General features: G+C 67.0%; 111 protein-coding genes, 2 tRNA genes and 2 pseudogenes (2 of these 115 only partly in view). 76 read left to right on the plus strand and 39 right to left on the minus strand.

Annotation, left to right across the window (positions count from 1 at the left end):
- The 10 genes from NI1_RS33460 to NI1_RS33505 all read left to right on the plus strand — a co-directional run.
- A protein-coding gene (locus NI1_RS33460) for an arylamine N-acetyltransferase family protein (protein WP_067829405.1) crosses the window boundary here: on the plus strand, positions 1-651 show its 3' portion. Its footprint begins 225 nt before the window's first position; 651 of the gene's 876 nt are visible here — the last part of the coding sequence; its start codon lies beyond the left edge, outside the window; the stop codon is at positions 649-651.
- Positions 652-909: 258 nt separating this feature from the next.
- The gene (locus tag NI1_RS33465; RefSeq protein WP_067829407.1) at positions 910-2502 is read left to right on the plus strand and encodes a serine/threonine-protein kinase; all 1593 of its coding nucleotides are present in this window, start codon (positions 910-912) and stop codon (positions 2500-2502) included.
- 112 nt (positions 2503-2614) lie between these two features.
- Complete coding sequence (locus NI1_RS33470) at positions 2615-3220, plus strand: maleylpyruvate isomerase family mycothiol-dependent enzyme (RefSeq protein ID WP_067829410.1); 606 nt, start codon at positions 2615-2617, stop codon at positions 3218-3220.
- An 89-nt stretch (positions 3221-3309) separates the two neighbouring features.
- A complete protein-coding gene (locus NI1_RS39680) occupies positions 3310-3786 on the plus strand; it encodes a DUF6412 domain-containing protein (RefSeq protein ID WP_245663531.1) in 477 nt (158 codons plus the stop codon).
- Between the two features lie 95 nt (positions 3787-3881).
- Positions 3882-4739 (plus strand): membrane protein insertase YidC, encoded by an 858-nt coding sequence (gene yidC, locus NI1_RS33480; protein WP_067829412.1) that lies wholly within the window; start codon positions 3882-3884, stop codon positions 4737-4739.
- Between the two features lie 118 nt (positions 4740-4857).
- Complete coding sequence (gene hisD / locus NI1_RS33485) at positions 4858-6195, plus strand: histidinol dehydrogenase (RefSeq protein WP_067829415.1); 1338 nt, start codon at positions 4858-4860, stop codon at positions 6193-6195.
- Positions 6192-7322, plus strand: coding sequence for a histidinol-phosphate transaminase (locus tag NI1_RS33490; RefSeq protein ID WP_067829417.1), 1131 nt, complete (start codon positions 6192-6194; stop codon positions 7320-7322). Before hisD ends, NI1_RS33490 begins: the two co-directional genes overlap by 4 nt.
- Before the next feature lie 14 nt (positions 7323-7336).
- A complete protein-coding gene (hisB, locus tag NI1_RS33495; RefSeq protein ID WP_067829817.1) occupies positions 7337-7951 on the plus strand; it encodes an imidazoleglycerol-phosphate dehydratase HisB in 615 nt (204 codons plus the stop codon).
- On the plus strand, positions 7948-8583 hold the full coding sequence (gene hisH, locus NI1_RS33500) for an imidazole glycerol phosphate synthase subunit HisH (RefSeq protein ID WP_067829419.1): 636 nt from the start codon (positions 7948-7950) through the stop codon (positions 8581-8583). Before hisB ends, hisH begins: the two co-directional genes overlap by 4 nt.
- Positions 8584-8805: 222 nt before the next feature.
- Positions 8806-9258, plus strand: coding sequence for a MarR family winged helix-turn-helix transcriptional regulator (locus tag NI1_RS33505; RefSeq protein ID WP_067829422.1), 453 nt, complete (start codon positions 8806-8808; stop codon positions 9256-9258).
- Between the two features lies 1 nt (position 9259).
- Here NI1_RS33505 and NI1_RS33510 read toward each other — a convergent pair whose 3' ends face one another.
- Positions 9260-9625 carry a hypothetical protein gene (locus NI1_RS33510; protein WP_157535480.1) on the minus strand — a complete coding sequence of 122 codons (366 nt, stop codon included), beginning with the start codon at positions 9623-9625 and terminating at the stop codon, positions 9260-9262.
- 152 nt (positions 9626-9777) lie between these two features.
- On the opposite strand from NI1_RS33510, the gene NI1_RS33515 reads away from it, so the two are divergent.
- From NI1_RS33515 to hisI, 8 genes are read left to right on the plus strand one after another with little or no spacing between them, the layout of a single operon-like run.
- Positions 9778-10509, plus strand: a complete 732-nt coding sequence (locus NI1_RS33515) for a hypothetical protein (protein ID WP_067829427.1) — start codon at positions 9778-9780, stop codon at positions 10507-10509.
- 56 nt (positions 10510-10565) lie between these two features.
- Positions 10566-10868 (plus strand): hypothetical protein, encoded by a 303-nt coding sequence (locus NI1_RS33520; protein WP_157535481.1) that lies wholly within the window; start codon positions 10566-10568, stop codon positions 10866-10868.
- Positions 10858-11421, plus strand: coding sequence for a hypothetical protein (locus NI1_RS33525; protein ID WP_067829432.1), 564 nt, complete (start codon positions 10858-10860; stop codon positions 11419-11421). The genes NI1_RS33520 and NI1_RS33525 overlap by 11 nt, the downstream gene beginning before the upstream one ends.
- Positions 11422-11471: 50 nt before the next feature.
- The gene (gene priA / locus NI1_RS33530; RefSeq protein WP_067829435.1) at positions 11472-12203 is read left to right on the plus strand and encodes a bifunctional 1-(5-phosphoribosyl)-5-((5-phosphoribosylamino)methylideneamino)imidazole-4-carboxamide isomerase/phosphoribosylanthranilate isomerase PriA; all 732 of its coding nucleotides are present in this window, start codon (positions 11472-11474) and stop codon (positions 12201-12203) included.
- Between the two features lie 5 nt (positions 12204-12208).
- Positions 12209-13021, plus strand: a complete 813-nt coding sequence (locus tag NI1_RS33535; protein ID WP_067829437.1) for an inositol monophosphatase family protein — start codon at positions 12209-12211, stop codon at positions 13019-13021.
- Positions 13018-13791, plus strand: coding sequence for an imidazole glycerol phosphate synthase subunit HisF (gene hisF, locus NI1_RS33540; RefSeq protein ID WP_067829440.1), 774 nt, complete (start codon positions 13018-13020; stop codon positions 13789-13791). Before NI1_RS33535 ends, hisF begins: the two co-directional genes overlap by 4 nt.
- A gap of 20 nt (positions 13792-13811) precedes the next feature.
- Positions 13812-15722, plus strand: coding sequence for an outer membrane protein assembly factor BamB family protein (locus NI1_RS33545; protein WP_067829443.1), 1911 nt, complete (start codon positions 13812-13814; stop codon positions 15720-15722).
- Between the two features lie 53 nt (positions 15723-15775).
- Complete coding sequence (gene hisI, locus NI1_RS33550) at positions 15776-16132, plus strand: phosphoribosyl-AMP cyclohydrolase (protein ID WP_067829446.1); 357 nt, start codon at positions 15776-15778, stop codon at positions 16130-16132.
- 13 nt (positions 16133-16145) lie between these two features.
- On the opposite strand, the gene NI1_RS33555 is transcribed toward hisI, so the two are convergent.
- The 5 genes from NI1_RS33555 to NI1_RS33575 all read right to left on the minus strand — a co-directional run bounded on the left by NI1_RS33555 (position 16146) and on the right by NI1_RS33575 (position 19631).
- Entirely contained in the window at positions 16146-16637 is a 492-nt protein-coding gene (locus NI1_RS33555; RefSeq protein ID WP_067829449.1) for a MarR family winged helix-turn-helix transcriptional regulator, read from the minus strand.
- A gap of 136 nt (positions 16638-16773) precedes the next feature.
- Positions 16774-17370 carry a permease gene (locus NI1_RS33560; RefSeq protein ID WP_245663532.1) on the minus strand — a complete coding sequence of 199 codons (597 nt, stop codon included), beginning with the start codon at positions 17368-17370 and terminating at the stop codon, positions 16774-16776.
- Positions 17371-17420: 50 nt separating this feature from the next.
- Complete coding sequence (locus tag NI1_RS33565; protein WP_245663533.1) at positions 17421-18704, minus strand: glycosyltransferase 87 family protein; 1284 nt, start codon at positions 18702-18704, stop codon at positions 17421-17423.
- A gap of 73 nt (positions 18705-18777) precedes the next feature.
- Positions 18778-19236, minus strand: coding sequence for a peroxiredoxin (locus tag NI1_RS33570; protein ID WP_067829454.1), 459 nt, complete (start codon positions 19234-19236; stop codon positions 18778-18780).
- Between the two features lie 86 nt (positions 19237-19322).
- Positions 19323-19631 (minus strand): hypothetical protein, encoded by a 309-nt coding sequence (locus NI1_RS33575; RefSeq protein ID WP_067829457.1) that lies wholly within the window; start codon positions 19629-19631, stop codon positions 19323-19325.
- Between the two features lie 171 nt (positions 19632-19802).
- Here NI1_RS33575 and NI1_RS33580 point away from each other — a divergent pair, with 171 nt between their 5' ends.
- The 11 genes from NI1_RS33580 (at position 19803) to NI1_RS33630 (ending at position 31414) form a co-directional block, all read left to right on the plus strand.
- Positions 19803-21344, plus strand: coding sequence for an anthranilate synthase component I (locus tag NI1_RS33580; RefSeq protein ID WP_067829460.1), 1542 nt, complete (start codon positions 19803-19805; stop codon positions 21342-21344).
- On the plus strand, positions 21341-22330 hold the full coding sequence (locus NI1_RS33585; RefSeq protein ID WP_084524150.1) for a TIGR02234 family membrane protein: 990 nt from the start codon (positions 21341-21343) through the stop codon (positions 22328-22330). The genes NI1_RS33580 and NI1_RS33585 overlap by 4 nt, the downstream gene beginning before the upstream one ends.
- A 150-nt stretch (positions 22331-22480) precedes the next feature.
- Entirely contained in the window at positions 22481-23299 is an 819-nt protein-coding gene (trpC, locus tag NI1_RS33590) for an indole-3-glycerol phosphate synthase TrpC (RefSeq protein ID WP_067829462.1), read from the plus strand.
- A gap of 8 nt (positions 23300-23307) precedes the next feature.
- Positions 23308-24588 (plus strand): tryptophan synthase subunit beta, encoded by a 1281-nt coding sequence (gene trpB, locus NI1_RS33595; RefSeq protein WP_067829465.1) that lies wholly within the window; start codon positions 23308-23310, stop codon positions 24586-24588.
- A complete protein-coding gene (trpA, locus tag NI1_RS33600; RefSeq protein ID WP_067829468.1) occupies positions 24585-25385 on the plus strand; it encodes a tryptophan synthase subunit alpha in 801 nt (266 codons plus the stop codon). The genes trpB and trpA overlap by 4 nt, the downstream gene beginning before the upstream one ends.
- 232 nt (positions 25386-25617) lie before the next feature.
- Positions 25618-26787, plus strand: coding sequence for a prolipoprotein diacylglyceryl transferase (gene lgt / locus NI1_RS33605; protein WP_067829823.1), 1170 nt, complete (start codon positions 25618-25620; stop codon positions 26785-26787).
- Between the two features lie 45 nt (positions 26788-26832).
- A complete protein-coding gene (locus tag NI1_RS33610; RefSeq protein ID WP_067829469.1) occupies positions 26833-27312 on the plus strand; it encodes a TM2 domain-containing protein in 480 nt (159 codons plus the stop codon).
- Between the two features lie 201 nt (positions 27313-27513).
- Complete coding sequence (locus NI1_RS40190) at positions 27514-28269, plus strand: transporter substrate-binding domain-containing protein (RefSeq protein WP_067829472.1); 756 nt, start codon at positions 27514-27516, stop codon at positions 28267-28269.
- 36 nt (positions 28270-28305) lie between these two features.
- Complete coding sequence (locus NI1_RS40195) at positions 28306-28974, plus strand: amino acid ABC transporter permease (RefSeq protein WP_067829826.1); 669 nt, start codon at positions 28306-28308, stop codon at positions 28972-28974.
- 90 nt (positions 28975-29064) lie between these two features.
- Positions 29065-30486 (plus strand): pyruvate kinase, encoded by a 1422-nt coding sequence (pyk, locus tag NI1_RS33625; protein WP_084524151.1) that lies wholly within the window; start codon positions 29065-29067, stop codon positions 30484-30486.
- 13 nt (positions 30487-30499) lie between these two features.
- A complete protein-coding gene (locus NI1_RS33630) occupies positions 30500-31414 on the plus strand; it encodes an acyl-CoA thioesterase (RefSeq protein WP_067829828.1) in 915 nt (304 codons plus the stop codon).
- A gap of 101 nt (positions 31415-31515) precedes the next feature.
- Here the strand turns inward: NI1_RS33630 and NI1_RS33635 are convergent, their stop codons facing one another.
- From NI1_RS33635 to bla, 4 genes are all read right to left on the minus strand, one after another.
- Complete coding sequence (locus tag NI1_RS33635) at positions 31516-31878, minus strand: hypothetical protein (protein WP_245663534.1); 363 nt, start codon at positions 31876-31878, stop codon at positions 31516-31518.
- Between the two features lie 168 nt (positions 31879-32046).
- Positions 32047-32751 (minus strand): arsenate reductase/protein-tyrosine-phosphatase family protein, encoded by a 705-nt coding sequence (locus NI1_RS33640; protein ID WP_084524152.1) that lies wholly within the window; start codon positions 32749-32751, stop codon positions 32047-32049.
- Positions 32752-32802: 51 nt separating this feature from the next.
- Positions 32803-33372 carry a monooxygenase family protein gene (locus NI1_RS33645; protein ID WP_067829479.1) on the minus strand — a complete coding sequence of 190 codons (570 nt, stop codon included), beginning with the start codon at positions 33370-33372 and terminating at the stop codon, positions 32803-32805.
- Between the two features lie 87 nt (positions 33373-33459).
- A complete protein-coding gene (gene bla, locus NI1_RS33650) occupies positions 33460-34347 on the minus strand; it encodes a class A beta-lactamase (protein ID WP_245663535.1) in 888 nt (295 codons plus the stop codon).
- Between the two features lie 187 nt (positions 34348-34534).
- On the opposite strand from bla, the gene NI1_RS33655 reads away from it, so the two are divergent.
- On the plus strand, positions 34535-35350 hold the full coding sequence (locus NI1_RS33655) for a diiron oxygenase (protein WP_067829480.1): 816 nt from the start codon (positions 34535-34537) through the stop codon (positions 35348-35350).
- Between the two features lie 199 nt (positions 35351-35549).
- Positions 35550-35951 (plus strand): hypothetical protein, encoded by a 402-nt coding sequence (locus NI1_RS33660; protein ID WP_157535482.1) that lies wholly within the window; start codon positions 35550-35552, stop codon positions 35949-35951.
- A 127-nt stretch (positions 35952-36078) separates the two neighbouring features.
- Here the strand turns inward: NI1_RS33660 and NI1_RS33665 are convergent.
- Positions 36079-36165 (minus strand) — tRNA-Leu (locus tag NI1_RS33665).
- 220 nt (positions 36166-36385) lie between these two features.
- On the opposite strand from NI1_RS33665, the gene NI1_RS33670 reads away from it, so the two are divergent.
- From NI1_RS33670 to NI1_RS39690, 6 genes and pseudogenes are all read left to right on the plus strand, one after another.
- A complete protein-coding gene (locus NI1_RS33670) occupies positions 36386-37009 on the plus strand; it encodes an ANTAR domain-containing response regulator (protein ID WP_067829484.1) in 624 nt (207 codons plus the stop codon).
- Between the two features lie 452 nt (positions 37010-37461).
- Entirely contained in the window at positions 37462-38460 is a 999-nt protein-coding gene (locus NI1_RS33675) for a branched-chain amino acid ABC transporter substrate-binding protein (RefSeq protein ID WP_245663549.1), read from the plus strand.
- Between the two features lie 91 nt (positions 38461-38551).
- Entirely contained in the window at positions 38552-39580 is a 1029-nt protein-coding gene (locus NI1_RS33680) for a branched-chain amino acid ABC transporter permease (RefSeq protein WP_067829489.1), read from the plus strand.
- Positions 39577-40779: a branched-chain amino acid ABC transporter permease gene (locus NI1_RS33685; RefSeq protein WP_067829492.1), complete on the plus strand. Its 1203-nt coding sequence runs from the start codon at positions 39577-39579 to the stop codon at positions 40777-40779. Before NI1_RS33680 ends, NI1_RS33685 begins: the two co-directional genes overlap by 4 nt.
- Positions 40776-41720: pseudogene (locus NI1_RS39685) on the plus strand (ABC transporter ATP-binding protein); the annotation flags it as partial. The gene NI1_RS33685 and the pseudogene NI1_RS39685, both read left to right, overlap by 4 nt.
- 150 nt (positions 41721-41870) lie before the next feature.
- Positions 41871-42566 (plus strand): ABC transporter ATP-binding protein, encoded by a 696-nt coding sequence (locus tag NI1_RS39690; RefSeq protein WP_245663550.1) that lies wholly within the window; start codon positions 41871-41873, stop codon positions 42564-42566.
- 236 nt (positions 42567-42802) lie between these two features.
- Here the strand turns inward: NI1_RS39690 and NI1_RS33695 are convergent.
- Positions 42803-42875: transfer RNA gene (locus NI1_RS33695), tRNA-Trp, on the minus strand.
- Between the two features lie 134 nt (positions 42876-43009).
- On the opposite strand from NI1_RS33695, the gene polA reads away from it, so the two are divergent.
- Positions 43010-45745, plus strand: coding sequence for a DNA polymerase I (gene polA, locus NI1_RS33700; RefSeq protein WP_067829495.1), 2736 nt, complete (start codon positions 43010-43012; stop codon positions 45743-45745).
- A gap of 477 nt (positions 45746-46222) precedes the next feature.
- Complete coding sequence (locus NI1_RS33705; RefSeq protein WP_067829496.1) at positions 46223-46645, plus strand: 2-isopropylmalate synthase; 423 nt, start codon at positions 46223-46225, stop codon at positions 46643-46645.
- Between the two features lie 144 nt (positions 46646-46789).
- Here NI1_RS33705 and trxA read toward each other — a convergent pair whose 3' ends face one another.
- The gene (gene trxA / locus NI1_RS33710; RefSeq protein WP_067829498.1) at positions 46790-47155 is read right to left on the minus strand and encodes a thioredoxin; all 366 of its coding nucleotides are present in this window, start codon (positions 47153-47155) and stop codon (positions 46790-46792) included.
- A 261-nt stretch (positions 47156-47416) separates the two neighbouring features.
- Between trxA and NI1_RS33715 the strand changes: the two genes are divergently transcribed.
- The 4 genes from NI1_RS33715 (at position 47417) to NI1_RS33730 (ending at position 51312) form a co-directional block, all read left to right on the plus strand.
- Positions 47417-48499: an isocitrate/isopropylmalate dehydrogenase family protein gene (locus NI1_RS33715; RefSeq protein ID WP_067829501.1), complete on the plus strand. Its 1083-nt coding sequence runs from the start codon at positions 47417-47419 to the stop codon at positions 48497-48499.
- 153 nt (positions 48500-48652) lie between these two features.
- Positions 48653-49558 carry an ABC transporter substrate-binding protein gene (locus tag NI1_RS33720; protein ID WP_067829503.1) on the plus strand — a complete coding sequence of 302 codons (906 nt, stop codon included), beginning with the start codon at positions 48653-48655 and terminating at the stop codon, positions 49556-49558.
- 6 nt (positions 49559-49564) lie between these two features.
- A complete protein-coding gene (locus NI1_RS33725; protein ID WP_067829506.1) occupies positions 49565-50518 on the plus strand; it encodes an amino acid ABC transporter permease in 954 nt (317 codons plus the stop codon).
- A gap of 41 nt (positions 50519-50559) precedes the next feature.
- On the plus strand, positions 50560-51312 hold the full coding sequence (locus tag NI1_RS33730) for an amino acid ABC transporter ATP-binding protein (RefSeq protein ID WP_157535495.1): 753 nt from the start codon (positions 50560-50562) through the stop codon (positions 51310-51312).
- A 54-nt stretch (positions 51313-51366) separates the two neighbouring features.
- Here the strand turns inward: NI1_RS33730 and NI1_RS33735 are convergent, their stop codons facing one another.
- Both NI1_RS33735 and NI1_RS33740 read right to left on the minus strand, forming a co-directional pair.
- Positions 51367-52209, minus strand: a complete 843-nt coding sequence (locus NI1_RS33735; protein ID WP_067829512.1) for an alpha/beta fold hydrolase — start codon at positions 52207-52209, stop codon at positions 51367-51369.
- The gene (locus NI1_RS33740) at positions 52206-52637 is read right to left on the minus strand and encodes a helix-turn-helix domain-containing protein (RefSeq protein WP_067829515.1); all 432 of its coding nucleotides are present in this window, start codon (positions 52635-52637) and stop codon (positions 52206-52208) included. The genes NI1_RS33735 and NI1_RS33740 overlap by 4 nt, the downstream gene beginning before the upstream one ends.
- A gap of 150 nt (positions 52638-52787) precedes the next feature.
- On the opposite strand from NI1_RS33740, the gene NI1_RS33745 reads away from it, so the two are divergent.
- Entirely contained in the window at positions 52788-53273 is a 486-nt protein-coding gene (locus NI1_RS33745; protein ID WP_067829518.1) for a DUF4383 domain-containing protein, read from the plus strand.
- Here NI1_RS33745 and NI1_RS33750 read toward each other — a convergent pair.
- Complete coding sequence (locus NI1_RS33750; protein WP_067829520.1) at positions 53263-54186, minus strand: LysR family transcriptional regulator; 924 nt, start codon at positions 54184-54186, stop codon at positions 53263-53265. The two genes, NI1_RS33745 and NI1_RS33750, sit on opposite strands and share 11 nt — an antisense overlap.
- Positions 54187-54257: 71 nt before the next feature.
- Here NI1_RS33750 and NI1_RS33755 point away from each other — a divergent pair, with 71 nt between their 5' ends.
- From NI1_RS33755 to NI1_RS38590, 3 genes are all read left to right on the plus strand, one after another.
- Positions 54258-55640 carry an FAD-binding oxidoreductase gene (locus NI1_RS33755; RefSeq protein ID WP_067829523.1) on the plus strand — a complete coding sequence of 461 codons (1383 nt, stop codon included), beginning with the start codon at positions 54258-54260 and terminating at the stop codon, positions 55638-55640.
- Between the two features lie 223 nt (positions 55641-55863).
- Positions 55864-56736, plus strand: a complete 873-nt coding sequence (locus tag NI1_RS33760) for an SPFH domain-containing protein (protein ID WP_067829526.1) — start codon at positions 55864-55866, stop codon at positions 56734-56736.
- Positions 56736-56903 (plus strand): type II toxin-antitoxin system antitoxin, encoded by a 168-nt coding sequence (locus NI1_RS38590; protein ID WP_169815672.1) that lies wholly within the window; start codon positions 56736-56738, stop codon positions 56901-56903. Before NI1_RS33760 ends, NI1_RS38590 begins: the two co-directional genes overlap by 1 nt.
- Before the next feature lie 52 nt (positions 56904-56955).
- On the opposite strand, the gene NI1_RS33765 is transcribed toward NI1_RS38590, so the two are convergent.
- Entirely contained in the window at positions 56956-57990 is a 1035-nt protein-coding gene (locus tag NI1_RS33765) for a helix-turn-helix transcriptional regulator (RefSeq protein WP_067829529.1), read from the minus strand.
- A gap of 97 nt (positions 57991-58087) precedes the next feature.
- On the opposite strand from NI1_RS33765, the gene NI1_RS33770 reads away from it, so the two are divergent.
- Complete coding sequence (locus NI1_RS33770) at positions 58088-58396, plus strand: hypothetical protein (protein WP_067829531.1); 309 nt, start codon at positions 58088-58090, stop codon at positions 58394-58396.
- A gap of 27 nt (positions 58397-58423) precedes the next feature.
- On the opposite strand, the gene NI1_RS33775 is transcribed toward NI1_RS33770, so the two are convergent.
- Together NI1_RS33775 and NI1_RS33780 are read right to left on the minus strand one after the other, a co-directional pair.
- A complete protein-coding gene (locus tag NI1_RS33775; RefSeq protein ID WP_245663536.1) occupies positions 58424-59950 on the minus strand; it encodes a serine/threonine-protein kinase in 1527 nt (508 codons plus the stop codon).
- A 40-nt stretch (positions 59951-59990) separates the two neighbouring features.
- On the minus strand, positions 59991-60863 hold the full coding sequence (locus NI1_RS33780) for a class I SAM-dependent methyltransferase (RefSeq protein WP_067829537.1): 873 nt from the start codon (positions 60861-60863) through the stop codon (positions 59991-59993).
- A gap of 297 nt (positions 60864-61160) precedes the next feature.
- Here NI1_RS33780 and rpsA point away from each other — a divergent pair, with 297 nt between their 5' ends.
- From rpsA to coaE, 3 genes and pseudogenes are all read left to right on the plus strand, one after another.
- Positions 61161-62633 carry a 30S ribosomal protein S1 gene (gene rpsA, locus NI1_RS33785; RefSeq protein WP_067829539.1) on the plus strand — a complete coding sequence of 491 codons (1473 nt, stop codon included), beginning with the start codon at positions 61161-61163 and terminating at the stop codon, positions 62631-62633.
- A 241-nt stretch (positions 62634-62874) separates the two neighbouring features.
- Positions 62875-64404 carry a phospholipase C gene (locus tag NI1_RS33790; protein ID WP_067829542.1) on the plus strand — a complete coding sequence of 510 codons (1530 nt, stop codon included), beginning with the start codon at positions 62875-62877 and terminating at the stop codon, positions 64402-64404.
- 646 nt (positions 64405-65050) lie between these two features.
- Positions 65051-65980: pseudogene (coaE, locus tag NI1_RS33795) on the plus strand (dephospho-CoA kinase); the annotation flags it as partial.
- Positions 65981-66048: 68 nt separating this feature from the next.
- Here coaE and NI1_RS33800 read toward each other — a convergent pair.
- The gene (locus NI1_RS33800; protein ID WP_084524182.1) at positions 66049-66573 is read right to left on the minus strand and encodes a ribonuclease FAU-1 family protein; all 525 of its coding nucleotides are present in this window, start codon (positions 66571-66573) and stop codon (positions 66049-66051) included.
- A 190-nt stretch (positions 66574-66763) separates the two neighbouring features.
- On the opposite strand from NI1_RS33800, the gene NI1_RS33805 reads away from it, so the two are divergent.
- Positions 66764-67192, plus strand: a complete 429-nt coding sequence (locus NI1_RS33805) for a hypothetical protein (protein ID WP_067829544.1) — start codon at positions 66764-66766, stop codon at positions 67190-67192.
- A 127-nt stretch (positions 67193-67319) separates the two neighbouring features.
- Here NI1_RS33805 and NI1_RS33810 read toward each other — a convergent pair whose 3' ends face one another.
- Together NI1_RS33810 and NI1_RS33815 are read right to left on the minus strand one after the other, a co-directional pair.
- On the minus strand, positions 67320-67847 hold the full coding sequence (locus tag NI1_RS33810) for a DUF402 domain-containing protein (RefSeq protein WP_067829547.1): 528 nt from the start codon (positions 67845-67847) through the stop codon (positions 67320-67322).
- A gap of 250 nt (positions 67848-68097) precedes the next feature.
- Positions 68098-68595, minus strand: coding sequence for a hypothetical protein (locus NI1_RS33815; RefSeq protein WP_157535483.1), 498 nt, complete (start codon positions 68593-68595; stop codon positions 68098-68100).
- Between the two features lie 168 nt (positions 68596-68763).
- On the opposite strand from NI1_RS33815, the gene uvrB reads away from it, so the two are divergent.
- Entirely contained in the window at positions 68764-70929 is a 2166-nt protein-coding gene (gene uvrB, locus NI1_RS33820) for an excinuclease ABC subunit UvrB (protein ID WP_067829552.1), read from the plus strand.
- 125 nt (positions 70930-71054) lie between these two features.
- Here uvrB and NI1_RS33825 read toward each other — a convergent pair whose 3' ends face one another.
- Positions 71055-71537, minus strand: a complete 483-nt coding sequence (locus NI1_RS33825; RefSeq protein ID WP_067829555.1) for a VOC family protein — start codon at positions 71535-71537, stop codon at positions 71055-71057.
- A 55-nt stretch (positions 71538-71592) separates the two neighbouring features.
- Here NI1_RS33825 and NI1_RS33830 point away from each other — a divergent pair, with 55 nt between their 5' ends.
- The 3 genes from NI1_RS33830 to NI1_RS33840 all read left to right on the plus strand — a co-directional run bounded on the left by NI1_RS33830 (position 71593) and on the right by NI1_RS33840 (position 73801).
- Positions 71593-72465, plus strand: a complete 873-nt coding sequence (locus NI1_RS33830) for a helix-turn-helix domain-containing protein (protein WP_067829557.1) — start codon at positions 71593-71595, stop codon at positions 72463-72465.
- A gap of 76 nt (positions 72466-72541) precedes the next feature.
- Positions 72542-72958, plus strand: coding sequence for a DoxX family protein (locus NI1_RS33835; protein ID WP_067829838.1), 417 nt, complete (start codon positions 72542-72544; stop codon positions 72956-72958).
- Positions 72959-73348: 390 nt separating this feature from the next.
- Positions 73349-73801, plus strand: coding sequence for a universal stress protein (locus tag NI1_RS33840; RefSeq protein WP_067829560.1), 453 nt, complete (start codon positions 73349-73351; stop codon positions 73799-73801).
- 60 nt (positions 73802-73861) lie between these two features.
- On the opposite strand, the gene NI1_RS33845 is transcribed toward NI1_RS33840, so the two are convergent.
- Positions 73862-76201, minus strand: a complete 2340-nt coding sequence (locus tag NI1_RS33845) for a HelD family protein (protein ID WP_067829562.1) — start codon at positions 76199-76201, stop codon at positions 73862-73864.
- A gap of 208 nt (positions 76202-76409) precedes the next feature.
- Positions 76410-77747, minus strand: coding sequence for a diguanylate cyclase domain-containing protein (locus NI1_RS33850; RefSeq protein ID WP_369690160.1), 1338 nt, complete (start codon positions 77745-77747; stop codon positions 76410-76412).
- A 225-nt stretch (positions 77748-77972) separates the two neighbouring features.
- Here NI1_RS33850 and NI1_RS33855 point away from each other — a divergent pair, with 225 nt between their 5' ends.
- Entirely contained in the window at positions 77973-79118 is a 1146-nt protein-coding gene (locus NI1_RS33855) for a beta-ketoacyl synthase N-terminal-like domain-containing protein (protein ID WP_067829565.1), read from the plus strand.
- Positions 79119-79125: 7 nt separating this feature from the next.
- Here the strand turns inward: NI1_RS33855 and NI1_RS33860 are convergent, their stop codons facing one another.
- On the minus strand, positions 79126-80856 hold the full coding sequence (locus NI1_RS33860; protein WP_067829567.1) for a sensor histidine kinase: 1731 nt from the start codon (positions 80854-80856) through the stop codon (positions 79126-79128).
- A 301-nt stretch (positions 80857-81157) separates the two neighbouring features.
- Here NI1_RS33860 and NI1_RS33865 point away from each other — a divergent pair, with 301 nt between their 5' ends.
- The 3 genes from NI1_RS33865 (at position 81158) to NI1_RS33875 (ending at position 85667) form a co-directional block, all read left to right on the plus strand.
- On the plus strand, positions 81158-81949 hold the full coding sequence (locus NI1_RS33865) for a sigma 54 modulation/S30EA ribosomal C-terminal domain-containing protein (RefSeq protein ID WP_174564549.1): 792 nt from the start codon (positions 81158-81160) through the stop codon (positions 81947-81949).
- A 151-nt stretch (positions 81950-82100) separates the two neighbouring features.
- The gene (uvrA, locus tag NI1_RS33870; protein WP_067829573.1) at positions 82101-85160 is read left to right on the plus strand and encodes an excinuclease ABC subunit UvrA; all 3060 of its coding nucleotides are present in this window, start codon (positions 82101-82103) and stop codon (positions 85158-85160) included.
- 153 nt (positions 85161-85313) lie between these two features.
- Complete coding sequence (locus NI1_RS33875) at positions 85314-85667, plus strand: cupin domain-containing protein (RefSeq protein WP_067829576.1); 354 nt, start codon at positions 85314-85316, stop codon at positions 85665-85667.
- 5 nt (positions 85668-85672) lie between these two features.
- Here the strand turns inward: NI1_RS33875 and NI1_RS33880 are convergent, their stop codons facing one another.
- From NI1_RS33880 to NI1_RS33905, 6 genes are all read right to left on the minus strand, one after another.
- Positions 85673-86464, minus strand: coding sequence for an SDR family NAD(P)-dependent oxidoreductase (locus tag NI1_RS33880; RefSeq protein ID WP_067829843.1), 792 nt, complete (start codon positions 86462-86464; stop codon positions 85673-85675).
- Positions 86465-86549: 85 nt separating this feature from the next.
- A complete protein-coding gene (locus NI1_RS33885; RefSeq protein WP_067829578.1) occupies positions 86550-87401 on the minus strand; it encodes a helix-turn-helix transcriptional regulator in 852 nt (283 codons plus the stop codon).
- 68 nt (positions 87402-87469) lie between these two features.
- Entirely contained in the window at positions 87470-89464 is a 1995-nt protein-coding gene (locus NI1_RS33890) for an ATP-binding cassette domain-containing protein (protein ID WP_067829581.1), read from the minus strand.
- 36 nt (positions 89465-89500) lie between these two features.
- Positions 89501-90694: a type III polyketide synthase gene (locus NI1_RS33895; protein WP_439957331.1), complete on the minus strand. Its 1194-nt coding sequence runs from the start codon at positions 90692-90694 to the stop codon at positions 89501-89503.
- Between the two features lie 100 nt (positions 90695-90794).
- A complete protein-coding gene (locus tag NI1_RS33900; RefSeq protein ID WP_067829583.1) occupies positions 90795-92258 on the minus strand; it encodes a fatty acid desaturase in 1464 nt (487 codons plus the stop codon).
- A 399-nt stretch (positions 92259-92657) separates the two neighbouring features.
- Positions 92658-93485, minus strand: coding sequence for an LppX_LprAFG lipoprotein (locus tag NI1_RS33905; protein WP_067829586.1), 828 nt, complete (start codon positions 93483-93485; stop codon positions 92658-92660).
- Between the two features lie 520 nt (positions 93486-94005).
- Between NI1_RS33905 and NI1_RS33910 the strand changes: the two genes are divergently transcribed.
- Positions 94006-94842: a class I SAM-dependent methyltransferase gene (locus tag NI1_RS33910; RefSeq protein WP_067829587.1), complete on the plus strand. Its 837-nt coding sequence runs from the start codon at positions 94006-94008 to the stop codon at positions 94840-94842.
- 5 nt (positions 94843-94847) lie between these two features.
- Positions 94848-95474: a TetR/AcrR family transcriptional regulator gene (locus NI1_RS33915; RefSeq protein ID WP_067829588.1), complete on the plus strand. Its 627-nt coding sequence runs from the start codon at positions 94848-94850 to the stop codon at positions 95472-95474.
- A gap of 69 nt (positions 95475-95543) precedes the next feature.
- On the opposite strand, the gene NI1_RS33920 is transcribed toward NI1_RS33915, so the two are convergent.
- Entirely contained in the window at positions 95544-95927 is a 384-nt protein-coding gene (locus NI1_RS33920; RefSeq protein ID WP_245663537.1) for a DUF1844 domain-containing protein, read from the minus strand.
- Between the two features lie 342 nt (positions 95928-96269).
- Between NI1_RS33920 and infC the strand changes: the two genes are divergently transcribed.
- From infC to NI1_RS33945, 5 genes are all read left to right on the plus strand, one after another.
- On the plus strand, positions 96270-96953 hold the full coding sequence (infC, locus tag NI1_RS33925) for a translation initiation factor IF-3 (RefSeq protein WP_084524184.1): 684 nt from the start codon (positions 96270-96272) through the stop codon (positions 96951-96953).
- 82 nt (positions 96954-97035) lie between these two features.
- Positions 97036-97230: a 50S ribosomal protein L35 gene (gene rpmI, locus NI1_RS33930; RefSeq protein ID WP_067719787.1), complete on the plus strand. Its 195-nt coding sequence runs from the start codon at positions 97036-97038 to the stop codon at positions 97228-97230.
- A gap of 101 nt (positions 97231-97331) precedes the next feature.
- On the plus strand, positions 97332-97712 hold the full coding sequence (gene rplT, locus NI1_RS33935) for a 50S ribosomal protein L20 (RefSeq protein WP_067829590.1): 381 nt from the start codon (positions 97332-97334) through the stop codon (positions 97710-97712).
- 38 nt (positions 97713-97750) lie between these two features.
- Entirely contained in the window at positions 97751-98548 is a 798-nt protein-coding gene (locus NI1_RS33940) for a TrmH family RNA methyltransferase (protein ID WP_067829591.1), read from the plus strand.
- A 52-nt stretch (positions 98549-98600) separates the two neighbouring features.
- Positions 98601-100097, plus strand: coding sequence for an APC family permease (locus NI1_RS33945; RefSeq protein ID WP_067829592.1), 1497 nt, complete (start codon positions 98601-98603; stop codon positions 100095-100097).
- A 33-nt stretch (positions 100098-100130) separates the two neighbouring features.
- Here NI1_RS33945 and NI1_RS33950 read toward each other — a convergent pair whose 3' ends face one another.
- The gene (locus NI1_RS33950) at positions 100131-100703 is read right to left on the minus strand and encodes a TetR/AcrR family transcriptional regulator (protein WP_067829594.1); all 573 of its coding nucleotides are present in this window, start codon (positions 100701-100703) and stop codon (positions 100131-100133) included.
- Positions 100704-100806: 103 nt separating this feature from the next.
- Between NI1_RS33950 and NI1_RS33955 the strand changes: the two genes are divergently transcribed.
- The 4 genes from NI1_RS33955 to NI1_RS33970 all read left to right on the plus strand — a co-directional run bounded on the left by NI1_RS33955 (position 100807) and on the right by NI1_RS33970 (position 106657).
- Positions 100807-102210: an MFS transporter gene (locus tag NI1_RS33955; RefSeq protein WP_067829595.1), complete on the plus strand. Its 1404-nt coding sequence runs from the start codon at positions 100807-100809 to the stop codon at positions 102208-102210.
- 164 nt (positions 102211-102374) lie between these two features.
- Positions 102375-103046 carry a LuxR C-terminal-related transcriptional regulator gene (locus NI1_RS33960; protein ID WP_067829596.1) on the plus strand — a complete coding sequence of 224 codons (672 nt, stop codon included), beginning with the start codon at positions 102375-102377 and terminating at the stop codon, positions 103044-103046.
- On the plus strand, positions 103040-105271 hold the full coding sequence (locus tag NI1_RS37590; protein ID WP_084524158.1) for a sensor histidine kinase: 2232 nt from the start codon (positions 103040-103042) through the stop codon (positions 105269-105271). The genes NI1_RS33960 and NI1_RS37590 overlap by 7 nt, the downstream gene beginning before the upstream one ends.
- A gap of 225 nt (positions 105272-105496) precedes the next feature.
- Positions 105497-106657 carry a 3-methyl-L-tyrosine peroxygenase-related protein gene (locus NI1_RS33970; protein ID WP_067829597.1) on the plus strand — a complete coding sequence of 387 codons (1161 nt, stop codon included), beginning with the start codon at positions 105497-105499 and terminating at the stop codon, positions 106655-106657.
- Here the strand turns inward: NI1_RS33970 and NI1_RS33975 are convergent.
- From NI1_RS33975 to NI1_RS33990, 4 genes are all read right to left on the minus strand, one after another.
- Positions 106629-107207, minus strand: coding sequence for a TetR/AcrR family transcriptional regulator (locus NI1_RS33975; protein WP_067829851.1), 579 nt, complete (start codon positions 107205-107207; stop codon positions 106629-106631). The genes NI1_RS33970 and NI1_RS33975 overlap by 29 nt on opposite strands.
- Positions 107208-107224: 17 nt before the next feature.
- The gene (locus NI1_RS33980) at positions 107225-108352 is read right to left on the minus strand and encodes an agmatine deiminase family protein (protein WP_067829599.1); all 1128 of its coding nucleotides are present in this window, start codon (positions 108350-108352) and stop codon (positions 107225-107227) included.
- A gap of 82 nt (positions 108353-108434) precedes the next feature.
- Positions 108435-109514: an agmatine deiminase family protein gene (locus NI1_RS33985; RefSeq protein WP_084524159.1), complete on the minus strand. Its 1080-nt coding sequence runs from the start codon at positions 109512-109514 to the stop codon at positions 108435-108437.
- A 115-nt stretch (positions 109515-109629) separates the two neighbouring features.
- Complete coding sequence (locus NI1_RS33990; RefSeq protein ID WP_067829600.1) at positions 109630-110043, minus strand: GtrA family protein; 414 nt, start codon at positions 110041-110043, stop codon at positions 109630-109632.
- A gap of 155 nt (positions 110044-110198) precedes the next feature.
- On the opposite strand from NI1_RS33990, the gene NI1_RS33995 reads away from it, so the two are divergent.
- Entirely contained in the window at positions 110199-110384 is a 186-nt protein-coding gene (locus NI1_RS33995) for a hypothetical protein (protein ID WP_157535485.1), read from the plus strand.
- Between the two features lie 92 nt (positions 110385-110476).
- On the plus strand, positions 110477-111232 hold the full coding sequence (locus NI1_RS40015) for a potassium channel family protein (protein WP_067829603.1): 756 nt from the start codon (positions 110477-110479) through the stop codon (positions 111230-111232).
- On the opposite strand, the gene NI1_RS34005 is transcribed toward NI1_RS40015, so the two are convergent.
- Positions 111229-111606, minus strand: a complete 378-nt coding sequence (locus NI1_RS34005) for a winged helix-turn-helix transcriptional regulator (RefSeq protein WP_067829604.1) — start codon at positions 111604-111606, stop codon at positions 111229-111231. The genes NI1_RS40015 and NI1_RS34005 overlap by 4 nt on opposite strands.
- A 68-nt stretch (positions 111607-111674) precedes the next feature.
- On the opposite strand from NI1_RS34005, the gene NI1_RS34010 reads away from it, so the two are divergent.
- The 3 genes from NI1_RS34010 to pheT all read left to right on the plus strand — a co-directional run.
- The gene (locus NI1_RS34010) at positions 111675-112319 is read left to right on the plus strand and encodes a nitroreductase family protein (protein WP_067829606.1); all 645 of its coding nucleotides are present in this window, start codon (positions 111675-111677) and stop codon (positions 112317-112319) included.
- Positions 112320-112471: 152 nt separating this feature from the next.
- Entirely contained in the window at positions 112472-113533 is a 1062-nt protein-coding gene (gene pheS, locus NI1_RS34015; protein WP_067829609.1) for a phenylalanine--tRNA ligase subunit alpha, read from the plus strand.
- Between the two features lie 34 nt (positions 113534-113567).
- A protein-coding gene (gene pheT / locus NI1_RS34020; protein ID WP_067829612.1) for a phenylalanine--tRNA ligase subunit beta crosses the window boundary here: on the plus strand, positions 113568-113989 show its start. Its footprint extends 2080 nt past the window's final position; 422 of the gene's 2502 nt are visible here — the first part of the coding sequence; its start codon is at positions 113568-113570; the stop codon falls past the right edge of the window.

The following is a 113989-nucleotide window of genomic DNA, read 5'->3' on the forward strand; positions in this document are numbered from 1 at the left end:
CGGCGGCGCGGCGGCTACTGCTACGAGAACGTCGGCCTCTTCGCCGCCGCTCTGGAGCGCCTCGGCTTCGAGTTCACCGGTTTGTCCGGCCGCGTCACCATGGGCGCGCCCGGCCTGCGCCCGCCCACCCACGCCCTGCTGCGCGTCACGCCCGCCGATGACGATCGCGCCTGGCTCTGCGATGTCGGCTTCGGTTCCGGTCCGCTCGAACCGGTCGAGCTGAACGGCGAGCGCGGCGAATTCGCCCTGGGCGCTTGGCGTTTCCGCCTGGAGCGCGGGACCGGCGCGCTCGGCAGCGAGCTGTGGACCCTGTACCAGTCGGGTGCGGACGGCTGGCTGGACCGCTACACCCTCACCATGAACCCGCAGTACCGGATCGACTACGCGGTCGGCAATCACTTCGTATCCACCTCGCCGCGTTCGCCGTTCACCATGCGGCCGTTCGTGCAGCGCTTCGGACCCGAGGTCCATCACCAACTCGACGGCACCACTTGGACAATCGGCTATCCGGACAAACAGGGCGAAACACGCGAATTGGAGGCGATCGAACTCCCCGAACTCCTTTCCGAGGTCTTCGACATCGATCTCGACGACGCCGATGCGGCCGTGCTGGCCCGCGGCGACTGGCCCGCGGCGGCGCGTCCGGAGTGAACATGCGCCCGCGCGCGGCTTCGTGCGCCGGTGCGCGTTCGCAAACTCGCACCGCCCGGACCAGCGGATACGGGTGATCTGTCACGCCGAGGTCACGTGAATGCGATCCAGATCTCACCGAGATCTCGCTCATATCTCACGCTGACGTCGGCGGGACGCGCTGCGCCCGCTACACTCGTGCGGGGAAACACGCGGGCAACCGCCTCGTCACAGTCGTCTCGAAAAGAACTTCGGAGTAGTGCCATCGAAACCGGCCAAGTGATCGCAGGGCATTACCGCCTGGTCGAACGGATTGGTAGCGGCGGCACAGGTGTCGTCTGGCGTGCCGTCGACGAACGGCTGGAACGCTCGGTCGCGGTCAAGCAGATCATTACCCAGCCGAGCCTGTCGCAAGCCGATAAGGACATCGTGCGGCAGCGCGCCGCGCGGGAAGCCCGCAACGCGGCCCGCTTCCAGCATCCCAATGCCATCGTGGTGTTCGACATCACCGAGCACGAGGGCGACCCGTGCCTGGTCATGGAGTACCTGCCGTCGCAGAGCCTGGCGGTGGTGCTGTCCGCGCAGGGCACGCTGCCGCTGCCGCAGGTGGCGCGCATCGGTGAGGCGGTCGCCTCGGCGCTGATCGCCGCGCACCGGGCGGGCATCGTGCACCGCGATGTGAAGCCGGGCAATATCCTGCTCGGCGACAACGGAGCGGTGAAGATCACCGACTTCGGCATCGCCAAATCCAAGGGTGACGTCACCCTGACCGCCACCGGGCTGATCTCCGGTACCGCCGCCTACCTCGCCCCCGAGGTCGCACGCGGCGCCGAACCGAGCCCGGCGGCGGACGTATTCGCCCTGGGCGCAACGCTTTTCCACTCGCTGGAGGGCGAACCGCCCTACGGAACCAACCCCAATCCGCTGGCACTGCTCTACGCCGCGGCCAACGGCCAGATCAGCGAACCGCGCAATGCCGGACCGCTCAGTGATCTGCTGCTCAGCCTGCTCAGCTTCGAACCCGAGGACCGCCCGAGCATGCTCGAGGTCCGCGACATCATGGCCGAGTTCGCCGAGGTCGGTCCCGACGCCGATGCCACCCGGGTGTTGCAGGCGCGCCGCAATGGCGCGGTCGCGGCCCCGCGCCGGCAGGAACCGCCGGCCCCGCGCCCGGCTCCGCAGCGTCAGGTCACCCGGCAGATGGAACGCCGCCCGTCGGCCAATGCCGATATCCCGACCGGCGCCATGAGCCAGGCCCAGTTGCTGGAGACCCCGCCGCCGCGTCCCGCCGCACCGGGTGGCCCGCCCACCCACAGCGGTTTCGCGCCGCACGACGAAGAGCCGCGCTCCAAGCGAAAGCTGGTGTGGGCGGCCGTGGTCGCGGCGGTCGTGGTCGCCGGTGGCGTGGTGTTCGGGATCCTGAGCTCCTCGGGTTCGGATACGCCGAACACCCAAGGCGCCGGGAGCAGCGGTTCCAGCGCCTCCTCGGCTACCACCACCGGTAAGGGCACGGCGGGTCTCGGACAGACCAAGAGCGCCTCGCAGGTGTCGGTGCTGTCGGCGGCCGATGTCATCGAGCGCTTCTACGACGGGCTGGTCTACCAGAGCTTCGACGACGCGTGGAGCCGGCTGACGCCCGCGGCGCAGAAGGCGTACGGCAGCCAGCAGGCGTTCCAGCAGTATTGGACGCAGAACCGGGTCACTCGCTACTCGAGCATCAGCGGTGCGCGCGGCAATGACAGCAACAATGCCGACGGTTCGGTCGACATCGCGCTGGGCAGCCTCACCGCCGGCGGGCAGAACAAGTCGCTGAACCTGCGCGTCATCGACTCGGGTGGCGGCAACCTGCTCATCGACAGCGAAACCCGCTAGTTCGCAGCACTTCTCCTACGGCCGGGATCCCACCAGATCCCGGCCGTAGGTGTTCCCGGGTGGCTCGGGCACGGGGTATCGCCGAAGCCCTTGCGGTGATTAGGCTTTCGTCATGGGTGTGCGCCAGATGCTCGAAGACGAGCGCGGGGAACTGGTAGAGCTGCTGCGGTCGCTGACCGACGCCGAATGGGAGACGCAGTCGCTCTGCGCGGGCTGGCGGGTGCGGGATGTGATCGGGCATTTGCAGACCGACACCGTTTCACTGCCGTCCTATGTGATGCTCGGGCTGCGCGCCGGACCGTCGGTGGATCGCGTGAACGAGGCCCTGGTGCGGCAGTTCCGGACGCTGCCCACCGGTGAACTGGTCGACCGGCTGGCCGAATCCAACGGCTGGTTCTCACGATTCCTGCCCGCGGTCGCGCTCTCCGATCTGTTCGTGCACCAGCAGGACATTCGCCGGCCCCTCGGCTACGAGCGAAAAGTACCGGCGGAACGCATGATTCAGGTGCTCGGCAGCCCGGACCCGTTCGCCTTCCCGCGTCGCTATCTCAAGGGCTTGCGCTGGGAAGCCTCGGATGTGGAGTGGGCCAAGGGCTCCGGGCCGCTGGTGCGCGGACCGGGCGAAGCGCTCGCCCTCGCGATGGTGGGGCGGCCGGTCGCGCTCGCGGACCTCGAAGGTGACGGCGTGCCCGAGCTGCGCCGCCGGATCGAAGCCTGAGGCACCCGCGGATCAGCGCCGCACACTCTCCGCGGCCAGACCCGCGAGCAGGTGTAGCGCCGTGGCGCTGGGGAGTCCGGTTCCACCGTGTGCGCGATCAATCCCTGATCCGGATCGTCGGGCAGCCGCAGGGTTTCGAAGCCGAGATCCAGGCGGCCCACCACCGGGTGCAGGCGAGCCCCGGCCGGGAGTACTCGTCGGGCGCGATCGACGACGCCGACTCCATCGCGGCCATCCGGCACGCGGTGGATTCCGGTACTCTCGCCATTGTGATGACGCGGATTCGATCGACGGCGCTGCTGGCAGGCGCGCTCGTCATCGCCGCGTGGGCCGTGCTGTATCTGGCGGCGGCCGAACCCAATTCGCTGATCGTGCTCGGTGCGGCGGCCCTGGTCGCCGTCACCGCCGCCATGCTCTCCGCGCAGCGGCTGCCGGTCAGCGTCACCGCCAATGCCGGTCCGCCGGAATCGGCTGGTCAGCGTCGCCGCGGCGCTTATCTGCGGCAGAGCAATCCCGACACTGCGGGGCGTCCGCGCCCACGTGCGCCGGGGGCCGTCCTCGCCTGATCCCCGCCTGTCCGGGCCGGATCGGGTTTTCGCTGCCCCCAATCCCTTTCGTCCACGCGCACCGCCGCATGGACGTCTCGCAGTGAGGTCCCTCGATGCTCGATTTCATCTACTACCCCGTTTCCGGTGTGCTCTGGGTATGGCACACCGTCTTCGCCTCCGTGCTCGGCGCGGCCGGTGGCCCGGCCTGGGTGCTGGCCATCGTCTTCCTGGTCATCACCCTGCGCGCGCTGCTGCTACGCCCTTTCCTCGCGCAACTGCGCTGGCAGCGCGGGCTCACCCGCATGCAGCCTCAGATCGCCGAGATCAAACGCAAACACGCCGGTGACATGCAACGTCAAGGCGAGGAAATGCAGAAGCTCCAAAAGGAGCACGGCGTGAGCATGCTCGGTGGATTCCTGCCCATGGTCGCCCAGATCCTGGTCTTCCTCGGCCTCTTCCATGTACTGAAGTCGTTCCAGAACCCCGACGTCGCCAATTACGTGTTCGGCACCGACCAGGTCCGGTCGTTCCTGAACGCCGACCTGTTCGGTGTTCCGCTCACCGCCACGCTGACCAATGGCGCCGTCTCCACCGTCGCGGTCGCCGTCGTGGCCATTCCCCTGATGCTGCTGGCGGCCGTCGCCACCCACCTGACCGCCCGCTCGGCCATCGCCCGGCAACGCGAATCCGGCATCGAACCCACTCAGCAAACCGCCATCATGAACACCTTGTCACTCTGGGTCTTCCCCCTGGGCGCACTGCTGTCCGGCCTGATCTTCCCGATCGCGATCCTGCTCTACTTCCTCACCCAGAACGCCTGGACCTTCGCCCAGCAATTCGTGGTGCATCGCAACGAAACCCGCACCCCCGACCAGCCCGTCCCGGCCCCCGTGCAAACCGTCAAGTCGCTCCCGCCCCGCCCGGGTCAGCGTCCCGCGTCCCGTCCGCGCCGCGCGAAGCGGACCGCCTGACCCCGGTCTGGCCGATAAGCGCTGGCAACGACCGGATAGTCTGGTAGCTGGTCGTGAGCGGTATTCCTCGCGCGCGCGACCCCTGACGGATCTTCACAGACAAGGACTCTTCAGCGCTATGACAAGCCGCATCGAGCTCGCCCGCGTCGATCTGCGCGGACGTACTCCCACTGCTGCCGAACTGCGCGCGGCACTGCCGCGTGGGGGCGTCGACGTGGACTCGGTGCTGCATCATGTGCGGCCGGTCGTGGAGGCGATTCGCGATCGGGGTGTCGAGGCGGCGCAGGAGTTCAGCGAGAAGTTCGACGGCGTGCGCCCCGCCACGGTGCGGGTGCCCGCCGCCGAACTGGAGAAAGCCCTCGCGGAGCTGGATCCGGCGGTGCGCGCCGCCCTCGAGGTCGCCATCGAGCGGACTCGCAAGGTGCACAACGATCAGCGGCGCACCGACAAGACCACGCAGGTGGTGCCCGGCGGCACCGTCACCGAGCGCTGGGTGCCGGTCGAGCGGGTCGGTCTGTATGTGCCCGGCGGCAATGCCGTGTACCCGTCCTCGGTCGTGATGAATGTGGTCCCGGCGCAGGCCGCGGGCGTGGAATCGCTGGTCGTGGCCTCACCGCCGCAGGCGCAGTTCGGCGGATTGCCGCACCCGACGATTCTGGCGGCCGCACAGCTGCTCGGAGTCGAAGAGGTGTGGGCGGTCGGCGGCGCGCAGGCCGTGGCGCTGCTGTCCTACGGCGGTGTCGACACCGACGGTGCGCAGCTGGAGCCGGTGGACCTGATCACCGGGCCGGGCAATATCTATGTGACCGCCGCCAAGCGGCTGTGCCGTGGGCTGGTCGGCATCGACGCCGAGGCCGGGCCGACCGAGATCGCCATCCTCGCCGATGCCACCGCCGATCCGGCGCATGTCGCGGCCGATCTGATCTCGCAGGCCGAGCACGATGTGCTGGCGGCCAGCGTGCTGGTGACCGACAGCGTGGAACTCGCCGACGCCGTGGACGCCGCGCTGACCGCGCAGATGGCGGTCGTCAAACACCACGATCGGGTCGCGGAAGCCTTGTCCGGCAAGCAATCCGGGACCGTGCTGGTCGACGACATCGCCCAGGGGCTGCGCGTGGTGAACGCCTACGCGGCCGAGCACCTGGAGATCCAGACCGCCGACGCGTCCGCCGTCGCCGCCCGGGTGCGCAGTGCCGGAGCGGTTTTCGTCGGCGCCTGGTCGCCGGTCAGCCTCGGCGACTACTGCGCGGGATCCAACCACGTGCTGCCCACCGCCGGATGTGCCCGGCACTCCTCGGGTTTGAGCGTGCAGACGTTCCTGCGCGGCATCCACGTCGTCGAGTACACCGAGGACGCGCTGAAGGATGTCGCCGGACACGTGGTGGCGCTGGCGAATGCCGAAGACCTGCCCGCACACGGTCAGGCCGTATCGATTCGCTTCGGAGAGCTGGGATGAGCACCGTGATCGTTCCCGGCTCCGGCATCTCCCTCGACGATCTGCCGTTGCGGGAGAACCTGCGCGGCAAAAGCCCTTACGGCGCACCGCAATTGACGGTGCCGGTGCAGCTCAACACCAATGAGAACCCGCACCCGCCGAGTAAGGCGCTGATCGACGATGTCGCCGAATCCGTCCGGGCGGCAGCGGCCGACCTGCACCGTTACCCGGATCGCGACGCGGTCGGGCTGCGCGGTGATCTCGCCGCCTACCTGACCCGCCAGACCGGCATCGCCGTCGACACCGCGAACGTGTGGGCGGCCAACGGCTCCAACGAGATCCTGCAACAGCTGTTGCAGGCGTTCGGCGGGCCCGGGCGCAGCGCGCTGGGTTTCGTGCCGTCCTACTCGATGCACCCGATCATCTCCGAGGGCATCGATACCGAATGGGTCGAGGCCAAGCGCAATGGCGACTTCTCCCTCGATATCGACTACGCGCTCGCGGTGATCGCCGAACGCCGCCCCGATGTGGTCTTCGTGACCAGCCCCAATAATCCGACGGGGCACAGCATTCCGGGGGCGGACCTGGAACGGATCCTCGAGGCCGCGCCGGGCATCGTGGTGGTGGACGAGGCGTACGGGGAGTTCTCCGCCGCGCCCAGCGCCATCGGCCTGATCGACCGCTTCCCCGCGAAACTCGTTGTCAGCCGCACCATGTCGAAGGCGTTCGCGTTCGCGGGCGGGCGGCTGGGCTACCTGGTCGCCGCGCCGGCCGTCATCGACGCCATGCTGCTGGTGCGCCTGCCGTACCACCTGTCGGTCGTCACCCAGGCGGCCGCGCGCGCTGCGCTGCGGCACGCCGACGAGACCCTGGCCAGTGTCGCCGAGCTCGCCGCGCAGCGCGATCGCGTGGCGATCGCCTTGCAGGGCATGGGTTTCGAGGTCGTTCACTCGGACGCCAACTTCCTGCTGTTCGGTCGTTTCACCGATGCGGGCCGGGCCTGGCAGCGCTACCTCGACGACGGCGTCCTGATCCGCGATGTCGGCATCCCGCACTATCTGCGCGCCACCATCGGCCTGGCCGCCGAGAACGACGAATTCCTCCGCGTCAGTGCGAAACTGGCGTCCGAAGAGCTGATTCAGCTGTGACCACGGAAGCGAGCATGGACCGTATCGCCCGGGTGGAACGCACCACCAAGGAATCCAGCATCGTCGTCGAGATCAACCTCGACGGCACCGGCAAAACCGATATCTCCACCGGCGTGCCGTTCTTCGACCACATGCTGACCGCGCTCGGCCAGCACGGCAGCTTCGACCTGACCGTGCAGGCCAAGGGCGATATCGAGATCGAGGCCCACCACACCGTCGAGGACACCGCCATCGTCCTTGGGCAGGCCCTGGCGCAGGCGCTCGGCGACAAGAAGGGCATCCGCCGCTTCGGCGACTCCTTCATCCCCATGGACGAAACCCTCGCCCAGGCCATCGTCGATGTCTCCGGTCGCCCGTACTGCGTGCACACCGGCGAGCCGGAACACATGCTGCACACCATCATTCCCTCCGCGGGCCCCGGTGCGTCCTATTCGACCGTCCTCAACCGCCACGTCTTCGAGTCGATCGCGCTCAACGCCCGCATCGCCCTGCACGTCCGCGTCCTCTACGGCCGCGACCAGCACCACATCACCGAAGCCGAATTCAAGGCCGTGGCAAGGGCTTTGCGCGCCGCCGTCGAATACGACCCGCGCGTGACCGGTGTCCCCTCGACCAAGGGAACCCTGTGACCAAGAAACTGGCCCTGCTCGATTACGGCTCCGGCAACCTGCACTCCGCGAGCCGCGCCCTGGCCCGCACCGGCGCCGAGGTCACCACCACCGCCGACCCCGAAATCGCTTTGGCCGCAGACGGTCTCGTAGTCCCCGGCGTCGGCGCCTACGCCGCCTGCATGGCGGGCCTGAAGTCCGTCCGCGGCGACCGCATCATCGGCAAACGCCTGGCCGGCAGCCGCCCCGTCCTCGGCATCTGCGTCGGCATGCAGATCCTCTTCGAACGCGGCGTCGAATTCGGCGTCGAAACCGATGGCTGCGCCGAATGGCCCGGCACCGTCGAGCGTCTCGACGCCCCCGTCCTCCCGCACATGGGCTGGAACACGGTCAAGGCCCCCGAAGACTCGGTCCTCTTTGCCGGCATGGACGCCGACACCCGCTTCTACTTCGTCCACTCCTACGCCGCCCAGCACTGGGCCTGGAACGACAACGACAGCCAGATCGCCCCCGCCAAACTCACCTGGGCCGAACACGGCGTCCCCTTCCTCGCCGCCGTCGAGAACGGGCCGTTGAGCGCCACCCAATTCCACCCGGAGAAGTCCGGCGACGCCGGCGCCCAACTCCTGCGCAACTGGGTCGACTCCCTCTGAACGAAACCCCCGCTCCGGCGGGAGTTTCACATTTCTTGGAGGACGTCTTTGCAGGGATGATCGGGGTTTCATCCCTAGTGGCAATGCGGGTGGATGCCGGATCCGGGGGGAGACGTGAGCGGCATACGTTCGAGTGACGAGGAGGTCGTCATGAGATCTACAGGTCTTATGTGCTGACCAAGGCCAACCTGCCTGTTACCGCGTAGTTGCTAGATTCCCCGCATGGACACCGCCCCCGAAGGAGCGTCCGGCCGCCTCCGCGCCCTGCCCACCCGCCTGGTCGGCCAGGTGGCCATCATCGCCAATCGCGCCACCGAGAAAGCCTTGGCCAACACCGGTTCCCGCCGCCACCACTATGCTCTGCTCGCCACGCTCGACGAGTCCGGCTCCCTCAGCCAGGCCGAAGCCGGCCGCCGCACCGGCATCGACCGCAGCGATGTGGTCGCCGCGGTCAACGACCTCGCCGACCGCGGCTTCCTGCACCGTGCGCCGGACCCCACCGACCGGCGCCGGAACACCCTCACCCTCACCTCCACCGGCCGCGCCCACCTCCACGACCTCGACAACCGCCTGGAAGTCGCTCAGGCCGAACTACTTCCAGGCTTCACCGCCGCCGAACGCGCCAACTTCGTGCTGACGCTGACCCGGATCCTGGAGGCGCACGCGCGGGAGTGAATCAGTTCGCGCCGGACTGGTTGAAGTCCTGCCAGGGCGAGCAGTTGTCGGAACGGCTCTGCGACGGGCAGATCATGAAGCCGGTGACGCGGCGGCCGTTCGGGGTGCGGCCGGAGTGCGCGAGCGCGGAATCACCGGCCTCGTGCGCGAACAGGTACTGGTAGCCCTTCCAGTCCTGACCCTCGAAGGTGTACTTGAGGGTCGCGTCGCTACCCGCCGGCGCCCACACCCACACCCAGCTGCCGTCGGCCTGGGCCTGCGCGCCGTTCCATTCGTAATGCACCTTCGCCGAAGCGGTTCCGGTGGCGAGTGCCAGGGTCGCGCTCAGCGCCGCCACGGTGGTGAGAAGGGTTCGCATCGTCGTCATATCCGCTCCTGCCGGTATGCCGCCCGGCGTGTCCGGGCTCGAGAGCAGATTCACCGCGACGGGCGTGCGGACGGAAGTGCGGAGATCGAAATCGGAGTGCGGAAGTCATTGTGGCCAGGCTGTTTTCGGTCTCCGCCGGTTAAACTCCGAGCGTGGTCGATGCGTCGCCGGTCCCCGATTCCCCGCCCCCCGATCCCATCGAGGCGGGTTCGGAAGCGGAGCGGCTGCGCGCCTCGGCCGCGGCCGTCACCACCCGGCAGGAATTCGGCGCGCTGCTATCGGCCGTCGCGGGGGAGAGCCGGCTCTCGGTCGGCGCGGTCAAGACCCAGCTCGGCGGCACCCGCAGCGTCTACGACTGGTTCCGCGGCAAAGCTCTGCCGCGCGAGTCCGAGGACGCGCGCAGACTGGCCGCGCTGCTCGGCCAAGCCCTGGCCCGCCGCCACCCCGGGGCCGACCTCGCCGAGGCGATCTACGACGCCTGGCGGCGGCTCGCGGAGCAGCGGCAGCAGGATGCCGCCGTCCGCGCGCTCGTGAACCGGCGTGGCGGCTCGGTCGCACGGGGCGCGGCGGACATGGCCGAAGCGATGACGGCCGCGCGCCGTGCGCCGGACGAGGATCGTGCCGTGGCCGGTGACCGTCGTGTGACCGAACCCGTTGGCGACGCGGATGATTCGACGCCGACCGCGACCGGCGATGCCGCGCCCGTCGCCGCGCGGGACCCGGGAGCCGTTACCGCCGTGCGGGATGGCGGAGGCGATGCTGCCGCGCCGGCCTCGGACCCGACGCCGGGGAGACATCGCCGCTTGCCTGTGGCGGCGGCCCTGTCGCTGGTCATCGGGTTCGCGGCCGCGTTCGCCATTGCCCGCGCCGCCACGGCTTCGTGAAGCTCGCGATCGCCAACGGCCCACCGGGCGATCCGGTTCCCAAGCAGAATCCCGAAGTGCGCATCCAGACTGTCGAATCCGGCGGCTGGATCGTGTACGCGTATCTGGCGCGGGCCGCCTCGGATCGCGATCGCATCTGGCTGGAGTGGAGCGATGTCTATAAGCCCGACGAGGATCAGTCCCACCGCTGCGACGGCCGGGCCGTCAATCTGATCCAGCAGACCCCTGGGATTCGAGCGCGCGGGCCGCAGGGTGAGCCGCGCTGGTTCCGGGCCTGCGGGTCGGTCCCGGTGGAATTCCAGTGGCCGGGGCGCGGACTCACCGCCTGCACGAATTGGAACAGACCCGATGACTACTGAACGAATCCGGCGGGCCGTCACCGCCTGCGGGCTGGCGGCGCTGGTCGGCATCGCGGCGGGCGCCAGCACGGGGGCGAGCTGGCACCGCTGGACCGATACCGCGAATTCTTTTGTGCCGAGCACGAATTCACCACTGCTCGCCTACGGCATCTGCGGCGAGGCATTGAAACCCGACCCGGCGCTGCCGTACATCACCGTCGGCGACCCCTCCACCGCGTTCGATACGCCGATCCGGAACCGGCAGGTCGAGTTGCGTGCGCAGCGACATCCTGAATACGGCTGGATCGTCTGGGCGGAGCTGACCGCCTCGACCTCCGACCAGGATCATGTCTGGCTGGACTGGACCTACACCCGCGAACAGGACACGAATCCGGCGCTGTGGCGCATGTGCGAGCAGCCCGTCACCGCCGGGCGCGCCACGCCCGCGCTCCGGGTGTACGACGACCACGGCCGGTCACGCTGGTTTCAGGCGTGCGGGCAGGTGCCACCGCAGGATCGCGGGTCTCGGGCGTCGGGGACGTTCTGCACCCAGGATTGGAACCGGCCGAATTGACCGGTCGGCCCGGAAACGGGAGATCGATCGGTAACCAATAAGATGCTTGCGTGAGTCTTGTGCTGCTACCTGCCGTCGATGTCGCCAATGGTGAGGCCGTGCGCCTCGTTCAGGGAGAGGCCGGCAGCGAAACCTCCTACGGTTCGCCGCGCGACGCCGCGCTGGCCTGGCAGCAGGCGGGGGCCGAGTGGGTGCATCTGGTGGATTTGGATGCGGCGTTCGGCAAGGGGAGCAATCGGGATCTGATCGCCGAGGTGATCGGTGAGCTGGATGTGAAGGTGGAGCTGTCGGGCGGGATTCGGGATGACGAGTCCTTGAAGGCGGCGCTCGCTACCGGGTGTGCGCGGGTGAATATCGGTACCGCGGCCATCGAGAATCCGGAGTGGTGTGCGCGGGCCATCGGCGAGTTCGGGGACCGGATCGCGGTCGGGCTCGATGTGAAGCTGATCGACGGCGAGTGGCGGCTGCGCGGGCGCGGATGGGTCACCGACGGCGGCGATCTGTGGGAGGTGCTCGAGCGGTTGGAGCGGGACGGGTGCTCGCGGTACGTGGTCACCGACGTCTCCAAGGACGGCACCCTGACCGGGCCGAACCTGGAGCTGCTGAGCCACGTCGCCAATGCCGCGGAAGCGCCGGTCATCGCCTCCGGCGGTATCTCGGTGCTCGACGATCTGCGCGCCATCGCCACCCTGGTGGAGGAGGGCGTCGAAGGCGCGATCATCGGTAAAGCCCTGTACGCGGGCCGGTTCACGCTGCCCGAAGCCCTGGCCGCGGTTCGCTAGCGCCCATGGACCTCGCCGAGCTGCTCACCATCGCCAGCGATGTGCTCGACGCTGCCGCACCGCGTTTCGTGGAGGGGATCGGCGCTCCCAGCGCGGTTCAGAAGGGGCGCAACGATTTCGCCACCGCACTGGACCTCGAGCTGGAACGCTTCGTGTCGGAGCAGCTGGCACGGCGCACCGGAATCCCGGTGCACGGTGAGGAATTCGGGGGTCCGCAGCTGACGTCGGGGATCGCGTGGGTGCTCGATCCCATCGACGGCACCTTCAATTACTCGCAGGGACACCCGCTCTGCGGCATGCTGCTGGCGCTGGTGCGGGACGGCGTCCCGGTCCTGGGCCTCACCTGGCTGCCCATGATGGGGCAGCGCTACGCGGCGGTCGCCGGCGGACCGGTGTTCCTGAACGGAAAACCGTTGCCCCCCTTGGAATCCGGGAAACTCTCGGATTCCATGATCGCCTTCGGCTCCTTCAATATCGATGGGGCGGGCCGCATCCCCGGCATCTTCCGCTTCAACCTGCTGGGCGCGCTGAGCCGCCTCTCCGGCCGCCTGCGCATGCACGGCTCCACCGGAATCGATTTGGCCTACACCGCATCCGGCGTCTTGGGCGGCGCCGTGGTGTACGGCCACCACCCCTGGGACAATGCCGCGGGCGTCGCTCTGGTGCGCGCCGCCGGCGGCGTGGTCACCGATCTGCTGGGCCAGGACTGGACCATCGAATCCGGTTCCGTCCTGGCCGCCGCCCCCGGCGTGCACGAAGAACTACTGGACATGATCACCGTGACGGCCGATCGCGTCCGAGGAGAGGTATCGCAATGAGCTTGGCAGTCCGTGTCATCCCCTGCCTGGATGTCGACGCCGGCCGCGTCGTCAAGGGCGTCAACTTCGAAAACCTGCGCGACGCGGGCGATCCCGTGGAACTCGCCGCCACCTACGACGCCCAGGGCGCCGACGAACTCACCTTCCTGGACGTCACCGCCTCCACCGGCGACCGCGGCACCATGATCGACGTCGTCACCCGCACCGCCGAACAGATCTTCATCCCGCTCACCGTAGGCGGCGGCGTCCGCACCGTCGAAGACGTGGACCGCCTGCTGCGTGCCGGCGCCGACAAGGTCTCGGTCAACACCGCCGCCATCGCCCGCCCCGAAGTCCTGCGCGAAATGTCGGAACGCTTCGGCTCCCAGTGCATCGTCCTGTCGGTGGACGCCCGCACCGTCCCCGCCGGCCAGCAGCCCACCCCCTCCGGCTGGGAAGTAACCACCCACGGCGGCAAACGCGGCACCGGCATCGACGCGGTCGAATGGGCCATCCGCGGAGCCGAACTGGGCGTCGGCGAAATCCTGCTCAACTCCATGGACGCCGACGGCACCAAAGCCGGCTTCGACCTCCCCATGATCCGCGCCGTCCGCGCCGCCGTCTCGGTCCCCGTGATCGCCTCCGGCGGCGCCGGCAAGGTAGCCGACTTCGCCCCCGCCGTCCAAGCCGGCGCCGACGCCGTCCTGGCCGCCAGCGTCTTCCACTTCGGCGACCTCACCATCGGCGAAGTCAAAACCGCCATGCGCGACGAGGGCCTCACCATCCGCTGACCCGCCCCGGAAAGGCGACATTGAGCACCGATCCGGCTTCACCGCACTCCGACCGCACAGCCGCATCGGACCTGCCACTGATCCGACGATCGGGCTTCCGTCGGTTCGGCGTCGGCCTGGGCGCGACCGGTGCGGGGCTCGTTGCCGGAGGCACCGTGCTGGCGCTGTACAGCCGATTCTGGTCCGAAGGCCGAGATCTCTCGGACGGGGCGACGGCCGGGCGGGATTTTCTCGGCGACTTCCGGCTGCCGACCGGCGGATTGCCCGAACGCTGGGCGACTTTTGCGCTGGTGACCGGGGTGCTTGTGCTGGGTGTAGCGGCCGATCTCGTACGGCGCGGCCGGAGTGCCGACCCGGGCGAGCGGGTGAGTACGTGGGTGTTCGGCATCGGGGCGGCCATTATGGCGCTGGGCGGGTACGTGGTCTCCCAGCATGTGCCGGGCGCACTCGATGACATCGGCTTCCGCCATCCGTTGTTCGACCGTCTGACAACCGCCGCGGCGGCGATACTGCTCGTACTATCGGGGACCGTCCTCACCCTCGGACTCGGTCGCCCCGCTGCGGTGCACGCGGCGGGTAAACGTCCGCTTATCCTGGGTTCCGTTGCCGGGCTGTTGATTTCGGCCGGCACCGCCGGTTTCGCGATGTACGCCGGCGACGACGCTCGACGGATCGATCACACGACCGCTGCCGCCGCGACCGTTCCCGCATTTCCGGCGCGATTGGGTGAGGAGCACTACCGGATTTCGGTACCCGGGTCGGAATCCGAAGATGAGGGAGCCGAGATCGTGATGGCGGGAACGGGTTTCGTGCTTGCCACCACCGAGGGATTGACCGCCTACGACGGCGCTTCGGGCACACCGCGCTGGCACTATCTGCGCCGCAATGTGCGGGATGGCAATCGGGTCGGGGTGGGCTTCGTCAGATCTTCGCTCCTGTCGGTGGATGGCGGATCGGTGGTGCTCGCCCAGTGGGAACGCGGTGGTGTGACCGCGTTCGACGCGATCACCGGGGAACTGTTGTGGACGCATTCCGAATTCACCGCCGCCACGGGTGACCTGCTGTCCGATATCAATCGGTACGACGCGGACCGGCCGGAGGTGTGGCGTCTGGTGCGTGGACAGACCAGCAACCCGGCGAGCGTGCTGGCGGCCACCAATGGCAGACAGCTGGCCAGGTTCGATGCTCGTACCGGCGACCGGATGTGGTCAGTCGAGCTGTGCCAGGTCGGTTCGGCGGATTACGCCTTCACAGCCGCGGCGATCTATCGCATCGCGAGATGTGCTGGGGGATCGGAAGTTCCGGTGGGAATCACCGCCGTGAACCCGGCGACCGGCGCCGTGCTGGGCAGCCAGGAATTGGGCGGGCACGGTGCCTCCGACCATGACCACCCGTTCACGGCGCAATACGCAGACACCCTCATCATTCACTACGCTGCCAACACCGGTATGGAGTACGTGATCGATCGTCCCGAACGGCTCGCCGCCCCGCTCCTGCCGACGCCGCAGTTCGGGTACTTCATGACCGTCGACTCCGGTGGCACGGAGGCGGTGGTCGTTCCGAAAGGGCGGGTCGGTGACCTGGAACCCCTCGAACTGCGTCGCCTCGCCGACGGCAGCCTCATCTATCGCCTCACCGGCATCGAGGGGCGCGCCAGCAGTCTCACTCGCAGGCCGGACAGGTTTCTCGCGGATCAGATCATCGAGGCGAACTACTACGAAACCGAGCCCGGTGAGTATCGAGCCGAGCTTCGCGCCTGGAATCGTTCCGATGGCACACCCGCGACCGTCCGGCCGCTGTCCACGGACGCCGATCGGGACTGTTCCTTCGGGGGGCCGGTCGTGATTCCCGGTGCGGTTCTTGCCTTGTGCCGGGTCGAAACCGAATGGAAGGTGTCCCGCACCACGATCGTCGGCTTCGCCTCGAACTGAGCGCTGAGCCGCCCGATCGTTGCCGGCCGGAACGACCTTGCTATAACGAAGGCATGAGCCTCGACCCTGCTATCGCCGCCCGTCTCAAGCGCAATGCCGATGGGTTGTTCGCTGCTATCGCGCAGGAGAAGAGCACGGGGGATGTGCTGATGATGGCTTGGATGGACGACGAGGCGCTGGCGCGGACGCTCGAGACTCGGAAGGGGACGTACTACTCGCGGTCTCGGGAGCAGTACTGGGTGAAGGGGGAGACCTCGGGGCATACGCAGTATGTGCATGAGGTGCGGCTCGATTGTGATGGGGACACGGTGCTTTTGGTCGTGGATCAGGAGGGCGCGGCTTGTCATACGGGGACGCACACCTGCTTCGATACCGATGTGCTGCTGGCTGAGGGGGACCGGCTGCTCTGAGCGGCAAGGGGTTTCAGTGGGAGCTGGGGCGGCCGGCGCGGCCGATGCCGCGGGCCATGCCCTTGTCGAGTTGAGCGACCAGGGTCTCGCCTAGTTCGAGCAGTTGTCTGGTCTGTTCTTTGTCGAGGCCGTCGAAGGCCAAGCCGCGCACGGTTTCCAGGTAGCCGGGGGCGGCTTCGGTGACCTTGCGGAAGCCGGCGTCGGTCAGGACGGCTTGGGCGCCGCGCCGGCCGGTGATCGATACGCGCTGGGCCCAGCCGAGGCGTTCGAGTTTGGAGACCACGTGCGAGAGACGCGATAGCGATGCGTTTGCCTTCTGGGCAAGCTCACTCAGTTGCAACCGGTGGCCTGGTTCTTCGGAGAGCAGAGTCATCACGAAGTATTCGAAATGGGTAATCCCGGACTCGCGTTGCAACTGGGTGTCCAGGGCCGCGGGTAAGCGGGTGGTGAGGGCGACAAGGGTACGCCAAGCTCGCTGTTCGATCGGATTCAACCACTTGGTCACCGTGCGCGCCCTCTCGTAGCAGCCAAGTGACTTGTTATGCCGGAGTCACCCGCACGTCAAAGTTTGCCACGATTTCGCTCACCCGTCACGGGGTTGCTGAATGACGTGACATCGATCACGCGTGTCGCGGACCCGGTCAGTTCGCGCCGAAGTCCGGGGGATTAGCTGGGATTTCCGTCGAAACGCGCTGCTTTTCTTGTTGCACCCGCGTTTTCTCGGCACGATGACGGCGGAATCGGCTGCGCACCACCAGAAATGCCACCAGCAGGAACAACACTGCGGCGGCGATGGCGCCGGTCATCGCCGCCCCGCGAAAAGCGGGCGCGTCGACATCGAGAATGCGTTCTCCGGCGTGTGCGGCATTGGAGTTGCCGAGCACGATGGTCAAAGTCATCAAATTAGGCACCGCGAGAACGACGGCGAGAACGGCCGAAGCGCCCGCGATGAACGGACCGCCCCGTTTCCTCCAGGTCGTGCCCGCGAACAGGAACAGCAGCAGTGGGACCAGCGTGCACAGCAGCCCCAGGAGCAAGCCGTACCAGATGCCCTTGGAGAAACTGCCCGAGACCATTTCCGCGATCCGCTGCGCCCACCAGCGCGGAATGAACGCGGCCAGAATCAGATACGCGACCCACAACACCAGCGCCAGCAACACGATGGCAATGATGCGATTTCGCCACATGGCGAAGGATGAGTTCTTCTGTTCCGGCAGTTCCGCGCTTGGCCTAGTCATGAAGGAAGGGTATGCCCGGCACCACCGAAGCGGCCAGAGCGCCACTCCGGCTACAACTCGGCGATCCCCCGGATGGTGGCCCACCCGCGCCGGATCCCGAGATGGCGGATCGCGCACCCGAGCACCACCAGATACACGATCACGTACATGTTCGACAGGATCGGCCAGGTCGGCCACGAGGGCGGGAACAGGAACCAGCCCACCACCACCCAGGTCTCGGTCCAGTGGTAACTCCAGGCCCCGACCGCCACGTACAGCGCACCCGCCACCCCCCACCAGCGCGGCTCCCACTGAGCCCGGTGCACGCAGTACACGAACAGCGGCACGAACCACACCCAATGGTGATCCCACGCGAACGGCGAGACCGCGCACGCCGTCATCCCGCTCACCGACACCCCGAGCAGCCGATCCCCGCGCTCGTACAGCGCCGCGCTGACCAGCAGCCCCACCACCGCCACCGGCACCGCGAGCAGCAGCCAATACCGCAGTTGCACCGGATGATCGGTCAGATGCGCGATCGCCCCGCGCAGCGATTGATTCGCCGGCTGGGTATCGGGCGCGATCCGATTCGATTGGAAGAAGGTCGAAGTCCAGTACTGCTTCGAATCCGCCGGCAGCACGATCCACGCCAGCACCACCGTCGCCAGGAACGTTCCCGCCGCCGTGCACGCCGCCCGCCACTGCCGCAGCACCGCGAACTGCACCACGAAGAACAACGGCACCAGCTTGATTCCCGCCGCCAGCCCCACCCCGATCCCGCGCGCCCGGCTGCTCTCGCCCCGCGAGAAACCCAGCAGCACCAAGGCCATCAGGATCAGGTTGATCTGCCCGTAGTACAGCGTCGACCGCACCGGTTCGAGGAAGGTGCAGGTCAGCGTGATCAACCCGCTCACCACCAGCAAACGCCGGGTCAGCTTGTACCCCAGCAACTTCCAGCACAGCAGCACGCACCCGAACAACATGGTCAGGTTCAGCGCCGCCCACACCCCGTTCACCCACCCCCACGGCACCGCGGCGATCGGCAGAAAAGTCAAGGTGGAGAACGGCGTATAGGTATAGGACAACCCCGCCAGCGTCGGATCCTGGTACAGCGGAATATCCCGCAGTACCCGGAACGCCCCGTCCCGATAGATGTGTGTGTCCAGCCCGCCCGCCAGCATCCCGACCTCGCGCAGATGCGGATCGACGGTGGCGAAGAGCAGCACCCCGGACAGTGCCGAGGTGCAGGCGAGAATGAAAAGTGTTGTGCGCCCGAAAGTTTGCACCCGCTCATGATCCCGCGCGGGCGCTTCGCCGTCTTCGGTTCTGGCATCGGTGCCGGTCGTGCAGGTCAAGCTTCGCCCCCTCGGAAATCGAAATCGCTTCAGGTTGCTCGAGCGTGCGCGCGCACCGGGTCAGGGCATCGGATCAGCCCCGGGACCGCAGGAATTGCAGGGCCTCGTCGGCGTGCACGTTGGCGCGCAGTTCGCTCGAGATGACCTTGGCGATGGTGCGATCGGGATCGATGACGAAGGTGGTGCGCTTGACCGGGACGATCGCACCCAGCAGTCCGCGCTTCACGCCGAACTCGGCCGCCACCTTCGCGCCCTGATCCGAGAGCACCGGATAGTTCAGGGACTGCTTCGCGGCGAAACCGGATTGCACGTCCACCGCATCGCCGCTGATGCCGACGCAGGTCGCGCCGAGTGCCTCGAATTCGGTTGCGAGATCGCGGAAGTGGCAGGCTTCGGCGGTGCAGACGGGGGTGTTGGCGGCGGGGTAGAAGAACAGCACCACGGGTCCGTCGGCCAGAAGTGATTCCAAGGACCGGACGGTGCCGGATTGATCGGGGAGGGAGAAGTTCGGGGCGAGCTGGCCAGCCTTCATGTTAGGCAGACTAACTGAACGGAGGCCCCGGGAGCGCAACCCCCGGGACCCCCGAAAAGTGGGGCCACCCACCGTCAGCGCGGGAATCACACGCCGATCAGGGCGGCGACTTCCGGGTTCTTGATATCCATGACATCGAGGATGCCGTGCGCCCGCAGGAACGGCTTCAGCTCCCGGATGCGGTCGCTGTGCTCGGCGTACTCGTCCGGGAAGCTGCGCGGATCCAGCGCCTCCAGGGCCTTCACATATGTGACGAAAGAGGCGATGGCGGAGTACTTGCCACCACCGTTGTTCAGGTTCATCATCCGCGGCGGCTGGCCCGGCATCATGCCGTGACCGACCTGCGGGGCTGCGTGCCGTGGACCCTCCGGCGCGACCGGTTGCGAGGGGTACATCTGTGTTGAACTCCTCTCGAATGGGATACCGCGTGCGACCTCTCCTTTTCTGCCGGAGCGGATTGCCGCGAGTGTAGTGATGACCGCTTCAGGTATTCGCGGCGGAGGGCGGCTCGGCTGGGAGGGCAATGCGATTTAGATACCGGTTGTCGAGCCTGGAATGATGAGCCCATGCACGGCTCGCCTAATGACACCACCACGTCCCGGGAACAGTTCCGTGAGCTCGCGGCCGACCACCGGGTGGTCCCCGTGACCCGAAAGGTGTTGGCGGACTCGGAGACTCCGCTCTCGGCCTACCGCAAACTGGCGGGCGACCGGGCCGGGACCTTCCTGCTGGAGTCCGCCGAGAACGGGCGCTCCTGGTCGCGATGGTCGTTCATCGGCGCCGGTAGCCCGTCCGCGCTGACCGTGATCGACGGCGAGGCGGCGTGGCTGGGGCAGACGCCGGCCGACGCGCCCGTGGGCGGCGATCCGCTGGCCGCGCTGCGGGATGCCCTACAGGTCCTGCGCACCGAACGGGTGCCCGGATTGCCGCCTTTGACCGGGGGCATGGTCGGGTATCTCGGGTACGACGCGGTGCGGCGCATCGAGCGGCTGCCGGTCATCGCCGCCGACGATCTGCAATTGCCCGAGATGGTGCTCATGCTCGCCACCGATCTGGCCGCCTTCGACCATCACGAGGGCGCGATCACGCTCATCGCCAATGCCGTCAACTGGAACGGCACCGACGAACGCGTGGACGAGGCGTACGACGACGCGGTGGCGCGACTGGACCGGATGACCGAGGCCCTCGCCGCACCCGCCGACTCCACCGTGTCGGTTTTCGACCGGCCCGAACCGAACTACCGCCGGCAGCGCACCTCCGAGCAGTTCGGGGCGGGCGTGCGCCGGCTGGTCAAGGAGATCGAGGCGGGCGAGGCGTTCCAGGTGGTGCTGTCGCAGCGCTTCGAGATGGAGTACGGCGGCACGCCCATCGACCTGTACCGCATGCTGCGCGCGTCGAATCCGAGCCCGTACATGTACCTGATGCACATTCCGGACGGCTCCGGCGGCACCGCGTTCTCCATCGTCGGCTCCAGCCCCGAATCCCTGGTCACGGTGAAGGACGGCGTCGCCACCACCCACCCGATCGCGGGCACCCGCTGGCGCGGCGCCACCGAAGAGGACGACCTGCTGCTCGAGAAGGGCCTGCTCGCCGACGAGAAGGAGAACGCCGAGCACCTGATGCTCGTCGACCTGGGCCGCAACGACCTGGGCCGCGTCTGCGAGCCCGGCACCGTGCGGGTCACCGAATACCGTCATATCGAACGCTATTCGCACGTCATGCACCTGGTCTCGACGGTCTCCGGCCGCCTCGCCGCCGGTAGGGTCGCCCTCGACGCGGTGAACGCCTGCTTCCCCGCCGGCACGCTGTCGGGCGCACCGAAGGTCCGCGCCATGGAGCTGATCGAGGAACTCGAACCCACCCGCCGCGGCATCTACGGCGGCGTGGTCGGCTACCTCGATTTCGCCGGCGACGCCGACACCGCGATCTGCATCCGCACGGCGCTGCTCAAGGACGGCACCGCCTACGTCCAGGCGGGCGCGGGCGTGGTCGCCGACTCCGACCCGGAGTACGAGGACGTCGAATCCCGCAACAAGGCGATGGCGGTCCTCAAGGCCGTCGCCGCCGCGGAGACGGTCCGCGCCTTCCGCCCGAGCGAGCCGCAATGAGCGATCCGGAGGGCGATCCGGCCGCGTCCGCGAGAGCGCCGCAGCTCGCCGCCGCAGCGGGAGAAGATGCGAATTCTGCTGCGGCGCAGCAGAATTCGAACGCACGCGATGATGTCCTCGGCGGCGATGAAGGTTCCGGTGGTGTAGCCGCCGGCGAAGCTGAGCGCGCGCAGGCGGCCGCCGATCTGCGTGCGGCAGCCGAGGACGCGGATGCTGCCGAAGCGGCGGCGGCGCAGGCGGAGTCCGATGCACGAGCGGCCGAGGCCGACGCCGCGAAGGCGGGGCGCAGGCCGATCGTGCCGGTGGTGTTGCTCGCGCTCGCGGCGGTACTGCTGTGGGGCTCTTCGCGGATGACGTGGGCGAGCCTCGAGATCACCAGTGATTACGGGCTGCCGCGGACGAAGGATCTCGACGGCGGGGTGTGGTTCGGGGCTCTGACGCCGCTGGCGTTGGTCTTCCTGGCCACCATCGCGGCGGTCTTCGCCACGCACGGCTGGGCGCGGCGGGGGATCGGTGTCGTGGTCGCGGTGCTGGCCGCGGTGGCCGCGGTGCCCGGATATGCCCTACTGGTCGGGCGCGGGGAGACCGCGGAACGGGCCGCGCGGCTGGCTGAATTGCACGGTGGCGACCATGCGGGCGCGGTGACGACCTCGACCCTGCCCGCCGTGCTGTCGCTCGCCGGTGCGGTGGCCGCGTTCCTGGCCGGACTGCTGCTGGTGCGGACGTCGTCGGGGGCGCCCAAGATGTCCGGAAAGTACGACAATCCGGCCAATCGGAAGCTGTCGGCGGCCGAACAGGTCGCCGAACATCACGTGCGTTCGCGGGCGGCGGAATCCGGGTCACAGCAGGCCCCGAACCAGCAGCTTTCCGGCCGCGTGCTGTGGGATGCGCTCGACGAAGGCGTCGACCCCACCGATATCGAAACCAATACCCCTGCCGCACACGATGATCCAGGTGCCGGGGATGCGGGCCACCACACCCGCTGAGCAGGTGGGAGGCCGGAACCCGGTCGCCCGGACAGACCCGGCGTCGAGCACGGGAACATAGCCATTTACTCTTTATCAGCATCGGTGAGACAGCGCCTGGGGGGATTTCTCAGGCAGCAAGTCCGTCTCCCCAGAAAGGATTCGAGCCAGATGACGGTACTCGACTCGATTCTCGACGGGGTCCGCGCGGATGTGGCCGCGCGCGAAGCCCTCCTGGACTTCCAGGCCGTGAAGGCCGCCGCCGCCAAGGCCCCTTCCCCGCGTGACGCCAAGGCCGCGTTGCACGCGGACGGGATCGGCGTGATCGCCGAGGTGAAGCGCGCCAGCCCCTCCAAGGGCGCGCTCGCGGACATCCCGAACCCCGCCGACCTGGCCCGCGCCTACGAAGACGGTGGCGCCCGCATCATCAGCGTGCTGACCGAGCAGCGGCGTTTCGGCGGTTCGCTCGCCGATCTGGACGCCGTCCGCGCCGCGGTCGACATCCCGGTGCTGCGCAAGGACTTCATCGTCGGCCCGTACCAGATCCACGAGGCGCGTGCCCACGGCGCGGACGTGATCCTGTTGATCGTGGCCGCCCTGGAGCAGGCCGTACTGGAGTCTCTCATCGATCGCGCCGAATCGCTCGGGATGACCGCGCTGGTCGAGGTGCACACCGAGGAAGAGGCCGACCGTGCCCTGCTGGCCGGCGCCAGCGTGATCGGCGTGAACGCCCGCAACCTCAAGACCCTCGAGGTGGATCGGGACGTGTTCGCGCGCATCGCCCCGGGTCTGCCCAGCGAGATCATCCGCGTGGCCGAGTCCGGCATTCGCGGCACCGCGGACCTGCTGGCCTACGCCGGTGCGGGCGCGGACGCCGTGCTCGTCGGCGAGGGCCTGGTCACCAGCGGTGACCCGCGCGCCGCGGTGGCCGAACTGGTCACCGCCGGAACCCATCCCTCCTGCCCGAAGCCGGTCCGGCGGGGCCGGTGAAAGAGCCGATGACACAGACGAACACCCCCGGTAAGAACACGCTCGGCCTGCCCGAGGCCAGCGCGGGCGTCGCGCACAAGAGCGCGCACGAACCGGATCCGGGCGGCCACTTCGGCGTCTACGGCGGACGGCATGTCCCCGAGGCGCTGATGGCCGTGATCGAAGAGGTCACCGCCGAGTACGAGAAGGTCCGGGTCGATCCGAGCTTCCTGGGCGAGCTGGACCGCTTGCAGCGCGACTACACCGGGCGTCCCTCGCCGGTGTTCGAGTGCAAGAACCTGGCCGTCCACGCGGGCGGCGCGCGCATCCTGCTGAAGCGGGAAGACCTGAACCACACCGGATCTCACAAGATCAACAATGTGCTGGGTCAGGTGCTGCTCGCCAAGCGCATGGGCAAGACCCGCATCATCGCCGAGACCGGCGCCGGCCAGCACGGCGTCGCCACCGCGACCGCCTGCGCGCTGCTCGGCCTCGAGTGCATCATCTACATGGGCGCGGTCGACACCGTCCGGCAGCAGCTGAACGTGGCCCGGATGCGGCTGCTCGGCGCCGAAGTCGTCAGTGTGACAACGGGTTCGCAGACCCTCAAGGACGCCATCAACGAGGCGCTGCGCGACTGGGTCACCAATGCCGACCGCACCTACTACTGCTTCGGCACCGCCGCCGGACCGCATCCGTTCCCGTTGATGGTGCGCGATTTCCAGCGCATCATCGGCCTGGAGGCGCGGGAACAGGTGCGGGCCATGACCGGTCGCCTGCCCGACGCCGTAACCGCTTGCGTCGGTGGCGGTTCCAATGCCATCGGCATCTTCCACGCCTTCATCGACGATCCGTCGGTGCGCCTGATCGGCTATGAGGCCGCGGGCGACGGCGTCGAAACCGGCCGCCACGCAGCCACTTTCACCGGCGGCAGCCCGGGCGCGTTCCAGGGCGCCTACTCGTACCTGTTGCAGGACGAGGACGGCCAGACCATCGAATCGCACTCCATCTCCGCGGGTCTGGACTACCCGGGCGTCGGCCCGGAGCACGCCTACCTCAAGGACATCGGCCGTGCCGAGTACTACCCGATCACCGATACCGAGGCCATGGACGCGCTGCTGCTGCTGAGCCGCAGCGAGGGCATCATCCCGGCCGTCGAGTCGGCGCACGCGGTGGCCGGCGCGCTGAAGCTGGGCAGGGAACTGGGCGAGGGCAAGATCATCGTGGTGAACCTCTCCGGTCGCGGCGACAAGGACATGGACACCGCCGCCCGCTGGTTCGGGCTCTTCGACAAGGACACCGAACAGTGAGCCAGCAGTCCCGTCTCGCCAACACCTTCGCCGCGGCCCGCGAGGAGAACCGCGCGGCGCTGATCGGCTACCTGCCCGCCGGCTACCCGGACTTGCAGGGCTCCATCGACGTCTGCCGGACCATGGTCGAATCCGGTTGCGACATCATCGAAGTCGGCGTCGCCTACTCCGATCCGGTGATGGACGGCCCCACCATCCAGCGCGCCGCCGAACAGGCCCTGGCCGGTGGCGTGCGGGTGCGCGACGTGTTCAAGGTGGTGGAGGCCATCTCCCAGGCCGGCGGCAAAGCCGTGGTCATGACCTACTGGAATCCGGTGCTGAAGTACGGCGTCGAACCCTTCTCCCGCGATCTCGCGGCGGCGGGCGGCCTCGGGCTCATCACGCCGAACCTGATTCCGGAGGAGGCCGACGACTGGTTCATCGCCTCCTCGACCCACAATCTGGATCGCATCTTCCTGGTCGCGCCGTCCTCCACCGAAGAGCGACTGGTGAAGACCCTGGGAGCCTCGCGCGGCTTCGTCTACGCCGCCTCCACCATGGGCGTGACCGGTGCGCGAGACGCGGTGTCGGACATGGCCCCCGCGCTCTGCGCTCGCGTCCGCGCGCACTCCGATATCCCGATCGGCGTCGGCCTGGGGGTGCGCAACGGCGCGCAGGCGGCCGAAATCGCTTCCTACGCGGACGGTGTCATCGTCGGCTCGGCGCTGGTCTCGGCCGCGGCCGAGGGGCTGGGCGCGGTCGCGAAGCTGACCGAGGAACTGGCACAGGGCGTGCGCTCGGCGGGCGTCGCCAGATAATTCTCCGAACGGCAAGGGCGCGTATCGAACTCGATACGCGCCTTTCGCGTTTTCGGCAGCGGCGTGCGTTCTCGCCCCCTCGTGCGGAGTGGTATCGCCGCTGGTCCTGCTCCTGGCCGGAAAGCGGAAGCGCGAGCCGGAACGGGGTTCGGCAGCGGCCGCCGCCGACGGCGAGTCGCGGCGTGGCGGCCGGGGTCGGTGGTCTCGGACGAGATTCCAGTACGGTGGGCGCGTGACCTTACGAGCCCTTGCCGAGAGCACCGGCGCTGACGTCCTGGCCTACATTCCCAGTCCCGCCCGCGGGGTCTGGTACCTCGGACCCTTCCCGCTGCGCGCGTACGCGCTGTGCATCATCATCGGCATCGTCGCGGCCATCTGGCTGGGGGAGAAGCGGTGGCAGGCGCGCGGCGGGCAGGCGGGCATGGTCCTGGACGTCGCCATGTTCGCGGTGCCGTTCGGCCTGATCGGCGGGCGGCTGTACCACGTGGCCACCGACTGGGAGAAGTACTTCGGCCCGGGCGGTCATCCGGGCGACTTCTGGAAGGTGTGGCAGGGCGGCCTGGGCATCTGGGGCGCGGTGGCGCTGGGCGCGTTCGGCGCTTGGATCGCCTGCCGTATATACCGAATCCCGTTGCCCGCCTTCGGTGATGCGGTGGCCCCCGGCATTCTGCTGGCGCAGGCCATCGGGCGGCTCGGCAACTACTTCAATCAGGAGCTCTACGGCCGCGAGACCACCATGCCGTGGGGTCTGGAGATCTACGAGCGGTACTCCGGCGTCGATCCGGACATGATGAACGGGACCTCCTCCGGGGTCATCATCAAGATCGTGCAGCCCACCTTCCTGTACGAGCTGGTCTGGAACCTGCTCGGCGTCGCGGTGCTGCTGTACCTGGATCGCAAGTTCCGGATCGGGCACGGGCGGCTGTTCGCGCTCTACGTGGCGATCTACTGCTTCGGACGGTTCTTCGTGGAGCTGCTGCGCGATGACGAGGCCACCCATATCGCGGGCATCCGCATCAACTCCTTCACCGCCGCGGTCGTATTCCTGTGCGCCGTCGCCTATTTCGTCTTCGCGACCAAGGGCAGGGAGACGCCGGAGCAATTGCGGCCCGGCATCGAGCGGCCGTGGCCGTGGCAGTTCGGCGCATTGCGGGCTTTCGGGGCCGCGGGCACCGTGGCCGCCGCGGAGACCGTGGAATCGGAGACGCCGGGATCGGAGACCGCTGAGTCGGATTCCACGGCATCCGAACCCAGCGACGGCTCCGAATCACCGTCGGACGGCAACGAATCCGGCGAGAGCAGCGATAACTCGTCAGCATCCGGCGATTCCGAGCCGGTGGCGACGGACGATGTGAAGCTCGACAAGACGGATAAGGTCGACTCGGGCAAGAATGACTCCTGACCACCCGGTATCGGGCTGACCGGCCCGGCGTTTCAGGAGGATCGCGTGACCGACCCGTTCAGTAAACAGCCCGAACAGGGCCCGCAGTACGGCGCGCCCGGCACCGGGCCGCAGTACGGTCAGCAGCAGCCGTACGACCAGTCGCAGCCGCACTTCGAGCAGCAGCAGCCCTACGGCGCACCCCAGCCGCAGTACGGTCAGCCGCAGTACGGTCAGCAGCCCTACGGCGTACCGGGTTACGGTCCGTCCGTGCCCTACGGCGCGGACCCGGAAGCCCCGTTCGGCCGCAATGTGTACGGGGTTCCGTTCTCCGACAAGAGCAAGCTGACCGCGGGCCTGCTCCAGATTCTGCTGGGCGGCTTCGGCGTGGGCCGTTTCTACCTGGGCTACACCACGATCGGCGTGCTACAGCTGGTGGTCACCATCCTCACCTGCGGCGTCGGCGCGGTCTGGGGCCTGATCGACGGCATTCTGATCCTGGTCGACAAGGTGCCGGATCCCCTGGGCCGCCCGCTCAAGGACTAGCGCCGGGAGGCTGCGACACACCGGCTTCGGCGGGCACCACGGGGCGAGGCGGTGCTCGCCCGCCGCTATCATCACCGACGGTAAACGCGCAAGGTTTACGCGCGACGTGATCGTTGTCGTGCCGAGTGGTCGGATTGTGGCGTACCCTTTGCCGGTTGTTTGTCGCGTGGTCAGCCACGCTCGAGGAGAGGTGTTCCCGCCGTGCGTCGTCGTAAGCTCTTCGCCGCCCTGGCCGCCGTCGTGGTGGCCGCCGGTATCACCGCCTGTAGCAGCAGCTCCGACTCCGACGTGCTGAAGGTCGGCACCGAGGGCACCTACTCGCCGTTCAGCTACAAGGAGAACGGCTCGCTCACCGGTTACGACATCGAGGTCATCCAGGCCGTCGGCGACAAGATCGGCCGCAAGGTCGAGTTCGTCACCACCACCTGGGACTCCATCTTCGCCGGGCTGGAATCCAAGCGCTTCGACCTGGTCGCCAATCAGGTGACCGTCAATCCCGAACGCACGCAGAAGTATTCGCTGTCCGAGCCGTACACCACCTCCGAGGGCGTCATCGTCACCAAGGCGGGCGACGGCAGCATTCACGCGCTCACCGATCTCAACGGCAAGACCTGCGCGCAGTCCTCCACCAGCAATTGGTCCAAGGTCGCCTCCGGTGCGGGCTGCAAGGTGGACAGCGTCGAGGGCTTCGTGCAGGCGGTGCAGCTGCTCAAGACCGGCCGCGTCAACGCCACCGTCAACGACACCCTCGCGGTGAACGAGTACGTCAAGAAGCAGGGCAGCGGCGACGTGCAGGTGGCCGGCAAGACCGGTGAGATCAGCAAGATGGCCTTCGCCGCGCGCAAGGATTCCCAGGAGCTGACCGACAAGATCAACAAGGCGCTCGGCGAACTGCGCGCCGACGGCACGCTGACCAAGATCTCCGAGAAGTACTTCGGAACCGACGTCAGCAAGTAACCGCAGATGTCGATCGCGCTCGGCGACACCCTGGCTCTGGACGACGCGACCTGGTCGCTGATCCGGGAGAACCTGTGGCCCATGCTGCGGGCCACCGTCGAAATGACGCTGCCGCTCACCGCGATCAGCTTCGGCATCGGCCTGGCCATCGCCGTCTTCATGGCGCTGGCCCGGATGTCGAAGCTGTGGCCGGTGCAGGCGGCGGCCCGGTTCTACATCTCGATCATTCGCGGCACGCCGCTGCTGTTGCAGCTGTTCATCATCTTCTACGGCCTGCCGAACCTCGGGGTGGTCTTCGACCCGTTCCCCGCGGCGGTGATCGCCTTCAGCCTCAATGTCGGCGGTTACGGCGCGGAAATCGTTCGCGCCGCGATCCTTTCGGTCGCCGAGGGGCAATGGGAGGCGTCCTACGCGGTCGGTATGAGCCATGCGCAGGCGCTGCGGCTCATCATCCTCCCGCAAGCCTCGCGCATCGCGGTGCCGCCGTTGTCCAACACGCTCATCTCTCTGGTGAAGGACACTTCGCTGGCTTCGACCATCACCGTGACGGAGTTGCTGAGAACTGCCCAGGACGCCGCGGCACCCACCTTCGACTTCTTCTGGCTGTACACCGTCGCAGCCGCCTACTACTGGGTAATCTGCTTGATATTGGGCTTCGGGCAGACCCGTCTGGAGACCCGCCTGGCTCGGCACGTAGCCCGCTGACCGCGGGTTTGCTGAACAGCAGGTGTATATCTTTCGCGACAGCCCGTGCCCGTTCAGCGGGACGAATGTCACAGGTCTAGGGTTGTTCTCGTGATGCGACGAACGAAGATTGTGTGCACTCTCGGGCCCGCTGTGTCGTCCGAGGACCGTATTCGTGAACTCGTCGAGAGCGGCATGGACGTAGCCCGGCTGAACTTCAGCCACGGCGAGCACTCCGATCACGCCGAGAACTACAAGAAGGTGCGTCAGGCCAGCGATCTGCTCGGCCGCGCCGTCGGCATTCTCGCCGATTTGCAGGGACCGAAGATCCGCCTGGGACGCTTCATCGAAGGCAAGACGGTTTGGGCCACCGGAGAGGAAATCCGGATCACCGTCGACGACATCGAGGGCACCCACGATCGCGTCTCGACCACCTACAAGCAGCTCGCGGAGGATGCCAAGCCGGGTGACCGGCTGCTGGTCGACGACGGCAAGGTCGGTCTGACGGTCGAACGCGTGGACGGCAACGACGTCGTCTGCCGCGTGACCGAGGGCGGACCGGTCTCCAACAACAAAGGCGTTTCGCTGCCCGGCATGGACGTGTCGGTTCCGGCCTTGTCCGAGAAGGACATCGACGATCTCGAGTTCGCACTGAAGCTGGGCGTGGACTTCATCGCGCTGTCCTTCGTGCGCTCCCCGTCCGATGTCGAACTCGTGCACGAGGTGATGGACCGCGTCGGCCGCCGGGTGCCGGTGGTGGGCAAGCTCGAAAAGCCGGAGGCCATCGACAATTTGGAGGCCATCGTGCTGGCCTTCGACGCCATCATGGTGGCGCGCGGCGACCTCGGCGTGGAGTTGCCCCTCGAACAGGTTCCGCTGGTGCAGAAGCGCGCGGTGCAGATGGCGCGCGAGAACGCCAAGCCGGTCATCGTGGCGACCCAGATGCTCGAATCGATGATCACCAACTCGCGCCCGACCCGCGCCGAGGCCTCGGACGTGGCCAACGCCGTGCTCGATGGCGCGGACGCGGTCATGCTCTCGGGTGAGACCTCCGTCGGCGACTACCCGATCGAGGCCGTGCGGACCATGGCGCGCATCGTGCACGCCGTGGAATCGGAGTCCTCGACCCGGGTCCCGCCGCTGACCCACGTGCCGCGCACCAAGCGCGGTGTCATCTCCTACGCGGCCCGCGATATCGGCGAGCGCTTGAATGCCAAAGCGCTGGTTGCCTTCACGCAGTCCGGTGACACCGTGCGCCGCCTCGCCCGCCTGCACACTCCGCTGCCGCTGCTGGCCTTCACCCCGCAGGCCGAGATCCGCAGTCAGCTCGCCTTGACGTGGGGCACCGAAACGTTCATCGTTCCTCCGGTGAAGGACACCGACGAGATGATCCATCAGGTCGACAACGCCCTGCTGGCCATCGGGAGGTATCACAAGGGTGACCTCGTGGTCATCGTTGCCGGCTCTCCGCCGGGTACCGTCGGTTCCACCAACCTGATTCACGTGCATCGCATCGGCGAGGAGGACCACTAGGGTGAGTGCGTCACTGGGCGCGGAACCGTCCGCGGATTCCGTAGCGGACCCGGAGGGGACCGGTCTCTCCGACGATCTGCGGGTCCTGTTGCGGATCCTGGATCTGGCGGAAGAGGGCCCCGACATCTTCATCGGGCAGCATCCCGAGAAGGTGTGGAGCCGGACCTTCGGCGGCCAGCTGGTGGCGCAGGCCATCGTCGCGGCCGGCCGGACCGTGGGACCCGAGCGCCCGGTGCACGCCGTCAACGCGCATTTCGTGCGCGGCGGCGACCCCAAGAAGCCGATCGAATACCACGTCGATCGGCACCGTGACGGGCGCTCGTTCGCCAATCGCACGGTGACGGCCTACCAGGACGGGCAGGAAGTGTTCGTCATGCTGGCGGCCTTCCAGGACTACGGCAAGGGGCTCGAGCACGGGACCCCGCTGCCGGAGGTGGCGGAGCCGGAAACGCTGCCGCGCGTGGAGGAATCGTTCGTGGGGCTGGAGGACAAGCTCCAGATGTTCGTCAACGCACCGCATCCCATCGATATGCGCTACACCAACGATCCCGCCTGGATCCTCAAGGACAAGGGCGGCACCCTGGACTACAACCGGGTGTGGATGCGGACCGACGGGCCGCTGCCCGAGGATCCGATCATTCACGTTGCGGCGCTGGCGTATTCGTCCGACACCACGGTGCTGGATTCGATCATCACCACGCACGGGCTGTCGTGGGGGCACGACCGGATCCTGGCGGCGACGGTGAATCACTCCATCTGGTTCCACCGGCCGTTCCGCTTCGACGACTGGTCGCTGTACGCGACCGAATCGCCGGTGGCGTCCGGATCGCGCGGGCTGGCGCGCGGGCATTTCTACGCGCGCAACGGCGATCTGCTGGCGACCACCGTGCAGGAAGGTGTGATCCGGCACTTCCCGGCGCGCGCCTGAACCATCGGAGACTCGTGGGCCGGACCGGCAGGTGCGGCCCACGTTTCTGTCACCCGCCCCGGCCCGCATCCGTCGGGACGCGGGCCGAACGGGCCTTCGCCTCAGATGAGTTCGCGGTTCTCTTCGAGCTCGAAGTTCTCCCGCTGCAAGGCATGCACGATGTACGGGATGGGCTCGTCCGCCGAGAGACCCAGGATCAGCTTCTGTTCCAGCTTGGCGATCCCGGCCTTGGTGAGCTGCCGTGCTTCGCCAACCAGGCTCAGGGCTATCTCGAAGGTGCGCCGGTCACCCGGTTCGGCATCCGGATTGTCCAGACGCCATTGGGTTTCCAGCACGGTATGGGTCGGATCATCGCACTCGACCGGAAGCGTGAACCTCCAGGCGAAGATATCTCGATCCGCCACATGGTCGTCGACGATGCGGCACACCGTCTGAACGACATGATCGAGAGTCTGCGGTGTCACGTAAACATGGAGCGAAACATCCGAAATTCGTTTCGGCATGTCCTTGATCCTGTTCCTGTGTCGAACCACCGGCCGGCGGTGGTGTTCCGCGCGAAAGTGTAGCTCTTTACCGGACCAAGCGGGCAGACAGGTGCATTGACACGGAGTGTTTCGCCGTGACTTCGAGCTCTAACGCGCCGAAGTCCCCGTGCGCGAAGCATGTTGGGGGCCCGGCTCGCTCGCCAGCGTGACCGGTTTGCCCGGCTCGGCGGGTTTGCCGGATTGTCCACGGCCGCCGGGCAGTACGAGCAATTGCGGGCGCTGCTGCGCACCCGCCTCGGCATTCGCCCGCGGGGAGATGGTGGCCTGCGGATGCTGATGGGCGTGCAGCGCGAGCAGCAGCGGCACAAGGGCTTCGGCGATCTTGTCGCCGACGTCGCAGAACGCTTGCGCGGACAGCCCCACCGGATCGGAGATGTTCTCCCGGCCCACATAGGCGAGATCATCACGGGCGGCGTGCAATCCGACCACCGTGCGGGCGCCGCTCACCTTCGCGATCCGGTACGCCTCGAGCAGGGTGAAGGTGCGGGGGAGCGCCTCCGGCACCAGCTCGCGCACCTGGTCGCGCAGCTGTTCGGTCATGGTGAGCACCAGGTCCGCGCGATGCACCATATCCGGCTTGAGGCGGCGGGCCTTGAAATTGCCCGGGTCCCCACCGAGTCCGGTGATGGTCTGCGCGGCAAGCGGTTCCACCGGGAAACCGACCAGCGCGCGCACGCCGGCGCTCTCCGCCGTCAGGTCCTCGAGTCCGTGGTCGGCGGCCACCGCGAGGGTCAGTCGTTCGGCAATGACGGACCGGCAAACGTTTCCGCTGCACACGAACAGCACATGCATGGGGTCAACGTATGCCCCTCGTGCTCTGTTCGAAACGCTTCTGTGACCGGATCACACCTTTTGACCAGGATGTTCACGATCAGGCCGAGTGTCGGTCGCCCGGTGTTCGCCATCGCGTTCCGAATCGTAGAGTTCGGACTCCGGGACCGCGGGCGGGATTTCGGCCCGCTGCCCGTGCACCCGGCCGCGCGTGGAGAACAATCTTCCACGCGCCTGCACCGTCGGCGCGAACCGGGTCAGCCCCACGCCCGGCCCCATATCGTCGTACACCGAATCGATCCCGCCCCGGGCGAAATACGCTTCATGCCAGAAACCGGTGCCGCCCGAATCCTTCAGGAACTGCTGCCACCAGACGCGATGCGGTTCCGATCGGGTCCACCGTTCCAAACTCTCCAGATCGCGCCAATATTGCCGGGCGCCCCAGTGTGGCGGGAACATCGACCACACGATGTCCTCGTGGGCGAGCAATCCGTCCGGCCGATCGTGATGGGACCGATACAGTTTCGGGCCGACGCCGAGCAGTCGCAGTATTCCTTTGGGTTTGCGCACCCGCATGCCCAGCAGAATCACCACCAGATCCGGATATTCCGAAAGATCGGCCGTCACCCTGTGCACGCGCATCGGCGACCTCCCGAGATTCTCGACGCTTCGTGGGGTTGTACGAGTATCCAGGGTGAACGGTTCGAAACAAACCCGAGTCAGTCGGTATCAGTTCAGCATCGACACCACGGCGCGGGTGGCCTCGGCCAGCAAAGCATTGTCGGCCTTGGCGTCCGGCGCCGATTTGGTGCTCAGCAATGCGATGACCACCGGAACGCCCTTGTCTGTCCAGGCCACCGCCACATCGTTGTTGCCGCCGTACTCCGGCGCCCCGGTCTTGTCGCCGACGGTCCACCCCTGCGGCACCCCGGCCCGAATCCGCTGTCCGCCAGTGGTATTGGCGATCAACCAGCCCTTCAGCAGCTCCCGCTCCGGCTCGCCGAGGGTGTCGCCCAGCACCAGTTTCTCGTAATCCGCAGCGACCGCCGCCGGTGTCGTGGTGTCGCGTTCATCGCCCGGGGTATTGGCGTTCAGTTCGGTTTCCCAGCGGTCCAGCCGTGACACCGAATCGTCGAGCGTCCGCAGGAAAGCGGTGAATTCGCCCGGCCCGCCCTGCAATCGCAGAATCAGATTCCCCGCCGTATTGTCGCTCATGGTGATCGCGGCCTGACACAATTCCGCCACCGTCATCCCCGAATCCACATGCTGCTCGGTAACCGGCGAATAAGTCACCAGCTCCTCCCGCCCGAACCGGATCACCTGATCGAAATACCCGGTCGAGAGCGGATAGGTCTTCAAAAGCGCCCCGCAAGCCAGCCCCTTGAACGTGGAAGCCATCGCGAACCGCTCATCACTGCGATAAGCCACTTCCTTCCCGCTCTTGGTATCGACCGCGAACACCCCCAGCCGCGCCCCGTACTTCTCCTCCAGCCCCTTCATCGCCGACTCCGCCGCCGCCGAATTCTTTCCCGCCGTCCCCCGGTCCGCACTCCCGCACCCCGCCAGCGCGGTCACCGCCACCAGCCCCGCCGCCAACCCCCGCCACCCGAACCGCATCCGACTCCCTCTCATAAAAGCGAACCAAACGATCGGCCCCACCCTGCCACACCACTTCGGTGGCCCCACCGCAAGATTCGATCCCCTCTTCCCTCTGCACCGAATCTCCACAACGTCCCCCACCCATACCCACACCCCCTCCCTAGGCTCGATCTCCGTAGCCCGGCCCCGAACAGGGAGAACCCCGATGCCCGACGCCACCGACTTCACCCGCTGGACCATGGAATTCGAAGCGAAGGCGCGCGCTCGCCGCAGCACCGGCGACCCCGACTGGACCCGCCCCGCCACCCTCCATCCGGACTTGATCCGCAGCATCCAACGTTTCCAGGTGGGCGAAGACGGCGACGGCGCAAACCTCGTCAGCAAAGCCGACGCCGCCGGCGATCCCACCTACGCGGCCGCCGCCCGCCTCTTCATCGCCGAGGAACAGAATCACGCCCGCCTGCTCGAGCAGCTACTGAATTCCGCAGGCGCCCAAACCATCTCCTCCCACTGGACCGACGCGGTCTTCGTCCGCCTGCGCCGGGCGCTGGGCCTGCGCCTCGAACTGATGACCCTGTCCGTCGCGGAGGTCATCGCCGTCCGCTATTACCGAGCCCTCCGCGACGGCACCGCCGATCCGCTCACCACCCAGGTGGCATCCCTCATCCTCGAAGACGAACGCCGCCACGTTCCCTTCCATATCCAACGCCTCCGCCAGTCCTTCACCGCCGCCTCCCGCCCCACCCGAACCCTCGCCGCCCTCACCTGGTGGCTGGTCTTCGCCGGCGCGACGATCGTCGTCACCCTCGACCACGGTCCCGCCCTCCGCCAATTGGGAATAACCCGAACACGATTCATCCGCGACGCCATCGCGCTGTTCCGCGGCACAGTGCGCGCATCGATCACAGGCACCCGGAGTTCGGCTCCGCAAACCCCCGCTCGCCGTGGCGCCGAGAGCTACTGTGGCGTGGACGGATTGGCTCGAGCCGGTGGGTGGGGAGATGGGTGCTCAGCTGACTAGCTTGGCGGTGGCCCTGGTCGGGGTTCTCGGGACGTTGACCGCCACGTTCGCCGCGCAGGCAGCCACCTTGAAGTCCAAAAGGCTGGAGGGTGCCGGGCGTGTGGCGGAGAGGGCCGCGGCTCAGCGACAGTCACTGTTCGATGAGAAGCGTGTCGTCTATGTCGAATTGCACACGGCGGCAAGAGATTTGTACTCATCGGTGCACGACACTGTGGTGGACAGGCATCGCGGGCTGGAGACCGACATCGACCAACTGGACTCGGTTCGAGCGCGGTTCCTCAGTGTCCGGGCACGAGCCCAGATGATCGTGCCGGATCGGGTATTGCAGGTCGTCGACGAGGTCTCCGCTGGATTCGGCCCCGCCTACCGGGTCGCGGCCCGCCGCAGGGTCGTTGTGAACGATGACGACGAAGAGGCATACGAGCGATTCCACAAGTGGGTGAACGGCCCCCTGCTGGAGGCGGTGAAATTGCTCCAGGACGTACTCCGTGAGGACCTCGGAGTGGTTCCGCACATCGGTGATACCGAATCGGCGTGTCGGCGGTTCGCCGCGGAAAGACATGCGGCCTATTCCGAATCCGGCTATATCCGCACCCCCTGACCCCACCGGGTAGCGCGGCGGATCTTCGATCAGGCGGCGCTGAAAGGGGTTGTTCCACAAAGCCTTCGGCCTTGCGGTCCGCATAGCGAAAGGGCCGTTCCGATGATCTCGAAACGGCCCTTCACCTTGGTGCCGAGTGTGGGACTCGAACCCACACGTCCTTCCGGACAACGGTTTTTGAGACCGTCGCGTCTGCCAGTTCCGCCAACCCGGCGCACCGGTGGGAAAGTGTAGCGGGTTTGGGTCGGGAGACCAAAAGCGGGCGGGGACACGCGGGTGACGTTGTGATACTGGTCGGTTTGCGCTGGGTAGATGGGTTGTGTGGGCGGGTGGACGGTACTCTTTGGGTTACTCGGGTGCGTGCCGATCCCACGAGGGTGGCGTCGGACCGGTGGTCTCGGGTGTTGAGTATGCGAAGCGACAGGGGTTCATCTATGGGAACGACAGCAGGGGGCGGTTCGAAGAAGGATGCCGCGGCGTCCGCCCCCAAGCGGGTGGTGGTTGCCGAGGACGAGGCGCTCATCCGGATGGACCTCGTGGAGATGCTCTCGGAAGAGGGTTATCTGGTGGTGGGGGAGGCGGGGGACGGGCAGCAGGCCGTGGACCTCGCGGAGGAGATGCGGCCGGATCTGGTGATCATGGACGTGAAGATGCCGCGCCGGGACGGGATCGACGCGGCGGCGGAGATCGCCTCGAAACGGCTTGCGCCGGTGGTGATCCTGACGGCGTTCAGTCAGCGGGATCTGGTGGAACGGGCACGCGACGCGGGGGCGATGGCGTACCTGGTGAAGCCGTTCACCAAGTCGGATCTGGTGCCGGCGATCGAGTTGGCGGCGAGCCGCTTCCACGAGATCGCCGCGCTGGAAGGCGAAGTCGCGAATCTGACCGATCGGCTGGAGACGCGCAAGCTGGTCGAGCGTGCCAAGGGTGTGCTGATGCAAACCCAGGGCCTCTCGGAACCGCAGGCGTTCAAGTGGATTCAGCGCACGGCCATGGACCGTCGTACCACCATGAAGGCCGTCGCCGAGGTAGTACTGGAGAATCTGGCGCCCAAGTAAGCCGGATTTGCTCGGTTATAGCCCCTCTGTTGCCACCGATATGCGGAACTGCTTTACGCAGCGGTAACACGAGGGGCTGTTTCATTGGTTGCGATGTCACATGGATGACCCGAATGTGATGCGGAGCTAACGTGGTGGGGATATGTTCTGAGCCAGGCCGATAGATGAGGCGGCCCGCCCGGCGATCCGGGGAGCACAGAACATTGAGGTGAATCGTGCTTGGTTCAAAGACGCGCGGCAGTAGGCGAGGGTGGCGCACGGTACAGGTGGCGGTGGCGCTCGGCGCGGCCGTCGCGCTCACCGTGGCCGGTTGCAGCAGTTCGTCGAGCGACGACACCGGTAAGAAGAACCGGTCGAAGATGGTCGAATTCGTGAAGTCGTACGACGGCCCGGGTCTGGCGCGCAATTACAAATGGGGCTCCAACGGCGAGCTCGAGAAGGCCCTGATCTGGATGTACAAGGTCGACCCCTCGGGCGAGATCAAGCCCGTGGTGCAGATCGACAGCTCCGGCAAGGAGGTCGCCGCCACCGACCAGGCCGCCGCCGCGAAGGCCGCCGGTGACGGCAAGGCCACCTGCACCGAGCAGTCCATCGCCATGGCCGGCCCGCTGACCGGCCCGAACGCCAACCTCGGCCTGAACATCGTGCGCGGCGTGCGGCTCGCGCTCGACGAGTTCAACAAGGCCAACCCGGGCTGCAAGGTCACCCTCAAGGAGTTCGACACCGAGGGCAACCCGCAGAAGGCCACCCAGGTCATCCCGACGATCATCAACGACAAGTCGATCGTCGCGCTCATCGGCCCGACCTTCTCCGGCGAGACCAAGGCGACCGGCCAGGTGCTCAGCGAGGCGAACCTGCTCGCGCTGACCCCGTCCGCCACCAACCCCGACCTCACCAAGAACAACTGGAAGACCTTCTTCCGCGGCCTCGGCAATGACGCGGTGCAGGGCCCGGCGGTGGCCAAGTACCTCCAGACCAGCGGCAAGTACAAGAAGGTCTGCGTCGTCAAGGACAACACCGAGTACGGCACCGGCCTGGCCAAGAACCTGACCGAAACCCTCGGCCCCATCGCCGACGCCGGTTGCGCCGCGGATGTGAAGGAGGGCGACAAGGACTTCTCGGCCGTTGTCTCCAAGCTGAACTCGGCCAAGCCGGACGCCATCTACTACGCCGGTTACTACGCCGAGGCTGCCCCGCTGGTGCAGCAGCTGCGTTCGGGCGGTGTGACCGCGGAGTTCATCTCCGCGGACGGCACCAAGGATGTCGAATTCGTGAAGCAGGCGGGTAATGCCGCCACCGGCGCGCTGCTCTCCTGCCCGTGTGGCCCGGCGCCGGATTCGTTCGCTTCGGCGTACAAGGCGTCGAGTGGTTTCGATGCCGGCACCTATTCGACCGAGGGCTACGACCTGACCACCATCGTGCTGAAGGGCATCACGGCGGCAGGCAAGTAGTTCAGGCATTCGGAATGCCGCGTGTGCCGGGAATCCGGTGAGATCCGCCGATTCCCGGCACACGCGTCTTCCTCGACGGCGAGAGTAGCGAATGAGTTTTCCCGTTGCGACGACCCTGCTCGCGGGGTCGATCGATTTCAACGTTTCGGGGGTGGTCGACCAATTCTGGCGGCTCACCGTGGACGGTTTGTCCTACGGCTCGATTTACGCCTTGGTCGCGGTGGGTTACACACTGGTCTACGGTGTGTTGCGGCTGATCAATTTCGCCCATTCGGAAATATTCATGGTGGGCATGTTCGGCCAGTATGTGGGCTTGATGGCGCTGGGGTTCGAGCCCAGCGGTAATGCCTATTCCAAGGGTCTGGTGCTGACGGTCGTCTACCTGATCCTCGCGATGCTGATCGGTATGGCGGTGGCCGGTGGGGCCGCGGTCGGCCTGGAGCGCGTCGCGTATCGCCCGCTGCGCAAACGCGGTGCGAAACCCTTGATCTTCCTGATCACGGCGATCGGCATGTCGTTCGTGTTGCAGGAGTTCGTGCACTACGTGCTGCCCAAGATCTCGCCGCGGCTGGGCGGCACCAATGCCCAGCAGCCGATCATCCTGGTGCAGCCGACCGAGCAGTTCTCGATCTTCGGCGCATCGGTCACGAACATCACGCTGGTGATCATCCTGTCGGCGGTGGGGCTGGCGATCAGCACCGAATTGCTCATCAACAGAACCAAATTCGGGCGCGGTATTCGCGCGGTCGCGCAGGATCCCGATACCGCGACGCTGATGGGCGTCTCCCGCGAGAAGATCATCATGCTGACCTTCCTGGTGGGCGGGCTGCTCGCCGGCGCGGCGGCGCTGCTGTACACGCTGAAGATCCCCAACGGCATCATCTATTCGGGCGGATTCATCCTGGGCATCAAGGCGTTCAGCGCCGCGGTGCTCGGCGGTATCGGCAATCTGCGCGGCGCGCTGCTGGGCGGATTGATCCTGGGCCTGGTGGAGAACTACGGCCAGATCCTGCTCGGCACCCAATGGCGCGACGTGGTGGCCTTCCTGGTGCTGGTGATCGTGCTGATGTTCCGCCCCACCGGCATTCTCGGTGAAAGCCTGGGGAGGGCGCGCGCATGACCGAGACAGCCAAACGCGGTGTGGGCGACAAGCTTCGGAGCTGGTGGGGCGGATTGTCGCGGCCCATGCAGTGGGCGGTCGGCGTTCCCGCGATCATTCTGCTGGCGTTCCTGCCGCTGTACCCGCCACCGCTGATCGACACCCCGGGCACCAGTTTCGCCGGCGTCATGGCGCAGTTCGCCATGATCGCGCTCATCGCCATCGGCCTGAATGTCGTTGTCGGCCAAGCGGGTCTGCTCGACCTCGGCTATGTCGGCTTCTACGCGGTCGGCGCGTACACGGTGGGTCTGCTCACCAGTCCGAACAGCCCGTGGAATCAGCTCGACGAGGGCGGCTGGCTGAAACCGAGCTGGGCGTGGTGGGCCTGTGTGCCGATCGCCATCGCGATCACCGCGGTGTCGGGCCTGATTCTCGGGTCGCCGACGCTGCGGCTGCGCGGTGACTATCTGGCCATCGTGACCCTGGGCTTCGGTGAGATCGTGCGGTTGATGGCCGACAATCTCGGCGAGATCACCAATGGCAGTCTGGGTTTGGCGGGTATCGCCTACCCGCATGTCGGCGTCTCCGACGATCACCCGACGGGCTACTTCTCCTCCGGCAATCTCGGCGACAGCGATGTGACCAATCCGCTGGACCGGGCCAGCTCCGGCGCCTGGTGGTTCTGGCTCGGCATGGTGCTGGTGATCCTGGTGCTGCTGGTGGTCGGCAATCTGGAGCGCAGCCGGGTGGGCCGCGCCTGGGTGGCGATCCGCGAGGACGAGGACGCCGCCGAGATCATGGGCGTGCCGACCTTCAAATTCAAACTGTGGGCGTTCCTGATCGGCGCGTCCATCGGCGGATTGTCCGGGGCGCTCTACGCGGGCCAGGTGCAGTTCGTCGCCCCGCCCGGGTTCAACATCATCAACTCGATGCTGTTCCTGTGCGCGGTCGTGATCGGCGGCCAGGGCAACAAGCTGGGCGTGATCGTGGGCGCGTTCCTGATCGTGTACCTGCCGAACCGATTCATGTCGGTGCAGATCGGCGGGCAGTCGCTCGGTGACTACAAGTACCTGTTCTTCGGTGTCGCATTGGTGGTTGTGATGATCTTCCGGCCGCAGGGGTTGTTCCCCGCGCGTCAGAAACTGCTCGCCTACGGACGGCAGGTGTACCGCGCGGTGCGCCGCACGCCCGAGCCGGTACCGGCGGGAGTGCAGTCATGACCGGGCCCGGTGGAGCGCTCTTCGACAACGAGGACATGGCGGCCGGATACACCGAGGCGCCCGAGGCCACGCCCAGTGCGGGCATGCTCGATGTGACCGAAGTGCTGCCGATCTACTCCGATGAGAAGGTCGTCGCCGAGGTCGTCGCACCGCATCGCGAGATCGAAACCGCCGTCGGCGCACCGCTTTTGCGCACCGACGGGCTGACGGTCAAGTTCGGTGGCCTCACCGCGCTCGACAATGTCAGCTTCGAGATCAAGCGCGGCGAGATCCTGGGCTTGATCGGGCCGAACGGGGCGGGCAAGACGACCTGCTTCAACGCCATCACCGGCGTGTATCGGCCCGCGGGCGGCACCGTGTACTTCGACGGCAAGCCGCTCACCAAGACCAAGCGCAACGAGATCACCCGGCTCGGTATCGCCCGCACCTTCCAGAACATCCGGCTCTTCGCCGAGATGACGGCCCTGGAGAACGTGGTGGTCGGTGCGGACGCGCGGCACAAAACCTCGGTACCCGGCGCGGTGTTCCGCACCGCACGGCACCGGCGCGAGGAGCGCGACGCCATCGAAAGAGGTATGGCGCTACTGGAATTCGTGGGGATCGCGCCGCACGCGGTGGAGAAGGCGCGCAACCTCTCCTACGGTGACCAACGCCGGTTGGAGATCGCCCGCGCGCTGGCCACCGAACCCAAACTGCTGTGCCTGGACGAGCCCGCGGCCGGATTCAATCCGAGCGAGAAGTCGGCGCTGATGGATCTCATCCACAAGATCCGCGACGACGGTTACACGGTGCTGCTGATCGAGCACGATATGCGATTGGTCATGGGTGTCACCGACCGGATCGTGGTGCTGGAGTTCGGCCGGAAGATCGCGGACGGATTGCCCGAAGAGATCCGGGAGAACCAGGCGGTCATCAACGCGTATCTGGGCGTGCCCGACGACGCCGCGAAACCCGTTGCGGCGGAACCCGAAATCCGCAAGATCGCGCCCTCACCCGCCGACACCACCACCACGACGGTCTTCGAAGCCGTCAAGGATCTCGAGCCCCCGGCCCCGGAGCCCGCCCCCGAGCCGCTCCTCGAAGTCGAGGATATGAAGGTCAACTACGGCAGAATCCAAGCACTGCACGGGATTTCGCTGACCGTCGGCCAGGGCGAGCTGGTGACCCTGCTCGGCGCGAACGGCGCCGGCAAGACCACCACCATGCGGGCGCTCTCCGGCCTGCTGCCCTTGACCGGCGGCCGAATCCTCTTCCAGGGCAAGGACATCACCCGCAGGAAGGCGCACGAACGCGTCGTCTCCGGGCTCATCCAAGCACCCGAGGGCCGCGGCGTCTTCCCCGGTATGACGGTCCAGGAAAACCTCGACATGGGCTGCCACGCCCGGCCTTTCGACAGCAAGGCCGAGTACGGCGACACCCTGGACTGGGTCTTCGAGCTCTTCCCGCGCCTGGCCGAACGCCGCAAACAGGTCGGCGGCACCCTCTCCGGCGGCGAACAGCAGATGCTCGCCATCGGCCGCGCCTTGATGGCCCGCCCCAAGCTGCTGCTGCTCGACGAACCGTCGATGGGCTTGGCCCCCATGGTGATTCAGCAGATCTTCCAGATCATCGCCGACATCAACGACCAGGGCACCACGGTCCTGCTGGTGGAACAGAACGCCCAGCAGGCGCTCACCCGCAGCGACCGCGCCTACATCCTGGAAACCGGCGAGGTGACCAAGACCGGCGAGGGCTCGGCCCTGCTGCACGATCCGGCGGTGAAATCCGCCTACCTCGGCGTGGGTTAGCCCGCGCCGAGACATTCGGGCCGGTCGCGCGTGCAGGGTGACCGGCCCGAATGCTGTGCGCCCGCCCCTCGCGGCGCGATACGCACGACTACGGCCGCACCGGCAAACCGGTGAATCTCCCTGAACGCCTTACGGATCCACACCTGCAAGACCAAGCCTGGGACAACGCTGCCCCCTGGTGACCCCCGAACACACTTCGGGCCGGCTACTCGATGAGTAACCGGCCCGAAGTCTTGCAGGGGCGACAGGACTTGAACCTGCAACCTGCGGTTTTGGAGACCGCTGCTCTGCCAGTTGAGCTACGCCCCTTCGCGTGCGGTCACGCTACCAGGTGGCGACGCGGGGAAGGAAATCGATTTCGCCGGCTGCGGTGCGACCTGCGGCGACAGGCGGGATGCGCCCACTGCGCACGGATGTCGGTGGGGCTCCCTAGACTCTCTGGCGTGACCCCTGCCTCTACCGATCAGCGTCCGAGTGCCGTGTCCGCGCCTACCGCCACCGAACAGCCGACGTTGCTGCTGCTGGATGGGCATTCGCTGGCTTATCGCGCGTTCTACGCGTTGCCGGCGGAGAACTTCAAGACGCACAGTGGGCAGACCACCAATGCGGTTTACGGGTTCACCGCGATGCTGATCAATTTGTTGCGGGACGAGAAGCCTACGCATGTGGCGGCGGCGTTCGATGTGAGCCGGAAGACGTTCCGGACCGAGGCGTATCCGGAGTACAAGGCGAATCGGGCGACCACGCCGGACGAGTTCCGGGGGCAGGTGGAGGTCACCCAGGAGGTGCTGGGGGCGCTGGGGATTCCGGTGATGGCGATCGACGGGTACGAGGCGGATGACCTTATCGCCACGCTGACGACGCAGGCGGTGCCGCAGGGGTACAAGGTTTTGATCGTCACCGGCGACCGGGATTCGCTGCAATTGGTGAATGACGATGTGACGGTGCTGTATCCGAAGAAGGGGGTTTCGGAGCTCACCCGGTTCACGCCGGCCGCCGTCGAGGAGAAGTACGGGCTGACGCCCCAGCAGTACCCGGATTTCGCGGCTTTGCGCGGGGACCCGAGTGACAATCTGCCGGGCATTCCGGGGGTGGGGGAGAAGACCGCTACCAAGTGGATTCGCGAGTACGGGGATCTGGCGACGCTGGTGGACAAGGTGGACACCGTGAAGGGCAAGGTGGGGGATGCCTTGCGCGCCAACCTGTCCAGCGTGGTGCTGAACCGGCAGCTGACCGAGATGGTGAAGACGGTGCCGCTGCCGTACACACCGGATCAACTGGCCATGCAGCCGTGGGATCGGGACAAGATCCACCGCCTCTTCGATGACCTGGAATTCCGGGTGCTGCGCGACCGGCTGTTCGACACCCTCGCGCCGGTCGAGCCGGAAGCGGAGTCCGGGTTCGAGATCAGCGGTGCGGCGCTCACCCCGGGCGCGGTCGGCGACTGGTTGAGCGAACACGCCAAAACCGGTGAGCGGCACGGGCTTTCGGTGGTAGGCGCCGGTACGCCGATCCACGGTGATGTGAAGGCCATCGCGATCGCCGGCGCCGGCGGTGAGGGCGCGTACATCGATGTGATCGCCCTGACCTCCGAGGACGAGAAGGCGCTGGGCGCGTGGCTCGCCGACCCGGACACGCCGAAGGCCGTGCACGAGGCGAAGGCCGCCATGCACGCGCTCGCCGGCCGCGGCTGGAAACTGGGCGGTCTCACCAGTGATACGGCGCTGGCGGCCTACCTGGTCCGCCCCGGTCAGCGCACCTTCAACCTGGACGACCTGTCGCTGCGCTACCTGAGTCGCGAACTGCGCGTGGAGGATTCGGGCGAGGCCCAGCTGTCGCTGCTGGACGAGGAGGGGGCGGCCGACGAGGAGATCGCCCAGGGCGAGATGCTGCGCGCTCGCGCCGTATCCGACCTCGCCGATGCTTTCGACGCCGAACTCGAGCGCATCGAATCCATGGCCCTGCTGCGCGATATGGAGCTCCCGCTGCTGAGCGTGCTCGCCGAACTGGAGCAGGCCGGCATCGAAGTCGACTCCGCGCACCTGGAAGAGCTTCAGCGCGAATTCGCCGACCGGGTGGCCGAAGCCGCCGAGGCCGCCTATGGCGTCATCGGCAAGCAGATCAACCTCGGCTCGCCCAAACAGCTCCAGGTCGTGCTCTTCGACGAACTCGACATGCCCAAGACCAAGCGCACCAAGACCGGCTACACCACCGATGCCGATGCGCTGGAAAGCCTTTACGAGAAGACTCAGCACCCCTTCCTCCAACACCTGCTCGAGCACCGCGACGCCACCCGCCTGAAGGTGACCGTGGACGGCCTGCTCAAGTCGGTCGCCGACGACGGGCGCATCCACACCACCTTCAATCAGACCGTCGCCGCGACCGGACGCCTCTCCTCCACCGAGCCGAACCTCCAGAACATTCCGATCCGCACCGACACCGGCCGCCGCATCCGCGACACCTTCGTGGTCGGACCCGGCTACGAATCGCTGATGACCGCCGACTACAGCCAGATCGAAATGCGGATCATGGCGCACCTGTCCAAGGACGAGGGTCTGATCGAGGCGTTCAACTCCGGTGAGGACCTGCACACCTTCGTGGCATCCAAGGCCTTCGACATCCCGATCTCCGATGTCGATCCGGAGCTGCGCCGCCGCATCAAGGCCATGTCCTACGGTCTGGCCTACGGCCTGTCGGCGTACGGCCTGTCGCAGCAGTTGAAGATCAGCGCCGAAGAGGCCAAGGTCCAGATGGACATCTACTTCAACCGCTTCGGCGCGATCCGCGATTACCTCCAGGACGCGGTGGAGCAGGCCCGCAAGGTCGGCTACACCTCAACCCTCTTCGGCCGCCGCCGCTACCTGCCGGATCTGGACTCCAGCAACCGGCAGCGCCGCGAGGCCGCTGAGCGCATGGCCCTCAACGCGCCCATCCAGGGCACCGCGGCCGACATCATCAAGGTCGCCATGATCGACACGCAGCAGGCCATTCGCGCCGCGGGACTGAAATCCCGCATGCTGCTCCAGATCCACGACGAACTCGTCTTCGAGGTGGTGCCGGGCGAACGCGAGCAGCTGGAAGCGCTTGCCCGCGAACACATGTCGAACGCCATCGAACTCTCGGTGCCGCTCGAGGTGTCGGTCGGTGTCGGCCGCAGCTGGGATGCCGCCGCGCACTGAGACCAACCGAACGGTCGGAATCGCCCGCCTCCCACTCCGGGGGCGGGCGTTTTCGTATTGTCCGAAGAGTCGGAAAACCGCTGTGAGCGGCGGGTGTTCACGAGACGTTCGATCCGGCGCCCGGCGGGGTTTGCCGACTGTGACCCCCGGCACTCCTAATCTGGCACTGACATACCGGGTGACCTGCGACAAGTTACTCGTGGGTCGATTGCGAATATGGTTGCTATCGACGAGGAGTGCCCCTATGCTCGGTGCCGTGCCGAATCCCGTCTACAGTCGCAAGCTTGCGCGAGGTGTCGCCGACCGCGACCGTGCAACGCTTCTTCCGCTCACCGCGATGGTGACTGTGGCGCGCGTACTCGTAGTTCTCCGCCGTAGCGGGGTCTGATTCGGACCGGCCCCTCGCTGCGGCCGCTTGAACACTTCTGCTGGTCCCCTCTGCCATTTCTTCGGAAGAAGTCGGGAAGACCTAGTTCAATGACCATCACACTTGATGCCCACATGTTCATCGCCGCTGCCCCCGCGAGCCTGAAGGCCGAGGCCAGCAGCCTGACCCCCGCCGAGTTCCACGATCGGTACTGCGAGCACAGCGGTCCGATCAAGCTCAGCGAATGGACCTCCATCGGACATACGGCGACCCTCGAAATCGCCGACCGCCTGCGCACTTTCGTCGCGATGGGCAGCCCGGTGGCGGCGCTCACCTCCGCGCTCTACGACGAGGGCTACCCCGTCGAGATCCTGCAATTCCATCAGCGGCGTACCGAATGCGGCTTCGCGACCTTCGTGCAGTGCGAATTCAACGGCCGTCGCGGCTGGGGTGCGGCGCTCGCCGACGACTCCGCCGAGTCGTCGATCCGGGCGATGATCGCCGGGATCAACCACCTCGGTACTCGATTCTGAGAAACGAAAACCGCCCCCGCTGCCGATGCAGCGGGGGCGGGATCGTGTAGGTGAGGTGGCTCCCACCTCGGTCGCGGTCGTGCGCGCCCTGAAACCGCAAGCGCCGCAGCTCCTTCGGGGCTGCGGCGCTAGATCGGTTGCCGGTTACTGCGCCTGCTGCTCGGCGAGCTGCTTGCGCACCTCTTCCATGTCCAGCGCCTGAACCTGACCGATCAGGTCCTCGAGGGCGTCGGCGGGGAGGGCGCCGGGCTGCGCGAAAACGAGCACGCCTTCACGGAACGCCATGATGGTCGGAATCGAGCGGATGTTCGCCGCCGCGGCCAGCCCCTGCTCGGCCTCGGTATCGACCTTGCCGAACACCACGTCGGGGTGCTTCTCGGAGGAGGCCTCGAAGGTCGGGGCGAAGGCGCGGCACGGCCCGCACCAGGAAGCCCAGAAATCGACGAGCACGACGTCGCTCCCGGTGACGGTCTCGTCGAAGTTCTGCTCGGTCAGGGTCTTGGTGGCCATGGTGTCCTCTCGTGGTCGGTTTACCCGGTCCAACACCGGGCCCCGCGGCTATGTTCCTGGCGTGACCGGCCGCTCCCTACGCCGGTCACCGTCCCACCGCCGGTTACCCACAACCGTAGACCGGAAATCTTTTCGGCCCGCTATCGCGCATCACCCGGCCGATTCCGTGCCGGTCGGTCCCGTTCGCGCGCACAGGTTGCGATATGTGCGCGGGCGTGTGCCGAGGCGGCGGGGCCGGAGCAATTGCGCGAGGATAGCGGGATGAACGACAGCGAGACCTTACGGCTGGGATTGATCGAGGGCGACGGGATCGGCCCGGAGGTCGTGGCCGCGACCCGCGCGGTGGTCGATGACGCCGTGGAGATCGTGGGCCTGCCGCCGATCGAATGGGTGCCGCTGCTCATCGGCCACGCCGCCATCGCCGAATACGGCACGCCCGTACCGGAACAGACGTTGAAGGCGCTCGAGGAGTTCGACGCCTGGATCATGGGTCCGCACGACAGCGCCTCCTACGCGCCCGAGCACCGGGCCGGCCTGCCGCCGGCGGGCGCGGTGCGCAAACGCTTCGGGCTGTACGCGAACATCCGCTGGGCCCGTACCCACGAAGGCGTGCGCGCGGTCGCCGAGGACATGGATCTGATCATCGTGCGGGAGAACAGCGAAGGGCTCTACGCCGACCGCAATATGTTCGCCGGTTCCGGTGAGTTCCGGCCCAGCCAGGACATGGCCCTCGCCGTCGGCGTCTTCACCCGCCCGGCCATCGAGAAGATCGCGCATCAGGCGTTCAAGATCGCGAGCCGGCGCCGCAAGAAGGTCACGGTCGTGCACAAGGCGAACGTGCTGCCGATGACCATGGGCCTGTTCCGGGACGTATGTTACGAAGTGGCGCTGGAGTATCCGGATGTCGAGGTGACCGACGAGCATGTCGACGCCATGGCCGCCCTGCTGGTCCGCACGCCCGCCGATTTCGACGTCATCGTGACCGAGAACCTCTTCGGCGACATCCTCTCCGATCTGGCCGGCGAACTGAGCGGTTCGCTCGGCATGGCGGCCTCGCTCAACAGCTCCGACACCCAGGCCATGGCCCAGGCCGTGCACGGCGCGGCGCCCACGCTGGCCGGGCACAATCGCGCCAACCCGATCGCCCTGATCCTCTCCGCGGTCGGCATGCTGCGCTGGCTGGGAACCCGGGATTCGCACAGCGCGCTCTACCGTGCCGCGGAGCGAATTGAACATGCGGTAGCGGAGACGTTGCGGGCCGGTGTCGCCACATCCGATTTGGGTGGGTTAGCATCTACGACCGAATTCACCGAGCAGGTGCGCGCCAGGCTGCACCGCTGGTGAGCGCGCACTTCCGGGACCGGGCGTGTTCGGCCACGCGACAGCGTGTCGCCGATTAATGTTCGGTTACCGACCCACACGGACGGTCCGACCCGCCTAAGTTTCAAATGGCGGGCGACGCCCGGATGTCGCGCAACCGAACTGTGGAGGACTGCTGTGTCTGTTCGTAACTCACTCCGCGGGCGTGCCCTGCGGGCCGCCTGTGTACTCGCCGGCGGCGCCCTCGCGCTCACCGCGTGTACCAGCAACTCCGAGACCACTCAGCCCGAGGCCGGCAAGGTCGATGTGGCCAAGGTGGACACCATCGCCGCCAAGGTGCCCGACAACGTCAAGTCGACCGGCAAGCTGACCGTCGGCGTGAACGTGCCCTACCAGCCGAACGAGTACCGGGACCCGAGCTCGGGCAAGATCGTCGGCTTCGACGTCGATCTGATGGACGCGGTCGCCAAGGTGCTCGGCCTATCCGCCGATTACAAGGAAGCCGACTTCGAGAAGATCATCCCGGCCATCGAGGCGGGCACCTACAACCTCGGCATGTCCTCCTTCACCGACAACAAGGACCGCGAGCAGACCGCCGACTTCGTCACCTACTTCAACGCCGGCTCGCAGTGGGCCCAGCAGAAGGGCAAGACGGTCGACCCGGACAACGCCTGCGGTAAGCGAGTCGCGGTGCAGCGCACCACCGTTCAGGACACCGACGAGATCCCGGCCAAGTCCGCCAAGTGCGTGGCCGCCGGTAAGCCCGAGATCACCAAGGTCGCCTACGACGAGCAGGCCCAGGCCGCGCGCGCCCTGGTCGACGGCCAGGTGGACGCCTTCTCCGCCGACTCCCCGGTGACCGCCTACGCGGTCAAGCAGGCCGGCGACAAGATCGAGCTGTCCGGCAAGATCTTCGACTCGGCCCCCTACGGCTGGCCGGTCAAGAAGGGCTCCGCGCTGGCCCCGGTCCTCCAGGAGGCCGTGCAGTACCTGATGGACAACGGCCAGTACAAGAAGATCGCCGAAGCCTGGGGTGTCCAGGAGGGCGCGATCTCCAAGTCGGTCATCAACGGCGCCTCGTAATCGGCCATGTCGCAGGACGAGAGTAAAACCGCAGCCTCGGCTGCGACGGTCGCGAGCAGCACCGAGCCCGAGCCGATCAAAGCGATTCCGCTGCGACGGCCGGGCCGGTGGATCGCGGCCGCGGTAATCCTGGTGGCCCTGGCGCTGTTCGTCTACGGCGCGGCCACCAACGAGGCCTATCACTGGAACACCTACTTCAAGTACCTCGGCGATGTGCGAATCGCCAAGGGCGCGTTGGTGACCCTGGAACTGACCGTGCTCGCCATGGCCATCGGCGTGGTACTGGGCGTGGTGCTGGCCGTCATGCGGCTCTCGCCGAACCCGGTGCTGCGCTCGGTCGCCTGGGCGTACCTGTGGATCTTCCGCGGTACCCCGGTCTACGTGCAGCTGGTGTTCTGGGGCCTGTTCCCCTCGCTCTACAAGACCATCACCGTCGGGGTGCCGTTCGGCCCGTCGCTGGCGCACTTCGATGTGCAGCACTGGTCGGCGCCGTTCTTCTTCGCCATGATCGGCCTGGGCCTCAACGAGGCCGCCTATATGGCCGAGATCGTGCGCGCCGGAATCAATTCCGTCGGTGAGGGCCAGCGCGAGGCGTCGGTGGCGCTGGGCATGTCGTGGACGCAGACCATGCGCCGCACCGTGCTGCCCCAGGCCATGCGGGTGATCATTCCGCCCACCGGCAACGAGCTGATCTCCATGCTCAAGACCACCACCCTGGTCACCGCCATCCCGCTCACCACCGACCTGTACGGCCGGGCGCGCGATATCTACAGCGTGAACTTCCAGCCGATTCCGCTGCTGCTGGTCGCGGCCACCTGGTACCTCGCGGTCACCAGCGTGCTCATGGTCGGCCAGTTCTACCTGGAGCGGTACTACTCGCGGGGGCTGTCGCGGCAGCTGACCGACAAGCAGCTGCGGGCGCTGGCCAATATGCAGCGATCGGCGGTGGAGGGCCAGTGAGTCTCGACATGTCCAAGGCCGCAACGGGTTCCGGTGAGCTGATGGTCGCCGCCGACCGGGTGTGCAAGAACTTCGGCGCCTTGCAGGTGCTCAAGGGCATCTCGCTGGAGGTGAAGCGCGGCGAGGTGATGTGCCTGATCGGGCCCTCGGGTTCGGGCAAATCCACCTTCCTGCGCTGCATCAACCATCTCGAGCAGGTGAATGCCGGCCGGCTCTACGTGGACGGCGAACTCGTCGGCTACCAGGAGAAGAACGGCAAGCTCTACGAGCTGCATCCGCGCGAGGCGGCCCGGCAGCGCCGCGATATCGGCATGGTGTTCCAGCACTTCAACCTGTTCCCGCACCGCACGGCGCTGGAGAACGTCATCGAAGCGCCGACCCAGGTCAAGAAGCTCAAGAAGGCCGATGCCGTCAAACGCGCCAAGGACCTGCTGGCGCGAGTCGGCTTGGCGGACAAGGCCGATGCCTATCCGGCGCAGTTGTCCGGCGGACAGCAGCAGCGGGTGGCGATCGCGCGGGCGCTGGCGATGGATCCCAAGCTGATGCTGTTCGACGAACCGACCTCGGCGCTGGATCCGGAGCTGGTCGGCGAGGTCCTGGGCGTCATGCGGGAACTCGCCGCCGACGGCATGACCATGGTGGTGGTGACGCACGAAATGGGCTTCGCCCGTGAGGTCGCCGATCAGCTGGTGTTCATGGACGGCGGCGTGGTGGTGGAGGCGGGGGACCCGCGCGAGGTGCTGGCCAACCCGCAGCACGATCGCACCAAGGCGTTCCTGTCGCGAATCCTCTGACCGGACAGGTGAATTCCGCCCCGCTCCGATCGTTCGGGGCGGGGCGGTTCTCGTTCAGGGTGCGGTGAGGAACTCGAGCACCGTCTCCGTTTGCCCGAGGACGGCGTGGCCGACACCGGGCAGTACCCGCATTGTGTGGTTCGGCACGAATTTCGTTATCCGGCGGGCGGTTTCGGCGGAGTCGAACATGACATCCCGATCGCCGACGATGGCGAGCACCGGCATGGACAGGCTCGCCAGCTGGTCGTCGGTGAACCGGGGGAGGCGTTCGGTGCGGGGTTTGAAGTGTTCGAAGGTCAGGACTACGTCATCGAGGATGGATTCGAGTTCGGGGCCGGTCAAACCGGTTACGACACCGGCGGATCGGCGGGGATCGTGGCGGCCGAACAGGCGGGGCAGGATCGCCTTGAACATCCAGCCGTAGCGCTGCCCGCCGATACCGCCGGGGCACAGCAGCGCCAGTGCGGAGACCTTGCCGGGGCGGCGGATGGCGTAATCCGTTGCGGTCCAGCCGCCCAGGGAGATTCCCAGTAGCGCTGTTCGCGAAATGCGCAGTCCGGCAAGGACATCGTCGAGCCAGAGCGCGACCTCTTCGGAGGCCAATGTGGGGCGGGAGGGTGCGCTGCCGCCCGGTTCGCCGGGCATGTCCACCGCGTAGGTGCGGAAATGCCCGGACCAGGAGGCGATATCGCCCAGCCAGGTGGCGGAGTTGCCGCCCGAACCGTGCAGCAGCACCAGGGGCGGTGCGTCGGCCGGGCCGGAGATCAGAACGAAGGTGTCGCCCTCACGGGTCGGGATATCCCGGTGTTCGGCGGGGACGGGCCACTGTTCGAGCAGGGCTTCATAGCGCCGCGCGATGGTCTCGGCGCCGGCTTCGGATTTGTAGATGGTGCTCATGAGGCGAGCACTCCCTCCATGTACTCGAGCAGCCGGGCGGTCTCGCTCAGGCCGCCTACGACAATGACTTTCAGGCGGGCGCGCTCCGCGTCGTAGAAGGTTTGGAAGCGCAGCGGCTGGTCGCCGGGGTGGCGATTGCCGGTCGCACCGGTGAGCAGGGTGCTCAGCCGATCGGCGGTGCCGCGGTCGACGGCGTCGATCTCGACGATGCTCGACACTTCGGCGTGGCGTTCCCGCGCGGCGGATTCGCGGGCGGTGGCGGGGACGGGGGTGCCGGTGAACGCCTCCAGATCCGATTGCGTGATCCGGTACTGCTTGCCGATGCGGGTGGCGGGGAGCTTGCCGTCGCGCACGTAACTGCGGACGGTGCGGACGTGCAGGCCGAGGCGTTCGGCTACGTCTTCGACGGAGTAGAGGCGTTCGGTCATGTGAATTACCGTAAACGCACCTAAATGAAGTTGCAATAGGTAATGATAGGGAAGTTTAGGTAATTGTTGCCCCGAACCGTCCCCGGGGGTGCGGCAATTCAACTACATTTCGTAGTAGACATCTGTGTCGCCTGTCTGGGAGGTAGCGCCATGCGAGCGCTGGCAGTACCGGAACACCGAATCAACCTGCCCCGCTGGAGTTTCCTGCAATGGGCCGTCTTCGTGGTCGGGGCGGTGCACATCGGGTGGGCGGTCGTCGGCTGGCTCGCCGAACCCAGCTTCGCCGTCGGCCACCACGCGCCCGCCACGCAGGTCATGGGCATGGATTACAACGCCTGGCACGGGCTGGCCGGACTGCTGCTGTTCGGCCCCGCCCTCCTGGCCGCCACCCGCAAATACTGGTCCGCCTGGTACTGCGTGATCGCGGCGCTGGGCGGCGGCTTCTGCATCGGCATCTGGGCGCTGTTCTCGCACACTGTGCTGATCTTCAGCTTCCCCAACCATGTCACCGACGCCATCATGCATCTGGTCACCGGCGCGATCCTGCTGGCGCTGGTGGTGGTGCAGGTGGCGTGGGACGGCGGGCTGAAGCCGGTATTCCTGCCCGGCGACCCGGCGCGTGCCGCTACGGCCTGACCGCGATCGCGGCCGGATCCTTCCAGTTCGCCAGCGCGATACGGAGTTGGCCCAGCAGCACTTTCGCGGGCGGGCTCAGGGGCCGGTCGGTATTCCAGGCCAGCACCAGCCGCCCGCTCATCTGCGGATCGATCTCCAGGATCCGCACCCCGAGCGCGGCGGCGTCGGCGGCCGGAATCGGCGGCACGATGGCGATCCCGAGCTGGTAACCGGCCAGCCGCATGAGCAGCGGGGGAGCGCCCGCCTCGAAGGCGAAGTTCGGCGTCAATCCGGCCGCCTGGCAGGTGCTTTCGAAGCGGCCCCGGATACCGGTGCCGGGCGGCAGGCAGATCAGCGGGTGGTCGCACAACTCGGCGAGGGTGATCCGGTCGCCGAAACCCGTCGCGGTCGATGCGACCGCCGCGACCAGGCGGGTGGTCAGGACGGTCTCGGTGGCGAGGGCCGGGTCCAGCTCGTCGCCGGACAGGCTCATCAAAGCGATATCGAGTGCGCCGCGGCGCACCGCCGCGTACATGTTCTCCGAGGTGTCCTCGGTCAGCGAGATGCCGATCTGCGGATGATCCTGATGGAAGGCGGCCAGCTCCGCGGCGATATCGAGTTCGCCGTCGGCCGCGCCGGCGATCAAGCCCACGCGGACGTGCCCGCGCAGCAGGCCGGTGAATTCGTCCGCGGTGTGAGTGATCTGCTCGGCGGCGGCCAGTGCCGCGCGGGCCAATGGCAGCACCGCCTCGCCGACCGGGGTCAAGGACACCGACCGGGTCGAGCGCACCAGCAGGGGCTGCCCGAGCTCCTTCTCCAACTGCTTGATCTGCGCGCTGAGCCCCGGCTGCGCGAGGTGCAGGCGGGCGGCCGCGCGGGTGAAGTTGGCTTCGTCCACGATGGTGACGAAGTAGCGCAGCTGCCGCAGTTCCATAACTGTCGATTCTAGCTACTAGAAAATTTATCTGTTGGAGTTCTGAATCGGATCGGCGCAGAGTCGAAGGCATGACATCGACGAACGCTCCGCTCAACGAACTGCCCGCCGTCACCGGGCCGGTGTTCCAGCCCGGCGACAGCGGCTACGACGACGAAATCTCCGGATTCCAAACGGCTTACACGCATCGTCCGGCCGTGGTGGTCGGCGCGGTGCACGCCGAGGATGTGCGGGCGACCGTGGAATACGCGGCGCGGCACAATCTTTCGGTAGCCGTCCAGTCGACCGGGCACGGGCTGTCGGTCGCCGTCGACGGTGGCGTGCTCATCAATACCGCTCGCATGCGGGAGATTCGGATCGATCCGGCCGCCCGCACCGCTCGCGTCGCCGCCGGGGTGCGGGCCGGTGAATTGATCGAGGCCGCCGCCGCGCACGGACTGGCTCCGCTCAACGGCTCCTCGCTGTCGGTCGGCGTCACCGGCTATGTGCTCGGCGGTGGCATCGGCATCCTGGCTCGCGAATTCGGTTATGCCGCAGACCATGTGCGCGCCGTCGAACTGGTCACCGCCGACGGTCGCATCCGCCGCGTGGCACCCGGCGACGAACTGTTCGGCGCGGTGCTCGGCACCGGCGGCAACTTCGGGGTGGTGACCGCCCTGGAACTGGAACTGCTGCCCGTCACCACCGTCTACGGCGGCCAGCTCCAGTTCGACACCGCCTCGGTGGCGCAGGCCGTGGAGGCGTGGCGGCTGTGGACCGCGGACCTGTCCGAGCAGCTGACCTCGGCCATCACCATGATGACCTTCCCCGACCTGCCGCAACTGCCCCCGCACCTGCGCGGCCGGTACGTCGCGACCATCAACATCGCCTACACCGGATCCTTCGAAGACGGTGAACGCCTGGTCGAACCGCTGCGCGCGATCGGCCCGCGCCTGGTCGACGACCTGCGCGAAATGCCCTACACCGAAAGTCATGCCATCTACCGCGACCCCGATTTCCCGCACGCCTACATCGCCACCAACGCCCTGCTCTCCGACCTGCCCGCCGAGGCCACCGACGCCTTCCTCGAGCTGACCGGCCCGCAAGCTCCGCTCCCGCTCGTCGCCGGTCTCCGCCACCTCGGCGGAGCGATGCGCCGCCCGGGACCGGACGGCATCGCCCTCGACCACCGCGACGCCGAATACATCGCCCGCGTCATCGCCATGCCGACGCCCGACAACGCCCAAGCGGTGAACGACCAGCTGGCCACCATCCGAAAGACCTTGGAACCCTGGACAATCGGCCACAACCTCAACTTCCTCTACGGCGGCGGAGACCAAGCCGACGAAGCCCAGACCCGCGCCGGATACCGCCCGGAAACCTACGACCACCTGGCGACCCTGAAAGCCGAATACGACCCGAAGAACCTCTTCCGCAACAACCGCAATATCCGCCCCCATCGACCCGAGAAATGAGTTGCTGCCGCCCGGTAACCCGGGCGGCAGCACAGCATTGGGGTGCGGGGCAGAGTCCGCCCGGATCGCGAAAAGGGTTCGGGGGCAAACCCGCCCGATCCGCCAGGGGTTCGGGGGCAAAGCCCGTCCGGGTTGCGAGGGGGTTCGGGGGCGAAGCCCCTGAGAGCCACGAGAGTTGTTCTATGCTATCGTCGTGATATCACTTCGATACTAGGAGAGTGTCATGGAGTTGCGCCAGGCGTTCCGGTTGAACGGTTTTCTGATGCTCGGACTGGTGGTGCTGATCGTCGCCGGGGCGTTCGGCATCTTGGCGGCCCTGTCCGGCGGGGGCGATAACCCGCCTGCCGCCGCCGGGGTCATCCTGGCGATCGCGATCATCCTCGGAGTCGTGATCCTGACCGGCTTCGTGGTGGTGAACCCCAACCAGGCCAAGGTGATTCAGTTCTTCGGCCGCTACGTCGGTTCCGTCAGCGAAGCGGGCTTCCACTGGGTCACCCCGTTCAGCAGCCGCCGCAATATCTCGCTGCGGGTGCGCAACTTCGAAACCCAGAAGCTGAAGGTCAACGACTCCGACGGCAACCCCGTCGAGATCGCCGCGGTCGTCGTCTACCAGGTGGTCGACAGCTACAAGTCCGCCTTCGCCGTCGACGACTACGAGGACTTCGTGCAAACCCAGTCCGAGACCGCCGTCCGCCACCTCGCCACCACCCACCCCTACCAGTCCGACGAGGCCGAGGGCACCAGCCTGCGCAACGGCGGCGAGGTCGCCGAGGAGCTCACCGTTGAACTCCGCGAACGCACCGCCCTGGCCGGCATCGAGATCCTCGAGGCCCGCATCACCCATCTCGCCTACGCCCCGGAGATCGCCCAGGCCATGCTGGTCCGCCAGCAGGCCGCCCAGGTGGTCGCCGCCCGCAGCCGCATCGTCGAAGGCGCGGTCGGTATGGTCGGCATGGCCCTGGATCGGCTGGCCGAACAGGGCGTGGTCGAACTCGATGAGGAGCGCAAGGCGGCAATGGTCTCCAACCTGCTGGTCGTGCTGTGTGGTGATCGCGCCACCCAGCCCGTCGTCAACGCCGGATCGCTCTACAACTGATGTCCGCCGCCAAGCGCGAGCCCAAAAAGGTGTTGTTGCGGCTCGATCCGGCCGTGCACGACGCCATCGCCAAGTGGGCGGCCGACGACCTGCGAAGTATCAACGCGCAACTCGAGTACGCGTTGCGCCTGGCCCTCAAACAAGCCGGCCGCGAACCGAAGTCCTGAAGCGCCCGCGCCCCTTCGTCATCCGGCGAAGGGGCGCTCGGCGCTCCGCTGCTCAGCCGATGCCGAGCACCCGCGACAGCAGCGTATTGCGGGTCCGCGCAGCGCATTTGGCGAGTATCGACTTCACGTGATCGTTGACGGTGTGCTCGGACAGCACCAGCTCCGCGGCCAGCTGCCGGGAGTCCAGCCCGGCCGCCAGCAGTGCCAGCACCTCGCTCTCGCGGGCGGAGAGGGCGTGCGCGCGGGCGAACAGGTCCAGGCGTTCGGCGGGCGAGCTCGGTTCGATGGAGACCGCGATATCGGTTCCCAGCCGGTCGGCTTTCACCGTCACCCAGCGGTTGCCGCCCAGATGAATTCGCGACCAGGGCAGGCCGATGGCGAGATCCCGCTCGACGGCCAGCAGCGCCGCGCCCGCGTTGTAGGCGGAGGCCGGAATGGGCGCCATCGGTTCATCGGGCGGGTTCAGGCGCAGGAGCGCGGTCGCGGCCGCCGCCGTCTGGGCTCGCACCCGAAGGCCGGGATCGAGGATGAGCACGGCGGGTCCGACCGGCGGCAGCCGGGCATCCGCACCGGTGAAGGTGCGGCCGAGCGCCCGCCGCAATCCGGTGGTGATCGAGCCCGCGATCGAGGTCAGTGTCGCGAGTTCCGCTGCGGTGAAAGGCTTTCCGGTGTAGCGCAGCAGTTCCAGGAATCCCCAGCAGCCGTACCGGTCTCCGAAAGCCACGGTGGCGCTGTCCAAGACGCCGAGATCGCGCTGCAACCGCCACAGCTCCGCCTGCTCCGGATCGCCGCCGCTCAGTTCCAGCAGCGAACGCGCCCCCGACCCCAGCAGTCCGTCCCACCGGCTGCGCGGCGTCAGATACCGGGCGCGGATCAGCTCCGGCAGCCGCGGCCACTCCAGTCCCGGGACATCGGCCAGCGGTGCGGTGGCCACCTTGGTCACCGGATCGGTGAGGGCGAAGACATGCCCTTGGCAGGGCAGTGCCGTGCGCAGATCGGCGAGCACCAGCTCGCGGAATCGTTTGGCGGTGTGGGCGTCCCGATCGTGTCGCTCGATCCGGTCGGCCAGCTCTCGTGCGCTCGGCACCCGCCCAGTCTAGGAGCGAAAATCCCCAAGATCGGGGATATGGCCGTCGCTGGTTCGCGCCCAGACTTCAGGCAGGAATCCGAACCAGGAGGCAATCATGACCACCACCCTGCACATCGACAACACCGTGCGCGATTACGACACCTGGAAGGACGTCTTCGACAAGTTCGATCGCGTCCGTGCCGATCACAATGTGCGTTCCTGCCGGGTATCGCGCAGCGCGGACGATCCGGGCCGCGTGCTCATCGATCTCGACTTCGACACCCGAGCCGAGGCCGAAACCTTCCTGGAGACGCTGCACAAGATCATCGCGACGCCGCAGTCCCGGGAAATGCTCACCTCGCATGCCGTTCTGCTCGCCGACGTGATGGAGCAGCGCGTGCCCGGCGCGGCCGTTGCGAGCTGACGGCCCTCCGGTTCGACAGCCGCGAGATCAGGAGATGAGTTCGGCGCTGTCGATCTGGAAGGAGTCGCCGGCGCGAACCAGTTGGGCGCGACGGGTTTCGGTGGCGCCGCGGCCGTCGGCGAAATGGAACGAGAGCGTGTAGGTGACCGTCAGTGCGGCGGTATCCGCCGATAGCGCCGAGGTCGCGACGGATCCGACGGTGGCCCAGTACTTCCGGTAGGCGTCGTAGCCGCCGATGTAGGTCTGGTATCGCGAGGTCAGGCGCGCCCAGGCCGCGGCGGTGTCGCCCGGTAACCGCGCGTAGTGGTCGCGGACGAAACCGGTCAGCTGGGCCGCCGTCGGGTTCGCGCCGGTGGTAGTCGGCGACGCGGAAGATGTTGTCGCGGGCAGGGATCCGGGCGGGTAGGCCGAGTTCGTCACCGGTCCGGGCTGGGCGCGTCCGGTCGACGCCGAGGAACCGGGCGCATCCATCGATCCGGAGCTCGAATCGCGGTTCGGCAGCTGCACGATCACGACCGCCACCACGGCCACCATCGCGACACCGATACCGGCCGCCCAGGCCAGTGCGCTCAGGGAACGCTGCGTCAGATCCTTGCCGGCCGGGCGATTCGGCGCCGTGCCCGGGCTCAACTCGGTATCGGCCGTAGCCGCCGGCCCGGAATCGGCGTGCGTGCCGGCCGGCGAACGCGGGATGATCTGTGTGGCAGCCGTTCTCGCGATCGTCGCAGGATCGCGCCCGTGCCCCAGCGCCGCCTGCGCCGCCCGGGCCAATGCGCCCGCCGTCGGAAATCGATCCCCGGGTTGTTTGGCCATACCGCGCGCGATCACCGCGTCGAAGGCGGCGGGCACGCCCACACTGCTCGCCGACGGGCGGGGCGGTGGCGCGGACAGGTGCGCGGCGATCTGCCGCTCGACGCTCGTGCCCGGGAACGGTTTGGAACCGGTCATGCATTCGTAGAGCACGCACGCCAGCGAATACACATCCGCGCGGCCGTCGTAATCGCCGTGGTCGAGCCGCTCCGGGGCCATGTACGCGAAGGTGCCGATGGCCGCGCCCGCCGTGGTCAGCCCGGCATCGCCCTCACCGCGCGCGATCCCGAAATCGATGAGGTAGGCGAAACCGTCGGGGGTGGTGAGGATATTGGAGGGTTTCACATCCCGGTGCACCAGTCCCGCCCGGTGCGCGGCATCCAGCGCCGCCGCGACCTGCGCGACGTACGAGACCGCGGCCGCGGGCGGCAGTGCGCCGTCGACGGTCAGCACGGTCGCCAGGTCGGTCCCCTCGACCAGGCGCATATCCAGGAACAGCCGCCCGTCGATCTCCCCGTAATCGTGGATCGGCACGATGTGCGGTTCGCTCAGCCGCGCCGCGAGCTGCGCCTCGCGCCGGAACCGCTCCCGGTACACCGGGTCGTGCGCGTACTCCGGCGGCAGCACCTTGAGCGCCACGACCCGTTCGGTACCGGTGTCGTAGGCGCGATACACCTGCCCCATCCCGCCCGCGCCGAGCAGTCCGCGCAGTCGATAACGACCGAACGGGGTTTCCTCCTCCACCCCGCTAGCCCTATCACGTTCTCCGCCGGGCCGACAGCCCTCAGTTCGGTTTCTCGGTGACGAAAATGGCTGTGCCCGGGAAGATCTCACCGCGCAGCGGGCTCCACTGCCCCCATTCCCGGTCCAGCCATTCCGGCCAGTCCGGTTCGATGAGGTCCTTCAAGATCAACCCGGCGGCCACGATCTCGCGCACCCGATCGCCGATGGTCCGGTGATGCTCGACGTAGGTCGGCTCGCCCTCGGCGTCCAGCTCTACATAAGGAGTGCGGTCGAAATACGGGATGGTCGCGCGCAGGCCCTCCGGCCCCGGATCGTCGGGGAAGATCCAGCGCATCGGGTGATTCACCGAGAAGACCCAGCGCCCACCCGGCTTCAGCACCCGCGCGACCTCGCTCATCACCCGCCCGGAATCGGCGACGAACGGCACCCCGCCGAAGGCCGAGCAGGCCAGATCGAAGGATTCCGAGGCGAACGGCAACTCTTCGGCACCCGCTTGTACCAAGGGCACGCGCGGCCCGCCGGCCGACATCGCCGCCACTCCGCGCGCCAGCATCGCCCGCGAGATATCCAGTCCGACCGGGTGCGCGCCGTGCGCGGCGAGCCATCGCGAACAGGGCGCGGACCCGCAGCCGATCTCCAGGATCCGCTTGTCTTCGATATCGCCCAGCAGCTTCCAGTCACCCTCGTGCAACCCCTCCGGGCACCACACGAATTCGCCTGCGGGTGAATCCACTCCGAGGAAGTCGGCGTGTGTTTCGTGGTAGGCCGCGGCGTCGGCATCCCACCACCGGCGGCTCGCGCGCTGACTCGATGCCGAATCGACCTTGGTCCTGGTCACCCCCGCCGTGCCGAGTAGGGCATTGGCCTCGGCGTGCCGGGCGTCTTCGGTAGTCTCGGGGTGATCTTCGGGCATGGCCCAACCCTATCGACCCGCATGCGAGCACCCGTGTTTGCTTGGTACAACACACCTCGCGTACGCTGTTTCCCGCGAGTGTCTTCTGTACCCGATTCGCAGGAGCCGAGTAGAGCAGACAATCGTGCTGTGAGTCCGCATTGCTGTCTTTGGAAGTTACAGCAGGGCAGCGTTGTGCTCCGTCTCAGCGATGCGCTGCTGCATGACCAACGTTAGTTCCACTGCTGTGCGTTCGCAGCAATACCGAAAGTCCACATGTCCACTACCGACCACAATCCGTCCGGAGCCTCCCAACACATGCCCACCACTGTCACCTCGCCGCAGGTAGCCGTCAACGATATCGGCTCTGCCGAGGACTTCCTCGCCGCTATCGACAAGACCATCAAGTACTTCAACGACGGCGACATCGTCGAAGGAACCATCGTCAAGGTCGATCGTGACGAGGTCCTTCTCGACATCGGTTACAAGACCGAAGGCGTCATCCCGTCTCGCGAACTGTCCATCAAGCACGATGTCGACCCCAATGAGGTCGTTTCCGTGGGTGATGAGGTCGAGGCCCTCGTTCTCACCAAGGAGGACAAGGAAGGCCGCCTGATCCTGTCGAAGAAGCGCGCTCAGTACGAGCGGGCTTGGGGCACGATCGAGGAGCTCAAGGAGAAGGACGAGGCCGTCAAGGGCACCGTCATCGAGGTCGTCAAGGGCGGCCTGATCCTGGACATCGGTCTGCGCGGCTTCCTCCCGGCTTCGCTGGTCGAGATGCGCCGTGTCCGCGACCTCCAGCCGTACGTCGGCAAGGAGATCGAGGCCAAGATCATCGAGCTCGACAAGAACCGCAACAACGTGGTCCTGTCGCGTCGCGCCTGGCTCGAGCAGACCCAGTCCGAGGTCCGCAGCGAGTTCCTGCACCAGCTCCAGAAGGGCCAGGTCCGCAAGGGCGTCGTGTCCTCCATCGTCAACTTCGGTGCCTTCGTGGACCTGGGTGGCGTCGACGGCCTGGTGCACGTCTCCGAGCTGTCCTGGAAGCACATCGATCACCCGTCCGAGGTCGTCGAGGTCGGCAACGAGGTCACCGTCGAGGTTCTCGACGTCGACCTGGACCGCGAGCGCGTCTCCCTGTCGCTCAAGGCGACCCAGGAAGACCCGTGGCGTCAGTTCGCCCGCACCCACGCCATCGGCCAGATCGTGCCCGGCAAGGTCACCAAGCTGGTTCCGTTCGGTGCGTTCGTGCGCGTCGAAGAGGGCATCGAGGGCCTGGTGCACATCTCCGAGCTGGCCGAGCGCCACGTCGAGGTCCCGGACCAGGTCGTTGCCGTCGGCGACGACGCGATGGTCAAGGTCATCGACATCGACCTGGAGCGTCGCCGGATCTCGCTGTCGCTGAAGCAGGCGAACGAGGACTACACCTCCGAGTTCGACCCGTCGAAGTACGGCATGGCCGACAGCTACGACGACCAGGGCAACTACATCTTCCCCGAGGGCTTCGACTCCGAGACCAACGAATGGCTCGAAGGTTTCGAGAAGCAGCGCGAAGAGTGGGAGACCCGGTACGCCGAGGCCGAGCGTCGCCACAAGATGCACACCGCTCAGATGGAGAAGATGGCGGCCGACGCCGCGGCCGAGGCCGCCAACGGTGGCCCGTCCAACTACTCCTCCGAGAGCGGCGCGCAGGCGGCCAGCAGCTCCTCCTCGTCGGCTGAGCCGGCCGGTGGGTCGCTGGCGTCCGACGCCCAGCTCGCCGCCCTGCGTGAGAAGCTGTCGGGCAACGCCTGATTCGCGCCTCATCGCCTAGGCGATAGCTAGCAGTAAAGTCCCCGGGTCCTGACGGACCCGGGGACTTTCTCGTTTGCGGACCCGGGGATTTCTCCTTCTGGTGGGCGGGATTCCGAAGCGCCGCCCGGCAAGTCGCCGTCAGGAATTCGCCGTGCAGCGCCCCTGCGCTGCATGCCGCCGGTCCAGCTGACATGATCTTGGCGCGGTGCTCATTGCAGACTCAGCGGAAGGCTTTTCGACCATGGGCGTGTTCGCCGGATTGAACCGACGGGATTTTCTGGCGAAGGCCATGGCCGCGGGTGGGGTCGCAGCCTTGGGCGCCTACGCGAATCCGATCATCGAACGCGCCTACGCCGCCGACCCCGCGGGCATGGGCGGGCTCGGCGATATCGAGCACTTCGTCTTGCTCATGCAGGAGAACCGCAGCTTCGACCACTACTTCGGAACCCTTTCCGGGGTCCGCGGTTTCGACGACCCGTCCGCCGCATGGCAGCAGTACGGTTACGCCCCGGGTGTCGGACCGACCGCCGACGGATTCATCCTCCCGTTCCGACTCGACACCGAACGCGGCGCCACCCTGGACGGTGAATGCATCAACGACCCGGATCACTCCTGGGCCGCCATGCACGAATCCTGGAACGGCGGCGCCAACGATCGCTGGATGCCCATGTCGATCAAGTCGGTCGGCGCCGGAAACGCCCCCGCCGCAATGGGTTACTACACCCGCGCCGACGTGCCCGTGCACCACGATCTGGCCGACGCCTTCACCGTCTGCGACAACTACCATTGCTCGGTGCTGGGCCCGACCGACCCGAACCGGCTGTACTGGATGTCGGGGACCATCGACCCGGACGGTATGAACGGCGGTCCGCTGCTCGAGACCCCGGCGCTGATTCCGCAGAACGCCTACAGCTGGCGGACCATGCCGGAGAACCTGTCCGAGGGCGGCGTGAGCTGGAAGATCTACAACAATCGCGATCTGGGTCCGCTGTCGTCGGTCATTCTCGACGGCATGCTGGGCTGCTTCAAACAGGCCGCCGACCCGAATTCCGAACTGGCGCGGCTGGGTAAAGCGCCGGTGTACCCCAACGACTTCGCCGCCGATGTGGCCGCGAACCGGCTGCCGTCGGTGTCGTGGGTGATTCCGCCGCTGTTCAATTGCGAGCATCCCGCGCTGCCGCCGGCGCTCGGAGCGGTCGGCATCATGCAGGTGCTGGATATTCTCACCTCGAATCCGGCGGTGTGGGAGAAGACCGCGCTGATTATCAGCTACGACGAGAACGGCGGCTTCTTCGATCACGTCACGCCGCCCACCCCGCCGCCCGGCACCCCGGGGGAATTCGTGACGGTGCCGCTGGATCGGGTGTCGAAGTCGATGGGCATCGCGGGACCGATCGGCCTCGGCTACCGGGTGCCGGGCCTGGTCATCTCGCCCTACAGCCGCGGTGGCCTGGTCGCTTCGGAGACCTTCGACCACACTTCGCAATTGCGTTTGCTGGAGCGGCGTTTCGGGGTCGAGGTGCCGAACCTGACCGCATGGCGGCGCGGCGTCACCGGCGATATGACCTCGGCCTTCGATTTCGGGGCGAGCCCGGACAGCACGAAACCCGTGTTCGCCCCGGCGGATCGGAAGGTGCAGGCCGCGCTCGCGCAGTGCGGTCCGAACGTGGCGCTGGGTACGGCGACGATCGGCACGCCCTATCCGGTGCCGCCCAATGCGATGCCGGTGCAGGAGCCGGGAACTCGCCGCCGCCCGAGCGGGCTGGTCTGAGTTCCCGCCCGCGGGGCCGTCTTTCGAGCCGACGGCCCCCGGGCGCACGACAGCGGCCCAGTCCGCAAGGGCTGGGCCGCGAGGACGAGAGGATCAGCCGACTGTCGCCGGAACCCAGTGGGCCGCTGTCGCCGTGGACTCGGAGCGTTTTCGCATCGCCGCGAAGCTGTGCCGAGCCGGGTTGATCAGCATCGAAAGCCACGAACGGCGGTGCTCGGCGAGCATTGCCGCGACCGCGGGAATCTGGATGCAGTGCATCGTGCCCGGCAGTCCCAGACGGTGGCGACCCGTCTGGATGTTTCTGGTGCCCAATGATGTTCCTTCTCTTGCGTTTTACCGGCCTTGACGCGCCTGCGGCGAACCTTAGCCGAACAAAAGTGTGTGACGCCGTATTTTGCGCGACATTCGCCCCGGCGTGTCGGAATGTTGCCGACGTACGGTCGGGATTGGTTGAAAAAGTTGCGGATTGGTCTCGTCGATATCACGGAATGGGCAATTCCTGCATGTGGAGGTGAAATTGCCGTGGCGGCTGGGTAATCCGCCCTTTGGCCACTTCCACTGTTGCGGAACGGTTACCGATATCGCGGCATTCGGGGTTGGGTGCGGCCCCCGAGGGGCTTCGAACGCGGGATGACACACTGGACCAATGTTGCGAATCGGCCTCACCGGAGGCATGGGTGCGGGCAAGTCCACCGTCGCGCGGTTGCTCGTCGAGCGGGGCGCGGTGCTGGTGGACAGTGATCTGATCGCGCGCGAGGTGGTCGCTCCGGGCACGCCCGGATTAGCCGCGCTGGTGGCTGCTTTCGGCGATGACATTCTCGCCGCCGACGGCAGCCTCGATCGTCCGGCCCTGGCGGCCAAGGCTTTCGCCAGTGACGAAGCGCGCCGGACACTCAACGGCATCACCCACCCGCTGGTCGGTCAGCGCACCAACGAACTCATCGCCGGCGCGCCCGCCGACGGCATTGTGGTGCAGGATATTCCGCTGCTGGTGGAGAACCACCTGGCCCCGTTCATGAACCTGGTCGTCATCGTGGACGCCGCGGAGGAGACCCGCGTCCGCCGCCTGGTCGAGTTCCGCGGCATCGACGAGGCCGACGCGCGCACCCGCATCGCCGCTCAGGCCACCGACGAACAGCGCCGCGCCGTGGCCGATGTGCTGCTGGACAACAACGGTGAGAACGGCGTGATCGACGCCGAGGTGCATCGGCTCTGGGACGAGCGGCTGATCCCGTTCGAACGCAATCTCCGCCGGCGCACCCCGGCGCCGTTGCCGGAACTGCCGGTGGTGGAGGCGAATCCGGAATGGCCGGCGCAGGCCCAGCGCCTCATCGCCCGGCTCGCCGTCGCGTGCGGGGCCGACGCGCAGCGCATCGAGCACGTCGGCCCGACCGCTGAACCCGGCAAGCCCGCCGCTGATATCCTCGACATCCGGATCACGGTGGCGGACACCGGCATCGCCGATGGGCTCCGGGACCGCTTGGCGGCCATCGGTTTTCCACCCGCCGACACGGGGGAGTGGCTGCACGCGAGCGCCGATCCCGGTCGCCCGGCGGTGGTCAGCCTCGCCGTGGACTGACCCGCGCACCCCACTTCGGAAGGCCGCCCGCACCTTCGGTGCGGGCGGCCTGCGTTGTTCTCCCGCTACTTCCAGGTCAGCTTGATGCCGTGCGACTCCAGCCAGGGTTCGAGCAGGTGGCCGTGCGCGGCGATGCCGTCGATGACCGTGGTCGCGGTCTCGATCGCCTTTTGCGCCTCGGCGAGATCGAGGTAGCCCGCCGCGTGCGCCGCGAGTAGCTCGTCCACGTCGAGGAGCTCCACTTCGCGATTGCTGCGCACCACCAGGTCGAGATAGTGGTCGACCGACTTCCAGGTGTCGGGCCCGACCTGCGCGAATTCGCCGAGATCGATGTAGTAGTCCTGATCGCGCAGGTCCGCGGGCGTGAAGTGGAAGACCGTCACCCGGATGGAAAGCCCGGGCAGCAGCCAGGATTCGATGTAATGGAACTCCGGGTGATCGGAGGGGCGGGCCATGTACAGCCCCCACGGTTCGACGTGGTAGCGCTCCACCTGCCGGACGAAGCCCTTGGGATCGATATTGGTGAGCTCGTCGACATGGAAGTACTCCACCTTGGGCCGGTGCAGGTCCACCGTGGGGGCGTGCGTCATGCCTCTCAGGATCGCGGTTCGGGCGGCGGTCGTCCAGGGGAGCGCGTGTTGCGTCGCCGACAGATTGCTGAATCGCCGGGTTCCGATCGGGCGAATTTCACCGAAACCCAATCTGAAGCGCACGTATTTCGCTAATCTGCGCTGACCCGCCGCACCTGGGCGGGGGAGCACAACAAAGGGAAGTACCTGCATGAACGCACAGAAGGCCCGGGTTCGTCGGGTCGGTATGGGGCTCACCACCTTCGGCGCGCTGGCCGCGACCATGGTGCTGGCCGCGCCCCAGGCCGGCGCGTGGGTGGGCAATCTCGAGGTATCGGGCAGCGACCACAAGGTCGGCTGCTCCTACACCCTCACCGCATCGGTCGAGGTGGACCGGTTGTCCACCGTGAAGTTCACCGACAACGGCACCGACATTCCGGGTAGCCCGGTGTCGCCGTCGTTGCTGAGCAACAAGGTGACCCTGAAGTGGACGCCGTCGACGGCCGGATCGCACAAGATCGAGGCGCGGCAGATCCTGATCAGTGATTCGATCACCGTGCAGGTGGGCGCCAGCAGCAGCACGGGCAGCTTCGGTTGCGGCGGCGGACTGGGCGGGCTGATCCCGAGCCTGTCCGGCTAGTCGGAGGACGGACAGTCCAGTGTCGAAAACCGCCCGGGCCGAGCGCAAGACGGTCCGGGCGGTTTTCTGATTCTCCGCCCGGATTCCCGATTCCGCCCGCTCAACGCCGTGGGCTGTGACCGGATCGCTACAGCCAGGTGAGGGCTACGCCTTTGGTGGCGAACCAGCGATCGACATCGTGATCGCATCCGGCGATGCCGTCCACCACGTGCGCGGCCTGTTCGATGGCCTTGTGGGTGCGCGCGGTATCGAAGTGGCCCGCCGCGTGTGCGGCCAGCAGCTCGTCGATGCCCACCAGCTCCGGGACCTGCCCCGGCCGCGCCACCACGTGCAGGTAATGCCCCTCGGCGCGCCACTTCTTGGGCTCTACCGGTCCGTAGTCGCCGATATCGAGGTAGTAGGTCTGCCCGCGGTCGTGGCCGGGACGCAGATGGTAGACGGTGGCGCGCAGCGAAAGCTCCGGCAGCAGCCACGATTCGATGTAGTGGAAGCGCGGGTTGTCCACCAGGCGCTCGACGTAGAGGCCCCAGGGTTCGGCGTGCACGCGTTCGACGGGGTGTACGTATCCGTGGTGATCGGTCCAGGACAGCTCGGCCAGATTGAAATATTCGAGTCTGGGGCGGTGCGGGGAAGCCGAGTGATTGATGCCGCTCATCCGGTAGGGGTGTACTCCATTCGTGGAATTGCGCTGTGGCATACGAAGACCGGTCATCGCCTCGCCCTTCTCGACTCGTCCGACCAGCCGTCTCAGGTTACACCTGTGAGCTGGGAGCGGAACCCCTCTGAGGGAAAAGGAATTTCACTGTCACCCTGTTGAAATTTTCCCGAACTCTCTTGCGAGAACGGATAATTCGGACATTTGAATACTGCTCGGTTCGTTCGCGTCGCCCCAGGGTCGCCGCCGCTCAGTCGAGCAGCTCCGCTCGCGCGTTCTGATGTTGGGTCGTACCGTTCTCGTCGCCGGCATGCGACCGGCCGATCATGACCTCCCCGTCCCGCGCGACGAGCTGGCTCGCGGATTCGGCAACCGATTCCGACCACCCGGTATCGCTGAAGGACACCGGCCGGCCGTCGACCGCCACGGTGCCGACGAGATACCTGGTCACCCCGGATTCGTCCCCCTGATGCTCACGTCCGATCAATACCTCCCCGTCATCGGCGGCGAACCGGCCGCCCGATTCGCGGATCGGGCTGCTCCACTCGCCCTGGGTCACCGCGGCGGTCACCACGTTCTCGCCCTCGCCGAGCACCAGCCGGGCATACCGGTACCTGGTCTTTCCGTTCTCGTCGCCCCGATGTTCCCGGCCGATGAGCACCCGGTCGGTCGGGCACTTCCACAGGCTGTCCTTTTCCCGCATCCAATCCGACCACTGCGGATCGGCTGTCGAAAGTCGTTGTGCCATATCCTCTTCTCCTTCGTCGCGACCGCCGGCCGGCGGCCGTACTGTCCTTCGATTGCCCGTTCGAGTGGGGCTGTACCGCTGCGCCGGGCCGCTTCCGGGGCCGCCCCGGCAGCACGGCGCGGGTCGGCCGGGAGGAATCTGTCGGTGGGGCGTCCTAGGCTGGTGAGCATGGCTTTCGCAACCGAGATCCCGGACGACCTGCCGCTGGCGCATTCGGAGCACCGGCCGATCGGCGCTATCGAGCGGCTCGGCGGGCGGTTCGAGGTGGTCAGCGACCATGTGCCGGCCGGTGACCAGCCTGCCGCCATCGCCGAACTGGAGCGGCGCATCACGGCGGGGGAGCGGGATGTGGTGCTGCTCGGTGCGACCGGTACCGGTAAGTCGGCCACCACGGCGTGGCTGATCGAGCGGTTGCAGCGGCCGACGCTGGTGATGGCGCCGAACAAGACGCTGGCGGCGCAGTTGGCCAATGAGCTGCGGGAGATGCTGCCGAACAACGCGGTCGAGTACTTCGTCTCGTACTACGACTACTACCAGCCCGAGGCATACATCGCGCAGACCGATACGTATATCGAGAAGGACAGCTCGATCAACGACGATGTCGAGCGTTTGCGGCACTCGGCCACCTCGAGCCTGCTCTCGCGGCGCGATGTGGTCGTGGTGGCGTCGGTGTCGTGCATCTACGGCCTCGGCACGCCGCAGTCCTACCTGGACCGCTCGGTCTCGCTGACGGTCGGCGGCGAGATCGACCGGGATCGGCTGCTGCGTTTGCTGGTCGATGTGCAATACACCCGCAACGACATGTCGTTCACCCGTGGGTCCTTCCGGGTGCGCGGCGACACCGTCGAAATCATTCCCTCCTACGAGGAATTGGCGATCCGCATCGAATTCTTCGGTGACGAGATCGAGGCGCTGTATTACCTGCATCCGCTCACCGGTGATGTGGTGCGGCAGGTGGATATGGTCCGCATTTTTCCGGCTACGCATTATGTGGCCGGTCCGGAGCGGATGGAACGCGCGGTCAAAGATATCGAAGCCGAACTCGAGGTGCGGCTGGCGGAATTCGAGAAACAGGGCAAACTGCTGGAGGCGCAGCGACTTCGGATGCGCACCCAATACGACCTGGAGATGATCAAACAGGTCGGGTTCTGCTCGGGCATCGAGAATTATTCGCGGCATATCGACGGTCGCGGGGCGGGCACCGCGCCGGCCACGTTGCTCGATTACTTCCCCGAGGACTTCCTGCTCGTCATCGACGAATCGCATCAGACGGTGCCGCAGATCGGCGCCATGTACGAGGGCGATATGTCGCGCAAGCGGAACCTGGTGGAGTACGGGTTCCGGCTGCCCTCGGCCGTCGACAACCGGCCGCTCACCTGGGAGGAGTTCGCCGACCGGATCGGGCAGACGGTGTATCTGTCGGCCACCCCCGGCCCCTACGAATTGGGCCAGGCCGGTGGTGAATTCGTCGAACAGGTGATTCGCCCGACCGGTCTGGTGGATCCGCACGTGGTGGTGAAGCCGACCAAGGGCCAGATCGACGATCTGGTGCACGAGATCCGGTTGCGCACCGAGCGGGACGAGCGCGTGCTGGTCACCACGCTCACCAAGAAGATGTCCGAGGATCTGACCGACTATCTGCTCGGGCTGGGTGTACGGGTGCGGTACCTGCACTCCGAGATCGATACCCTGCGCCGGGTGGAATTGCTGCGGCAGCTGCGGCTCGGCGAATACGACGTGCTGGTGGGCATCAACCTGTTGCGCGAGGGTCTCGACCTGCCGGAGGTCTCCCTGGTCGCGATTCTCGACGCCGACAAGGAAGGCTTCCTGCGGTCGGGCACCAGCTTGATCCAGACCATCGGCCGCGCGGCGCGCAATGTCTCCGGTGAGGTCCACATGTACGCGGACAAGATCACCGATTCCATGCGGCACGCCATCGACGAGACCGACCGCCGCCGGGCCCGGCAGATCGCCTACAACGAAGAGCACGGAATCGATCCGAAACCCCTGCGCAAGAAGATCGCCGACATTCTCGACCAGGTCTATCGCGAAGCCGAGGATTCCGAAGTCGAGATCGGCGGCTCGGGCCGCAATGCCAGCCGCGGCCGCCGCGCCCAGGGCGAACCCGGCCGCGCCGTCAGCGCCGGCGTCTACGAGGGCCGCGACATCAAGTCCATGCCGCGCGCCGAACTCGCCGACCTGGTCAAGGACATGACCGCCCAGATGATGAACGCCGCCCGCGAACTCCAATTCGAGCTCGCGGGCCGCCTCCGCGACGAGATCGCCGACCTCAAGAAGGAGCTACGCGGCATGGACGCCGCCGGTATCGAGTGAGTGGAATCGCCTACGTAACAACTGATTTCGTGCTGGCGAGGGTAACTCGCCGGGTACGTCCGGAATCGGTTCGGCACCCGACCGCCGGCCCGGGTTGCGGACGGTCGGCGGCCCTCGGTTGCCCGCTAGAGGCTCGGAGTGGCGGAACTGGCGATCCAATCGTTCACGCGGCGCTCGGCTTCTTCGCGGGAGACGTCCTCGACTCGGGTCATGACGACCCAGCGGTGGCCGAAGGGGTCCATGACGCGGCCGTAGCGGTCGCCGGTGACGAAGGTTTGGGGTTCGTCGACGTAGCGGGCTCCGTGTTCGCGGGCGAGCTTGGCGACGGCGTCGACGTCGGGGCAGTAGTGGACGATGCTGGTGTGCACCCAGCCTTCTTCGGGGGCGCGCACGCCCTCGTCGGGCATGGGCATGCCGATCTGGATGGTGGAATCGCCGATCAGCAGTTCGGCGTGTGCGGGCTGGCCGTCGGGAAGGTCGTTGCGGCTCAGCACCTTCGCGCCGAAGACCGCGGAGTAGAAGTCGATGGCGGCATTGCCGTCGGGAACGGCCAGGAAGCAGGTGATGGAGTGGTAGCCCTCGGGAATCGGATGCACTGTTTCGCTCATGCCTCCAACTCTGGTCCGGATCGCCTTTTCGTTCTTGTAAGAAAGCGACAGCCTCATGCCGCATGACGACGGCACCGGTGCGGGCCGGCTCCAGCCGCGTCCGGTCCCGCCGCCGGAGACCGCGAAAGGCATTCTGCGGCCGTGGGAACAGATCCGCACCGGCAACCATCGCCGGCTCGCGGCGGGGGAGCGGGTGTGCCGGTATGTCGAGTGGTACTGGGCGGTCGAGTGGGACCTGCGCGGCCGCCCGCCCTACTACGCCGAGGTGCTGCCGTTCCCGGCGGTGAACATGACCTTCGAACGCGAGCACAGCCATACCGGCGGCTTCGTCAGCGGCGTCTGGAGTACCAAGTACACCCGCGAATTGGCCGAGGCGGGTGAGACATTCGGCGTCAAGTTCCGGGCCGGCGGGTTCGGCGCGTTCACCGGCCTGGACGTCAGTTCACTACGCGACACCTCGGTGCCGTTGACCGATGTGCTGCCCGAGGCGCGGGGCCTGGCCGAAAAGGTCCTCGCCGAACCCGAACTCGAAGGCCGCCGGGCTCTGGTCGAGGACTTTCTGGCCGGTGAGTTCGACCGCCGCGGCGTAGCCGACGACGAGTCCTACCGCCTGGTCCTGCGCATTATCGAAACCATGGAGCGGGACCGGGACCTGACCCGGGTCGACCAGCTCACCGACCTGTTCGAGCTCCCGATCCGCACCCTGCAACGCCTCTTCCGCCGCTATGTCGGCACCAGCCCCAAAGCCGTGCTGCGTCGCTACCGCCTCCAGGACGGCGCGCACCTGCTCGCCGAGGGCCGCGTCTCCGACCTGGCCGCGCTGGCCCTGGACCTGGGCTACTTCGATCAGGCGCACTTCTCCAACGAGTTCTCCAAGGAGATCGGTATGGCTCCGCTCGAATACGCCCGCACCTCGATACCCTCCTGAACAACGGGAATACCCCGCCCTCCTGATGAGTTGGTTGCCGTGTCACCCAAATGGCGAATCAATGAAGGAGATGGCCATGGACGTGCTGGTTCTGATCGGACGGGTGCTGTTCGTCCTGCTGTTCCTGAGCTCCGGCTTCGGCCACATCGCGCAGGCCGACGCGATGGCGCAGTACGCGAAGTTCAAGGGCGTGCCGATGCCCAAGCCGGCGGTAATGGCCTCGGGCGTGCTGCTCATCGCGGGCGGACTGAGCGTCCTGCTCGGCGTCTGGGCCGACCTCGGCGCCCTGCTGCTGTTCGTCTTCCTGCTGCCGACGGCGTTCTTGATGCACGCCTTCTGGAAGGAGACCGACGCCCAGGCCAAGCAGACCGAAATGGTGCACTTCAACAAGGATCTGGCATTGGCGGGCGCGGCGCTCATGCTCTTCGCCTTCTTCGCCTACGTCGGCACGGATCTCGGATTGACCATCACCGGACCGCTTTTCAGCCTCTGAACCGGGCCCGGATCGGCCGCGTCGATGACGGCGTTAGTATTGCCCGTCATCGATCGGCCGAAGGGATAGGGAACGCATGCACATCCTCAGCGTGATTCTCGGCTGGTTCTGGGCCGATTATCGCTAGCGTGTGACGAACCTCCCAGCGCCGCAATAAGGTTCGCGATTTTTGTGCGGTGTCACAATCGCTCGCCTTTTTGCTGGTAGTCAGGGTCGTTCACGGGCCGCTCCGCGAATGTGTTGCGGAGCGGCCGCGCGACGCGAGTGTGATGTGTTGCGATATCGAAAATTTCCGTCGGTTATGCCGCTATTGTCAGGCGAAGTTGCCGCGGTGGTAACCGCACCACGCGGGGGAAACCGTGGCCCCGACCCTTGCACTTGGAGGAGAGAATGACCGCCTACCGGACGATCGTCGTCGGTACCGATGGCTCGGACTCGTCGTACGTCGCCGTCGAGCGGGCCGCGGCTCTGGCCGGCGACGAGGGTGCGACGCTCTACATCGCGTGCGCGTACTACCCGACCGACGACCGCGATGTGGCCGCCGCCGCCGACGTGCTCAAGGACGAGGCATACCAGGTGCGCGGTTCCGCACCCACCAGCGAGATCCTGCGCGTGGCCCGCGACAAGGCGGTAGCCGCCGGCGCGACCAATATCGTCGAGAAGGCCGTCGTCGGTGAGCCCGTCGAGTCGCTGCTGACCCTGCTCAAGGAGGTCGAAGCCGACCTGCTGGTCGTCGGTAACCGCGGCCTCAACACCCTCGCCGGCCGTCTGCTGGGCTCCGTCCCGGCCGACGTGGCCCGTAAGTCCCGCGCGGACGTGCTGATCGTGCACACCGTGCGTTAAGACGAGCAAAAAGCAGCGGCCGTGCCCACCCGGGCACGGCCGCTGCTGTATTCACGCACTTCACCGCAGGCGGTGCAGGACCTCCGGTAGCTCCTCGGTGTGCACTACCGCCAGGCGCTGGGTGGCTCGGGTCAGGGCGACGTAGAGGTCGTTCATGCCGCGCGGGGATTCCCCGAGGATGCGGTGCGGTTCGGCGAGGATGACCGCGTCGAATTCCAGGCCCTTCACATCGTGGACGGTCAGCACGCGCACCGAATCACTGTTCAGGTGGGTCAGTTCCGGCATCAGGTCGTGGGGGACGATGACGGTGGTGGTGCCCGGATGCGCGGCTTCGGCGTCGACCAGGCGCTTCACTTCCGCGCCCAGTTCGTCGCTCGCCACGCGATGGGCGGCGGGCTGGAACCCGGAGTCGCGGATCGAGCGCGGGATGGAGACGCCGGGGTCGATCTCGGCGAGCACATCGGCGGCGATGGCCATGATCTCCGACGGCGTGCGGTAGTTGACGGTGAGCTCGGTCAGCTTCCACCGCTTGGCCACATACGGTTCCAGGACCTGCTGCCAGGACGAGGCCCCGGCCGGATCGCCGGTCTGTGCCACATCGCCGACGGCGGTGATCCAGCGATTGGGGATGCGCCGCATCACCATTCGCCACGCCATCTCCGAAAGCTCCTGCGCCTCATCGACGATGACGTGCCCGTAGGTCCAGGTGCGGTCCCCGGCGGCGCGTTCGGCGGTGGTCTGGCTGGTGCGGACCTGCTGGCGTTCGGCGAGCTGGGAGGCGTCGATCAGGTCGTAGGCCATGAGCAGTTCGGGATCGAGTTCGTCCTCGAGATCCTGTGGCGCGGAACCGGTCAGGATGTCCAGCGCGTCCTGCGCCTCGGCCAGCTGGGCCCGCCAGCGCCGGCGGGCGCGTTCGCGCTCCTCGGTGTCGTCGACGCCGAGCAGTTCGGCGAGCTCGTCCAGCAGCGGCGCGTCGGCATCGCTGAATTCACCGTGATCAGGGCGGTACAGCTCGTCGCGGTCGGCTTGGCTGAGCTGGCCGGCCGCGCGGGCCAGCCGCTTGGGGTCGGCCCACAGCCCGGCCAGCACCTCCTGCGGGCTCAGGATCGGCCACAATCCGGCGATGGCCCGCTGAATATCGGTGTCGGCCCGCATCTCGTCGCGGATCTCGGTGAGATCGGTCTGGCTCAACAGGTTCCGCCCGCCCAGCGGATTGGCCCCGATGGCCGCCGCCAGCTGATCGGTGAGTGCGTCCACCACGCCCGCCGCGAACACCGGCCGCGCCAGGTTGTGCGCCCGCCGCGAGGACCGGGCCCGGCCGCGCGCCTTGGTGACGATCTTGCGATCCAGCGTCAGGTCGTGCCCGTCGAAGTGCAGCCGGATCGGCTCGGACGGAATCTCCTGCCAGTCCCGCACCGCCTTCTTCAGTACCTCGAGCATCGCCAGAGAGCCCTTGAGCTCACCCGCGCGCAGCGAATCCTCGACGGTCGCCTGCACCCCCGGATACAGATTGCCGATGGTCGAGAGCAGCACCCCGGTCTCACCCAGCGACGGCAGTACCTGCCCGATGTAATCGAGGAAGGTCGAGTTGGGCCCGATGATGAGCACGCCGGCCTTGTCCAGCTGCTGCCGGTAGGTGTACAGCAGGTACGCCGCGCGATGCAGCGCCACCGCGGTCTTGCCGGTGCCCGGCCCGCCCTGCACCACGAGCACGCTCTTGTGCTCGGAGCGAATGATCGAATCCTGTTCGCTCTGAATGGTTTCCACGATGTCGTTCATATGCCCGGTGCGGGCGGCATTGAGCGCGGACAGCAGCGCGCTTTCGCTGCCGACGCCGCTGTCGTCGGTCACCACGCCGTCGCGGCGGGCGGCATCCAGGTCCAGGTATTCGTCGTTGACCGCGGTGACCTTGCGGTTGCGCGAGCGAATGTGGCGGCGGCGGGTGACGCCGTCGGGGGCGGCGGTGGTGGCCAGGTAGAACGGGCGGGCCAGTGGCGCACGCCAATCCAGCAGCAGCGTCTCGTAGTCGGAGGACTCGTCGAGGATGCCGATACGGCCGATATAGCGGAACTCGCCCGAGCCGTTCGCGCTGCTGCCGTTCGCACCGGCCGCGTCGCCGTTCGATCCGTCGCTGTGCACGCCGTCCGCCAGATCGATGCGCCCGAAGCACAGACCATGCTCGGCCGCATCGTATTTCGACAGATCCTCGGAGTACAGCTGCGTGAACGACTCCCGCTCACTCCGCGCCTGCGGCGTGCCACCCGTTTCCAGCAGCACGGTCTTCAGCCGCCGCTGCGCATACGCGCGCATCCCGTCCAACTGCTGGTAGAGCTTCGTCAAGTACTGCTGTTCGCGCTCCAGATCCGGAGATTCCGCAGCGGCGGGATCGGACGCGGACACAGGGCGATCCTCCGTGAGGTCGGGCAAAACGGAACTCCTCTTTCACCACGTCTGCCGTGGACGCACGACACGCGAACCATCGAAGAACAGAGTTGTCGATTCTAGTTGGCGATTTCCGCCGCTGCCGTATCCGCAGGTAAACGTGATGGTCGCAACTATGCGGCCGGGCTGCGCATATCCTCGGCGCGGCCGCCCGACCGTGGTCGATTCAGGACGCGTGGGTGTTGTCGGTCCGCCGGATCAGCTTCCCGCTGTCCCGGTGATTCGGCGGCTTGGCGCGGTACATGGCGATATCGGCGTCGTGCAGCACGGCCTCGGGCGTGCGGGTCTCGCCCGAACCCAGCCGGGTGATGCCGATCGAGGCGTTGACCTGGATGCGATGCCCGCGCGCGATGATCGGCTCGGCCATCGCCTGCTGCAATCGCGTGGTCAGCTGCGCGAGGTCCTCCTCGGAAGTCCGCCCCGAGAGCAGCACCAGGAACTCGTCCCCGCCGATCCGCCCGACCACATCGTCGGAGCGCAGCCCGCGCTGCAATCGCTGCGCCACGATCTGCAACACCGTGTCCCCGATGGCATGCCCGAGCGTGTCGTTGATCGCCTTGAACCCGTCCAGGTCGATGAACATGACCGTCGACACCGGCAACGCCTCGGTGGTGCCCAGCGCCGCCGCCAACCGCGACAGCACGAGCGCCCGATTGGCCAGCCCGGTCAGTGGATCGTGCGTCGCCTGGTACTCCAATTGCCTACGGCTGGCCCGGAATTCGGTGATGTCGTTGAAGGACGACACGGCGGGGGAGTTGGGGTCGGCCGGGTTCAGCAACCGGCAACTGGTGGAGAGCCAGCGCCGCTGCCCGTCGGGCCGGTCCACGCCGAACACGAAGCGCGTCACCGCCTCTCCGGTGGCCAGGGTCCGCACGATCGGATATTGATCCCCCGGCAGCGGCTGGGCATTGGCGTCCAGCAGCGACAGCGGCAGTTCGGTGTACGGCACGCCGATCAGATCCGGCCCGTTCCAGCCGAAGATCCGCAGCGCCGCCGGATTGATGGATTCGATCTTCCCGCTCCGGCTGATCACCACCACGCCCTCCTCGAGCTGCGAGACCACGGTGGTGAAGAACTGCTCGGCCCGCCGCTGCGCCGCCTCGGCCCGGCGTTGCGCGGTGAGGTCGTGCAGCACCACCTGATACGCCAGCCGGTCGTGCCACGCGGTCAGCACGGAGACGGTCTCCACGTCCACGGTGCCGCCGTCGCAGCGCAGCAGGGTCATCTCCGAGGGTTCGGAGGCGGTGCCGGTGATGGTGAGCCGGCGAATGCGATCCAGCATGCCCGGCAGCGAGACCGGATCGACGAAGGTGGTGACCGGCTGCCCGATGATGTCGTCGGCGGATCCGGCGGCCAGCATCCGCACGGTCGCCGGGTTGGCGTAGACGACTCTGCCGCGCTCGTGGACGACTACGCCGTCGGGGCTGTAGTCGATCAGCGACCGGTAACGCTGGGCCAGTTGCTCGGCATCGGTCGGTGCGTTTGCCCGATCGTTACCCACCACCACTTGCACCCCCTGATCGTCATTGCGACATGTCGTTGGAGCACGGCACCATTTTGTTGTCGGAGCGATTGCTGGAACATCGCCGCCGAGGGTATTGAATGAATCACAGTTCCGCACAGCATCGGCCCGGGAGTGGTGATCATTACGGGCACCGGATCGAGAAGGAGCGATGCAATGCCTGGCACCATCCCCAACCCGCCTACCGCTGAGCAGCACCAAGATCATATGACCATTGCCGGAATCGGCGCCGTCACCGGGTACGGGTGGGGCCGGGAAACCCTCTGGGAGGGTTTGCTGAGCGGCAAGCCAGCGGCCCGGCTCTATCCAGGGTACGGCCCGGAGCGCGATCGGCACGGATGGGTTGCCCGCGTGCCGGACGGCGGCGATCCGGAGCTTCCGCCCAGTCGGTATCTGCGGGCGTTCCTGGGATCGGCGCGCGAAGCCGTCGCCGACGCGAAGGAACGCGGCTGGCGGCCGGGCCGCACCGTCGGCCTGCTGCACGCCATCGTGCTGGGCAACGTCTACGAATGGCGCGACTTCTACACCGTGGACGGATCGCGCCGCCGCTCCCGCGACTACCTGCGGCTGCTGCCCTCCACCCCGGTGTCGATGCTGATGAGCGAGTTCGGTTTCCACGGTCCGTCGATGAACGTCACCGCCGCCTGCTCCTCGGCCAATGTGGCACTGCTCACCGCGCAGCTGTGGCTGGCCCAGGGCATGGCCGACGACGTGATCGTGGTGGCCACCGATCTCTCCGCCACCCCCGACATGGTGGAGCCCTTCGTCGCGCTCGGCGCGGCGGTCGACGACACCGATCCGCTCGACGCCTGCCGCCCGTTCCAGGAGGGCAGCCGCGGCTTCGGATTCGGTGAGGCGTCCACGGCTTTCGTGGTCACCCGCGAGGCGGATCGTCCGTACGCGGCGGTGCTCGGCGGCGGCATGTCCAACGACGGCTATCACGTGATCTCGGTGGAGCCGTCCTACGAGCAGATCTTCGAATGCGTGCGGCGCGCGCTCGCGAATGCCGATGTGCGGCCGGAGGAAGTGGCCTACCTGAATACCCACGGGTCGGGCACCAAGCAGTGCGATGACGCCGAAACCGCTTTGCTCGCCGAAATATTCGATAATCGGCCACAGGTGGTGGCCACCAAACCGCTGACCGGGCACTGCCAGGCGGCCGCGGCCGGGGTGGAGGTGGCGGCCATCGCCATGGGCTACGAGCGCGGCCGGGTGGTGTCCGCGCCGATCGTCGCGCCCGCGCATGCCCGCCTGGTCGATGGGGTGCAGCCGCATAGCGGGGGCATCACGGTGAAGACGGCTCTCGGTATGGGCGGCCACAATTCGGCGCTGGTGCTCGGCCCGATCGGTTAGCGCCGCGTCAGTGCAGTGGCACCGACCAGTGCAGCTTGGTACCGGTCTCCGCCCCGTTGGCATCGCGCCGCGGGTAGACCGCGAGCCGGCCGCCTGACTCCTCGGCGCGCCGCGCGAGGTTGGTGAGCCCGCTGGGCGTGATGCCGTCCGGGATGCCGCACCCGTCGTCGGCGACCACGATGGTGAGATCGTCGGCCACCCCGATATCGATGGTGATGGTGCCCGCCCCCGAATGCCGCACCGCATTGCTGACCGCTTCGCGCACAACGGCTTCGGCATGATCGGCCAGGCTCGGCTCCACCACCGACAGCGGGCCGGTGATGTGCATGAGCGCCCGGATCTCGGTATCGGTGGTCTGCTGTTTCACCGCGCGTTCGATGCGCTGGCGCAGCCGGGTGGAGTGCCCGTTGCCGCCGTGCAGGTCGAAGATCGAGGTGCGGATCTCCTCGACCACGTCCTGAAGATCGTTGATGGTGTCGGAGAGGCGTTGCCGCACTTCGGGAACCCGGGCGCGCGGCACCGTGCCCTGGAGTGACAGCCCGACGGCGAAGAGCCGCTGGATCACGTGATCGTGCAGGTCGCGGGCGATGCGATCGCGGTCGGTGAGGATGTCCAGTTCCCGCATGCGCCGCTGCGCCACCGCCAATTGCATTGCCAGCGCGGCCTGATCGGTGAACGCGCCGATCAGCTCCACCAATTCGTCGGAGTAGGGCAGGGATTCGGCGGTGCGCAGCGTGATCAGCACGCCCAGCGTGGAATCCGGGGTGTGCAGCGGCAGCACCAGCGCGGGCCCGAGGTCGGGAATGAACCGCCCCAGGTCCACCCGTTTGGCATCGTCGAAACGCAGCGGGGTGCGGGTGTTGAGCGCGCGGCCGATCTCGGTGCCGGTGGTCCGCACGGTCGGGTGCGCGCGGTCTTCGCCCGGCCCCGACCATTGCGCCACAATCAGTTCGGTGACCTCTTCGGGCGGCGCGTCCGGGTCGGGCACCACGGCCAGCAGCGCGCGCTGCGAGGCGGTGAGTTCGCGCGCGTGCTCGACCACGTGGGCCAGCACCTGATTGGGTTCGGTGCCCGCCAGGAATTCGGTGGTGATGTCCCGGGTCGCCTCGATCCAGGCCTGCCGGGTGCGCGCGGATTCGTAGAGCCGGGCATTGTCCACCGCGATACCGGCCGCCGCGGCGAGCGCTTGCAACAGCACCTCGTCGTCCTCGGTGAACGGGTGTCCGCCGGATTTCTCGGTGAGGTAGAGGTTTCCGAACACCTCGCCGCGAATCCGCACGGGCACGCCGAGGAAGGACCGCATGGGCGGATGATGCGGCGGGAAGCCGACCGAGGCCGGATGCCCGGCGAGATTGTCCAGCCGGATCGGCTCGGGGGTGCGCAGCAGCAGGCCCAGCACGCCGTGCCCCTGCGGGAGTTCGCCGATGAGCGTGCGGGTCCGATCGTCGATGCCGTGGTAGATGAACTGGGCCAGCAGCTGTTCGTGCCCGCACACCCCGAGTGCCCCGTACCGGGCGTCGACCAGTCCGGTCGCGGCGCGCACGATGGTTTGCAGGGTCTGGTCCAGATCGAGCCCGGAGGTGACCGCCAGCATGGCTTCGACGAGCCCGTCGATGCGATCGCGGGCGTCGATGATCTGCTCTACCCGATCCTTCACCTCGGTGAGCAACTCGCGTAATCGCAGCTGCGACAGCGTGTCACGCACCGAGTAGGGACCGGTGCGTGGGGCGTCGTGCATGAGTGTCCTGCTGTCCGGCGGAGGCGCACACGGCACCGGGTATCTTACGGCGGACCCGGTTGCCGGATGATTGTTCTGTCGAACGTGACTGTCCCACAGTTGGTTTCGAGTGAAGCAACTTATTGCCAACCTTTTACCGGAATAATTTCCCGGAAAGTGGTCCGGATTGGGACCTTCGGCACTGTCGGCGCGGCAGCGAGCGTGATGGCATGGGTACGGGTTGCCGGGTCGGAAAACGGGAAGTGGGTCGGCTATGGGCGCGTCGGAAGTGTGGTCGAGCGGTATCGATCCGGATTTCGTCGTGACCACACGCGGGCCCGTTCCACCGGCCGAGGTGACCCGACTGGTGCGCGGCCTCGGCCGGATCCTGCGCCGGCACGGGCTGGACGGACCCGTACGGGCCCGCCTCGACTGGCCCGGTACCGAGGGCGAAACCACCTTGGTACAAGCCGGAATCCGGGCGCTGGGGAAGGCGTACCGGGTTCAGGTCGCCGGGCCGGGACGGTTTGCGACCACGTTCGCGTTGGAACGCCTCGACCTGCGACTGGGCTGTCCACCGGACGAAACGTCCCGGCCCTGGCCGGACCCGGCACGACCGGATCTCGGCGTGGTGAGCGCGCCGAAACCGATTGTGCGGCGCAAGGATTGCCTACTACAGGTCGCCACGCCCGCCACCGCCGCCAAGACTCTCGATGCTCTGGACTACGACGCACACCTGTTCACCGACGCCGACTCCGGACTCGACGCGGTGGTGTGCTGGTCCGGGTCCGCGTCGGTACGCACCCTGCGCCAGCATCGGGATCCGGTGCCGGTGCTGCTCGAGGACGAGGCGGCCGCGGTGCTGTGCGGGGGCGGACTGCCCTATCTCTTCTTCACCGATCCGGACACCCTGCGCGGGCGATTGCTCTATCGCCGATTCGACGGCGACCTGACCTTGGTGACCGCCGCCGATGCCGAGGGCCGGCCGCGGGAACGCGCGCTCGCGCCCCGGGCCATCACCACCGGATGCGCGCGCCGCGGCGTGCCGGAGCTGCCGAGCGCGATCGGCGCGACCGAGAATCTCGGTGAACCGGTGTATCCGAAAGCGGTGTGACGACGGCCGCATCGCGGTCCGCATGCGCGGCGTGAGTGAAATAAACACGCTGTGACCAGCGTTGAGCTTGCCTGAACCGAACTTGTCGGTGGGCACGCCTAGCATGGCGTCGGGGGTAGTTCTGGATGCCGAAACGTTGGAAGGACGGCTAGTGGCGGATCGCCTTACGGTGCGCGGAGCACGGGAGCACAACCTGAAAGGGGTCGATCTCGACCTACCCCGTGACAGCCTCATCGTATTCACCGGCTTGTCCGGGTCGGGCAAGTCCTCGCTGGCCTTCGACACCATCTTCGCGGAAGGTCAGCGGCGCTACGTCGAATCGCTCTCGGCCTACGCGCGCCAGTTCCTCGGGCAGATGGACAAGCCGGATGTGGACTTCATCGAGGGCCTGTCGCCGGCGGTCTCCATCGACCAGAAGTCGACCAACCGCAATCCGCGCTCCACGGTCGGCACCATCACCGAGGTCTACGACTACCTGCGCCTGCTGTTCGCGCGCGCGGGCATTCCGCACTGCCCGACCTGCGGTCATCTCATCGAGAAGCAGTCGCCGCAGCAGATCGTGGACCAGGTGCTCGCCATGGAGGAGGGCATCAAGTTCCAGGTGCTCGCGCCGGTGGTGCGCACCCGCAAGGGCGAATTCGTCGACCTGTTCGACCAGCTGAACTCGCAGGGCTACTCCCGCGTGCGGGTGGACGGCGTGGTGTATCCGCTGACCGACCCGCCCAAGCTGAAGAAGCAGGAGAAGCACGATGTCGAGGTGGTCGTGGACCGCCTCGCCGTGAAGCCCGGTTCCAAACAGCGCCTGACGGATTCGATCGAGACCGCGCTGCGGCTGGCCGACGGCATCGTGGTGCTGGACTTCGTGGATCGCGACGAGCACGCGCACGACCGGGAGCGGCGCTTCTCCGAGCGGCTGGCCTGCCCGAACGGTCATCCGCTCGATATCGAGGATCTGGAACCGCGCTCGTTCTCCTTCAACTCGCCCTACGGCGCCTGCCCGGATTGCACGGGTCTCGGTATCCGCAAGGAGGTCGATCCGGATCTCGTTGTGCCGGATCCGGAGTTGAGCCTCGCCGAGGGCGCCATCGCGCCGTGGTCGCGCGGGCAGACCGCCGAATACTTCACCCGGCTGCTGTCGGGTCTGGCCGGGGCCATCGGCTTCAGCATGGACACCCCGTGGCAGGACCTGCCCGCGAAGGCACGAAAGGCCGTGCTGGAGGGCAGTTCCGAGCAGGTGCACGTTTCCTATACCAACCGGTACGGCCGGAAGCGTTCCTACTACGCCGATTTCGAAGGCGTCATGCCGTTCTTGCAGCGGCGCATGGATGCCACCGAATCCGAGGCGATGAAGGAGCACTACGACGGGTACATGCGGGATATCCCCTGCCCCGTGTGTAATGGCGCGCGCCTGCGCCCGGAGATCCTGGCCGTCACGCTCGCCTCCGGCGGTGGGCACAAGTCCATTGCCGAGCTGTCGGATCTGTCCATCGGCGAGGCCGCCGACTTCCTGAACTCGCTGACCCTCGACGAGCGCCAGGCCGCGATCGCCGCGCAGGTGATCAAGGAGATCCAGGCGCGCCTGGGCTTCCTGCTGGACGTCGGCCTGCAATACCTGACGCTGTCGCGCGCGGCCGCCACGCTCTCCGGTGGTGAGGCGCAGCGCATCCGGCTCGCGACTCAGATCGGTTCCGGACTGGTCGGCGTGCTGTATGTGCTGGACGAACCGTCCATCGGCCTGCACCAGCGCGACAACCGCCGATTGATCGAAACCCTCACGCGGCTCAAGAGTCTCGGCAACACCCTCATCGTGGTCGAACACGACGAGGACACCATCCACGCCTCGGACTGGGTGGTCGATATCGGCCCGCTCGCCGGTGAGCACGGCGGTCACATCGTGTACTCCGGACCGTACGAGGGGCTGCTGAAGGATCCGCGATCCCTCACCGGCGCCTACCTTTCCGGGCGTGAGCGCATCGAGGTGCCGATGGTGCGCCGTCCGCTCGACAAGAAGAAGCAGCTCACGGTGGTGGGCGCGGTCGAGCACAATCTGCGCGGCATCGACGTGAGTTTCCCGCTCGGCGTGCTGACCGCGGTCACCGGCGTCTCCGGGTCCGGTAAGTCCACGCTCGTCAACGACATTCTGGCGACCGTGCTGGCGAACAAGCTGAACGGCGCGCGCCAGGTCCCCGGCCGGCACACCCGGGTGAACGGTCTCGACCACCTGGACAAGCTGGTGCAGGTCGACCAGTCGCCGATCGGCCGCACCCCGCGCTCCAACCCGGCCACCTACACGGGCGTCTTCGACAAGATCCGCACCCTGTTCGCGGCCACCACCGAGGCCAAGGTGCGCGGCTACCAGCCGGGCCGCTTCTCCTTCAATGTCAAGGGCGGCCGCTGCGAAGCCTGCTCCGGCGACGGCACTTTGAAGATCGAGATGAACTTCCTGCCGGACGTCTACGTCCCCTGCGAGGTCTGCCACGGTGCGCGCTACAACCGCGAAACCCTGGAAGTCCACTACAAGGGCAAGACCATCGCCGAGGTCCTCGATATGCCCATCGAGGAAGCGGCCGAGTTCTTCGAACCGGTCACCTCCATCCACCGCTACCTCAAGACCCTGGTGGATGTCGGTCTCGGCTACGTCCGGCTCGGCCAGTCCGCGCCGACCCTCTCCGGCGGTGAGGCGCAGCGCGTCAAGCTCGCCGCGGAACTCCAGAAGCGCTCCACCGGCCGCACCGTCTACATCCTCGACGAACCCACCACCGGCCTGCACTTCGAGGACATCCGCAAACTGCTGACCGTCATCAACGGCCTGGTGGACAAGGGCAATACGGTCATCGTCATCGAACACAACCTGGACGTCATCAAGACCTCCGACTGGGTGATCGACATGGGTCCCGAAGGCGGTTCCGGCGGCGGTATGGTCATCGCCCAGGGCACCCCGGAAGACATTGCCGCCGTGGCGGACAGCTACACCGGCCAGTTCCTGAAGGACGTGCTGGCCGCCGATGCCGCGGCTCCGAAGGCGCCGGCGAAGAAGGCGATCGCCAAGAAGACCGTCGCCAAGGCCACCGCTGCGGCGGCTGCCCCGGCCAACGGTTCCACCGCGAAGAAGTCGACCGCGAAAAAGGCTGCCGCCCCGAAGGATCCGGACCAGGCCGCGGCCGCCAAGAAGGCCGCCGCCGCCCGTCGCAAGGCCGCCGCACTGCGCTGAGTCCGCAAGGGTGGCATCCGGCTGATCGGATGCCACCCAACGGGTTACCCGCCGATGATCGGCTTCGGACAACGATGCGACGAGCAACCGACATTCTGTGCCAGTCATGCCATCGTCAGGTCCGGCGATGGGCCGCCTGACTAGGCTGGATAAGTGTCCGAAGATCAACTTCCGTCGAATGTCACCCGCTCCGTACTGCTGAATGTCGCTTTCGCGCAGGCGAAACGGGTCTCCCGGGTGGAAGTCCGCCGCATCACCATGCCCGCCGGCACCGTGGCGGGCCTGCACGTGCACAACTGCCCCGTGGTGGGCAGCATCGAATCCGGATCCGTGGCTTACCGGATCGAGGGCGAACCCGAACGCGTCCTGCGCCCGGGCGACTACTTCTTCGAACCCGAAGCCGCCCGCATCACCCGCTTCGACGCGCTCGACGAGGACGTCACCTTCGTCGGCTACTTCCTGCTGGCCGCCGACCAGTCGCCGCTCATCGAATTCCCCGGCGACTGAACCGATTACAGCATCGGCGCGGCTATGGCGGCCACGAACCCGCCGTCGACGATCAGATCCTGTCCGTTGACATAGGACGCCTCCGCCGATGCCAGGTAGGCGACCGCGCCGGCCACATCCTCGGCGGTCCCGGTCCGGCCGGCCGCCACCGCCGCCAGCACCTCGTCGTGCGCCTCGGGCGACACATTGTCATGGAACATGGGCGTCGCGATGTACCCCGGGCTGACCGAGTTGACCCGAATCCGCCTGGGCGCCAACTCCGCCGCGAGGGTATGCGCCAGATTGTGCACGGCCGCTTTGGTGGCCGAGTACAGCGAGGCCCCCGGCATGCCGCGATGCAGCGTCCAGGAAGCGTTGATCACGATCGCGCCGCCGTCCACGAGCAGCGGCAAGGCCCGCTGAATCGTGAAATACACGCCTTTGAAGTTGATTCCCACTACCCGGTCGAACTCGTCCGGGGTGACCGCCTCGATCGAATCGAAGGATGCCACACCGGCATTGGCGAAGATCACCTCGATCCGCCCGAATCGAGTCCGGACGGTCTCGATCAGCTCGTCGAGTTCGCCGAGCTCGGCCACATCCGCGCGTACCGCGACAATGCGCTCCCGCTGCTCGGTAGCGGTGAGTCCCGCACCGAGTTCCGCCGCCGCGATCGCGAGCCGTTTCTCGTCCCGCCCGGTGATGATCACCCGTGCGCCCTCGGCCAGCAGGCGATTCGCGGCGGCCAGGCCCATGCCGCTGGTCCCGCCGGTGATAAGTGCGATCTTGCCATCGAATCGAGAATTGCTGTGCGTCATGCCGTTCAGCATTCCGAGCAGGAGACCCCGCAAACAGTGCGCGGCCAACCTGGGTCCGCCACCACCAGGCTGCTCGGTCACACGGTCACGCCGATACCAGCCCACCGGCGAGCAGTCGCGCCAAACGCTGCTCGGTCCCGGTCCCCGGCCGCGGGTCGTACAGCTCCAGATACCACTCGGGGTGATCGATCACCGCGAGCGTGGTCTTGTCGAACACCAGCTCCCCGGCTTCCGGATGCCGCACCGCTTTCCGCGTCCGCGTGGGTGCGCCCACATCGTGACGCGCCCACAGCTCGGCGAATTCCACACTGACCGCGCTCAATTCGCCGATCACCCGCGCGAAGGCCGGATCACCCGGCGCGTGCGCCACATCCGCTCGATAGGCCGCCACCACCTCCGGCGCGATGGCCGCCCATTCGGTATGCAGATCCCGATATCGCGCATTGGTGAAAAAGCTGATCAGGCAGTTCTCATCGGCATCGCCATACCCGAACACCGCCCGAGTCCCGTCATTGATGGCAAGCAGATTCCAGTACCGATCCCGCAGAATCGCCGGGCGCGGCGCCCACGACTCCACCACCCGCCGCAGCTCCGGCTCCACCTCGCCCCCGGTAATCCCTTGCGCCCGTGGCGGATTCAATCCCGTCAGCACGAACAGATGCGCCCGCTCACGCTCACTCAACCGCAACGCCCGCCCGACCGCCTCCAGTACCTCCGCCGAAACATTGATCTCCCGCCCCTGCTCCAGCCACGTATACCAGGACACCCCCACCCCCGCGAGCTGCGCCACTTCCTCCCGCCGCAACCCCGGCGTGCGCCGCGCTCCCCAGGAGACCAGCCCGACCTGCTCCGGTGTCAACCGCGCCCGCCGAGTCCGCAGAAAGTCCCGGAGCTCTTCCCGGCGGACCCGTTTCGCTGCTGCTGCTTCGCTGGCCATGCCCGAATACAACCGTGCCCGGTCCGGACTTAGTCCGAACCGGGCACCGTCGTCGCCGTGTTTCGCGGTTACTCCGCCGCCACTGTCGCTTCGCTCTTTTCGGCGAGCTTGCCGAAGTCGAGTTTGACGAGTTGGTCGGCGAGGTGGAAGTAGCGATCGTCGTGGGTGATCACGATGATGGTTTTGCCGCGGGCCTTGAGGTCGGTGAGGATCTCCCGATAGAAGACGTCGCGGAACTTGGGTTCCTGGTCGGCGGCCCATTCGTCGAAGAGCAGGATGGGGCGGTCTTCCAGGAGGGCGGTCAGCAGCGCCAGGCGTTTGCGCTGGCCCTGGGAGAGGGCGATGGTGGACAGGACGCCGTTCTCGACGGTCACCTTGTGGTCGATCTGCAACTCGCGCAGGTACTTTCGGACCTGCTCGTCGATACCGGGCTCGAAGCCGAGGTAGTCCTCGAAGAGGTGGAAATCGGTGAAGACGGCCGAGGAGTGCTGGCGGAACCACTCGATGTTCTGGTGGTTGATCTGTTCGCCGTTGAGGGACAGGAAACCGGTTTGCGGGACGTAGAGGCCGGTGAGCAGTTTCGCCAGGGTGGACTTGCCGCTGCCGTTGCCGCCGACGATGAAGGTGATCTGGCCCGGTTCGAAGGTGAGGTCGATGGGGCCGAGCTCGAAACCGTGCTCCCCGTTGGCTTCCAGGGGACGGCGATCCATCGGCAGCGGACGGTTGTCGTGGCCGCTGTGGTTGAAGAAGCGGTGGCCGTTGACGTCCGGGCCGGTCGCTCCGGGCGGACCGGCGGGACGCCGGCCCTTCGGATGCGGGGGCGGCCCACCGGGACCGCCTTGACCCGGACCACCCGGGTGACCGGGGTGGTGATGACCGGGGTGGCCGTCCGGACCCGCTTGTCCCGCAACGCCTTCCGGACCGTCACCGGCCGCGAGCTGCGCCCGGGTGGCGGCCGGATGCAGACCGGCCCCGCGCGGCCCGCCACCCATTCCGGGCGGACCGTCCGGCGGCCCACCGGGAATCGGCGGCACCGTCGACGGCGCTTCGAAGCGGTAGCTGTAGCCGGCGTTCACCAGCTCCAGCCGCGCCGATTCCACCGGCGGCCGGTCGTCGTAGGGCAGGTTCTCCTCGTTGTGCATGGATTCCATGTCGAGGTTCATGGTCCGGATCTTGCTCAGCGCCACATCGCCGCGCAGCAGGTCCGGAATCCGGTGCATGAAGTTCTGCATCGGCATCGACAGGAAGGTGGTGACCAGCACGTAGCCGACCATCACGCTCTGATCCAGCTCGAACCAGCGCGCGATCCCGAACAGGATGAGCGCCATGGTGCCCAGCTGGAGCAGCTGGCCGAAGCCCTGGCCGATGGAGAACTTCGAACCGGCTTCGACATTCTGATCGCGCAGGCTGCCGGCGGTGCCGAGCAGATGCCGCTCCATGAAGTCCCGGCGCCGGCCGCGGTGCAGTTTGAGCTCCTTGATGCCCAGCGTGACCGCCTGGTAGGAGCGGAGCAGCGAGTCCTCGTTCTCCCGCGCCTCCTTGTACAGGGTGCGCACCCGCTTGAGAATCACTTCCACGCAAGCGATTCCGAGCAGCGTGCCCGCGACGGTGACCGCGAAGACGGTCCCGGACACGATCACGAGGTACACGAAGCACCCCACGATCGTGGCCAGGTCGACGCAGATGCTCGGGATGGCGGTCGCCGCCTGCGAGAGCGACCGCACATCCTCGGTGAGGGTGGCCATCAGCCGGTGCATGCCCAGCCGTTCCAGCTGCTCGAGCGGCGCGGAGACGATGCTCGAGCTCAGATCCGACCGCAGCCGGTAGATCGCGTCCTGGGCCAGGCGGATCAGCAGCACCTGCGACACCACGCCGCTGATCAGGATGACCAGCGCCGTGACGACGAAGGCTTGGACCGACACCGGCGGGTGCGGTGGTGGTGACACCACACCGCGGATCAGTGTCACCAGGTAGGTGTTCGCCACGCCGGCAATGAGACCCGCGGCGACGACGGCGACGATCCGCACCCAGGAAATCGAGATGAGGAATCTGATGAGTTGCATGATTGCTGCTCTCTGAAACGGCAGGGGTGCGCCGTATTACCGGCGGACGATGTCGAAGATCACGCCTTCGAGAGTCACACCCGGAGCGAAGGAGAAGGCCACGCCGGTCGAGATCGGCTTGTCGGTCTCCGTCTGAGCGATCATCTTCTCCAGCACGAAGATCAGCGAGACGCTGAGCATATTGCCGTGCTCGGCAAGGATATCCCAGCTGGGCGCCGCCACATCGGGGGAAATCCCAAGGGAGGCAACGGACTGCTCGATGATCTTCGGGCCACCGGGGTGGATCGCCCACAGATCGATATCGCGCTTGCTCATGCCGTGGCGGTCCAGCACCTCGGTGATGACCGGGTTCACCCCGCGCAGAATGTACTGCGGGAGGTTCTCCGACAGATCGCAGGTGATGCCGTTGTCGTTGACGCCCAGCACGATTCCGTCCTCGGCATCGTCGAACAGGTAGCTGAAGCTGTCCCGGATGACGATCTTGCCGGGCGAGAGCGGCTGCTGCACCCCGCCCGCACCGATGACGACCGCGCCGCAGCCGTCACCGAAGAGGCTGTGAATGATGACATCGTTGATGTTGTCGTCGAAAACCGCGTTCACCGAACTCAATTCGAGGCAGATGACCAGCGACTTCTTGTCCGGGTTGGCCCGCACGTAATCGGTGGCGGTGCGGATCGAGTTCATGGCCGCGGCGCAGCCCATGAAGTTCACGATCACGCGGTTCACCGCGGGGGAGAGCCCGAGCTGCTTGACCACGGCCACGTCCACGCCGGGCGCGATGAAACCGGTGCTGGTGGCGAACACCACCTGGCCGATATCGCTTGCCGGAGAGGCGATTCCGGCCAGCGCGCGCTGTGCGACGTCGACCGCCAGCGGGGTGGCGAGCTCCTTGAACAGATGCATCCGCTCCCGGATGGTGCCCCGCAGCTTGGAGTAGGCGAGGAATTCGGGATCGACCGGATTGACCGCCAGGTGCCGCGTATCAATCTTGGTTTTCTGGTACACCCGCGGAATTCGCGCCCGCTGGGTAGGATCAGAGAACAATTCCGCAACCTGCGCGGCGGCATCCGTCTGATCGAAGACCTGGGCCGGCGAACCGGTTGCGACGCTTTCGATCACAGCGATCGTGGTCGGCGGCGTAGGCGGCAGCTGGGCCAGGTCGAAGGTCTCGCTCCCCGTCGTGTAGCGGGTTGCCGCGAAAGGCTGAGCGCCCCCCTCATCAATGGTGATAGACACGAACTTTCTCCCCTCGGAATTTTTAGCAATAGAAAATTCGATCCAGGTGCGGTCGGCGCATGTTGACCGCACCCCGATCTACGGAAGCCGGCTGTTAGACCGTTCCGATCCCCGTGAAGCCCTGCACCGTGTAGACGACGCAAGTCTTCAGAGCAAGCGGCGAGAAGTGCTCTCGCATGAAGCCCCAGTTCCGTTCCTTCGCATCATCGGAAGGAGCCAGGAGGTAGACCTTGACCTGCTTGGGCAGCCGGTCGGTGAAGAAACTCTTCGCGGGCAGCCACTCGACACCGAACTTCGCGGCCTCCTCGCGGACCACGTCCTCGCTGGCGATATTGGCGAAACCGCTACGCTGATAAGGCAATACGTGATGCGCGCGGTGCGAGCTGAGGCCGGCCGACAGGAAGCAGTCGACGTAGCGGTTGCCGACGACCTTGAGGTCGTAAGCCTGCTCCAATTGGTTGATACCCCAGTCCTCGGTATTCGTTTCGATTTCCTCGGTATCCATCTCGAAGTCGTGGGAAGCCACGACCAGGAAGGTGGAGATCCACAGGCTGATCACGAATTGCAGGACCCAGGCCCAGATGTCGCCCATCACCAGGAACAGCACGAACTCGGCCACCAGCAGGAAGCGCACGCCGAAGGAACCGATGAAGTGCGGCAACGCGCCCTTCCAGGTGCCGTACATATCCTTCACGCCCACCTTGCGGGTGAGGCGGCAGACATCCAGCAGTCGCATGATCATGCCGGTCATGGTGTGGCCGAACTTGTGCGCGGTGTGGATCGGAATCCGGAACAGCCGGGGGATCCGCACCATCATGGTGAAGACGTTCTTCTTGATGTCGACTTCACTCTGCGTGTGCGGGTGGTGCAGCAGCGCGTGCCCGTCCGCGGTCACGAAAGACAAAGCGACATAGTTCAAGTCGAACGCGTTGACGCAGATCTTGTTCCAGCCCTTCTGGGCTCGATGGATCGCGTAGTGGCCGAAGCCGGCCAGCGAGGAGCGCAGCAGCACCATCGCGATCACGAAGACCGGCAACGGCATCCAGCTGCGCTCGAACAGGCGCAGACCCTGCACCGCGAAGTACAGCACGGCCAGAATGGCGACCGTGATGTTGAAGTAGGTGTCCATCCGCTTGATGCGGGCGGCCAGCTCCGGCTCCTTGAGCCGGGCCTTCACCTTGTGCAGCAGGTCTTCCTTGTTGCCGAAGTTGTATTTGGGGGTGTCGCGCCAGGAATCGAAACCCTCGTTGAAAAGGAAGTCGGGAGCATTGGCCTTGGGATGGATATCTTCGGGCAGCGCATCACGATTCAGCGCGTACCGCTCGATCATCCGGCCGATGGCTTCCGGATTCTTGTGGTAAGAACCGATGATCGAAGTGATGTCACGATTCTTGGTGCGGCCGATGAAGAACTCGCCGCCGGGATGCTTGGAAATCCAGTCGTTGAGGTCGTAGGCTTTGCCGTTGTAGACCCACACGTTGGTGAGCGGCGGCGGGCCGTCGAGAGGCGGGCGCTGGAAGTCCCGCTCGTCCACCTCCGGCCGTTCGTCCGTCGTCATGTTGTTCCTCCACACGCACTTACACAGTTCGAGCGTTGCGACTGTATAGTCGTTGCCCCGCCTTGCATTTCACTGAACAATCTCTTAAACCACCAGTTCGTTAGCTCAGGCAACCGTCGGTGTGGCGGTTGTGCCTGCTCACGACGCGTCGCACAGGTGATGACGACTTCATCGTGAACCCCCGGGCAAAGTGTTTCGACGGCGGCCGAAACACGCTGGCTTCCAACACATTGGACCCTTAAGGATGAGCGTCCAACCGCGCTTTTGTCCGAAAAACGAAAGCCGATCCGGTCAAGCGGGGGCGACAGAGTTTGCCGCCGTTCCACTCTCCCGGACCGGCTCCGAACTACTCGTCGAGCTATGGCCTAGCCTGAGCTAGCGTGCAGCCTGGCGCGTGGATCAGCTGCCGGGCTTGGTGACGGTGACCGGCTTGCCCCAGTCGGACAGGGTCACGGTGACGGTGCCGTTGTCCTTCTTGACGACAGCCTGAACCAGGTTCGGGCCGGTGCCGGGGGAAGCGGCAGTGGAGGGCAGGGTGGTCGCGGTGCCCGACGGCGGGGCGACGTCCTTGATCCAGACGGTGATCGGCAGGGTGCCGCCGCCCTCACCGAGCTTCGGGACGACCGGGTCGATGACCGAGGCGTCGATGGTGCCGGAGACCTTCACCGAGTCCACGCCGTTGACCTTCTCGCGGGCTTCGGCCTTCGGGTTCTGGATCTTGGCGATCACGTTCGCCAGGCCCTTGTCCTTGTCCAGGATGATGCCCGGATCGTAAACCTGTTCGGCCGGACCGACCTTGGAGTACGCCGAGCCGTCGCCGGCGTAGAGGGTCTTGTCGACGACCAGGAACTTGGTGGAGGTGTATTCGGCCTCCGGCTTCAGCTTCACCTCGGCCTCACCGATCGCCTGTCCGGCGCCCTGCGGCTGGTTGGTGACATCGGCCTTGACGCTCTTCACAGGGAGGGTCGACAGGTCCTTGGCGGTCAGGGCCAGGTGCACCGCTTGCAGGGTCTGCGTGGTGCGAGCCGACTCCTGGACGATCTGCGCGCCTTCCGGCAGCGGCGTGTTGGCGGCCACCGAGGAGGAGGTGCTGCCGCCCTTGTCATCGCTGGACGAGCAGCCCGCGGCGAACGTCACGAGCAGGCCCGCCGCGATGATCGCGGCAGCACCGCGACGGCGCAGCCGTCGACCGGTCGAAATATTTCCTTGAGATATCACGTCATTCATCTACAACCCCCGAAGAGTCAGATCACGTTGTGGAGGGCAGCGGCCGCTGCCCGTCGTAGTATGCAGTACTTCGTTCTTGTACGCGTAGATCGCCTGATATTCCGGCATCCGCGCAGCACCGTCGGCGCAATGCCCGGAAACCCGATCGTGCGGTCCCGCAGCGCGTTACGTTTCCTGGATCGGGCCCCGTCGGCAACTCATTAACAACATCGGGTGCGAACCGGGCGTGGATCGGCGTGTCGAAGCCCCTCTCCCGCTTGACATCCCAGCGGCATCCATTCGGCAATCGCTCGCATCCGTTCTCTCGTGGGCTGTATGCAGCGAGTGAGCCGATTCGGTGAATATCTGGCAATACGCACGCAAACAATCCGTTCACTTCCCGTCGGCTGACCCGGTCCGGAAGTTCCGGAGTTCCGGACCTTCCATCCGGAATCGGTAACCGGGTGGGCATTGACCGCCGCCGCGTCCGAAGTCATTATGAACATACGTTCATGAACGAGCGTTCATAAAGGAGGATGCGATGACGGAGATCGTCAACACCGCGCAGGCCGAGGCGTGGAACGGCTACGAAGGCGAGCATTGGGCCGGGCATTTCGATCGCTATGACGCGGTGAACGCCGGGTTCAACGAGCCACTGCTGCGGGCCGCCGGGGTCGGGGCGGGGGACCGGGTGCTCGATATCGGTTGCGGGAACGGCCAATTGACCAGGCTGGCCGCGCGCCGGACCGCCGGCGGCTCGGCGACGGGTGTCGATCTGTCCGGGCCGATGCTCGCGCGAGCGCGGGAACGGGCCCTGGCGGAAGGTGTCGCAAATGCCGGATTCGAGCAGGGCGACGCACAGGTATTCCCTTTCGCGGCCGGCGGTTTCGACGCCGCGCTGAGCCGCTTCGGCATCATGTTCTTCGCCGATCCGGTGGCGGCCTTCGCCAATATCGCCCGCGCGCTACGGCCCGGCGGACGCCTCGCCTTCGTCACCATGCCGCCGCTGGCGGGGAGCGATGTGGGGGCCGTGTTCGGTGCGGCCGCAGACCATCTCGGCGGTTTCGAGATCACGCACACGCACGGCCCGCTCGCCGATCCGGATTCGATCCGCGCCCTGCTGACCGCCGCGGGTTTCACCGGCATCGAGATCGCCGGGCTGGAAGCGGACGGGGTCTGGGGTGACGACGTCGCCGACGCCGCCGAATTCATCATGGGCTGGGGACCGATCCGCCACCATCGCATGCTGATCGATTACGCCACCGACGACCGGGTGCGCCTGGCCGTGTCGGCGGCGCTGCAACCGTTCGCCACCCCGGTGGGCGTCCGCCTGCGCGCCACCGCCTACCTGGTCACGGCGGCCACCCCGCTACCGTGATTGGCATGTCCCCGAGAAAGGCAGCGGCGCTGCGCGATAGCGCCGACGACCGCGGACTGCGCGATCACCTGATCGCCACCGCACAACGCCTCATCGCCGAGCAGGGCGCGGCCGGTCTCACCGTCCGCGCCATCGCGCGCACGGCCGGCGTCGCCGACGGTGTCCTCTACAACCACTTCGCCGACAAGGACGAGCTCCTCACCGCCGCCGTCACGGCCCACGCCGCCGCCGCGCACGCGGCTCTCGGCCCGCTGCCGAAACCCGGATCGGCGACCGTCGAACAGAATCTGCGCGCCTATCTGCGCGCCGGGCTCGCCCTGCACCAGGCGGTCCTCCCGGTCTTCGCGGGCTTGCTCGCCAGCCCGGCAGTCCTGGCCCGCTTCGCCGAATCCGAAGCGCGCGATAACGATTGGCGCGCCCAGCTGACCCGGTACCTGCACGCCGAACAGGAATCGGGCCGGATCGCCCCGGAGGCCGCGGTCGACGCGGCCGCGGCCATGCTGGTCGGCGTCTGCCACGACCGGGTGCTGACCGTGCTGCTGTCGGGGGCTCGTCCCGCGCCGCTCACCGCGGTCGACATCGAATCGATCGTCGGCACCCTGCTCGCCGGTCTCGGCCCGCGCGACAACTGACAGCGACGAAAAGGGCCCGGCGCGATCGCATTCGATCGCACCGGGCCCGAAGTTCGCCGGGGGCCAGGCTCAGTACACCGGGCCGGTGTACTTCTCGCCCGGACCCGAGCCCGGGGCGTCCGGGTATTCGGAGGCTTCGCGGAAGGCGCGCTGCAAGGACTGCAATCCGTCGCGGATGGGGCCGGCGTGCGGGCCGAGGTATTCGACCGAGGCGGTCACCAGGCCGGCGAGGGCGGTGATCACGCGGCGGGCCTCGTCGAGATCCAGGTGCGGGCTGGCGGACGGGTCGGGTTCGCCGAGGCCGAGCTTCTCGGCGGCGGAGCTCATCAGCATGACGCAGGCGCGGCTGATGACCTCGACGGCGGGGATCTCGGCCAGCTCGCGCACGACCTCGCCCTCGATGAGGTGCTCGGTAGTATTGGCCAGCTCCTCGTTCACTACTGCCTCGCTCATGGGTAGAGCATGGCACCGACCGGGTAGTCGCTGGTCGGGAGGGTGGGCGATTCGGAGGATCGCGAGGTGGGTGTTAGACTTTTCCGCGACGACCGCCCCGGCCCGGTTCCTGCGACCGAAACGGGGCAACTAAGTGGAGCCCGACTCCCACCGTCAACCGATCGCTTCGCATGACGCAGCACCAGGTTTCGACGGTCCGGTCGCCCATCTTTTACCGGATGGGTTTCTCGTGCGGGTTATGCCTGCTCGGGACGTGACGCGCGTTGTTTGCGTCCGCGATCGGTCGACTCGGGCCCCGTGTTGGAGAAATACCAACCCGGGGCTTTCGTGTTGAAATTGGGGTTGCAGTTATTGCTTGCGGTCGTAGACGAACCGCTTGACCTAGGAGGCCCCATCAGCACTGAGACCCGCATCAACGATCGCATCCGCGTACCCGAGGTCCGCCTCATCGGACCGGGCGGCGAGCAGGTTGGGATCGTGCGTGTTGAAGATGCACTACGCGTCGCCATGGAGGCGGATCTCGACCTCGTCGAGGTCGCACCGGACGCGCGCCCGCCGGTATGCAAGATCATGGATTACGGCAAGTTCAAGTACGAGACCGCGCAGAAGGCGCGTGAGTCCCGGAAGAACCAAGTGCAAACCGTGATCAAGGAGCAGAAGCTCCGGCCGAAGATCGACGATCACGACTACGAGACCAAGAAGCGCAACGTGGTTCGCTTCCTCGAAGCCGGTTCGAAGGTCAAGGTCACCATCATGTTCCGTGGCCGCGAGCAGTCGCGTCCGGAACTGGGTTTCCGTCTCTTGCAGCGGCTGGCCTCCGACGTCGCCGATCTCGGTTTCGTCGAAACTTCGGCCAAGCAGGACGGCCGGAACATGACCATGGTCCTCGCCCCGCACAAGGGCGCGAAGACGCGGGTGAAGGCGCAGAACGACGCGAGCTCGACCCCGGCGCGCAGCAGCGCTCCGGCCGAAGCTCCGGCTGACGCCCCGGTCGCCGAAGCTCCGGCGGCCACCCCGCAGCAGTAATAACGATCAGCACTCCGAAGGTCCGGGGGCAGTGATTCATCACCCGCCCCTGCCTTCGGCACGAGACAGATAGAGGATTTCCATGCCGAAGATGAAGAGCCACAGCGGCGCCTCGAAGCGATTCAAGGTGTCGGGTAGCGGCAAGCTGCTGCGTCAGCAGGCCAACCGTCGCCACCTGCTCGAGCACAAGCCCTCCACCCGGACTCGTCGTCTGGACGGCACGGAGGTCGTCGCGAAGGCCGACGTCGCTCGCGTCAAGAAGCTGCTCGCCAAGTAAACAAGGCTGAGCCAGCCGCACGCGATCCGTCAGCGGAACGCATAAACCGACCAACCTCCGGGCGCTACCGCCGCGCCCGCCAATCGATCAAGGACTGAAAAGTGGCACGCGTCAAAAGGGCCGTCAACGCTCAGAAGAAGCGCCGTTCCGTTCTCGAGGCCTCCAAGGGCTACCGCGGTCAGCGGTCGCGCCTGTACCGCAAGGCCAAGGAACAGCAGCTGCACTCGCTCACCTACGCCTACCGGGACCGCCGGGCGCGCAAGGGTGACTTCCGCAAGCTGTGGATCACTCGTATCAACGCCGCCGCGCGTCTGAACGACATGACCTACAACCGCTTCATCCAGGGCCTACAGGCCGCGGGTGTCGAGGTCGACCGCAAGATCCTGGCCGAGCTCGCCGTCTCCGACGCCGAGGCGTTCGCCGGTCTGGTCGCCGTCGCCAAGGCCGCGCTGCCGGCCAACGTCAACGCCCCGGCCGCCTGATAACGGCCTGCGTGACAACACACCATTCGGAACGACCCGTGGAAGCGCTCTCCGAGCGCAATTCCCGGGTCGTTTCGGCCGTTAAGCTCCATCGCGGACCGAACCGCCGCAAGTCCGGCTTCTTTCTGGCCGAGGGCGCGAACTCGGTCGAGGCCGCCTTGGAGACCGGCCGCATCGAGGAGCTCTTCTTCTCGATGAAGGCCGCCGCCCGCGAGCACGAACTGGTCGCGAGCGCCGCCGCTCAGGGTGTGCGCACCACGCTGGTGAGCGACCGGGCCGCGGAGATGCTGGGGGAGACCGTGACCCCGCCCGGCCTGGTCGCCGTCTGCCGTCTGGTGGATGTGCCGCTGACCTCGGTGCTGGAGTCGTCCCCGCGCATGCTCGCCGTGCCCGTCGAGATCGCCGATCCCGGTAACGCGGGCACGCTCATCCGTGTGGCGGACGCGGTCGGCGCGGATGGCGTTGTGCTGGCCGGTGATTCGGTCGATCCGCACAACGGCAAGACCGTGCGCGCTTGCGCCGGAAGCCTTTTCCACGTGCCGGTGGCGCGCTCACGCGATATCGACGCCACTCTCGACGCGCTCGAAGCCGCCGGTATCGCCGTGCTGGCCACCACCGCGCGCGGCGAAGTGGAGCTGGACGAGGCCGACGAGATCCTCGCCGGACCGGTCGCCTGGCTCTTCGGCAACGAGGCGCACGGATTGGATCGCGCCGTCGCCGCGCGGGCCACCCATCGCATCCGGATCCCCATTCACGGACGCGCCGAAAGCCTCAATCTCGCGGCCGCCGCGGCCATCTGCCTGTACGCCGGTTCCCGCGTCCAGCACGCGGAATAGGGGAGGGGCGCGGCGATTTAGTGTGCTGGCGGGTTGCCCGTACTCTTAGCCGGTGACATCGCCCAGCACTCTGCGGTCCGGTGCGCTCTCCCTGGCATCCAGCGTGGTGATCGGGGTGGCGTCGGCGGGTCCCGCCTACAGTATTACCGCCACCCTCGGTCTCGTGGTCGCCGCCGTCGGGTTGCAATCGCCGATCATCGTGGTGCTGGCGTTCGTGCCGATGTTGCTGGTGGCCATCGGATATCGCGATCTCAACGAGGTCGAACCGGATCCGGGCACCACCTTCGTCTGGGCGACGCGGGCGTTCGGGCCGTTCACCGGGTGGATGGCCGGCTGGGCGATCGTCGTCAGCGATCTGCTGGTGATGGCGAGCCTGGCGCAGATCAGTTCGCAGTACACCTTCCATCTGGTGGGGGCCGATGGGATCGGCTCGGACGCGACCAGCATCTGGGTGCTGCTGCTGGGCATCGTGTATCTCGTGGTGATGACCGCCGTCGCGGTGTTCGGCATCGACGTGTCGGCGCGCCTGCAATCGGTGTTGCTGGCGGTCGAGTTCGGGATGCTGGTGGTTTTCTCGGTGGTGGCGCTGGTGCGGGTGGCGGCCGGGCATGCCGCGGCCACGGCCGCTTCGTTCAGCTGGGATTGGTTCGATCCCTTTGCCATCGGGTCGTTCTCGGACTTCGTCAACGCGCTGCTGCTGATGGTGTTCATCTACTGGGGCTGGGATTCGGCGGTCTCGGTGAATCAGGAGACGGTCGATCCGCGGCATACGCCGGGGCGCTCGGCGGTCCTGTCGACCATCACGCTGGTGGCGTTGTATCTGATCGTCACGGTGGCGGCGCAGGCGTTCGCGGGTGCGGGCACCGAGGGGCTGGGGCTGGCCAATCCGGATTCGGTCGACGATGTGCTCGGGGCGCTCGGGCGAGCGGTGTTCGGCGACAGCGCGATCGGATCGATCGCGGTGCATCTGCTGTTCCTGATGGTGCTGACCTCGGCGGCCGCTTCCACCCAGACCACGATTCTGCCGACCGCGCGCACCACCTACTCGATGGCCCTGCATCACGCGCTGCCGAAGCGATTCGGGGAGATCGACCCGAAGTACCGGACCCCCGCCTTCTCGACCATCGTGTTCGGCGGGGTGTCGATCGTGCTGTACGTGGGGCTGAACTTCGCCTCGGGCGGGCGGTTGATCGCGGAGGCGGTGACGGCGATCGGGATCTCGATCGGCGTGTACTACGGCCTCACCGGCGTCAGCTGCGCGTGGCTGTACCGGGACCGATTCGCCACGGACCGTAGGGCTTTGGTGATGAAGGGCGTCCTGCCCGCGCTGGGCGGCTTCCTGCTGCTGTTCGCGGCGGGCTGGACCGCGGTCACCTCGTGGTTCAGCGCCGTCTTCGTGCTGGGCGTGGGCACGCTGCTGATCGGCGTGCCGCTCTATCTGATCTTGGCGCGCATCATGCCGCCGTTCTTCCGCGGTGAGGTGCTGGCGCGCCGGCTGCCCGCGCCGACCGAGGAGATCATCGAAGCGGACGCGCCCGCGCACGGCTGAGCGCGGCCGAACGGCGCGGGCGCACAGGCGGATTCAGTCCCCGTTCGCCTCGAGATCGCAGAGGATCTCCGCCGCCCAGGGTGCGTCGACGGTATCCGCGTCGGTGACGCCCATGGCCGCCATATCGGTGAGCAGCATGCCGGTGGCCAGGAAACCGCGAGCGGCGGTCACCGGCGCTCCGGTCAGCTCCCGGATCATGGTGTAGATCTTGCCGAAGCGGCCGCGGATGACCCGCCCGATCTCCGGATCGACTCCGGCGGCCGCCAGCCCCTGCAAGAAGACCCGGGGCAGGTCGCGCTCGGTCAGGAAAGTCTTGTACTGGTGGCCCATCGCGGCCAGGCGATCTTCCGCGGTGGCCTCGGCCGGCAGCGTTTCGACGGCGGCCCGGAACAGCTCCTCGATCCGGTCGCAGACCCGGGACAGCACCGCCAGGAACAGCTGCTGCTTGGTGCCGAAGAGCCGGATCACATACGGCTGCGATACCCCGGCGCGCCGCGCGATCTCATCGGTTTTGGTTGCGGCGTAACCAGATTCGGCGAAGGCGGTGATGGCGGCCTGTAGCACCTGCTCGCCCCGTTCGGTGGCGGTCATCCGGGTTCTGGTCATGCCCCTCATCCTCCTCGATGTGGTCGCGTATTGACATGTTATCAGTCAATGCATACTCTTCGATTCATAAGTTATCAGTCGATAACAACAAAGGATCGCCGCTATGACAACCACCCTCGCCGCCACGCCGAGCCCGGCGGACACCCGGCGCAAACCGCTCGCCGCGGTCATCGCCGCCGTGGGCATCCCGATGTTCATGGTCACCCTCGACAACCTGGTGGTGACCAATGCGCTGCCGGTCATCAAGACCGAGCTCGGCGCTTCCCTGTCCGACCTGCAATGGTTCGTGAACGCCTACGCGCTCTCCTTCGCCGCGCTCATGCTCACCGCCTCCGCGCTCGGTGACCGGATCGGCCGCAGACGCGTATTCCTGTTCGGCATCGCGCTTTTCACCACGGCCTCGGCCGCCTGCGCGGTCGCGACCGAACCCTGGATGCTGATCGCGGCGCGCGCCGTACAGGGCTTCGGCGCGGCGGCGGTCATGCCGCTGTCGCTACCGCTGCTGTCGGCGGCGGTGCCGGCGAAGATGCGCAGCGCCGCCATCGGCATCTGGGGCGGTATCTCCGGACTGGGCGTGGCGCTCGGCCCGGTGGTCGGCGGCGCGGTCGTCGACGGGCTGAGCTGGCAGTGGATCTTCTGGCTGAACGTGCCCATCGGCATCCTCGCGCTGCCGTTCGCGGCCCGTATTCTCGGCGAATCCTTCGGCGACGCACGGCGTTTGGACATTCTCGGTGTGCTGCTGTCGGCGGGTGGCGTGCTCGCGGTGGTATGGGGCGTGATCCACGGCTCCGATGACGGGTGGACCTCGGCCGGGGTGCTGGGCGGACTGCTCGGCGGCGCGGCGCTGCTGGTCGCCTTCGTGGTCTGGGAATGGCGGTCGCCCGAACCCATGCTGCCGCTGCGCCTGTTCCGCTCCCGCGGTTTCAGCACCATCAACGTCATCATGATCACCTTCTCGATGGGCGCTTTCGGTTCGATCTTCCTGCTGGCCCAGTACTTCCAGGTGGTGCGCGGCTACACCCCGCTCGAATCCGGTATCCGCACCCTGCCCTGGACCCTGGCCCCGATGTTCGTGGCCCCGCTGGCCGGATTCGTCGTCGACAAGGTCGGCCCGCGCGTCCTGGTCGGCGTCGGACAGCTGTTCCTGGCCGTCGCACTCGGCTGGATGGCGCTCATCACCAGCGTCGACGTGTCCTACAACTCCTTCCTGCTCCCGTTCGTCCTGGGCGGTATCGGCATGGGCCTGACCTTCGCGCCCTCCTCCACCGTCATCATGGCCAGCAGCGCCCCCGCCGATCAGGGCATGGCCTCGGGCGCCAACAACACCATCCGCGAAGTCGGTGTGGCGCTGGGCATCTCGGTGCTGGCCTCCGTGTTCTCCTCTTACGGTGCGTATCTCACCCCGCAGAGCTACGTGGACGGCCTGCGGCCCGCCGTCGCGGTCGGCGCGGCCATCGTCGCGGTCGGCGCGCTCGTCGCCCTGCTCCTGCCCGGCCGCAAAGCCTGATAATCGGACCGGCGGATCGACTGTGCCCCAGCCTTTTCGGTTGGGGCACAGTGGCATTTTCAGGTCACGGCGGACGCAGTATTTCGATGCCTTTGCTTCCTATCCTGGAGTTACCTTGCGGTAGCAGTCAGGCTGAGGTCTCCAACTTTCCGCAGGAGGCCGTCATGGGGGCAACCGAGCAGCCGCGCGCGGGGCGAGCCGAACGCCGCATCGGGGTGGTGGAGAATCACACCGATCTGGTCGTTTCGGCTTTGAAGGAGATGCTCGAGCCGCGTCCGCACCTGAAGGTGGTGGCCGGCGCGATCACCGTGCCGGCATTGCTGGAACAGACCACCGATCTCGATCTCGTCGTGCTCGATCTGCAAGGGTTGCAGGGCGATCCGACACCGCAGGAGAACGTGGACGCCTTGCGGGCGGCCGGTATCCGCAATGTGCTGGCCTTCACGGTGGGGGAACGTCCGGCCCTGATCCGGGAGGCGGAGCGCGCGGGCGTGCTGGGCGTGGTCCTGAAGGACGAGGTCGCCGAAGTGATCGTCGAGGCGATCGGGTCGGCCGCCGAAGGACAGGTGGTGATGTCCACCGAGGGCGCGGCCGCGCTCGACGCCGATCCGGCCCTGCCCGAACTGACCAAGCGCGAACAGCAGGTGCTGAGCCTGTACGCCGCCGGCGAAACCGCACCGGATATAGCCAAGTTGTTGCAGGTGCAGCCGGACACGGTGTACCAGCATGTGAAGAGCATCAAGGCGAAGTACACCGCCGTGGGCCGTCCGGTACCGGACAAGACCACACTGCGCGGGTACGCGAGGAAAGACGGCTGGGCGCCGAAACCGTGGTAGCCCGGGCCGGTGACAGCGGCGACGCGGACCGGATCCTGCGGCTCTTCGCGCGGTTCGTCGGCATCGGCTACCTGGTGTACCTCGCGACACTGACCCCGCGGATCCGGATCGACGCCCCGTACCTGGATGGATGGTGGACGCCGTACGCGCTGGTCGTGATATTCGGTCCGGGAATCGTGCTCGCGGCGCTCACCTTCGGCGCCACCATCCGGATGGTTCGATGGAGCGCGAACCTCTGTGCGGCAGGCTTTCTCGCGGGTGTCCTGGCCTGGCCGCTGGCGTGGAACGGCGAACACCTGCCGGACTCTCCGTGGGTGGTGATGTTCCCGGGACTCGCGGCGCTGGCCGGCGCGCTGATCTGGCCGCCGGTTCGGGCGATCAGCTATCTCGGGGTGCTCGTCGTGCTGGTGGAGTTGCTGGGGCAGACCCGGATCCCGGAGCAGAACGCACCGCTGCCGTTGGATCTGCTCTTCGGTTTCGGGTTCTCCCTGACGTACGTCGCGGCGGCATTGGTCGCTGTCCGGACCGGCCGGACCCTGGACGAGACACGCGCCGCCTACAATGCCGCGGCCGCCGAAGCGAAGGTGACGGAGTTCCGGGAGAAGGAACGGGAAAGGTTCGCGGACCTGTTGCACGACTGGGTGATTCACACCCTCAGCGCGGCCGGTCGCGGGCTCCGCACGGACAGCGTTCGCCGGCACGCCGTGATCACCCTCGGCAAGCTGAGCCGGATCGATGCCGAACTCGATACCGAACCGGTCGCGGCATCGACCCTGGCGGTCCGCATCCGGGACGCGATACACGAAGTGCACGAGACGATTCCGGTGTCCATGCCTGCCGACGCGCCGGAATCCGGCCCGCGTTACGACGCGGAAGCCGGTCGCGCCCTGGTGACCAATACCGCCGAGGCGGTGCGGAACAGTCTGGTGCACGCCGGCGCGCACGCCCGGTGCACTGTTCGAATCCACAGCACCCCAACGGAATTACGTGTCACCGTGGCGGACATCGGAAAGGGCTTCGAGCTCGCGAAGGTGTCGAGCCGGACCGGACTGCGCCGACTGTACGAGAGCATGGGTGACCTGCCGGGCGCCGCTGTCGAGGTGACCTCGTTGCCCGCCCACGGCACCACCGTCACGATGCGGCTGACCCCGCGGACCGAAGTCGTGGAAGGGCCCGCGGCTCGGCACAATTCGTCCGATGTCCGCATCCTGCTGGGCATGCACACCAAGCGTGCCTGGATCGTCGCCGCGGTGTATCTGCTCGGGGTGGCCGCCCTGGCCGCCACGGTGCTGCTGCGCTCTTTCACCGCTTCGATCCTGCTGGTCACCCTTGCCGGGATGGCGCTGCTGGCGACCGCGGCGATTGCGCTGATCGCGGTGCCCGGTGATCCGCTGCCGTGGGGCGTGACGACGGCGCTCACCCTCGGGTCGCCGGCCGCCTGTGCGCTGGTGACCTGGATGCCGCCGGTGAACACCTACGGTCTGATGGTTTGGCCGATGAGCGGTTTCACGGGGGTCTGCACCTTCATGTGTGTGCGTGGGCGTACCGGTGCCGCCTGGATCGCCATGATCGCCATGATCGGTGTGGCCGCGGTCTGGGCCGCTCTCGGTGGACTCGGCGCCGGGGTCGGCATCGCACGCACCTTCGTCAATTTCGGCCCCCTGCTGATGGCGACCCTGTTCGCGTACACGATTCGTCCAGCCGCCCATGACATCTACCTGCTGCGTGAGAAGTCCGCGCGTAGCTTCGCGGTCACCGCGGCCACCGAGGACCTGATCGCGGTGCGTGAGCGGCGGGTCGCGCAGCTCGACCGGCGAGCCCGGCCGCTGTTGCGGCAGATCGCATTCGGTGACGAGTTCACCGGCGCCGACGCGCTGGAGTGCCGGAATCTGGCGTCCGCGCTGCGCGCCACTTTGCGCGGGGCGGCGCTGGTGCATCCTCGGGTCGACCCTGCCGCGGAGGGCGCGCGGCTGCGCGGTGTGAAGGTGGATCTGCTGGACGACAAGGGAATCGACGACATCGGCGATGCCGCCAGGGACGCGTTGCTGGATGGCATCGCGGCCGAACTCGAACGGGCGCGGGCCGGGCGCGTCACCATCCGCATCAACCCGCCCGGCCGCGCCGAACTGGCGACGGTGCTGGCTCGTGACGGCGCGCAGGTCCGGCGGATCGCATTCGATACCCGTGGCCATCCGGTGCCGGCGGTCGCCGGGCAGTGGCGGTGAACGCCGGCCCATACCCCCAACAAATGGGAATGTTGCCGGGACTGTGCCGGTCGTAATCTGGAACGCGGGAAGTCGAATCCCCGGAGATGCAAAGCAATACGAGGCGGCGAGCGCCGGCCTTCCCGAGCACGGCTCGCCGTCGCGCACATGCGGCAACTCGAAGACTCGATGCCGTGGGCTGGCTTACCGCCACGGCGCGATCGCTGTACGGCGAAGGGAAGAACCGTGTCGCATATTTCCGATTTCGAGCCGACGGTCCGCCCGTGCCCGTCCGGCGAGCTCCGCGTCGCGGCGGAACCGCTTCTCGATCGCCCGCTGGGCGGTCGCGCGGGAGAAGCCGCTGGTGAGGTGGCGGCCGCGCTGCGGTGGGCGGCGCACGAGGTGCTGACCGGGTCCGCCGGGCCGTCGCCCACCTACCCGGGTGCGCTCGGCTGTGCCCGGCGCGCGGTGGGAAGGCTGGCGGCGCTACTGAATTGCATCGTGGCGGACGGCATTTCGGGTCGCGTGCCCAGTTCTACCGCGCGACTTCGGGTGGGTTACGAGGCGTCGACGGTCTATGACCGGTACTTCCGGATCGTGCGGTGCCCGGTGCTGGGGACCGCCGATCAGATTCTGGGGGCCGCGCACTGCTTCGTCTCCGCGCTCGACGATGTCGCGATGGCGGGCCTGCTGCCCGACGACGAAGCCGAGATCTATCGGTTCATGGCGCGCTTCATCGACCGATCCGGCCGGGCGTCGGACGGTTCGGCCGAGGCGGCGCCGCGCATACCGGGCGAACCGCTGCCGTGGCGGGTGCCGCCGCCGCTGTCTCCGGTCGAGCGCTGGCGGCGTGGCCATCAGCTCTACGCTTTGACGAATCGGTCTGCCGCGCAGCACATTCGGCTGGCCTCCGGCGCGCTGCACGCCGGACCGGGCATCGCGGCCACCGCGCTGACCAGGGCGGCGGCCGATGTGCGCGCGCAGACCGCGGCCAAGTCCTATGCGGCGGCGATGTCGGCGCCGAGGTACGCGGCCGCGGTCAGGCCGACGATGGCCCCGCCCCGGCTGGCCGTCGCGTTGAGCGAGTCCATGAACCTCGATCATCGCGACTACCGCGCCGCGATGGACGAGCTGCTGTCGAATCTCGACCTGCGTTCGGGCGACCTCAGCAGGCCGGTCGCCGATGCGTTCGGGCTGCTGCTCGATGCCGATCTGCACGATCTGGAACGGCATATCGATCTCACCTACCGGCTGGTGGGTTCGGGTGCGGCGCTCGACGACCACGAGCACGGCTCCTCGGTGCGTTCGCTGCGCATGCTGTACCGCAAGCGATTCGACGCGTACCTGCCGTTCCTGTGCCCGGCGATCGGCTCCGAGATCAGCGGGCGGTACCCAGTTCGGCGTTGATCGCTCCGGTCAGCAGTTCGCGGGCCCGGTCGAGGGTGAGCGAACCGCTGTGCCAGCGTTCGGAGAGTCCTTCGATCAGCGAGGTGAGACGTTCCGCGGCTGCCGCGGCATCGACGGTGCCGGCGATGGTTCCGGCATCCTGTGCGTCCCGGATGAGGTTTTCGATATCGGTGTTCCAGGACCGGGTGGTGGCGGTCAGGGGTTCGCGCAGGTCCGTATTGAACACCGCGCTGGCCCGCAATTCACCCCAGGCGATGGAGGTTTCGCGGACATCGTCGCGGTCCTGGAGCTCGGCCAGCAGCGCGGCCTCGACCTGCGCGCGGGGATCGCCCGCGGTGGCCCAAGCCTTGTCGGTGTAGGACTGGGCGCGGTGGTTGACGTGCTCGAGGGCGGCGTGCAGCACGCCGGCGCGATCCTTGAAGTGGTAGTAGATCAGCGCGGTGGAGACGCCGGCCTCGGTGGCGAGTTTGTCGATGCGCAGTCCGCGGACGCCGTCCTGGGCGATGACGCGGACGGCGGCTTCCAGAATCTGGGTGGCGCGGTCTGACACGGTTTTCACCTTATGGGTTAGTGGGCGGGCTCTTGCTGGGTGGTGCAGTGGATGCCACCGCCGCCGGCCGCGATGCCGTCGATCGGGATCTGCACGATCCGGCGGCCGGGGAACAAGCGGGCCAGGGTGTCGTGGGCGGCGGCGTCGGTATCCGGGTCGCCGAAATCGGGGGCGATGACCGCGCCGTTGCACACGTAGAAGTTGATGTATCCGGCCGCGAAATCGTCGGTCGCGCCCGAATAACGCAGTGTCGAAGGCGATTCCAGGGTTTCGACCTCCAGCGGGCGGCCCTGGGCGTCGTTCGCGTTGTGCAGGATTTCGAGGTGGGTGCGGGTGACGTCGTAGTCGAAGGAGTCCGGGTTGTTGTCGAGCCCGGCCACGACCACGCCCGGGCGGGCGAAGCGTGCGTAGAAGTCGGTGTGGCCGTCGGTGATGTCCTTGCCCGCGATCCCGGGCAGCCAGATCACCTTCTTGATGCCCAGCAGACGCTCCAACTCGGCTTCGACCTCGGGTTTCTTCCAGCCGGGGTTGCGGTTGGAGTTGAGCACGCAGGATTCGGTGATGATGGCGGTGCCCTGGCCGTCGACCTCGATGCCGCCGCCCTCCAGTACCAGTTCGGTATGCACCACCTGCACGCCGGCGCGATTGTCGACGAACGCCGCGACCTCGGCGTCACGCTTGTGCGATTGTTTGCCGCCCCAGCCGTTGAAGTTGAAATCAACTCCGCCCCAGCCTTTTTCGCCATGCACGAAGACCGGTCCGGTGTCGCGCATCCAGAGGTCGTCGATATCGGCCGGGATGAGCTCCACGTTCGCGCCGCCGATCAACCCGCGCGCGATCTCGAGTTCGCCGGGGCGCACCAGCATCGACACCGGTTCGAAGCCTGCGATGGCGATAGCGATGGCGGCCAGATCGCGGCGCACCTGGGGGAGCAGCTCATCGCCCCAAATCGGTTCGCTCGCACCGAAAGCCATCCAGGTGCGCTGGTGCGGATCGCCCTCCTCGGGCATCACCCAGCGGCTGCCGTCCCCGGGCGTGCCGGTGGAACTGCCCTGCCCCCACCAGGAATCGGTGTCGTCGCAGGCCGCGGCCAGCAGCCCGCCCATGGCCAGCAGGCTCGAGCGCATGAAGCGGCGTCGTTGCATGATGAAACTCCTCTGACTAATTTTTTGGTCAATTTCGGTGAGACGGGTGTCTCGGCTCACCCGGCGGTCCGGGCGTGGGGGATCAGCGGGCGGGTTCCTGCTGGGTAGTGCAGTGGATGCCGCCGCCACCGGCCGCGATGGCGTCGATGTTCAACTGCACGATGCGCCGCTCCGGGAACAACCGTGCCAGGCCGGCATAAGCCGCGCTGTCGGCCTGCGGATCGCCGAACTCGGGTGCGATGACCGCGCCGTTGCAGACATAGAAATTGATGTATCCCGCTGCGAAATCATCGGATTCGAACTCCGGCCGCACCCGCGACGGCCCCGCGAGCACCTCGACCCGCAGCCGGCGGCCCCGCGCATCGGTGGCCTCGTGCAGGATCTCGAGATGGCGGCGCGTGACGTCGTAGTCGAACGAATCCGGGTCGTTGTCCAGCCCGGCGACCACCACGCCGGGCCGGGCGAACCGTGCATAGAAATCGGTGTGCCCGTCGGTGATGTCGTAGCCGGCGATACCCGGTAACCAGATCACCTTGGAAATGCCCAGCAGATACGCCAGCTCCTCCTCGACCTCGGCCCGCTTCCAGCCGGGGTTGCGATTGCGATTCAGCACGCACGATTCGGTGATGATCGCGGTCCCTTCGCCATCGACCTCGATCCCGCCGCCCTCCAGCACGAGATCCGTCTCCAGGGCCTCCACCCCGGCTCGTCCGCTCACCTGTCCCGCGACCTCGGCATCCCGCCGGTGCGACTGTTTGCCGCCCCACCCGTTGAAGTTGAAATCGATCCCGCCCCAACCGGATTCGCCCCGCACGAACACCGCCCCGGTATCGCGCATCCAGATGTCGTCCAGCACCCCCTCCACCAACTCCACGCCCGGTCCCGTCAAACTCCGCGCGGTCGCCATATCCTCGGCCCGCACCAGCATCGACACCGGCTCGAACTCGGCGATCGCGTTCGCGATGGCCGCCAGATCCCGCTGTGCCCGCGGCAGCAACTTCCGCCCCCACACCCGCTCGGTGGCCCCGAACGCCATCCACGTGCGTGCGTGCGGTTCACTCTCCTCGGGCATCACCCACCGCCGCTCGTCCTCGGCGCTGTCATTCCCGAGGATCCCGTCGATGATCGCCCATCCCCGGTCCAAGATCCCTCGTCTACCCATGGCTCGATCCTCTGCTGCTCGTAGTCCGACAGCATGAACATAGCCCCTGACTAAAAATTTGGTCAAGATTCTGAGACCACGTCCACACTGCGGCGATGCGCCGACGAGGCCGGTTTCAGAACACGAAGCCGCGCAGCGCCACGAACCGCAGCCCGCCGACCGCCGCCATGACGCCGATGACCGCACCCGATTGCGCGAGCTCGCTCAGCCCGGGAGCCCACGACCCGAGCCCGGCCAGGGCTCCGGTGCTGATCAGCAGTCCGATCAGGGCCAGCCCGCCGCCTTCCCACTGCGCCTTGAACCACCCGACCCGCCCGGCGGCATTGAAGGTGAGCTTCCGATGCAGCTCGTTCGCGATCACGGTGCTCACGATCGAGCCCGCGGTATTGGCCACCAGCGGGCCGATCCCGTTCATGGACATGAACAGCAGCACGTACGCGACATTGCTGGACCCGCCGACCAGAGCGAAGCGGATCAACTGGGCGAGGACATGATCGCCGCGCAGGTAACGAATCGCCGTGCTGTTCATGTGCACTACTGTCGCCAGCCCCGCTTACACCGGACTGACACCGCACTGACATGCCCGCTGACACCGTGAAATCGCCCGGTCGCGGGCCGTAACGAGCTGTGGCGGAGCCCGATTCACGGGTATCGAGGCGCGGTGAGGGATAGCAGGTGAACGATATGAGCGAGTACTGGCCGCTCATCCGGCTGCTGGCGAGCGTGGCGGCGGCGATCGCGTTGGTCCTCGCCGGGCTGCTCGCGTTCGACTACGACGGCGGGCCGGTGCACCCGCCGGCGGGTAATACGCCGCTGCCGTACACCGTTGCGCCGACTCCCACCCGGCACTGGCTCGACGGCGGTAACTGACTGCGAATCGGCATCGATATCATGTGCACGGACTATCAGTGCAGCTCAAGCGGCGTTTTCGAGCCATCTTGACGCATCGGAGGAGGAGGCCCGTGCCCGACATCGACACCGCTCCCGTGGATACCCGGCGCACCGCGTGGGAGCGGGTTACCGCTGTTCCGTTGGCCGTGCTGGCGGTGCTGTTCCTCGGGTCGTATGCGTGGCAGGTGCTCGATCACGGGCTGCATCCGGCGTTCGAGGTCTGGTTGCGGCGTCTCGACGTGCTGATCTGGGTGCTGTTCGTCGCCGATTATCTGGTGCGGCTGCGGCTTTCGACGGCGCGTATGCGGTTCGTACGGCGGAACTGGCTGGATTTGGTGATGATCGCGATTCCGCCGCTGCGGCCGTTGCGGTTGTTGCGGGCCGCGGTGCTGGTGGTGGACGCGGTGGATCGGCAGACGCGGTTCCAGGCGCGCACGCGGATGTCGGTGTTCGTGGGCGTCACCTCGGTATTGCTGATGTTGCTGTGCAGCCTGGCCATGTACGACGCCGAACGCGGCGCGCCGGGCAGCACCATTCAGAATTTCGGCGATGCGACCTGGTGGTCGGTGGTTTCGGTGACGACGGTCGGGTACGGGGACTTCTATCCGGTGACGGTGGAGGGGCGGCTGGTCGCATTGGTGTTGCTGACCTTCGGTATCGCGTTGATCTCCTTCGCCATCGGCACCACGACGAGCTGGGTGGTGGAGAAGTTGAAGTCGTTGGACGCGGAGGCGGGCCGGACAGATCGGGAGTTGGGGGAGTTGGTTGCCGAGATCCGTTCGCTGCGGGCCGAGATCGGGGAGTTGCGGGTGGAGCGGCGGGGTTAGGTCGCGGCGGCGCGGGCCTGTTCGATCTCGTTGATGTGTTCCTCGGTCCAGAGGCGCAGGGCGGTGATCGGTTCGGCGAGGCTGCGGCCGAGCGCGGTGAGTTCGTATTCGACGCGGGGCGGGATGGTGGGATGCACTGTGCGGGTGAGGAATCCGTCGGCCTCGAGGGTGCGGAGGGTTTGGGTGAGCATCTTCTGGGAGACGCCGCCGATGCGACGGGACAGGTCGGTGTAGCGCATGGTGCCCTGGGCGAGGAGGGCGTCGATGACGAGGATGGTCCACTTGCCGGCGATGTGGTCGAGGACCTGGCGGGTGGGGCATTTGGGGGAGTAGCAGTCGGCGGGGAGGCCGGAGGAGGCGACGACCGTGGTCATTGGGGGAGAGTAGCGCACTAATTGGTGCCTTCTTCCTGAATGATCGTCACTCTCCAATAGTTAGTGACATGAACACTTCGACTGTTGCAGCAGCCATTCGCGCTCGCCGGACCGTCCGGCACTATCGGCCCGATCCGGTGGCCGCCGAGGATCTGGAGGTGCTGCTCGAACTGGCCATGGAAGCGCCCTCCAGCTGGAATCTCCAGGACCGGTCGATCGTGGTGGTGCGCGGTCGGGTGGGTCGAGAGGGGCTGGCGTGGGCCACCGGTGGGCAGCCGCAACCGCAGGAGGCTCCGGTCATGCTGGTGTTCGTCGCGGAACCGTATGCGTGGCAAGCGGATCGGAGTGATGTATTCGAGTCGGCCCGGGCCGCCGGCGCCTGGAACGAGGAGTTCATCGCGGGATTCTCGGCCGCTTCCATGGACTTTCAGCAGGGCCTGGCCGAACGCGGACTGTTGCGCGAGTACGCGGTGAAGGACGCCATGATCGCGGCCGGTTATGTGATGCTCGCCGCCACCGAGCTCGGCCTCGCCACCTCGCCGATGAACGGCTGGGACGAGGCGAGGGTGAAGAAGGTGATCGGGATCGAAGGGCGCGAGGATCTCTCCATCGCCCTGCTCATGTCGCTCGGATACGCCGCCGAGGAGCGGATTCACCCCGGTCGCCGCGATCTCGCCCGCACCGTGCACCGTGAACAGTACCGACCGGCCTGATCGGCGCGACCGCGCGCACCACGCCGTAAGGCGCGTGCGGCCTGCGAAAATCCGGGTGAAGCGGGCTGATTACAAGGCTTACGATGCGACCAGCAAGAATGGTGCCAGGCAATCCGCCTGACCCATACCGCCCAGGGGAGAGACGAAGCATCGTGGCCGACGATATCGACCGTGCCGAGCAGACTGCGGCCTTGAGTGAGGAATCGCTCGCCGCTGCCGCGGAAGCCGCCGAGAAGGCGTTTGCCGCCGCCAGCACCCTGGATGAGCTGGCGGCCGCGAAAACCGAGTACATGGGCGGAAAGTCGCCGATCTCCCTCGCGCAGCGCTCGCTGGGCACGCTCCCCAAGGACGAGAAGGCCGACGCCGGTAAGCGCGTGAACGTGGCGCGCGGGCGGGTCTCCTCGGCATACGAGACCCGGCAGGCCGAGCTGCTCGCCGAGCGCGACGCGGCCGTGCTGGTGGCCGAGGCCATCGACGTGACCGCGACCGCGCGGCGGACCGCGGTCGGCGCCCGGCACCCCATCGCGGTGCTCTCCGAACGCGTCTCGGACGTCTTCGTGGCCATGGGCTGGGAGGTCGCCGAAGGCCCCGAGGTCGAGACCGAGCACTTCAACTTCGATGCCCTGAACTTCCTGCCGGATCATCCGGCGCGCACCATGCAGGACACCTTCCACATCGCGCCCGAGGGTTCGCGTCAGGTGCTGCGCACCCACACCTCGCCGGTGCAGGTGCGCTCCATGCTCTCGCGCGAGCTGCCCATCTATGTGGTGTGCCCGGGCCGGACCTTCCGCACCGATGAACTCGACGCCACCCACACCCCGGTGTTCTCGCAGGTCGAGGGCCTGGCCATCGACAAGGGCCTGACCATGGCCCACCTCAAGGGCACCCTGGACGCGTTCGCGCGCGCCCTGTTCGGCCCGAACACCACCACGCGCATGCGGCCCAGCTTCTTCCCCTTCACCGAACCCTCCGCCGAGGTGGACGTCTGGTTCGAGGACAAGAAGGGCGGCCCGGGCTGGGTCGAGTGGGGCGGCTGCGGCATGGTGAACCCGAAGGTGCTCATCGCCTCGGGTATCGACCCCGAGGTGTACAGCGGTTTCGCGTTCGGCATGGGTCTGGAGCGGACCCTGCAATTCCGCAACGGCCTGCCCGATATGCGCGACATCGTCGAGGGCGATGTGCGTTTCAGCGTGCCGTTCGGCATCCAAGCCTGACCCGACCCTTCGATACGAGGAAGCGAAACGTCAAGTGCGAGTAGCGCAATCCTGGCTGACCGAAATCTTGCAGCGCACCACCCCCGGCTGGTCGGTGACGCCGGAGGAGCTTGACGCCGGTTTCGTCCGGGTCGGGCTGGAGGTCGAAGAGGTCGATCCGGTGACCCCCATCGGCGGCGAGATCGAGCATCCGCTGGTGATCGGGCGGGTCGCCGAGATCACCGAGCTGACCGAGTTCAAGAAGCCGATCCGGTTCTGCAAGGTCGATGTCGGCAATCCGGAGCTTCAGGAAATCGTCTGTGGTGCAAGGAATTTCGCCGTCGGCGACCTGGTGGTCGTGGTGCTGCCCGGTGGTGAGCTGCCGGGCGGGTTCAAGATCTCGTCGCGGAAGACCTACGGGCACACCAGCAACGGCATGATCTGCTCGGTCGCCGAGCTCGGCATCGGCAAGGACCA

The organism is Nocardia inohanensis NBRC 100128 (assembly GCF_001612945.1).
Taxonomy (GTDB): domain Bacteria; phylum Actinomycetota; class Actinomycetes; order Mycobacteriales; family Mycobacteriaceae; genus Nocardia; species Nocardia inohanensis.

Coding starts and splice junctions, on each gene's coding strand:
- NI1_RS33470 (WP_067829410.1), top strand. CDS start 2,615: ATGGGTGTGCGCCAGATGCTCGAAGACGAGCGCGGGGAACTGGTAGAG.
- yidC (WP_067829412.1), top strand. CDS start 3,882: ATGCTCGATTTCATCTACTACCCCGTTTCCGGTGTGCTCTGGGTATGG.
- hisD (WP_067829415.1), top strand. CDS start 4,858: ATGACAAGCCGCATCGAGCTCGCCCGCGTCGATCTGCGCGGACGTACT.
- NI1_RS33490 (WP_067829417.1), top strand. CDS start 6,192: ATGAGCACCGTGATCGTTCCCGGCTCCGGCATCTCCCTCGACGATCTG.
- hisB (WP_067829817.1), top strand. CDS start 7,337: ATGGACCGTATCGCCCGGGTGGAACGCACCACCAAGGAATCCAGCATC.
- NI1_RS33505 (WP_067829422.1), top strand. CDS start 8,806: ATGGACACCGCCCCCGAAGGAGCGTCCGGCCGCCTCCGCGCCCTGCCC.
- NI1_RS33510 (WP_157535480.1), bottom strand. CDS start 9,625: ATGACGACGATGCGAACCCTTCTCACCACCGTGGCGGCGCTGAGCGCG.
- NI1_RS33525 (WP_067829432.1), top strand. CDS start 10,858: ATGACTACTGAACGAATCCGGCGGGCCGTCACCGCCTGCGGGCTGGCG.
- NI1_RS33535 (WP_067829437.1), top strand. CDS start 12,209: ATGGACCTCGCCGAGCTGCTCACCATCGCCAGCGATGTGCTCGACGCT.
- hisF (WP_067829440.1), top strand. CDS start 13,018: ATGAGCTTGGCAGTCCGTGTCATCCCCTGCCTGGATGTCGACGCCGGC.
- hisI (WP_067829446.1), top strand. CDS start 15,776: ATGAGCCTCGACCCTGCTATCGCCGCCCGTCTCAAGCGCAATGCCGAT.
- NI1_RS33560 (WP_245663532.1), bottom strand. CDS start 17,370: ATGACTAGGCCAAGCGCGGAACTGCCGGAACAGAAGAACTCATCCTTC.
- NI1_RS33570 (WP_067829454.1), bottom strand. CDS start 19,236: ATGAAGGCTGGCCAGCTCGCCCCGAACTTCTCCCTCCCCGATCAATCC.
- NI1_RS33575 (WP_067829457.1), bottom strand. CDS start 19,631: ATGTACCCCTCGCAACCGGTCGCGCCGGAGGGTCCACGGCACGCAGCC.
- NI1_RS33580 (WP_067829460.1), top strand. CDS start 19,803: ATGCACGGCTCGCCTAATGACACCACCACGTCCCGGGAACAGTTCCGT.
- NI1_RS33585 (WP_084524150.1), top strand. CDS start 21,341: ATGAGCGATCCGGAGGGCGATCCGGCCGCGTCCGCGAGAGCGCCGCAG.
- trpC (WP_067829462.1), top strand. CDS start 22,481: ATGACGGTACTCGACTCGATTCTCGACGGGGTCCGCGCGGATGTGGCC.
- trpB (WP_067829465.1), top strand. CDS start 23,308: ATGACACAGACGAACACCCCCGGTAAGAACACGCTCGGCCTGCCCGAG.
- NI1_RS33640 (WP_084524152.1), bottom strand. CDS start 32,751: ATGCATGTGCTGTTCGTGTGCAGCGGAAACGTTTGCCGGTCCGTCATT.
- NI1_RS33645 (WP_067829479.1), bottom strand. CDS start 33,372: ATGCGCGTGCACAGGGTGACGGCCGATCTTTCGGAATATCCGGATCTG.
- bla (WP_245663535.1), bottom strand. CDS start 34,347: ATGCGGTTCGGGTGGCGGGGGTTGGCGGCGGGGCTGGTGGCGGTGACC.
- NI1_RS33655 (WP_067829480.1), top strand. CDS start 34,535: ATGCCCGACGCCACCGACTTCACCCGCTGGACCATGGAATTCGAAGCG.
- NI1_RS33670 (WP_067829484.1), top strand. CDS start 36,386: ATGGGAACGACAGCAGGGGGCGGTTCGAAGAAGGATGCCGCGGCGTCC.
- NI1_RS33675 (WP_245663549.1), top strand. CDS start 37,462: ATGTACAAGGTCGACCCCTCGGGCGAGATCAAGCCCGTGGTGCAGATC.
- NI1_RS33680 (WP_067829489.1), top strand. CDS start 38,552: ATGAGTTTTCCCGTTGCGACGACCCTGCTCGCGGGGTCGATCGATTTC.
- NI1_RS33685 (WP_067829492.1), top strand. CDS start 39,577: ATGACCGAGACAGCCAAACGCGGTGTGGGCGACAAGCTTCGGAGCTGG.
- NI1_RS39690 (WP_245663550.1), top strand. CDS start 41,871: ATGAAGGTCAACTACGGCAGAATCCAAGCACTGCACGGGATTTCGCTG.
- NI1_RS33705 (WP_067829496.1), top strand. CDS start 46,223: ATGACCATCACACTTGATGCCCACATGTTCATCGCCGCTGCCCCCGCG.
- trxA (WP_067829498.1), bottom strand. CDS start 47,155: ATGGCCACCAAGACCCTGACCGAGCAGAACTTCGACGAGACCGTCACC.
- NI1_RS33715 (WP_067829501.1), top strand. CDS start 47,417: ATGAACGACAGCGAGACCTTACGGCTGGGATTGATCGAGGGCGACGGG.
- NI1_RS33725 (WP_067829506.1), top strand. CDS start 49,565: ATGTCGCAGGACGAGAGTAAAACCGCAGCCTCGGCTGCGACGGTCGCG.
- NI1_RS33730 (WP_157535495.1), top strand. CDS start 50,560: ATGGTCGCCGCCGACCGGGTGTGCAAGAACTTCGGCGCCTTGCAGGTG.
- NI1_RS33735 (WP_067829512.1), bottom strand. CDS start 52,209: ATGAGCACCATCTACAAATCCGAAGCCGGCGCCGAGACCATCGCGCGG.
- NI1_RS33740 (WP_067829515.1), bottom strand. CDS start 52,637: ATGACCGAACGCCTCTACTCCGTCGAAGACGTAGCCGAACGCCTCGGC.
- NI1_RS33745 (WP_067829518.1), top strand. CDS start 52,788: ATGCGAGCGCTGGCAGTACCGGAACACCGAATCAACCTGCCCCGCTGG.
- NI1_RS33750 (WP_067829520.1), bottom strand. CDS start 54,186: ATGGAACTGCGGCAGCTGCGCTACTTCGTCACCATCGTGGACGAAGCC.
- NI1_RS33755 (WP_067829523.1), top strand. CDS start 54,258: ATGACATCGACGAACGCTCCGCTCAACGAACTGCCCGCCGTCACCGGG.
- NI1_RS33760 (WP_067829526.1), top strand. CDS start 55,864: ATGGAGTTGCGCCAGGCGTTCCGGTTGAACGGTTTTCTGATGCTCGGA.
- NI1_RS38590 (WP_169815672.1), top strand. CDS start 56,736: ATGTCCGCCGCCAAGCGCGAGCCCAAAAAGGTGTTGTTGCGGCTCGAT.
- NI1_RS33770 (WP_067829531.1), top strand. CDS start 58,088: ATGACCACCACCCTGCACATCGACAACACCGTGCGCGATTACGACACC.
- NI1_RS33780 (WP_067829537.1), bottom strand. CDS start 60,863: ATGCCCGAAGATCACCCCGAGACTACCGAAGACGCCCGGCACGCCGAG.
- rpsA (WP_067829539.1), top strand. CDS start 61,161: ATGCCCACCACTGTCACCTCGCCGCAGGTAGCCGTCAACGATATCGGC.
- NI1_RS33790 (WP_067829542.1), top strand. CDS start 62,875: ATGGGCGTGTTCGCCGGATTGAACCGACGGGATTTTCTGGCGAAGGCC.
- NI1_RS33800 (WP_084524182.1), bottom strand. CDS start 66,573: ATGACGCACGCCCCCACGGTGGACCTGCACCGGCCCAAGGTGGAGTAC.
- NI1_RS33805 (WP_067829544.1), top strand. CDS start 66,764: ATGAACGCACAGAAGGCCCGGGTTCGTCGGGTCGGTATGGGGCTCACC.
- NI1_RS33810 (WP_067829547.1), bottom strand. CDS start 67,847: ATGAGCGGCATCAATCACTCGGCTTCCCCGCACCGCCCCAGACTCGAA.
- NI1_RS33815 (WP_157535483.1), bottom strand. CDS start 68,595: ATGGCACAACGACTTTCGACAGCCGATCCGCAGTGGTCGGATTGGATG.
- uvrB (WP_067829552.1), top strand. CDS start 68,764: ATGGCTTTCGCAACCGAGATCCCGGACGACCTGCCGCTGGCGCATTCG.
- NI1_RS33825 (WP_067829555.1), bottom strand. CDS start 71,537: ATGAGCGAAACAGTGCATCCGATTCCCGAGGGCTACCACTCCATCACC.
- NI1_RS33830 (WP_067829557.1), top strand. CDS start 71,593: ATGCCGCATGACGACGGCACCGGTGCGGGCCGGCTCCAGCCGCGTCCG.
- NI1_RS33835 (WP_067829838.1), top strand. CDS start 72,542: ATGGACGTGCTGGTTCTGATCGGACGGGTGCTGTTCGTCCTGCTGTTC.
- NI1_RS33840 (WP_067829560.1), top strand. CDS start 73,349: ATGACCGCCTACCGGACGATCGTCGTCGGTACCGATGGCTCGGACTCG.
- NI1_RS33855 (WP_067829565.1), top strand. CDS start 77,973: ATGACCATTGCCGGAATCGGCGCCGTCACCGGGTACGGGTGGGGCCGG.
- NI1_RS33860 (WP_067829567.1), bottom strand. CDS start 80,856: ATGCACGACGCCCCACGCACCGGTCCCTACTCGGTGCGTGACACGCTG.
- NI1_RS33880 (WP_067829843.1), bottom strand. CDS start 86,464: ATGACGCACAGCAATTCTCGATTCGATGGCAAGATCGCACTTATCACC.
- NI1_RS33885 (WP_067829578.1), bottom strand. CDS start 87,401: ATGGCCAGCGAAGCAGCAGCAGCGAAACGGGTCCGCCGGGAAGAGCTC.
- NI1_RS33890 (WP_067829581.1), bottom strand. CDS start 89,464: ATGCAACTCATCAGATTCCTCATCTCGATTTCCTGGGTGCGGATCGTC.
- NI1_RS33900 (WP_067829583.1), bottom strand. CDS start 92,258: ATGACGACGGACGAACGGCCGGAGGTGGACGAGCGGGACTTCCAGCGC.
- NI1_RS33905 (WP_067829586.1), bottom strand. CDS start 93,485: ATGAATGACGTGATATCTCAAGGAAATATTTCGACCGGTCGACGGCTG.
- NI1_RS33910 (WP_067829587.1), top strand. CDS start 94,006: ATGACGGAGATCGTCAACACCGCGCAGGCCGAGGCGTGGAACGGCTAC.
- NI1_RS33915 (WP_067829588.1), top strand. CDS start 94,848: ATGTCCCCGAGAAAGGCAGCGGCGCTGCGCGATAGCGCCGACGACCGC.
- NI1_RS33920 (WP_245663537.1), bottom strand. CDS start 95,927: ATGAGCGAGGCAGTAGTGAACGAGGAGCTGGCCAATACTACCGAGCAC.
- rpmI (WP_067719787.1), top strand. CDS start 97,036: ATGCCGAAGATGAAGAGCCACAGCGGCGCCTCGAAGCGATTCAAGGTG.
- NI1_RS33950 (WP_067829594.1), bottom strand. CDS start 100,703: ATGACCAGAACCCGGATGACCGCCACCGAACGGGGCGAGCAGGTGCTA.
- NI1_RS33955 (WP_067829595.1), top strand. CDS start 100,807: ATGACAACCACCCTCGCCGCCACGCCGAGCCCGGCGGACACCCGGCGC.
- NI1_RS33960 (WP_067829596.1), top strand. CDS start 102,375: ATGGGGGCAACCGAGCAGCCGCGCGCGGGGCGAGCCGAACGCCGCATC.
- NI1_RS33980 (WP_067829599.1), bottom strand. CDS start 108,352: ATGCAACGACGCCGCTTCATGCGCTCGAGCCTGCTGGCCATGGGCGGG.
- NI1_RS33985 (WP_084524159.1), bottom strand. CDS start 109,514: ATGGGTAGACGAGGGATCTTGGACCGGGGATGGGCGATCATCGACGGG.
- NI1_RS33990 (WP_067829600.1), bottom strand. CDS start 110,043: ATGAACAGCACGGCGATTCGTTACCTGCGCGGCGATCATGTCCTCGCC.
- NI1_RS33995 (WP_157535485.1), top strand. CDS start 110,199: ATGAGCGAGTACTGGCCGCTCATCCGGCTGCTGGCGAGCGTGGCGGCG.
- NI1_RS34005 (WP_067829604.1), bottom strand. CDS start 111,606: ATGACCACGGTCGTCGCCTCCTCCGGCCTCCCCGCCGACTGCTACTCC.
- NI1_RS34010 (WP_067829606.1), top strand. CDS start 111,675: ATGAACACTTCGACTGTTGCAGCAGCCATTCGCGCTCGCCGGACCGTC.